The organism is Photobacterium gaetbulicola (assembly GCF_003025515.1).
Classification (GTDB): domain Bacteria; phylum Pseudomonadota; class Gammaproteobacteria; order Enterobacterales; family Vibrionaceae; genus Photobacterium; species Photobacterium gaetbulicola.
The window spans coordinates 1-115,343 of record NZ_PYME01000003.1; the positions used below are offsets into that span (position 1 = coordinate 1).

Annotated in this window: 71 protein-coding genes, 2 tRNA genes, 1 pseudogene and 1 riboswitch; of the genes and pseudogenes, 29 read left to right on the plus strand and 45 right to left on the minus strand. The window is 49.6% G+C overall.

The genetic code is table 11. The features are described from left to right. Positions 1–406 precede the first annotated feature (406 nt). The 3 genes from C9J03_RS03000 to C9J03_RS03010 form a co-directional block, all read right to left on the minus strand. Positions 407–483 (minus strand) — tRNA-Asp (locus C9J03_RS03000). A 42-nt stretch (positions 484–525) separates the two neighbouring features. After that, positions 526–616, minus strand: a tRNA-Ser gene (locus C9J03_RS03005). A 127-nt stretch (positions 617–743) separates the two neighbouring features. Further along, entirely contained in the window at positions 744–1,187 is a 444-nt protein-coding gene (locus C9J03_RS03010; RefSeq protein WP_044621638.1) for an NUDIX domain-containing protein, read from the minus strand. A 173-nt stretch (positions 1,188–1,360) separates the two neighbouring features. On the opposite strand from C9J03_RS03010, the gene C9J03_RS03015 reads away from it, so the two are divergent. Together C9J03_RS03015 and C9J03_RS03020 are read left to right on the plus strand one after the other, a co-directional pair. Next, positions 1,361–2,485, plus strand: coding sequence for a M14 family metallopeptidase (locus C9J03_RS03015; protein ID WP_044621639.1), 1,125 nt, complete (start codon positions 1,361–1,363; stop codon positions 2,483–2,485). A 229-nt stretch (positions 2,486–2,714) separates the two neighbouring features. Then, positions 2,715–4,211, plus strand: a complete 1,497-nt coding sequence (locus C9J03_RS03020) for an alkaline phosphatase (protein ID WP_082060521.1) — start codon at positions 2,715–2,717, stop codon at positions 4,209–4,211. 48 nt (positions 4,212–4,259) lie between these two features. Here the strand turns inward: C9J03_RS03020 and C9J03_RS03025 are convergent, their stop codons facing one another. Then, positions 4,260–6,173 carry a BCCT family transporter gene (locus tag C9J03_RS03025; RefSeq protein ID WP_082060522.1) on the minus strand — a complete coding sequence of 638 codons (1,914 nt, stop codon included), beginning with the start codon at positions 6,171–6,173 and terminating at the stop codon, positions 4,260–4,262. A gap of 186 nt (positions 6,174–6,359) precedes the next feature. Next, a riboswitch (Lysine riboswitch) is annotated at positions 6,360–6,530 on the plus strand. 83 nt (positions 6,531–6,613) lie between these two features. Here C9J03_RS03025 and C9J03_RS03030 point away from each other — a divergent pair. Further along, positions 6,614–8,200, plus strand: coding sequence for a Na+/H+ antiporter NhaC family protein (locus tag C9J03_RS03030; RefSeq protein ID WP_044621640.1), 1,587 nt, complete (start codon positions 6,614–6,616; stop codon positions 8,198–8,200). Positions 8,201–8,271: 71 nt separating this feature from the next. On the opposite strand, the gene C9J03_RS27080 is transcribed toward C9J03_RS03030, so the two are convergent. Next, a complete protein-coding gene (locus tag C9J03_RS27080; protein ID WP_276329423.1) occupies positions 8,272–8,406 on the minus strand; it encodes a hypothetical protein in 135 nt (44 codons plus the stop codon). Between the two features lie 176 nt (positions 8,407–8,582). Here C9J03_RS27080 and C9J03_RS03035 point away from each other — a divergent pair, with 176 nt between their 5' ends. Next, positions 8,583–9,497 (plus strand): D-alanine--D-alanine ligase, encoded by a 915-nt coding sequence (locus C9J03_RS03035; protein WP_044621641.1) that lies wholly within the window; start codon positions 8,583–8,585, stop codon positions 9,495–9,497. Positions 9,498–9,607: 110 nt separating this feature from the next. Here the strand turns inward: C9J03_RS03035 and C9J03_RS03040 are convergent, their stop codons facing one another. The 3 genes from C9J03_RS03040 to C9J03_RS03050 all read right to left on the minus strand — a co-directional run bounded on the left by C9J03_RS03040 (position 9,608) and on the right by C9J03_RS03050 (position 13,368). Beyond that, positions 9,608–11,038: a 6-phospho-beta-glucosidase gene (locus C9J03_RS03040; protein WP_044621642.1), complete on the minus strand. Its 1,431-nt coding sequence runs from the start codon at positions 11,036–11,038 to the stop codon at positions 9,608–9,610. A gap of 98 nt (positions 11,039–11,136) precedes the next feature. Beyond that, complete coding sequence (gene ascF, locus C9J03_RS03045; protein WP_044621643.1) at positions 11,137–12,624, minus strand: PTS cellobiose/arbutin/salicin transporter subunit IIBC; 1,488 nt, start codon at positions 12,622–12,624, stop codon at positions 11,137–11,139. A 126-nt stretch (positions 12,625–12,750) separates the two neighbouring features. Beyond that, positions 12,751–13,368, minus strand: a complete 618-nt coding sequence (locus C9J03_RS03050; protein ID WP_044621644.1) for a bifunctional 4-hydroxy-2-oxoglutarate aldolase/2-dehydro-3-deoxy-phosphogluconate aldolase — start codon at positions 13,366–13,368, stop codon at positions 12,751–12,753. A 213-nt stretch (positions 13,369–13,581) separates the two neighbouring features. On the opposite strand from C9J03_RS03050, the gene C9J03_RS03055 reads away from it, so the two are divergent. Both C9J03_RS03055 and edd read left to right on the plus strand, forming a co-directional pair. After that, positions 13,582–14,151: a gluconokinase gene (locus C9J03_RS03055; RefSeq protein WP_044621645.1), complete on the plus strand. Its 570-nt coding sequence runs from the start codon at positions 13,582–13,584 to the stop codon at positions 14,149–14,151. Beyond that, the gene (gene edd, locus C9J03_RS03060; RefSeq protein WP_044621646.1) at positions 14,148–15,944 is read left to right on the plus strand and encodes a phosphogluconate dehydratase; all 1,797 of its coding nucleotides are present in this window, start codon (positions 14,148–14,150) and stop codon (positions 15,942–15,944) included. Before C9J03_RS03055 ends, edd begins: the two co-directional genes overlap by 4 nt. Before the next feature lie 48 nt (positions 15,945–15,992). Here the strand turns inward: edd and C9J03_RS03065 are convergent, their stop codons facing one another. From C9J03_RS03065 to C9J03_RS03075, 3 genes are all read right to left on the minus strand, one after another. After that, positions 15,993–16,355, minus strand: a complete 363-nt coding sequence (locus C9J03_RS03065) for a hypothetical protein (RefSeq protein ID WP_044621647.1) — start codon at positions 16,353–16,355, stop codon at positions 15,993–15,995. Positions 16,356–16,602: 247 nt separating this feature from the next. Next, positions 16,603–16,836: a hypothetical protein gene (locus C9J03_RS03070; RefSeq protein WP_044621648.1), complete on the minus strand. Its 234-nt coding sequence runs from the start codon at positions 16,834–16,836 to the stop codon at positions 16,603–16,605. 256 nt (positions 16,837–17,092) lie between these two features. Then, the gene (locus C9J03_RS03075) at positions 17,093–18,100 is read right to left on the minus strand and encodes a substrate-binding domain-containing protein (RefSeq protein ID WP_044621649.1); all 1,008 of its coding nucleotides are present in this window, start codon (positions 18,098–18,100) and stop codon (positions 17,093–17,095) included. A 423-nt stretch (positions 18,101–18,523) separates the two neighbouring features. On the opposite strand from C9J03_RS03075, the gene C9J03_RS03080 reads away from it, so the two are divergent. After that, positions 18,524–19,159: an alternative oxidase gene (locus tag C9J03_RS03080; protein ID WP_044621650.1), complete on the plus strand. Its 636-nt coding sequence runs from the start codon at positions 18,524–18,526 to the stop codon at positions 19,157–19,159. Between the two features lie 482 nt (positions 19,160–19,641). On the opposite strand, the gene C9J03_RS03085 is transcribed toward C9J03_RS03080, so the two are convergent. The 4 genes from C9J03_RS03085 to C9J03_RS03100 all read right to left on the minus strand — a co-directional run bounded on the left by C9J03_RS03085 (position 19,642) and on the right by C9J03_RS03100 (position 24,143). Continuing rightward, on the minus strand, positions 19,642–20,637 hold the full coding sequence (locus C9J03_RS03085; RefSeq protein ID WP_231580603.1) for an ABC transporter permease subunit: 996 nt from the start codon (positions 20,635–20,637) through the stop codon (positions 19,642–19,644). Further along, on the minus strand, positions 20,634–21,488 hold the full coding sequence (locus tag C9J03_RS03090) for a taurine ABC transporter ATP-binding protein (RefSeq protein WP_039457857.1): 855 nt from the start codon (positions 21,486–21,488) through the stop codon (positions 20,634–20,636). The genes C9J03_RS03085 and C9J03_RS03090 overlap by 4 nt, the downstream gene beginning before the upstream one ends. A gap of 29 nt (positions 21,489–21,517) precedes the next feature. Then, positions 21,518–22,540: a taurine ABC transporter substrate-binding protein gene (gene tauA / locus C9J03_RS03095; protein ID WP_052829666.1), complete on the minus strand. Its 1,023-nt coding sequence runs from the start codon at positions 22,538–22,540 to the stop codon at positions 21,518–21,520. Between the two features lie 229 nt (positions 22,541–22,769). Further along, a complete protein-coding gene (locus C9J03_RS03100) occupies positions 22,770–24,143 on the minus strand; it encodes an aminotransferase family protein (protein ID WP_044621651.1) in 1,374 nt (457 codons plus the stop codon). 165 nt (positions 24,144–24,308) lie between these two features. Here C9J03_RS03100 and pdxR point away from each other — a divergent pair, with 165 nt between their 5' ends. From pdxR to C9J03_RS03135, 7 genes are all read left to right on the plus strand, one after another. Further along, entirely contained in the window at positions 24,309–25,793 is a 1,485-nt protein-coding gene (pdxR, locus tag C9J03_RS03105) for a MocR-like pyridoxine biosynthesis transcription factor PdxR (protein ID WP_044621652.1), read from the plus strand. Between the two features lie 75 nt (positions 25,794–25,868). Continuing rightward, the gene (locus tag C9J03_RS03110; RefSeq protein WP_231580604.1) at positions 25,869–26,609 is read left to right on the plus strand and encodes a sulfite exporter TauE/SafE family protein; all 741 of its coding nucleotides are present in this window, start codon (positions 25,869–25,871) and stop codon (positions 26,607–26,609) included. 13 nt (positions 26,610–26,622) lie between these two features. Beyond that, a complete protein-coding gene (locus C9J03_RS03115) occupies positions 26,623–27,402 on the plus strand; it encodes an SDR family NAD(P)-dependent oxidoreductase (protein WP_044621654.1) in 780 nt (259 codons plus the stop codon). Between the two features lie 12 nt (positions 27,403–27,414). Further along, positions 27,415–28,536, plus strand: a complete 1,122-nt coding sequence (gene ald / locus C9J03_RS03120; RefSeq protein WP_044621655.1) for an alanine dehydrogenase — start codon at positions 27,415–27,417, stop codon at positions 28,534–28,536. 139 nt (positions 28,537–28,675) lie between these two features. Beyond that, a complete protein-coding gene (locus C9J03_RS03125; RefSeq protein WP_044621656.1) occupies positions 28,676–30,007 on the plus strand; it encodes an aspartate aminotransferase family protein in 1,332 nt (443 codons plus the stop codon). Positions 30,008–30,068: 61 nt separating this feature from the next. Continuing rightward, positions 30,069–30,920, plus strand: coding sequence for a beta-keto acid cleavage family enzyme (locus C9J03_RS03130; protein WP_044621657.1), 852 nt, complete (start codon positions 30,069–30,071; stop codon positions 30,918–30,920). A 59-nt stretch (positions 30,921–30,979) separates the two neighbouring features. Next, a complete protein-coding gene (locus tag C9J03_RS03135; RefSeq protein ID WP_044621658.1) occupies positions 30,980–31,951 on the plus strand; it encodes a TAXI family TRAP transporter solute-binding subunit in 972 nt (323 codons plus the stop codon). Between the two features lie 87 nt (positions 31,952–32,038). On the opposite strand, the gene C9J03_RS03140 is transcribed toward C9J03_RS03135, so the two are convergent. The 6 genes from C9J03_RS03140 to malI form a co-directional block, all read right to left on the minus strand. Then, a complete protein-coding gene (locus C9J03_RS03140) occupies positions 32,039–33,511 on the minus strand; it encodes a C69 family dipeptidase (RefSeq protein WP_044621659.1) in 1,473 nt (490 codons plus the stop codon). A 177-nt stretch (positions 33,512–33,688) separates the two neighbouring features. Continuing rightward, positions 33,689–34,603, minus strand: coding sequence for a LysR substrate-binding domain-containing protein (locus C9J03_RS03145; RefSeq protein WP_044621660.1), 915 nt, complete (start codon positions 34,601–34,603; stop codon positions 33,689–33,691). Between the two features lie 148 nt (positions 34,604–34,751). Next, positions 34,752–35,378, minus strand: a complete 627-nt coding sequence (locus C9J03_RS03150) for a CatB-related O-acetyltransferase (RefSeq protein ID WP_044621997.1) — start codon at positions 35,376–35,378, stop codon at positions 34,752–34,754. 377 nt (positions 35,379–35,755) lie between these two features. Continuing rightward, positions 35,756–36,313: a YceB family lipoprotein gene (locus C9J03_RS03155; protein ID WP_044621661.1), complete on the minus strand. Its 558-nt coding sequence runs from the start codon at positions 36,311–36,313 to the stop codon at positions 35,756–35,758. A gap of 239 nt (positions 36,314–36,552) precedes the next feature. Further along, positions 36,553–37,665, minus strand: a complete 1,113-nt coding sequence (locus C9J03_RS03160) for an NADH:flavin oxidoreductase (protein WP_044621662.1) — start codon at positions 37,663–37,665, stop codon at positions 36,553–36,555. A gap of 133 nt (positions 37,666–37,798) precedes the next feature. Beyond that, on the minus strand, positions 37,799–38,821 hold the full coding sequence (malI, locus tag C9J03_RS03165) for a Mal regulon transcriptional regulator MalI (RefSeq protein WP_044621663.1): 1,023 nt from the start codon (positions 38,819–38,821) through the stop codon (positions 37,799–37,801). A 298-nt stretch (positions 38,822–39,119) separates the two neighbouring features. On the opposite strand from malI, the gene C9J03_RS03170 reads away from it, so the two are divergent. From C9J03_RS03170 to C9J03_RS03210, 9 genes and pseudogenes are all read left to right on the plus strand, one after another. Next, positions 39,120–40,274 (plus strand): PTS transporter subunit EIIC, encoded by a 1,155-nt coding sequence (locus C9J03_RS03170; protein WP_044621664.1) that lies wholly within the window; start codon positions 39,120–39,122, stop codon positions 40,272–40,274. Between the two features lie 121 nt (positions 40,275–40,395). Then, positions 40,396–41,568: a MalY/PatB family protein gene (locus tag C9J03_RS03175; RefSeq protein ID WP_044621665.1), complete on the plus strand. Its 1,173-nt coding sequence runs from the start codon at positions 40,396–40,398 to the stop codon at positions 41,566–41,568. 135 nt (positions 41,569–41,703) lie between these two features. Continuing rightward, complete coding sequence (locus tag C9J03_RS03180) at positions 41,704–42,105, plus strand: hypothetical protein (protein WP_044621666.1); 402 nt, start codon at positions 41,704–41,706, stop codon at positions 42,103–42,105. Positions 42,106–43,355: 1,250 nt separating this feature from the next. Next, positions 43,356–45,356, plus strand: a complete 2,001-nt coding sequence (locus C9J03_RS03185) for an alkyl/aryl-sulfatase (protein WP_044621667.1) — start codon at positions 43,356–43,358, stop codon at positions 45,354–45,356. Positions 45,357–45,618: 262 nt separating this feature from the next. Next, positions 45,619–46,389 carry a hypothetical protein gene (locus C9J03_RS03190; RefSeq protein WP_044621668.1) on the plus strand — a complete coding sequence of 257 codons (771 nt, stop codon included), beginning with the start codon at positions 45,619–45,621 and terminating at the stop codon, positions 46,387–46,389. A 291-nt stretch (positions 46,390–46,680) separates the two neighbouring features. Next, positions 46,681–47,862, plus strand: coding sequence for an amidohydrolase (locus C9J03_RS03195; protein ID WP_044621998.1), 1,182 nt, complete (start codon positions 46,681–46,683; stop codon positions 47,860–47,862). A 120-nt stretch (positions 47,863–47,982) separates the two neighbouring features. Further along, positions 47,983–49,329, plus strand: a complete 1,347-nt coding sequence (locus C9J03_RS03200) for an MATE family efflux transporter (protein ID WP_107291662.1) — start codon at positions 47,983–47,985, stop codon at positions 49,327–49,329. Positions 49,330–49,519: 190 nt separating this feature from the next. Then, the gene (locus C9J03_RS03205; protein WP_044621669.1) at positions 49,520–50,401 is read left to right on the plus strand and encodes an NAD(P)-dependent oxidoreductase; all 882 of its coding nucleotides are present in this window, start codon (positions 49,520–49,522) and stop codon (positions 50,399–50,401) included. A gap of 163 nt (positions 50,402–50,564) precedes the next feature. After that, positions 50,565–51,059: pseudogene (locus C9J03_RS03210) on the plus strand (hypothetical protein); the annotation flags it as partial. 39 nt (positions 51,060–51,098) lie between these two features. On the opposite strand, the gene C9J03_RS03215 reads toward C9J03_RS03210, so the two are convergent. The 10 genes from C9J03_RS03215 to C9J03_RS03260 form a co-directional block, all read right to left on the minus strand. After that, the gene (locus tag C9J03_RS03215; protein WP_044621670.1) at positions 51,099–51,485 is read right to left on the minus strand and encodes a hypothetical protein; all 387 of its coding nucleotides are present in this window, start codon (positions 51,483–51,485) and stop codon (positions 51,099–51,101) included. Positions 51,486–51,684: 199 nt separating this feature from the next. After that, positions 51,685–52,026 (minus strand): hypothetical protein, encoded by a 342-nt coding sequence (locus tag C9J03_RS03220; RefSeq protein WP_146149055.1) that lies wholly within the window; start codon positions 52,024–52,026, stop codon positions 51,685–51,687. Positions 52,027–52,148: 122 nt separating this feature from the next. Continuing rightward, positions 52,149–53,288: an anhydro-N-acetylmuramic acid kinase gene (locus C9J03_RS03225; RefSeq protein ID WP_044621672.1), complete on the minus strand. Its 1,140-nt coding sequence runs from the start codon at positions 53,286–53,288 to the stop codon at positions 52,149–52,151. Positions 53,289–53,343: 55 nt separating this feature from the next. Further along, the gene (locus C9J03_RS03230; RefSeq protein ID WP_044621673.1) at positions 53,344–54,336 is read right to left on the minus strand and encodes a M23 family metallopeptidase; all 993 of its coding nucleotides are present in this window, start codon (positions 54,334–54,336) and stop codon (positions 53,344–53,346) included. Positions 54,337–54,345: 9 nt separating this feature from the next. Next, the gene (locus C9J03_RS03235) at positions 54,346–54,729 is read right to left on the minus strand and encodes a PilZ domain-containing protein (RefSeq protein ID WP_044621674.1); all 384 of its coding nucleotides are present in this window, start codon (positions 54,727–54,729) and stop codon (positions 54,346–54,348) included. A 271-nt stretch (positions 54,730–55,000) separates the two neighbouring features. Further along, positions 55,001–56,212, minus strand: a complete 1,212-nt coding sequence (gene fabV / locus C9J03_RS03240) for an enoyl-ACP reductase FabV (RefSeq protein WP_044621675.1) — start codon at positions 56,210–56,212, stop codon at positions 55,001–55,003. A gap of 133 nt (positions 56,213–56,345) precedes the next feature. After that, on the minus strand, positions 56,346–56,807 hold the full coding sequence (locus C9J03_RS03245; RefSeq protein WP_044621676.1) for a methylated-DNA--[protein]-cysteine S-methyltransferase: 462 nt from the start codon (positions 56,805–56,807) through the stop codon (positions 56,346–56,348). After that, a complete protein-coding gene (locus tag C9J03_RS03250) occupies positions 56,804–58,180 on the minus strand; it encodes an AlkA N-terminal domain-containing protein (RefSeq protein ID WP_044621677.1) in 1,377 nt (458 codons plus the stop codon). Before C9J03_RS03250 ends, C9J03_RS03245 begins: the two co-directional genes overlap by 4 nt. A gap of 107 nt (positions 58,181–58,287) precedes the next feature. Continuing rightward, entirely contained in the window at positions 58,288–58,602 is a 315-nt protein-coding gene (locus C9J03_RS03255; RefSeq protein WP_044621678.1) for a heavy metal-binding domain-containing protein, read from the minus strand. Between the two features lie 120 nt (positions 58,603–58,722). Next, the gene (locus C9J03_RS03260; RefSeq protein ID WP_044622001.1) at positions 58,723–59,430 is read right to left on the minus strand and encodes a dienelactone hydrolase family protein; all 708 of its coding nucleotides are present in this window, start codon (positions 59,428–59,430) and stop codon (positions 58,723–58,725) included. Positions 59,431–59,692: 262 nt separating this feature from the next. Here C9J03_RS03260 and C9J03_RS03265 point away from each other — a divergent pair, with 262 nt between their 5' ends. Then, on the plus strand, positions 59,693–60,664 hold the full coding sequence (locus tag C9J03_RS03265; protein WP_044621679.1) for a glycosyl transferase family protein: 972 nt from the start codon (positions 59,693–59,695) through the stop codon (positions 60,662–60,664). A 98-nt stretch (positions 60,665–60,762) separates the two neighbouring features. Continuing rightward, positions 60,763–61,131, plus strand: a complete 369-nt coding sequence (locus C9J03_RS03270) for a hypothetical protein (protein WP_044621680.1) — start codon at positions 60,763–60,765, stop codon at positions 61,129–61,131. A 34-nt stretch (positions 61,132–61,165) separates the two neighbouring features. Here C9J03_RS03270 and C9J03_RS03275 read toward each other — a convergent pair whose 3' ends face one another. The 12 genes from C9J03_RS03275 to C9J03_RS03330 all read right to left on the minus strand — a co-directional run bounded on the left by C9J03_RS03275 (position 61,166) and on the right by C9J03_RS03330 (position 107,326). Further along, the gene (locus tag C9J03_RS03275; RefSeq protein ID WP_044621681.1) at positions 61,166–63,172 is read right to left on the minus strand and encodes a methyl-accepting chemotaxis protein; all 2,007 of its coding nucleotides are present in this window, start codon (positions 63,170–63,172) and stop codon (positions 61,166–61,168) included. Between the two features lie 255 nt (positions 63,173–63,427). Continuing rightward, the gene (locus C9J03_RS03280) at positions 63,428–64,975 is read right to left on the minus strand and encodes an HAL/PAL/TAL family ammonia-lyase (RefSeq protein WP_044621682.1); all 1,548 of its coding nucleotides are present in this window, start codon (positions 64,973–64,975) and stop codon (positions 63,428–63,430) included. Between the two features lie 441 nt (positions 64,976–65,416). After that, entirely contained in the window at positions 65,417–70,000 is a 4,584-nt protein-coding gene (locus tag C9J03_RS03285) for a non-ribosomal peptide synthetase (protein ID WP_044621683.1), read from the minus strand. Next, positions 69,997–76,599 carry a non-ribosomal peptide synthetase gene (locus C9J03_RS03290; RefSeq protein ID WP_052829670.1) on the minus strand — a complete coding sequence of 2,201 codons (6,603 nt, stop codon included), beginning with the start codon at positions 76,597–76,599 and terminating at the stop codon, positions 69,997–69,999. Before C9J03_RS03290 ends, C9J03_RS03285 begins: the two co-directional genes overlap by 4 nt. 2 nt (positions 76,600–76,601) lie before the next feature. Then, positions 76,602–80,003: a non-ribosomal peptide synthetase gene (locus tag C9J03_RS03295; RefSeq protein ID WP_052829671.1), complete on the minus strand. Its 3,402-nt coding sequence runs from the start codon at positions 80,001–80,003 to the stop codon at positions 76,602–76,604. A 2-nt stretch (positions 80,004–80,005) separates the two neighbouring features. Next, positions 80,006–94,336 (minus strand): non-ribosomal peptide synthetase, encoded by a 14,331-nt coding sequence (locus tag C9J03_RS03300; RefSeq protein WP_044621684.1) that lies wholly within the window; start codon positions 94,334–94,336, stop codon positions 80,006–80,008. Between the two features lie 98 nt (positions 94,337–94,434). Beyond that, positions 94,435–95,748 (minus strand): serine hydrolase domain-containing protein, encoded by a 1,314-nt coding sequence (locus tag C9J03_RS03305; RefSeq protein WP_044621685.1) that lies wholly within the window; start codon positions 95,746–95,748, stop codon positions 94,435–94,437. Between the two features lie 35 nt (positions 95,749–95,783). Continuing rightward, a complete protein-coding gene (locus C9J03_RS03310) occupies positions 95,784–97,385 on the minus strand; it encodes an aminotransferase class V-fold PLP-dependent enzyme (protein ID WP_052829672.1) in 1,602 nt (533 codons plus the stop codon). After that, on the minus strand, positions 97,382–102,685 hold the full coding sequence (locus C9J03_RS03315; RefSeq protein ID WP_052829673.1) for a type I polyketide synthase: 5,304 nt from the start codon (positions 102,683–102,685) through the stop codon (positions 97,382–97,384). Before C9J03_RS03315 ends, C9J03_RS03310 begins: the two co-directional genes overlap by 4 nt. Before the next feature lie 48 nt (positions 102,686–102,733). Further along, positions 102,734–103,837: a methyltransferase gene (locus tag C9J03_RS03320; protein WP_044621686.1), complete on the minus strand. Its 1,104-nt coding sequence runs from the start codon at positions 103,835–103,837 to the stop codon at positions 102,734–102,736. A 19-nt stretch (positions 103,838–103,856) separates the two neighbouring features. Next, positions 103,857–105,215: an HlyD family type I secretion periplasmic adaptor subunit gene (locus C9J03_RS03325; RefSeq protein ID WP_044621687.1), complete on the minus strand. Its 1,359-nt coding sequence runs from the start codon at positions 105,213–105,215 to the stop codon at positions 103,857–103,859. Then, positions 105,197–107,326 (minus strand): peptidase domain-containing ABC transporter, encoded by a 2,130-nt coding sequence (locus C9J03_RS03330; protein ID WP_146149056.1) that lies wholly within the window; start codon positions 107,324–107,326, stop codon positions 105,197–105,199. The genes C9J03_RS03325 and C9J03_RS03330 overlap by 19 nt, the downstream gene beginning before the upstream one ends. A 596-nt stretch (positions 107,327–107,922) precedes the next feature. On the opposite strand from C9J03_RS03330, the gene C9J03_RS03335 reads away from it, so the two are divergent. The 4 genes from C9J03_RS03335 to C9J03_RS26445 all read left to right on the plus strand — a co-directional run bounded on the left by C9J03_RS03335 (position 107,923) and on the right by C9J03_RS26445 (position 113,453). Further along, positions 107,923–110,511 carry a family 20 glycosylhydrolase gene (locus C9J03_RS03335; RefSeq protein WP_044621688.1) on the plus strand — a complete coding sequence of 863 codons (2,589 nt, stop codon included), beginning with the start codon at positions 107,923–107,925 and terminating at the stop codon, positions 110,509–110,511. Positions 110,512–111,227: 716 nt separating this feature from the next. Beyond that, entirely contained in the window at positions 111,228–112,193 is a 966-nt protein-coding gene (locus C9J03_RS03340; RefSeq protein ID WP_039460731.1) for a TDT family transporter, read from the plus strand. Positions 112,194–112,339: 146 nt separating this feature from the next. After that, entirely contained in the window at positions 112,340–112,726 is a 387-nt protein-coding gene (locus C9J03_RS03345) for a DUF2799 domain-containing protein (RefSeq protein WP_044621689.1), read from the plus strand. A 547-nt stretch (positions 112,727–113,273) separates the two neighbouring features. Continuing rightward, complete coding sequence (locus C9J03_RS26445; protein WP_146149057.1) at positions 113,274–113,453, plus strand: hypothetical protein; 180 nt, start codon at positions 113,274–113,276, stop codon at positions 113,451–113,453. 357 nt (positions 113,454–113,810) lie between these two features. On the opposite strand, the gene C9J03_RS03355 is transcribed toward C9J03_RS26445, so the two are convergent. Both C9J03_RS03355 and C9J03_RS03360 read right to left on the minus strand, forming a co-directional pair. Next, positions 113,811–114,476, minus strand: coding sequence for a 4'-phosphopantetheinyl transferase family protein (locus tag C9J03_RS03355; RefSeq protein WP_146149058.1), 666 nt, complete (start codon positions 114,474–114,476; stop codon positions 113,811–113,813). 49 nt (positions 114,477–114,525) lie between these two features. Beyond that, entirely contained in the window at positions 114,526–115,332 is an 807-nt protein-coding gene (locus C9J03_RS03360; protein ID WP_162845542.1) for a thioesterase II family protein, read from the minus strand. Between the last annotated feature and the right edge of the window lie 11 nt (positions 115,333–115,343).

Consider the following 115,343-nt stretch of genomic DNA (forward strand, 5'->3'; position numbering starts at 1 on the left):
TTTTGCCGTTTGCTTCCTTCAGATCCCACCTCACGGTGGACACCCTTGCATAGGCTAACGGTTCTCGCTCGACTGAGCCCGTAGAGGACTTTCACCTCCTAGAACAACGCCATGCTCGGCGCACCAAAAAAGCCTCGTCATTTCTGACGAGGCTTCACTGTAGTGGCGGAACGGCCGGGCTGGCGCTCCAGCGGGACTCATCAGTTCGCAGAACTGACGCTAAATTCAACACATACAAAAAAGCCCTCGTCTTTCGTCGGGGACGCCTAGTTAAGGGCTTCAGTGTAGTGGCGGAGCGGATGGACTCGATGGTCCGGCACCCCGGCCCGCAGACAAAAGTGCGTAGCACTTTCGGGAGCGGTAAATACAAAAAAGCCCTCGTCTTTCGACAAGGGCTTCAGTGTAGTGGCGGAGCGGACGGGACTCGAACCCGCGACCCCCGGCGTGACAGGCCGGTATTCTAACCAACTGAACTACCGCTCCAATTCTTTGCCAAGCTCGGTAACTAACCCAACTTGTAGAATGTGGCGGAGAGATAGGGATTTGAACCCTAGATACGCTATTAACGTATGCCGGTTTTCAAGACCGGTGCTTTCAACCACTCAGCCATCTCTCCGTAAGTGCGGCGTATAATATAAAGCTTATTGGTTTGTGTAAACCCCCAAACCGCCCGTTTGGTCACACATTATACAAACAGCCTCAAACTTTACGAAAACCGACAAAAAACCCTCAAAAATAAAGAATCACTCTGATTTTAGCGAGATTCCTGTCCCCCAAAAAGCTTGTTTAGGGAGACGATTTTGTTTCACTAACTGTCGTAGAGACTCAGGAAATAAGTTCCAGTACTCAATGTCTTTGCAAGGCACCCAGAAAAACTCGAGATATGCTTCATTGGAAGCTATAGGATTTCTATGCGATAAACCCGTTTCAACTTCAAACAGCAAGTTGATTTCAGCCTGTGGTTGACCATTGAGAAACCACTCATTTTCAGCAGCCCCGATAAATGCGCCGACGTTGGCATTTATCGATGCTTCCTCAAACAGTTCACGCGCCAATGCCACCGGTGCCGATTCGCCAAACTCTATATGCCCTCCGGGCAAGAAAGTCATGTTATCGCCAATCGCCCTGACTAAAAGGATATGACCGCCATCACGGATCAAGCCTCGCGCTACATAATGAAAAGCCACTCTATTTTCCTGTTTATCATTTCTGTTCCCATGTTACCCCAGCAGACTAACAGTCAGAAGCCCTTACTGTGTTCGCGGCAGGGTTATCAACACTCAGTAACCGTTATTTGCTTCAGAGAGGCTATAGTTATTGCTAACCTCTTTTCAACTCAACAAACATAAGATTGATAACAATGAAAATTTTCAGCAATTTCGAAAGTGGTAACATCCATATCGTCAGTGCCGATTTGCCAGACAACATCCAGCTGACTATCCCTGCCGATAACCAGTCAGACATCGCACAATGGTTCCATTTCCGCCTGGAAAGCAAGCCGCAGCAACAACACCAGTTCTCAATATTAAACTTGGCCAAATCCGCTTACCCAGAAGGTTGGCAGGACTATGACGTTGTCGCCTCATACGATCGAGAAGAGTGGTTCCGTATTCCTGCAGAGTTTGACGGCGATACCCTAAGCTTCAAGGTGATCCCAGAATACGGTTCGATGTATTTTGCCTACTTCGCCCCATACAGCTACGACCGCCATCAAGATTTACTGCATCAAGCGCAAAGCCAATTCAGCTGCAAGCTGGAAACCCTGGGAGCTACCCTGGATGGCAACGACATGAGCTTGCTGACCATTGGTGAGCCATCAGACAAGAAAAAAAACATCTGGATCATCGGCCGCCAGCACCCAGGCGAAACCATGGCCGAGTGGTTCATTGAAGGCCTGTTACAGCGCCTGCTTGATGATACCGACACCGTCGCCAAGGCTCTGCTCGACAAAGCGGTGTTCCATATCGTGCCCAACATGAACCCGGATGGCAGCATCCGAGGCCACCTGCGCACCAATGCCATTGGGGTCAACCTAAACCGTGAGTGGCAAACGCCATCCATGGAAAAAAGCCCGGAAGTCTTTCTAGTTCGTGAGTGTATGCTATCTACGGGTGTCGACATGTTCCTCGATATCCATGGCGACGAGGCCATCCCTTATAACTTCGTCGCAGGCAGCGAAGGGATCCCATCCTACAATGAGCACCACGCAGCCTTAGAAAATGCCTTCAAGGCAGCCCTATTGACCATTACGCCCGAATTTCAGGTTGCCCACGGTTACGACAAAGACGAACCGGGCAAAGCCAACCTGACAATTGGCTCCAACTGGGTTGCCGAGCAGTTCAAGTGCCTGTCTTACACTATCGAAATGCCATTTAAAGATCACATCAGCCATCCCGATGAGTTTTATGGCTGGTCGCCTGAGCGCAGTGTTGCTTTTGGCCAGGATGTGCTGGCTGCGGTGTGGGCTGTGATCGATCAAATCTAAAGGGCCTGTAAGAGACAAAGTGTCGAGTCGTCATCGCTCACCGATAGCAACCGTGAACACACTCGCTGTTACCATCAGATTAAGGCAAGCGGTCAATTTGGTGAACTCCGCCAATCAGAGGATCCAGATCAACAAGATTTCGTTTTGCAGCGTCACCTGCAGTTTTGTTAACACAGTCGTCACACTCCTACGGTTAAATTCCAACCATCTTATCAGGGAGTAAAAAGATATGTTTTTTCAGACACATAAATCATGCACTGCACTATTGGTAGGCGCCGCTCTTATCACAGGATGTAACTCCAGCGGCGACAGCGACGCGAAAGAGGGCACGGTTCCCCCAGTTAAAAATGTCATTCTGATGATCACCGACGGAGCCAGTGATGGAGCGTGGGATATTTCGACTTATTGGACCCATGGCGAGAAGCTAAACGATGTCGCGCCTTATGTTGATATCGATACGCGCTTGGCAATGACCACCTTCCCGCTCAATACCAGTAGCAATCCGACAGATTGTGCGGAGCAGGAAACGGCAGAAGCCGGCTATGAGGCAGACAAAGTCTGGGACGATACCATTGTTGATGAAGTTGCAGGTAACTACACCCGGCCTTTTGCGGGTTACAGCTACATCAACAAAAACGCGACGGATTCCGCAGCCGCTTGCACGGCGCTGGCAACAGGCCGAAAAACCTATAACAGCGCGATCAGTGTTGATTATTGTGGCCAACCACTTGAAACCATCGCTCAAGTAGCACGTCGTAGCGGCCGCTCATCAGGTATCGTAACATCCGTCCAATTCAACCATGCCACACCCGCAGTCTTTGGTGCCCAACACACCAGTCGCAATGATTACGCCATCTTAGGTAACAAGATGCTAACCGGCGGTATGGCTGACTTGATCATGGGGGCGGGCCACCCTGAATTTGACAAAAACGGCATACCGCACACGACTCATAATCACAGATACCTCAGCGAAAACGACTGGCGGATGCTCAAAGAAGGAGCGATGTTTGCCGAAGGCGCTTCCCTGCCTTGGACACTAATCGAAAGCAAAGAGGCATTTGAGCGCCTGGCGAACAACACGGCCGATGCCAACACAATGGAGGGACCGCTGTTTGGATTGGTCCAAAACGACTCGACCCTGCAACAAAACCGCTCAAACTGTACCACCGAACAAAAACAAACAGCGTACGGCTGCCCATTTCTGACCAATCAACCTAGCCTGAAAACAATGACTCAAGGAGCTCTTAATTATCTCAACCAAAATGAAAATGGCTTCTTCTTAATGGTTGAAGGAGGAGCTGTAGACTGGGCAGCACACGCCAATGACACCGCACGGATCATCGAAGAGCAAGTTGATTTCAATAACTCGGTACAGGCCGTCGCTGACTGGGTCGAAAAAGAAAGTAGCTGGGAAGAGACCCTACTTATCGTAACGACCGACCACGGCAACTCTTATGTACTGGGGGGTAGCTCAGACCAAAATGCCTATGCCCCGGTAGAAAACCCGGGCAAGCACGTAATGCCGACCGTGAAATACTACAGCGGCGACCACACCAATGAGCTGGTTCGTGTCTACCTCAAAGGTGCCGGCACTGAGTTGATCAATAAATATGTAAACGGCAACGACCCGCAATATGCCGATAAGTACAACAACACTGGCGCTAATGGTGATTATATTGATAACACTAACGTGTTTGATCTAATGAAAGAGCTCATTAGCCAGTAATCGTAAAAAACAAGGCCCACTGGTTGCAATGTCAGTGGGCCTGAACAATTATGCTTCTTGCTCAACCATCGCCTCAAGGCGGGTTCGCATCAGCTCGTTGAACACCTTACGGGCTTCCTGCGCTTCTTCCGAGGCCACCAGCTTGTTCTCTTTTGCTGTCATGGCATCATCCATCAACTGCTGGAGCTGATCCAAGCGCTCTTGCGGTGCATCACTAAAGTCCATCCCGGACTCACCGTTGGCCACCGCTTCAGCGCGAATTTTCTTCTTCAGCTTCCACACTTTATACAGTGCTTCTCGCTCAGCTTCTGCCGCCGCCATGGCGATTTCTTTGAGCTCCTCGAATTTCGACAGTGCCATCCCCTCTTTCGACCATGGGTCGACATCTGGCAGCTCCTCAATGTTGATCACCGGATCCTCGTAGCCTTCCTGGTGGGTCAAATCGAGCGTTGCCGCCTTCACTGCCGACATCATCAACATCACGGCAATAACAAGTAATGGCAAACCGCCTACGATAGCTGCCGTTTGCAATGTCGACAGACCGCCCATAAACAACAATACAGATGGCATGAATGACAGGGCAAACGCCCAGAACAAGCGGTTCCAGCGCATCGGATCTTCAGTCACGTTGTTCTGTACAACGGATGCCAAGATATAAGAGATCGAGTCAAACGTTGTGGCTGTGAATATCAAACAAAGCAGGGTAAAGGCTGCAATGACCAAGGTGCTAAACGGCAACTGCTCAAGAATAGAGAAGATTGCTTTGGTCGCACCTTCTGAATTCAGAATGCCAACCACATCCAGCGCCCCGGAAAGCTGAAGCGACAGGCCATAGTTACCCAAGATCATGAAAAACAGGAAACAGCCCATTGAACCGAAGAAAATCGACCCGGTGACCATTTGCTTAATCGTACGGCCACGGGAGATCCTCGCCACAAACAAGCCCATGCTCGGGGCAAACACTAGCCACCATGCCCAGTAGAAAATTGTCCAATCCTGTGGGAAATGGGTATTTTCAAATGTACCATAGCCACCGAATGGCTCCGCCCATGTCGCCATGACAAAGAAATTCGACAACATACGGCCCAATGAATCCAAGCCAGTTTCCAGCATGAAAATCGTCGGCCCGGCCACTAAAATGAAGGCCAACAGCCCCAAAGCACCCCAGAAGTTGATATTACTCAGTAACTTAATGCCCTTCTCCATACCGGCATAGGCTGAGTAAGCAAAGATCGCGGTACAGAGCATCAATACGATAATTTGAGTAACGGTATCTTTCGGTACGCCAAACAGGTAGTTGGCCCCTTCGGTGATCAACGGGGCAGCTAGGCCCAGTGTCGTGGCGCCGCCACCGAGCAAGCCAAAGATAAACAGCACATCGATAACTTTACCCAGCCAGCCATAGCTGCGGGCTTCGCCGATCACCGGCATCAAGGCTGCCGATACCTTCAGCACAGGCTGCTTGCGGACATAGAAGAAATAGGCAATCGGCAGCGCTGGCACCAAATAGATAGACCATGCAATCGGCCCCCAGTGGAACAAGCCATAGGTTGCCGCCCAGCGAACCGCCTCTTCACTGCCAGGTTCTAACTGGAACGGGGGGGCCTGATAGTAATACGCCCACTCTATCGTCCCCCAGTAAAGAATACTGGCGCCGATCCCGCCACAGAACAGCATGGCCGCCCACGATGCCGTCGTGAACTCCGGCTGCTCATCGGGGTCCCCGAGCTTGATTTGTCCGATATCGGAAAAAACGATATAGATCATAAAGAAAAATGCACCGACACCAAGTGCCAGATACAGAAAACCGAGCTTATCGGTCATAAAAGTTTTGGCAATTGCAATCCATTCCGCCCCTTGCGCCGGAAACAGCAGCAAAGGTACCACAACCGAGATCAACATCCCCAACGCCCCGAAGAACGTTGGTTTATCAATCAACTCAAAGTGTTTGCGAGAAAACACGTTAGCTCCTTAAAGTTAAAACCCAGCAATGGGTAAATTGGATAATCCGAGGAAAGGGCCAACGCTTCAAACCAAGATTCTAATGGTAGAGATGAAAAAAGCTGATTATTAGCTGACATAATTATTCAGCCGTATATAATGTTAGACTTATTGCCCAAATCCAGTAGGATTAACGGTGATAAACCCTAAATCAGTAGAGGCGCGCTGCCTAAGAGTAACCGAGCAGAGGGTGATACCTGTGAAGCCGGAGAAAGGAGTCAGCGCCGAAGTGACTGCAGCTATCAACTCAGTCGCTGGGTCTGTGTCGAATAGGCACAGAACTGCCATAGTATTTACCTATGGAGCGCTACCTGAAGGGGTAACGAGTCTTCTTTTTCTGCGTCTTAGTTACACTTCCTTTTGGTAGATCTCCACCTGAAACTTATAGGTGTGATGAGATCATGAACCTTGTCGATTTCTCGGACTCGCTAATGTCCGTTGTCCCTGCCATGCTGGCTGTTATCCTTGCGGTCACCACCAGGCGGGTTTTGCTCTCCCTCGGAGCGGGTATCTTTGCCGGTGCAATGATGCTAAATCAATATTCTCCGCTGGAGTCAATGCAGTACCTGGTTGGAAAAGTGCTGGCCATTGTGTGGGTCGACGGCGCGATGAACAGCGATAACGTCAATATGATCATCTTCATGCTGCTGCTTGGCGCACTGATCAGTCTGATGAGTGTTTCCGGTGCAACGCAGGCCTTTGCCGACTGGGCAGCGGTGCGTTGTAAGGATCGCCGCAGTGCCAAATCTCTCACCGGCCTGATGGTCTTCATCTTCTTTATCGACGACTTCTTCCACAGCCTGTCAGTAGGTGCTATCTGCCGTCCGGTTACCGACCGCTTCAATATCTCACGCGCGAAATTGGCCTACCTGCTGGACTCCACTGCAGCTCCGGTTTGTGTACTGATGCCTATCTCATCATGGGGCGCCTACATCATCGCCCTCGTTGGCGGCATCATGGTGGCGCATGGCGTGACCGATCAGAGCCCAATATCGGCATTTGTTGAGATGATGCCGATGAATCTCTACGCCGTGTTCACGCTGGTGATGGTGCTGTGTGTGATCGCATTCCAGCTCGATATCGGCCCAATGCGCAAGCATGAGAAGTGGGCGCTTGAAGGCAAGCTATGGGATGAATCGAAAGGCAAACCAGCGGGTCTGGACGTTGAAGCGCCGGAGTCGGCCAAGGGCGGTATGATCGATATGGTATTGCCTATCCTGACCCTGACGATGGCTACCGTCTTTTTCATGGTACAGTCAGGTGCCGATGTACTGGCTGCCAATGGCGAAGCCTTCAGCGTGATTGGCTCGTTTGAGAACACCGATGTCGGCTCATCGCTAGTATACGGTGCGATCTGCAGCTTGGTGGTGTCTATCGCTCTTGCCCTGCGTCTGAAGCTAGATGCAGGCAGCTGGATGAAAGCAGCCCCGCAAGGCATTTCAGCCATGATGCCTGCGATTATCATCCTGTTCTTTGCTTGGACGATTGGTGCGGTTGTACGCGATATGCAAACCGGCATCTACCTAGCTTCAATGTCTAACGGCAACCTGCCGGTTGAGCTACTGCCTGCCGTTGTCTTCCTGCTATCTTGTGCCATGGCCTTTGCGACCGGCACCAGTTGGGGCACGTTCGGCATCATGCTACCGCTAGCCGGTGACATTGCGGCTGCCAGCGACATCGCACTACTGCTTCCAATGCTATCGGCGGTACTGGCCGGTGCGGTATTTGGCGATCACAGCTCACCAATTTCCAGCACCAGTATTCTGTCGGCAACCGGTGCCGGCTGCCACCATATGGACCATGTTATGACCCAGCTACCATACGCCTGTTCGGTTGCTTTCGGTGCCCTACTGGGTTACCTCGCCATTGGCTACACCCACTCGGCATGGGCGGGTGTGGCAGTGAGCGGCCTGTGGTTCTTGGCATTCTGCGCCTTTGCCGTACGCAAGAGCAAACCTATTATGGCTGCCGAACCTATAACGAGCTAAAGCACACCGACAGTCCCACCTCAGAGCAAGGCCATGGCCTTGCTCTTTTTTTATATGATATTGCTGAATGACTAAGCTTGTTCGCCAAAAGAGAGTCGTAACAACATCCCCCCTGCCACATCGGTGCCCGATCCACAGGTCAAAAAAGAGCCATCACGCTCTGCCATGAAGGAAAAGTTATGCACAATGTCAAATTTATTGGGCATACAATTTCCCCCTCTATAACAAATCATTACAATAAGCCACCGCGCACTATACGCATGATTTAATATCAAGCAATCTGCGACTTAAAAATTTATTTTTATACAATCACTTACGAGCATGCAATTGCTCGATCTTTCTTTGACGACTTTCCACAGTAAAGCTTAATCGGAACAACACCATGAGAATCGGAATATTATATGGGGGTGAGTCTAGCGAACGCGAAGTCTCATTAAAGTCTGGCAATTGCATTGCCGATGCCGTTGAGTCATTGGGCCATGAGGCTATCAAGATCGATCCTCGACACATAGACATCACCTTGCAGGGCTTCTTCAACCTCGACAAGGTTTTCATTGCCCTTCACGGCGGGATGGGAGAAAGCGGACATATCCAAGCGTTACTGGATCTACTCAAGATTCCCTATACCGGCAGTGGCCTATTGGCTTCGTCTATCTCCCTCAACAAACTAAAGACCAAAGAAGTTTGGCGCTCTAATGGCCTCCCGACGGCAGACTGGATCAAGGTCAGCAAACACACGCCAACCGATACCATCAAAACGACACTGGCCGACCTTGCCTACCCGGTAGTTGTCAAACCACTGAACCAAGGCTGCAGTATCGGCGTGTCTAAAGCTTCCTCTCCGGAAGAACTGTTCAATGCCCTGGTTGATGCCTTTGAATACGACGATGACATCCTCGTCGAACAGTTCATCACCGGCCGTGAATACACCTGCGCCATCCTTGATGGCAAGCCCCTGCCGGTTGTGCAAATCAAATCAGATAGTTTCTTTGACTGGAATGCCAAATTCGGTGATCAAAGTGCAACCTACCACTGCCCATCAGACTTAACGGCAGAACAAGAAAAAGCCATGCAGGAAGCTGCGCTTACAGCCTACAAAACCCTAGGCTGTCGAGGGTGGGGACGAGTTGATACATTCCTCGATAACGAAGGAAAGATCTGGCTAATCGAAATGAATACGGTGCCGGGAATGACCACCCGCAGTGTCTTCCCGATGGCAGCCAAAGAAGCCGGCATGAGCTTCGAAGACACCATCGCTGCGTTGCTCGAAAGTGCAACCTTTGATGTTGTGAAATAATATACAAAAAAGCCGGTAAGAGCAGAGTGGGCCTTACCGGCAAACTGTCAGAGTTTTCCCCTCAGACAACAGAACACATCTAACCTAAACGGCGTTAAACCCGTTCAGTTTTAAGCTAGATCTTCGCCATTGCTCGCAATGACTTTCTTATACCAGTAGAAGGATTTCTTGGGGGTCCGATCCAAACTACCGTTGCCTTCGTTATCGCGATCAACATAGATAAAGCCATAACGCTTGCTCATTTCACCCGTCGACGCCGCCACTAGGTCAATACAGCCCCATGGCGTATAACCCATCAAAGGTACACCGTCGGCAATTGCATCCTTCATCGCTTCAACATGAGAGCGCAGGTAATCGATACGGTAATCATCATTGATCTCACCGCTCTCATCGATGGTGTCTTTGGCGCCCAAACCATTTTCAACCAAGAACAATGGCTTTTGGTAACGGTCATACAGCGAATTCATAGTGATACGTAGGCCTAGCGGGTCAATAACCCATCCCCAGTCACTGGCTTCCAAATGCGGGTTTTTAATCGACTTCACCACATTCGCCGCACTGGTGTTGCCCTCATTCATATCAGCAGACGCACAGCGAGAGGCGTAGTAGCTAAATGAGATGAAGTCGACGGTATTTTTCAAAATCTCGAAGTCTTCTTCGTGGATATCCAGCTTCACGCCTTTCTCATCAAACACCTTTTGGGCGTATGACGGGTAGTAGCCGCGTGACTGGACATCAATGAAGAACAGGTTTTCGCGATCTTTTTGCATGGCCGTGAAGACATCTTCTGGCTTGCATGAATACGGATAGAACTGACCACCAGCGAGCATACAACCGACCTGGTTTTCCGGGTTGATCTCATGGGCAATTTTGGTTACCAATGCGCTGGCAACCAATTCATGGTGAGCCGCTTGGTATTTAACCTGGTCATGGTTCTCGCTTTCCTGGAAAGCGATACCGGCACCAGAGAATGGGCTAGCCAACAAGATATTGATTTCGTTGAACGTCAGCCAGTATTTCACTAGGCCATCAAATGCCTCGAAACAGGTACGGGCATAGCGCTCAAAAAACGTGATCATCTTGCGGTTGCGCCAAGAGCCATACTCGTTGACAAGGTGCATAGGTACATCGAAATGGCAAAGGGTTACCAGTGGCTCGATGCCGTATTTCTTGCACTCCTCGAATACCGAGCGGTAGAAATCGATACCCGCTTGGTTCGGGATTTCTTCATCACCATTTGGAAAAATACGTGCCCAGGCAATCGACATGCGGAACACTTTGAAACCCATCTCGGCCAGCATCGCAATGTCTTCTTTGTAACGGTGGTAGAAATCAATGGCCTGATGACTCGGGTAGAATTCGTCCGCGTCCAATTCCACTTTATCAACTTGGCCCAGCTTAACCGGCATCCGGTTTTCACCGTAAGGGATCATATCGACGGTGGTTAGCCCCTTGCCGCCTTCACGGTAAGCACCTTCAGATTGGTTTGCCGCAATCGCGCCGCCCCATAGAAACCCTTCCGGGAATTTAATATCAGACATGGTTTGCCTCTTGTTATTTCGCTAATTACCGCACGTTACCGCGAATTGTTACAAAGCCACCTCATTTAGAGGTGGCTCGTTTTACTCGTTATGAAAGACTAGGCTGTTGCAGGTTTTACTGGCACTGGTGCTTCACCTTCTTCAGCATTTTCTTGCGCTGACTCTTTTGCTGCCGTCGGGTTTGCTTCATCTTCGTCGTTAGGGATATCTTCAAAGCCTAGGACAAGCGTCAGTACGAAAGACAGAACCACTGATAGCGCCATCAGACCCAGTACCCATACCAAGCTCATCGGGTCGTTAACGTCGATAAACTGGACACTGGTGAACAGGCTAGGTGCTGCCATTGAGTGACTTGCAATTCCCGCCATACCCGCAAGGCCACCAACGATAAAGCCAGTGATAAGCGTCGCGATAAGAGGGCGTTTCAGGCGAACCAATACACCGTATAGTGCCGGCTCAGAGATACCAGCCATCAGTGCAGAGGCACCCGCTGCCATCGAAGTTTGCTTAAGTGCGATGTTCTTGGTTTTCCATGCAACAGCCAGACACGCACCACCCATACCGATGTTCGCGCCGATTTCCGATGGCATTACCATGCCTTCTGTACCTGTTTCAGCAATGGTCTGGATGATTGTTGGTGTAAATACCCGGTGCATACCGGTAAGTACCAATAGCGGCCATAGTGCCCCCATGATAGCAACAGCCAGTGGACCCAATGCACCGTGGATTGTGTATACCAACGTCGAAATTGCAGTACCGATCCAGATACCCATAGGACCAACAAGCAGGATACCGATTGGCGCAGCAATCAATACAATCAGCATTGGTTTCAGGAAGTTCTTCGTCACAGGTGGCGTGATGCTGTCTACCCAACGCTCAATGTACGACTGGATCCAGGTCATAATAAGGACTGGAATAACCGTGTAGGTATAACGAACAGACGTCACAGGAATACCGAACAGCTCAACTGCACGACCATCTGCCGCCTGAGCCATCAAGTCAATAAAGTTAGGGTGAACCAACACACCGGCAATACCAATTGCCAGCGACATATTGGTTTTGAATTTGATCGATGCAGATGCCGCAACCATGATAGGCAGGAAGAAGAAGGCGCCGTCACCAATCGTATTTAGCAAAATGATTGTCGAGTCATCGGCTTCGTAGATGTTGAACATCAGTAGCAACATGGCAGCCAGTTTTACCATCGAGCCACCGATAATCGCAGGGATCAATGGTGACATAGTGCCAACTAGCGCATCCAGCATTTTGGCACCGATTACTTTCGGCGTCAGCTTAACCTTAGGTGCCGGTGTATCTTCAGAAGGCGCGCCATCGAAGTTGCACAGCTTCATCACTTCTTTGTAGGCAGCAGCCACATTGTTACCAATGATCACCTGACACTTGTCACCATTGTGCACGACACCTATTACACCCTTCACGCCTTTTAGGGCTGCGGCATCAATCTTTGCTTCGTCTTTCAATACGAAACGTAGACGGGTCATACAATGGGTAAGGGCAACAACGTTATTGGCCCCCCCCAATTTTTCAACGACCGAGCGGGCTACCGCGCTGAATTCTTTCGACATCTTCTCAACTCCTGCGTGTACGGAGAATAGTTGGCTAGCGTAATTTGCGGCCTATTCCCCAATAAAATGCGTTAAATGTCACCCGATAAAATGTAAATTCTGGTGACCATCAATTTGTTATTTTGCTTACTGGTTGATTTCACTCACCAGTTGACCAATGGCTTGCCAATCGCCTTGGTCAATTAAGTTGTTCGGAACCATCCAGGTGCCGCCACAAGCAATCACTTTCTCCAGAGCTAGGTAGTCCGCCACATTGGCAGGGCTAACACCGCCCGTCGGCATAAACTCAACCGGATAAACCGCCGATAGCGCTTTTAGCATGCCAATGCCACCTGAAGGCTCCGCTGGGAAAAACTTCAGTGTTTTCAGGCCAAGCGACATCGCCTGTTCCACCAGACTCGGGTTGTTGACACCCGGAATGACTGCCACATTCTTCTGTTGGCAGTACGCCACCGTAGTCGGGTTCAACCCCGGGCTCACAATAAAGTCCGCCCCTGCATCAATCGCCTGATCGACCTGCTCGGTCGTCAACACGGTACCGGCCCCAATCAGCATTTCTGGGTAAGCTTCACGCATCAGGCGAATCGACTCAGCAGCGGCCTCGGTGCGGAAGGTAATTTCGGCACACGGCAAACCGTTCTCTACCAAGACCTTGGCCAGTGGTTTTGCCTGGTCGGCATCTTTGATAGCAATGACTGGCACGACCTTCATCGCACTTAGCTTGCTTTCAATCGTCTGTTCCATTTCTCTCCCCTTTCCATGGCACAGCCGTTCTCTAATAGCGGAACAAATTTGTTGCTGTGCTGAACATGGTGTTTTGATGAATTCTTGATTCAGTGGTTCACAACCACCCAAGTTACGGGTAACATGTTACCAATAACATTGGTAAAATAAACCCGATTTTGAAGATCATCTGAAAAATGAGATCCAGATCAGAAAAAGATTCAAGGAGCTTATATGGTGGGGAAAAGCATCATAGTGATGGGAGTGTCTGCATCAGGGAAAAGTACTATCGGCTATGAACTTGCCCAGCGCATTGGGGGTAAGTTTATTGATGGTGATGACCTGCACCCGAAAGCCAACATCCTGAAAATGGCCCAAGGGGAACCACTAAACGACCAAGACCGTGAGCCTTGGCTTGAGCGGATCCGCGATGCCGCATTCAGTATTGAAAGCAAGAATGAAACCGGCGTTATTGTCTGTTCGGCACTGAAAAAATGTTACCGGGAACAAATACGTGAAGGAAATCACAATTTAGCCTTTTTGTATCTGGCTGGGTCTCAAGAAGTGATCAGGGAGCGTATCCGTCTCCGCCAGGGGCACTTCATGAAAGAAAACATGATCGCCAGCCAGTTTGCCGTGCTTGAAACGCCTGTTGATGAAACAGACGTTATCACCGTGGACATTGACCAGAGCATTGCAGCCATTTTGGACAGCGCTGTCGCAGCACTGACCGAGCAAGCTGACACAAAACAAGCTAAGACAGAACAATCAATGCCAGCTACCACCCAGGAGATCATCGCATGATCCACCCAACCATTACCCTGATCACCGAACGTATCAAAGCCCGCAGCCAAGCACATCGCTCGAGTTTTGAAGCCAAGATCACACAACAGGCAGAGCAAGGAAAGGGGCGTACTAGCCTATCTTGTGGCAACCTTGCCCACGCGGTAGCCGCTTCCTGCCAACAGGACAAGCAGCAGATCCTCGATTTCACCCGTGCCAACCTTGCCATTGTCTCGTCATACAATGACATGCTAAGTGCCCACCAGCTTTACAAAAACTACCCGGATCAAATCAAGTCGGCGCTGCAATCGCTTGGCCATACCGCACAAATCGCCGGCTGTGTACCCGCCATGTGTGACGGGGTAACTCAAGGTCAGCCGGGTATGGATATGTCGCTGTTCTCCCGTGATTTAATTGCCCAGGCGACGGCCTTCTCGCTGAGCCACAATGTATTCGATGCCACACTGCTACTGGGCATTTGCGATAAAATTGCCCCGGGGCAGTTGATGGGGGCGCTTAGCTACGCTCACTTGCCAACTGCCTTCATTCCGGCAGGCCCAATGCCAACGGGCATTACCAACGATAAAAAAGTCGCTGTTCGCCAACAGTATGTCGCCGGTGAAGTAGGCAAAGACGCCCTGCTAGAGATGGAGTGCCAAGCCTACCATTCCGGTGGCACCTGTACGTTCTACGGCACAGCCAACACCAACCAGTTGGTCTTCGAAGCCATGGGCTTGATGCTGCCGGGCTCGGCTTTCGTGGCACCCAACACTGACTTGCGCTCAGCCTTGACCGAGCACGCCAGCCTAGCACTGGCATCCATGACAGCGGACTCACCTAACTACCGCCCTCTTATTGACGTATTCACTGCCGAGAACTTGGTCAATGGCGTAGTGGCCTTGCTGGCCTCGGGGGGAAGCACCAACCACACTATCCATATGCTGGCAATCGCCCGCGCTGGCGGACTTGTCCTTACCTGGGATGATATCAGCGAGCTATCTGATATCGTGCCGCTATTAGCCAAGATGTACCCGAACGGCCCAGCAGATATCAATGCCTTCGAGCAAGCGGGCGGTGTGCCAGCTCTGATGAAAACCCTGCATGAGCGTGGCCTACTTAACTCAGACGTGAAAACGGTATTTGGTGAGTTTGCCGACCAGCTTACCCAGCCAGCTATCACTGATAGCAAGCTGGTATGGCAACCTGTTGGCGAGAGCCGCAACGCAGAAGTGATCGCAGCCAACGGCAAGGCATTCAGCCAAACTGGCGGCACCAAAGTACTCAAAGGCAATCTGGGCCAGGCCGTTATCAAGGTCTCTGCGGTCAAACAGGAACACCAGTTCATTGAAGCGCCAGCGAAGGTTTTCCACTGCCAGCATGACGTAGAAGCGGCCTACCAGGCCGGTGAGTTCACCGGAGACTGTGTCATCGTTGTCAGTCACAATGGCCCTGCAGCCAATGGTATGCCGGAACTCCACAAGTTGATGCCAATCCTTGGCAATATCCAAAAAGCCGGCCACCAGGTCGCTTTGGTGACCGACGGTCGCTTGTCTGGCGCATCAGGCAAGATCCCGGCGGCTATCCATGTGTCACCGGAAGCGCTGCGCGGCGGTGCCATCGGCATGATCAACGATGGCGATATCGTGAAGCTTGACTGCAGCACCGGGCTATTGGAAGTCGCGGTTGATTTTGACCAACGCCAGCCGGTTCAACTCGATACCGAAGCCAGCCAAATTACTTGGGGAAGGGATATCTTCAAGGTGATGCGGGAAAATGTCGGCGCTGCCGACGAAGGGGCGAGTTTCTTGTTCTAAGGCAACAACATCGCTAGGTAATAAGCCACCTACTTCAATAGGTGGCTCTTAGCTGAAATTATGAATTACATAATTATTAAAACTGTATAATGCTGAAACTATAGACATAGAGAAAAGCAGAAGTATTGCTAGAAAAGAAAAATTACTCATTATTTTCAATTTCATTGAAGTCAAAATTTTTTCTTTGCATATAGTCAATATAAAGAATATCGCTACTAGAAAAACAGACTCACTTCTAACAAAAATATCGGCAAATAATGACCCCATTAACAAGTTGCTGGTATCAAATGCACCTTTATCAATATCCTCAAAATGTTCACGGGACATCATGACAAAAGCCAAACCTCCAAGAACAAAAAACTGACAAAACAAAAGTAAGTTATTTATATAATTAGATATTTTTAGATACATATCAACAAACCTTAAAGCCTTTGATTAGTCATGTTTGCTATTAAGTGGTTGGACTCTAACTTTACCTCTTATCTTTGTTGACGATAACTGGTAAGCATCCAATTTAATATTGAATTTATCAAATATCGTTTCAGAGTTACCAATATCATTAATTATTTTTAAGCAAACATCACCCTTACTAGAACCAAAAGATGTCCCTTTTATTTCAACGTCAACCAATTTTCCAATAAAATTTTCATACTTTAACTTATTGAGTGAAGATTCTTTTTTTTACTGTCATCCATTCCGTTTGTGCATACCCAAATATCAAAGTACTTGACTCACCTCCAATCGAGAGGCTATCAATAATTCCATATTTTCGGGCTGCTGCACCTCCCTTATTTGGTTTTGTCTCAATATAACATCCTGAAATTAAGTTAACACCAACAGGCATTTTAGGTAGCCCTGCACCAATTCCACTAATTGTAATTCTAACTTCCATAAATGCTTTGCATCCAATACTCAAGTAATAAATTAACCTTACCTATTAATTGAATGTACACAAAATAAAATTATAAACTCATGGAGGTATCGCACATTTATAATGAAAGACATGACTAACTCTATAAGTTAGTCCTAAAACTATTAAGATAATAGGTTAAATGTAAATGATAGAATCGTAATTTAAAGGTCAATTAAACCTGGAAACATAATATTTCCAGATTTAATTATATGGCTTTTATTGATTACTTAATTCTCTACAAGCTTTCTCCGCGGCTGATGGTAAAGCCCATATCAAAGATATTCCGCTCGCTGCGCTTGCCATCAAGCGCCTGGAGCAATAGCTCCGCACTCTTCTCGCCAATTTGGTAACGTGGGGTGTAAATACTGGTCAGACGCGGGGTGATAGCCTGGCCGATATCCAAAGCGTTGTAACCAACGACACTGATCCGCTGGGGTACTTCAATACCTCGCTCATTACAGGCCAGGATAGTACCAATGGCGATATCATCATTGGTACAGAACACGCCGTCTAGCTCCGGGCACTCTGCCAAGGCACGGCTTAGCAGCTCTCCACCAAGAGTGAAGCTGGAATGTTCATGGGTCAGGATGTGGTATTTCGGCAAACCGGCTTCTTCCATCGCTTTGTCATAGCCTTGCATACGCAGTTTGGTTCGGGTATCCAAGCGGGCACCAAAGTAGGCTATATGGCGCTTGCCCTTATCAAGCATGGCTTTCACTGCCGTATAGGATGCGTGGATATGATCCAACCCCACCACCATATCGACAGGGTGGCTCGGTAACTCCATCGCTTCCACCACTGGCACCCCGGCAGTTTTGATCATCTGCAGCGTGCGCTCGGTGTGCGAGGTAGCGGTCAGGATCAGGCCATCGACCTGATAAGAAAGCAGGGAGGCAATTTTACGCTCTTCAATTTCTTCATCGTAACTGAAGTGGGCAATCAGGATCTCGTAACCGTTGGCGTTAGTCACCGCTTCAATACCCTGTGCGAAGCTGGCAAATACCTGGTTCGACAATGAAGGCAGCAGCACCCCTATCGCCTTGCTGGAAGACTTCGACAGCATGGCTGGCGCGCGGTTTTGGATATAACCCAGCTCTTCTACCACCTCGGCGATCTTATCCCTTGTCTTGGCCGACACAGATTCAGGATTGCGCATATAGCGACTCACGGTCATTTTGGTGATGCCGACACGGTCAGCAATATCTTGCAGAGTAGGACGCGCTTTTCGTTGTTCTTGTGTCATAACAATAGGATAAGTTACAGCTAGATTTGAAATGTTACAGTAACATATCACTTTGACCTGTACTAAGGCAATGCTCTTGCTTAGTTCAATAAGCAAAGTAACTATGGAGAGAGTAAGTAAGGGCTCATGACTGTCTCAATAACCATTGAGCTTAAATGGATATTGCTACATATTTATACCCAGCATGCATAGCATAAAATGCATGTTACATTTTCAAAAATCACTTTCTCCAGCCTCTTCATATAGTTATATAAAACTTTAAACCACTAATTTTAAAGGGTTATTTACACCTGACATAATGATTTACTGAGTTCATTGGTATTTGATTGAACGACACAGATGGTTACAGGAATAGTTTATATATTGTGAGAATATTTTAATTGCCAAGCAATAAAATACATCATAATAAATAGGAGATTCACCATGTCAGACTTCAAGCTTACCCATAAGAGCGCTACCAAAGTCTCTGAGCGTATTGCATTACTCATTACGCAATTTCTAAAGTTCTCCCTTAATCTCTTCTATGGAAAGAAATATGCCAAGCGTGCCGTTATCCTTGAAACCATCGCTGCGGTACCGGGCATGGTCGCCGGTATGTTCAACCACCTGAAATCATTACGCCGGATGCGGGATGATGCAGGTTGGATCAAAGAACTGCTTGATGAAGCGCAGAACGAGCGAATGCACCTGATGATCTTCCTTGATATTGCCAAACCAAGCTGGGTAGAGAGACTGCTGGTATTGCTTGGGCAAGGTGTATTTCTTGTGGTGTACAGCTTTATCTATTTGCTGTCATCACGGATTGCCCATCGCGTGGTCGGCTACTTCGAGGAAGAAGCCTGTAAAAGCTACACTGAGTACCTCGAAAAAATTGATGCCGGAGAAGTTGAAAACACGCCGGCACCGGACATTGCGATTGAATACTACCAGCTCCCGGCCAATGCCAAGCTAAGGGATGTCGTCTTGCGTATCCGAGAAGACGAAGCCGGTCACCGAGACAGGAACCACGGCTTTGCCGATGCTTATGAGAGCAAGTCGCTTCCGGCTCACCAGAACTAATTTCCCGCTCTAAACGAAAGGTGGTCAATCGCTCAAATGACCACCTTTTTCAAATCTACCCGCAACGCTTCAAAGATCAGAAAAAATAAAAAAACCGCTCAAGCCATTGCTTTCGTTGATAACCAATAGCAGTGGTTGAAGCGGCGAACAACTGTCTCAATAAAACGCGAAAATAGTGAAAGTACTCATAGCCACCCATACAGAATGGCCTTAGTGCAAAAAGCGGGAGAAGTATGTGCTTAGAAGATTAAACAATTAAGTCATCGATATTGCATTTTAAAGAAAAGAGGCCACCCAAGGGTGGCCAATAGAAAGGAACCTAACGTTATGAGTCTTCGTTGTGTACCTATAGCCAGGCACTGGTTCTTAGCCTCTTTATCATCGCAGCATAGAATGACTGTTTCGGGATGCTTTGATGTCGTTTTTACTACCTTAGGAGCACCTACAAGTACAAGGCTGGCGCTCTCAAGTGGGCTAACAGATTAATACCCCTTCCATGGCACCAGTTTCTTCTCTAACCAGCGCATAAATAGATCAAAAGAGTAAGCTATCAAGCCTATTATGATGATCCCGGCAATGACGACATCAGTTACCAGAAATTCCGCCGCATTGAGCACCATATACCCGATCCCCGCTTGAGCCGCGACCATCTCACTCGCTACAAGGGTCGTCCAACCGAAACCGATCCCAATCCGTAAGCCGGTCAAAATCTCCGGCATCGCACTCTTTATAATCACATGGTAAAGCACCTGAAATTTGCTGGCCCCCATCGAGTATGCCGCTTGAATTTGCTCGCTTTTGGCCGATGACACTCCAGCCCTGGCACTTAGCGCAATCGGCGCAAACATCGCCAGGAAGATAAGGGTAATTTTGCTGGTTTCATCAATTCCCAACCAGATAATCACCAACGGCAAATAGGCAAGCGGAGGTAACGGGCGATAGAACTCGATTAATGGATCCAGCACTCCTCTCACCCACACATTGGTACCAATCAAAATCCCTAATGGGATGGCCGTTATCGCTGCCAAGGCAAACGCGCCAAACACGCGGGTCAAACTAGCGAGCAGGTGCTCGCCCAGCGACACGCCGGAGAACCCATTTACCACCAGATCACCCAGCCGCTCTACCACCGAGATAGGAGAAGGCAGAAACAACGGTTTAATCCATCCCGCTTCGGTGACCAATGCCCACAGGCAGATAAAACCAATGACAGAAATCACTGAGACAAGCCTCGCGTCCCCCTGCCCCGGCTCACCATAATAATTCGGTGCCTTCTCAGTACGTTTCTTTAGCGCGAGAATAAGCCTTGGGGCTAACGGTAGTTCGCCGTCTTGTCCGACGGTATCTCTGTAGTGTGGCTGTGGTGCTGTTTTTTTGGCAGGCACAACCTCATGCAACATTTCTTGGGCATCACCAGTGACTTTTACTGGGCTCAATACGTTATGGTCAGCATCGATTTGCTCAACGGTATTGTTCATGCTGCAACCTCCGGCTTTTCATCTTGGTGAATGATCGACAGGATTTTTTCCCGCATCTCAATAAAGTCCGGCATCGATTTGACGGCCCGCGCGTCTCGGCACGCCAAAAAGCGGCGGTTGAAATCCAGCTCAAAGCTATGGGTGATCCTTCCGGGACGGGGGGACATGACGATCAGCCTCGAGGCCATAAACAATGCTTCCTCCACACTGTGGGTAATGAAGAACATCATTTTGTTGGTCGCCTGCCAGGCATCAAGCAGCAGCTCCTGCAAGGTTTCACGGGTCAAAGCATCCAACGCCCCCAAAGGCTCATCAAGCAGCAGGATACTGGGATCGTTTGTCAGCGCCCTAGCGATGCCCACCCGCTGCTGCATGCCGCCGGAGAGCTGGTAAACCTTATGCTGGTGGAAATCCTCTAAGCCAACCAATTTGAGGTATTTCGCTGCCCGCTCCAGTCGCTCCTGTTCGGGAACCCCTTGCAGTTTCAAACCAAAAGCGGTGTTTTCAATAACATTTAGCCAGGGGAAAAGCGCATGCTTTTGGAATACCACTCCTCGTTCAGCACCAGGGCCAACAATTTGGTCACCGATATCCCGTCCCATTGTGACCCGTGGTAACCCCTCGACCTCAGAATTACCCAGTGTGAGGTAGCCTGCTGATGGCTGGATGAAACCGGCCATCAAGTTCAGCAATGTCGTTTTACCGCAACCTGAGGCTCCCAATGCAACCACCAAGTCACCCTGCTCGATTTTCAAATTCACACCTGATAACGCGGTCACGGGCTCTCCCCCGTTACGATCATCGTAAACCACAGACACATCATGAATTTCCAGCACTTTATCCTTGTCCATACTTTCCCTCCTTGTTGCCAAGTGGCCGGTTACAGCTCTATTTGCGCGGCATAGCTCGGATTGACGAAAACACTGTAGTCAGGCTGCAAACCAGAGATTTTTTTCTCCTGCAACAGGAACTGAGAGGTCGCCTCCAGCGCTTTTACTGCTCCGCCCTGGGCTTCACAGCCTAACCACTGGCATGACAACTGATCGTCAACAGTTGGGAATTCATAGAGGCTCATAGCCTCGGGGACATTGCTTGCTTTCCCACCGGTAAGCTTTGCTACCGAGACAGCGATTGGGTGGTCAGCCGAAAAGCCTTCTTTGTTTGAACGGTATTCTTCGTCCGTCTTGGCGAGAACGGTTAGGAACTCTGTGACAAAGCCGCTATGGCTTTGGGTAAAGGACTTACTGGCGATCAGCCCGTCAAAGGTCGGCTTGCCCCACGCACTCAGCTGCTTGGAAGTGATCAACACCTCGCCATCTTGCTTAATGGTGCCAAGCGCAGGATCCCAGATAAATGCACCATCAATATCACCCCGCTGCCAGGCGGCTACTATCGCACCGGGCTGCATGTTGACCAGCTTGACATCCTTCTCAGTTAAACCAAATTGCTCCAGCGCGAACAGCATGTGGAAGTGTGTCGTTGAAACAAAAGGAACGCCGAGCGTTTTGCCTTTAAGATCGGAAGGTGAAGAGATACCACTGCCCTTGCGAACGACCAGAGCCTCGGCATCGGCGATGTTTTCCATCACCCATACCAACTCCATATCAATACCGTTACTGGCAGCACTGGCGATGGGACTCGAGCCAGCAACGGTCATATCGACCGCCCCCGAAGCCATTGCCGTTATTGCTCTGGCCCCCGAGTCAAACTTGCGCCACTTGATTGAATAGCCGGTAGCGTCTTCAAACAACTTCTGGTCAATGGCATATTTCATCGGGTTAAACATCCCCTGATAGCCGATAGTTACCTCTTTCGCTGCCATTGCTGGGCTCGATAGCGTTGCTGCCATAACGCCCACCAAAGCTAATTCTTTCATCCCGAAAAATGTCGTGTTACGAGTCATAGTCACTTCCTTTTGTCGATGGATTAGTGATAACACTACGAATCTCGCCTGCCTTTCGGTAGTGCCAGTTCAGAGGTTTATTGGGCCAGATCTGCACCATGGCCATGCTCATAAAGCGTGCAACTCAAAACCCTGAAAAATTCACCATTTACAGGGTGGTATATTGGCTGGATGCGATAAATACGATCAAAAAAGGCTGCCGAAGCAGCCTTATACCTTTTGATGAGATTTATAGGGCCAATTCTGTGAATGCTCTGTCTAGGGCCAATATAATGCTATCGGCTTCATCACGAGTAAGAGTCAGCATCGGGCTCAAACACAGGGTATTGTTATAGAGACGGAATGAGCGGTTCGTCCTGCCGATCAATACCCCGTGCTTGGCACACAGAACGACCACCTGCATAACAACGTTCTCATTTACCGGCTGTTTGGTAACAGGGTCTTCAACCAACTCTAAGCCGAGGAACAAACCCTTACCCCTGACATCACCAATCAGCGGGAAACGAGCCTTGAGCACTTCCAGCTGGGCACGCAGATACTCGCCCATATGGGCGGCATTCTCGACCAGGTTTTCCTGCTCAATGATATTCAAATTTTCCAATGCCGCCGCTGGGCCGGCAGTGCAGCCGCCATAAGTGCTGATATCACGGAAGAAACTCTCGCGCTCGAGCGGCTCTTCGGCAAAGAAATTGAATACCTCTTCAGTCACCACGGTGCAGGATATGGCGGCATAGGCAGAGGCAACCCCCTTTGCCATAGTGACAATATCAGGCTTGATCCCGTAGTGCTGGTAGCCAAACCAAGCGCCTGTTCGGCCTAACCCGCACACCACTTCATCGACATGAAGCAGGATATCGTATTTGCGGCAGATTGCTTCTACAGCAGGCAAATACCCCTCTGGCGGTGTGATCACCCCGCCCCCCGCAGTGATCGGCTCTATCACGACGGCACCCACGGTGTCGGGCCCTTCTTGCAATATCACGTCCTCAAATGCCTTGGCGGCCAACTCACCGTAATTTTCCACATCACCAAACTGACTGCGGTATTCGCAGCAATGGGGGAACTCGACAAACCCCGGAGTAAACGGCCCATACTGGCTTCGACGCTCTTCCTGGCCCGTGGAACTGAGACAGGTAATCGTTGTGCCGTGGTAATCCCGCTCACGGTAAAGGATCTTATGCTTTTTGCCCCCGTATTTTTTTGCTGCTATCTGGCGGACAATTTTATACGCCTTCTCATTAGCTTCCGAACCAGAGTTTGAGAAATACACCTTTCCCATACCTGGCATCAATTCCAGCAGTTTAGCTGCAAATTGCGCCGCAACAGGAGTCGCCGCCGTACCAGCAAAGTAGTTGAGGTTAACCAATTGTTCCTTGATAGCCTCTGCGATGCTCTCGCGCCCATACCCAACATTGACGCACCATACTCCCCCTGATGAGGCATCCAAATACTGATTGCCGTGAATATCCCAGACATAGCTTCCCTCACCACGCACCATCATTGGAACTGTTTGTGTCGCGTGCTGAGTCATATGGTGCCAAACGGTGTCTTTGTCCATCGCCAATAAGTCACTGGCAGTATATTGCTGGCTGTGCAAATGCATATCGATCACTCCCTATTTTTACATACCCCCAAATTAGGCAAGCTTGCTCCTGCGCCATAGCGCCAGTTTGAAATTTTTGTAGGGGCAACAAAGACAGCATAAATGCACCTTTGGCACATATCGTGCTGAAAACAGGGGAGATGTTTTGATATCAAGGATGATGCAATGAAAAGTGAGCACTTAATCCACATTCAATTTTCACCCGAGCGTAGCCTCCAGGAACAAATTCGTGAACACCTACTGGAAAAAATCAATGATGGCTTTTTCAGTGACAAAGCCCTTCCCTCTTGCCGCAAACTAGCAACAATGCTGAGGGTGTCACGCAACACGGTAGTACTGGTTTATGATCGGTTGGTTGATGAGGGTTACCTATTATCCCACCAGCGAAGCGGGTATTTTGTTAATCCGGCCAGCTCATCTCTTCCACCTCTATCTCCTTCTTCGCTGCCCAGTAACGGAGCGCGCCCTGCACAGTTTTGGTACAACCGGATAAAGCCAGAACTCAGTCAACAACGCAATATCGAAAAGCCCAGCGATTGGCAGCAATACCCTTACCCTTTCATTTTCGGCCAACCAGACCATTCGCTATTCCCTCTCAACCATTGGCGCGAGTGTGGCCGACTGGCCCAACGTGCCAGCGTGATCAAAGACTGGATTTCCGACTCAATAGACAGTGACGATCCCGCCCTGGTGAAACAGATCCAAAGCAATGTCCTGAGCAAACGGGGGATCCATGCTAGGCCCGAGCAGATCCTTATCACGATAGGAACCCAAAACTCCCTATACCTGCTGGCAAGCCTCCTCTCCAATGGCACCACAACCATCGGCGTGGAAGATCCCGGTTACCCGGATGCACGTAATATTTTTGCCAGTCACGGGGCCGCTATCCAACCTCTGCCCATCGACCAGCAGGGGTTGACTCTCAACCCCAGCCTATATCGCTGTGACTATGTTTATACGACGCCCAGCCATCAGGTGCCAACCAATGTCACCATGTCCATGGCTAGGCGCAAAGCGCTGTTGGAGGCCGCGGAAAGCCATGATTTGGTGATTATCGAGGACGATTATGACAGTGAAGTCAACCTTATCGCCGAGCCACTTCCCTCCCTGAAAAGCCTCGATGACAGTGGCAGGGTCATTTACGTTGGTAGCCTGTCCAAATCCCTGTCACCCGGTTTGAGGGTTGGCTTTATGGTCGCCGATGAGGCTTTGATCACTGCAGCCAGACAGCTCAGACGCCTGATGTACCGGCATCCTCCCTCCAATAACCAGCGTACCTGCGCACTGTTTATATCGATGGGCTATTACGATACTTACCTGCGCAAACTACGCAGCCATTACAGCGAAAAATGGCAAATCATGCGCCAAAGCATAGAAGCTTACCTGCCACAATGTATAACCAACCAGACGCTCGGAGGGAGTGCTTTCTGGCTAAAGCTCCCCGACGGGGTCTGTGCCCAATCACTCCAGTACCAAGCCAGACAGGCCGGGGTTTTGATTGAAGATGGGGATGTCCATTTTTTAACGCCACATAACCAAAGCCAGGGCTTCATCCGCCTGGGTTTCTTTGCCATCCCGGAAAATAAAATTGAACCTGGGATCCGCAAACTTGCGGAAATTATTGCGCAACTGTCCCCACAAAAATCATGAACTGGCTCTAATCAACCACACTGCTAATTCTTAATCTGAAGCTATGAATGATTGGCAACAGACAAGGATGGCAGTGTGTTTATCTCAGTTAGCATACCTTTAGTGCTCTTTATTGCTGCTTTTATCCGCGGCTATACCGGTTTTGGCTTTTCCGCCATCGCGATTTTGGTGCTTACGCTGTATTACCCAGTCGCAGAAACTGTTCCGGCGGTGTTGCTGATGGATTTGTTGATCAGCTTACCCTTGGTGGCTAAAAGCTGGGACAACACCGATTTTCATGCCCTTCGCCGAATTTTACTGGCGACGATGGCGGGAATACCTGTCGGCCTCGCGTTACTTCATTGGCTGCCAGAACCTAGTTTGCAGCTGTTGGTGCCAGCCACCATTCTCGCAATGGCGCTATTGCCCAAGCTGAACCTTACGCTGGCACAAAAGGCCATTGCCTCACCGGTTTTGTGCGGCGTAATGTCAGGCTGGACAACCAGCGCTGTCTCGTCTGGTGGCGCGCCGGTTGTGATTCACTTGCGCTACAGCGGCCTATCAGCAGGTAAGCAACGAGATACATTGATTTGTTATTTCTTTCTCACGACCTGTATGGCTGTCGGTTTGGGGTATGGGCTAAATAAATCCTTTTCCCTGATACCCGATGCCCCGGTCGCCTTACTGGCCATTTCGCTGATTGGCGTCTTGATTGGCCAACACTTATTTATTCGCAGGCATATTGCCGCCATCCAGCATGGCGCCTATTACCTGCTGATTTCACTCTCGGGCTGGATGCTATTACACGCAGCATGCCAACCTTGGCTTTTAGGTTAAAAGGAGATTAGCCATGGCTCGACCAACCGTCTTTATCACAGGGGCAACCTCAGGTTTTGGGCTTGCTACCGCCCGCTATTTTGCCCAGGAAGGTTACGCGTTAATCATTACCGGGCGCCGGGAAGAGCGCCTCAGAAAACTGGCAGATGAACTCTCTCAATTGGCCCCTGTGCATTTTGCGGCTATGGATGTTCGACATATCGAGCAAGTCCAGCAGACCATCAGCGAACTTCCCTTGCCATTCAAAAACATCGAGGTTTTAGTCAACAACGCCGGCCTAGCCTTAGGGGCATCATCAGCCGATCAAGCCAAACTCAGTGACTGGCATACCATGATTGAAACCAATGTAACCGGCCTTGTTAATGTCACCCATGCCTTGCTGCCAATTCTCAAGCAGCAACCCAAAGCAAGCATCATTAACCTTGCCAGCATTGCGGCCAATTGGGCGTACCCCGGCAGCCATGTTTACGGTGCCAGCAAGGCTTTCGTCGCCCAGTTCAGCCGTAATCTACGCAGTGATTTTGCTGGAACCGGAATTCGGGTTACCAGCTTGGAGCCAGGACTGTCCGAAAGCGAGTTCAGCCTAGTCCGGTTCAACGGCGACCAAGCCAAGTACAACGCCATCTATGAGCAAACCAACCCGCTGCAACCCGAAGACATTGCGGAGATCATTGGCTGGATCGCCCAGCAGCCCGCCCACATCAACATCAATAGCCTTGAAGTCATGCCTACATCGCAAGCCTGGGACAACTTCAAGGTCATCAAACAAAATACAAACAATATTATTGCTTAAAAGGAGTTAACCATGAAAATTGGCGTACCTAAGGAAATCAAAGTCCATGAATACCGTGTCGGCATGACCCCGGCCAGCGTCCGTGAGGTCTGTGCCCAGGGCCATACGGTTTTCGTTGAAAGCACTGCCGGCATGGGCATTGGCTGCTGCGATGAAGAATACAAAAAAGCAGGGGCAGTGATTCTGCCCGATGCCGACGCAGTATTCGAAGCTGCCGAGATGATCGTCAAGGTCAAGGAGCCCTTGGCTGTAGAGCGCGCCCGCCTTCGCCCAGGGCAACTTCTCTTTACCTACCTGCACCTTGCCCCGGATATGGCGCAAACAGAAGACCTGCTTGCCAGTGACGCGGTCTGCATTGCTTATGAGACCGTAACAGGCCCGAACAACAGCCTACCTTTGCTGGCACCAATGTCAGAAGTGGCGGGCCGAATGTCCATCCAGGCTGGTGCCGCCTGCTTGGAGAAATCACAGGGTGGGATCGGTCTGCTGCTAGGCGGTGTTGCCGGTGTTGCCCCAGCTAAAGTGACTATTATTGGTGGCGGCGTGGTTGGATCCAATGCCGCTCAAATGGCGGTTGGCCTCGGCGCTGAAACGACCATTTTGGACAACAACATTGATACCCTGCGTAAACTCAACGTTCAATTTGGCTCAAGCGTGAAAACCGTCTACTCGAACCAGCAGAACCTTGAAGATGCGGTAGTTGGCGCGGATTTAGTCATTGGTGGGGTGCTGATACCTGGCGCCGCAGCGCCTAAGTTGGTCACTGAAGCTATGGTGCAAGCAATGCGCCCAGGCTCGGCCTTGGTTGACGTGGCAATTGATCAGGGGGGCTGTTTTGCCACCTCAAGGGTCACCACCCATGATGAACCCACTTACATTGTTGATGATGTGGTGCATTACTGCGTCGGTAATATGCCAGGAGCTCTCGCCCGTACCTCGGCCTTTGCCCTCAACAATGCGACCCTACCCTATATTCTCCGCCTGGCAAACCTTGGCTACAAGCGCGCCCTGCAGGCCGATCAGCACCTCAAGAATGGCTTGAATGTCATCCACGGCAAGGTGACCAATGAAAGTGTTGCCAATAGCCTGGACTTATCTTTTATCTCCCAAGATAAAGCATTGGCTGTCGCATAAATTAAAAAGGCCGGTAGCGAGTTACGCAACGCTACCGGCCTATTCCCTTTTCTCATACCCCTCCACTTTTATTCGTTTGCCCATGAAAGTGAATTGGCTCAACAATCAACACATCTGTTGATATGCAAGGAATCTAACAATGAGCCATGTTTTCCACCGCCACTGCCATACCCCGCTTCCCACAGTAGTTAGCGGGCATGGGATATACCTGTCCGACAGCGACGGAAAGCTATACCTCGATGGCTGCGGCGGTGCCGCCGTCTCTAATTTGGGCCATAACCACCAGCGGGTAAAAGCCGCAATCGCCCAACAACTTGGGGCTATTCCCTACGCCCATTCCGGTTTTTTCACCAGCAATAGCAGTGAGCAACTCGCCAAACGACTGGCAGAACTCGCACCCGATGCTTTGAAACACACTTACTTTGTCAGCGGCGGCTCCGAAGCGGTAGAAGCGGCGCTGAAAATGGCGCGGCAATACTTTGTCGAGAAGGGAAAGCCGCAGAAAAGCCAGTTCATCGCCCGGCGCCAGAGCTATCACGGCAATACCCTCGGTGCACTTTCGGTCGGCGGCAACGAATGGCGGCGCGAACCTTTCAGGCCGATACTCTCGGCAGCCCACCATATCGCCCCTTGCTATGCCTACCGTGATCAGCAGCCGGGAGAATCAGAGCTGGCCTACAGCATGAGGGTAGCGAATGAGCTAGAGCAAAAGATCCTTGAGCTGGGAGCCGACAACGTAATGGCATTCATTGCCGAGCCCGTGGTCGGTGCAACCGCTGGGGCCCTGCCTGCTACTGAAGGCTATTTCAAGCGGATCAGGGAGATTTGCGACACCTATGATGTATTACTGATCCTTGATGAAGTGATGTGCGGTATCGGTCGGACCGGCACCTTTTTCGCCTTTGAGCAGGAAGTTATCGTGCCTGATATTGTCACTGTCGCCAAAGGGCTTGGCGCAGGCTACCAGCCTATCGGTGCAACTATTGTCCATGACGATATCTACCAGGCGATCGCCTCAGGATCTGGCTTCTTCCAACATGGTCACACTTTTATGGGTCACCCGATGGCGTGTGCAGCGGCCCTGGCAACTATCGATACCATTATCGAAGACAGCCTACTCGACAAGGTCAGGCTGCGTGGTAAGCAACTTTTGTCAAAGCTCAACGACACACTTGGGCCACTGCCCTATGTCGGCGATATCCGTGGGAAGGGCTTGTTTATTGGTATTGAGTTAGTCGCAAACAAACAGTCGAAAGCCCCCCTTCCCAGCTGTTCGCAGGCCCACGAAGCCATTAAAACAGTCGCCATGAACAACGGGCTGATGTGCTACCCCATGGCTGGGACAATCGACGGTAAAGCCGGCCACCATATTTTGTTGGCACCGCCTTTCATTATTGAAGAACACCAGCTTGATGAGCTGGTCAGCAAATTACACGCCTCACTGCTCCAGGCTTCGGCACAATGGATGTAGGGGTTTAGGGGTTTAGCGGCTATGGGCTGTGGTAAAGCAATCACATAAAAGGAGAAAACAAATGCAGCAAACACCGTCAGTCGTTCAATCGGCCATTATTGTGGCTCCCAACGGGGCAAGGAAAACCAAAACCGATCACCCTGCCCTACCAATGAAGCAGCAGGAAATCATTGATGAGGTTATCGCCTGCCGCGACGCGGGGGCGGCCATGGTGCACCTCCATGCCAGGGATAAAAGCGGCAAACACTCCTTGGAGATCGAAGATAACCTCCACCTATACCATGGCCTCAAAGCACGGGTTGGTGAGAGTATTATTGTCCAGCTGACCACCGAAGCCATCGGGCAATATTCCCCCGCCCAACAAATGGCCTTGATCAATGAGGTCAGGCCGGAAGCGGCTTCTTTGGCTCTGAGCGAGTTGCTCGCCGACGGTTACGGCCCAGATACAGCACTGCTAGATAAGGCGAGCGCCTTTTTTCACCATGTTGCTGAACAGGGGATCATCGCCCAGTACATTCTCTACAGCCCGCGAGATCTCGAGCGTTATTTTACCCTGCTGGATCAAGGGCTGCTGCCAACAAGCAACCACCACTTACTGCTGGTGCTCGGTCGCTACGACAAACACCAAACCGCCTCGCCGCAAGATCTGCCACCTTTTTTACAGGAGCGTCTGTTCAGCCATGGCAAGCGCTGGGCTGTCTGCGCGTTCGGAAAATATGAACACCTTTGCCTGACAGCGTCTATGATTATGGGTGGAGATATTCGAGTTGGCTTTGAAAATAATCATGTTAATCATCTAGGTACATTAGCCTCAAGCAACGCACAACAAGTGGCTAACCTTGCCGAAACCGCCAAGCAACTTGGTCTGGCGCCCCTTGACGCTTACTATTTTCGCCAGCTCCTCACTGCCTAGCCAGAAGCAGTAAACATTGGCTTTGCTTTTTGTGTAACACTCATCATAAAGGGAATTTTATGGGATCTATCAACAAGCTTCTTGCCTACACCAGTGCCGCCGTTCTACTGGGTACCTCGACACTATCTTTTGCCGAAAGCCGTTTTGTCACCATAGGTACCGGAGGCGTGACAGGAGTATATTACCCAACGGGTGGGGCAATCTGCCGCTTGGTCAATAAAGACAGAAAAGATCACAATATCCGCTGCTCGGTCGAAAGTACCGGTGGTTCTATCTACAACATCAATACTATCCGTGCTGGCGAGCTTGATTTAGGTATCGCCCAGTCTGACTGGCAATACCACGCCTACAACGGCACCAGCAAATTTGCCGATAACGGGGCATACAAAAATCTGCGAGCTGTGTTCTCCATCCACCCAGAGCCGTTTACCATTGTTGCCCGTGCTGACTCGGGGATCAAAACCTTCGAAGATCTCAAGGGCAAGCGCGTCAATATCGGCAACCCAGGTTCTGGCCAGCGCGGCACCATGGAAGTGCTGATGGACAGGTACGGCTGGACAATGAAAGACTTCAAACTGGCCTCTGAGCTAAAAGCCTCCGAACAATCCAAAGCACTGTGTGACAACAAAATTGATGCCATGATTTATACCGTTGGCCACCCTAGCGGCGCCATCAAAGAAGCCACCACATCTTGCGATAGCAAAATCATTACCGTTGCCGGCGACAAGGTTAACAAGCTAATCGAGGACAACAGCTTCTACCGTGTGGCGACAGTGCCAGGCGGTATGTACAAGGGGAATGCGATTGATGTCACTACCTTTGGAGTCGGTGCCACCTTTGTTTCTTCAACGTCAGTGCCGGACGATGTGGTGTACAGCATCGTCAAATCGGTATTCGAAAACTTCGATGACTTCAAGAGACTTCACCCTGCCTTTGCTCACTTGAAAAAAGAAGAGATGATCAGAGACGGCCTTTCTGCCCCGCTACATCCGGGTGCAGCAAAATACTACAAAGAAGTTGGCTTGATGTAATTTGATTATCAGCATGTCATGCTTGAACCAAAAAAGAGCGCATATGCGCTCTTTTTTATGGCTTAAACCTATCCAAGCGGAGACTCATCAAAGACTCATAATCTTCTTGAACTCTTCTTCGCTGTATTTTTTCTCGGTGCTCTTGGTTAGATCCGTCATCATCTTGTAGCGGATCTCTGTTGCCATGCTCAAGGTACGCTGCAGCTGGCCGTAAGAGAAATCAGACGCCATTTCTACCGCTGTCGCCTTGTCCTGGTTGTACATATCTTTGAGCAGCATATCCATGTTGCTGACTTGCTTGTACAACTTGCTCTCTTCCTTATCCCAAGTTGCTTTCAACATTGGCAGGTACTTATCCGGATTGGCGGTTGCCAATGCCGTCAGGCTGCGGAACTGCCAGTAAGCCGAGTCATCACTGTAGGTATCAGTCCCGACCGTATAAGGCACTGGGTACTCTTGCAGACTGGTATAGAGCGGAACCAACACCGACTCAGACAGCACACCGTAACTCTGCCAGATGATCCCCTGGAACTCTTCAGGCATGTCCGGGCGAAGCTGAATAATATGCGATTCAAGCTGGCGCTCTACCCGAATAGGCCGCTCACCCTTCTCTGCCAGCTCGGTGCCTTCATAGGTCGAGCTCAGTACGCTGGCCACATCCTTGACCGAGATTTTGTCATCGGGCCTCATGAACAGCGGGTACTGCTGCTCACGGGTGTCCTGTACCTGCGAAGGTGTCAGCATCGCCTGCCCCAACCACTCGCGGTCAACATTATAGGTATCACCAATGACCCCAAAGGCCTTGGCAAAATTGAATGAACGAGCATCGGGTTTATCCAGCAATTTATGCTGTTTAACAAACTGCAGCAGCCCTTTGGAGTGCATTACATCCGGTGCATCCAGGTCGACACCGTGGATCCGCAAGCCATTGGCAATCATCGCATAGCTGTCATCCGGCACTTTCACCGCAATCCAGTGATGCCCCGAGCCGATTTCGAACAGCCATGCTTCATTAATATCGGCAATGTACAGGCTGTTACCTTCGCCAGCGCCGTACTCTTCAATGTAGTGGCCAAGCAGCTCGACGCCTTGTTTGGCGGTTTTCACCTGCGGCAGGATCAGGGTCGGGATCACCGCTTCGATGATCCCCGGCTTCACCAAAGGATCGGCCTTGGCGGCTTTTTCGTTAACCTCGGCACTGGTGGTCGCAGAAACTGCAACATTGTACTGGTTGATACCGCGCTCTTCGTAATACTTGCCGTCTTTGTCGACCGTTAGCGCATCCCAATCCGGTATTGCCGAGTAGGCATAAAACTGGGTAGGCATAGGCACAACCAACCCATTGCCCAAGGTCCAATCGCCCTGTTCGTTGATTTGCTGCGGGCGGTAGGCGAGGTATTTATTCCAGTTATTAATACCAAAGTCTTCGTTGCGGGCAATCATGATACTGCCATCGACCGATGCGCCTTTACCGACAATCAATCCCGTACAGGCATTGGCACTCATACTCAGTGCAGACAGCACAGCCGCACTCAACAGCGTAACAGACAATTTCGTCATCGTATCTCTCCTATGGTGTTAACACCTATTGAGGAAGTGAAATATTATTCATTTATTCTTTTTATTTCGATTAAATTAGCACAATGATCGACTAACAAATCAAAAAGCAGTGTAAACACAAACAGGGAGAATGTTTGCTGATAAGATCACGAATAAGGATTTACGAGAAAATTAATGCTAGGAAGCATGACCTTGGCTGCTGGCCATCATTTCAGTGAGCCACTGGGTAAATACACACACCTTGCGGGCATGGCGTTTATAGTGAGGCACAATAATGTAATAGCCATAATGACTGGCCATCATTGATTTGAGTGGGTTGAATAGCTCAGATGTGTTGATGATTAAGTCATCGACCATAAAATCAGGTAACAATGCCAGCCCCTGCTGGTTTTTCACCGCTTCCAGCGACATATAGAAATGCTCGAACCCAACCCCATAAAATTCCATCGGGTAGGCAATCTTGTGGTGGATTCTGAACTGCTCCCACAACTGCGGCCGGGTAACCTGGGGCAGGAATACATGCTTTGCCAGATCATCAATTTCCCTAATTGGCTGCTGACGCAATAACGCTGCCGAAGCCACCAGCCTTAGGTTTTCTCTGCACAACAAGGTGGCATTGTCGTAGTGCTTGGCCAACGGCAGGCAACGAATAACAATGTCATTATCACCGCTGATATCATGCACAAGCCCGTCCCCCGTTTTGAGCTGCACCTGAAGGTGGGGAAAAGCTCGGACAAAGCCGTTTATCCGCGGAATCAGCCAAAGGCTAGCAAATGAAGGGGACACATTGACCGTCAGCACCTCCTCAACCTGATCGAGCTGGCGCAAACCCGCCGTGGCGTTTTGCAGCGCTTCCAAGGCTTCGACGATTTGCGGTAAATAGCGCAGCCCTATGCGGGTGAGCCGAATTCCATTGAGGTGCCGCTCGAACAAAGGCTGCCCCAGCTGTTGTTCCAGCAGGGAAATCTGTTTACTCACAGCCCCTTGGGTGAGCGAGAGCTCCCTGGCGGCTTTGGAAAAGCTCAAATGATTCGCCACAGCGATGAAAGTTCTAAGCGCCCTTATCGAAGGGAGCTCTTTCATATTTAACACAGCCGCACCTTACCCCGTTGACAATTGAAATCTAATTTATGCTTTACCTCATCGAGGTTCAATAATAATCAAGCACATCCGCGATACGAAATTGAGCCAGCGAAGTGCTTTGCAGAAAAAAGGAGCCCAAAAGGCTCCTCTCTTGTCGTTACTCAAATAACAAGTGGGCTTTCTCCAACGCATCGATATCATCACTGCAGATCAGCTCTCTCAAGGCGTCGAACTTGCTCTCGGGCCATTCGTAGATGTTCAGGGCCAGCAAACGCGCGATGGTCGCTGGCTCAAACCGTTTACGGATAGTTTTCGCAGGACTGCCGCCGACAATAGTATAGGGCTCGACATCTTTGGTGATCACGCTATTGGCAGCGACAATCGCCCCTTCGCCAATGGTAACGCCAGGCATGATCATCGCGCGCATGCCAATCCAGCAACCATCCCCAAGGTGGGTGTCCCCTTTTGATTGGTAGGCTTCGTCAATCTTGTCCATGAACGGGTAAAGCGAAAACCAATCGGCACGGTGGGTATGGTTACCCCCCATCAGTATCACCGCTTCGGCACCGATACAGACATAGTCGCCAATATAGAGTTTGTCGATTTCCCAGCGAGGTTCACGGTGACAGGTTTGCTCATCGCCGTGGAGGTAACGCACCACAGAACGCTCGAACCCATTATCGTAAGCATCGCTGTAATAGCTATGGCTGCCTTTGATGATAATGTTTTTGTTTTTGACGGTTTCATGGAGCATTTCCATTTTCGTCCAGTGCTTGTTGCCCATCATTGCTCAGTTCTCTTTGAAACAGGAAAAACAGTAACCGATGAAAAGCAGTTCGAGAGCCACAGCCAAATGTTCGCACCGGCCGTGATGGCAGCAAACAGAAATGTATCAGTGGGGTGGCCTCGCTTTTTTCGTCGGCAGTAATAATTGAAGTTATTTACTGCCTGCACTAGGCGATATGGGGCTGCTTGAGATATGCAATTTTAGCAACGAAGACGCATGAGCGCTTGCGGGTAAGCTTAGTCATTTTGTGCACCTCCGTTATTTATTGGTGTTGAATTTAAACGATAGCGGCTATCTTAGCGATAGACCGCTCTCGGTCAACCCCATGGTGATCAGTGTTCAGGAAAACTAACGTTACCTATATGGAGCATTGTTTAATCAAACAGCTCGATCACCAGCTTATTATTCCTGATCACCAAGTTGGGCTCGGCCGATTTGATCAATGCTTCCTGCACCTTGGAACTATCCAGCTTATACACCGGCTGCTTCGATAGCGCATAGCCAATCATGGAAACCGCTGGCTTCAATAGCTTTTTCACCTCGGGCGGCAGTTGCTGGCTGCTCTCATCAAAGCGTTCCAAGCGCAGGGATTTCAAATACACTTCCCCGCTCTCTTTGTCATATTCAGGGACAGCACTGAACTCGACATCCAGATCCAATCCCATGCTCTGCATACTGAGCATCTGGACCTGCGCATTGGTACTGGCAAACACAGAGACTCGGTCGGCATCGGCCCGGCCTATTTTTACTTCGAGATCCTCAACCGCAACCTGGGCATACATGACATTTTCAACCCCAACCGATTGCTCCAGGCTGACCGAGTCTTGCAGGTAGTTTGTCATATCTTGCTCTGAAATGCTGTAACTGGCACAGCCCCCAAGCACCGCAGCAGCAAATGCCACAGTCAGTATTTTGGCTTTTGTTCTTATCATCTTTCACTACTCTTCACTGTCTACCTTTCTATTGTTAGCACACCAACAGAAAAGTATTGCAGACCTATCTACATCACCATGTGACCTAGTTACAGGTTCTTTGTTTGGCTGCCATCAATACACTATTTCTGGCCGCATCAAGTCATGGTGGTGTCAGTATTCCATGACGCCCGGCAAGATCAAAAAAGCCAGCAGTCTTTTGCTGGCTTTACACTCAAAAGGAATAAAACGCGACCCAGTTACATTTGAGCGAGCTGCGTCTTCCTTTCCTTGTTTACCACGCAGAAGTTACCGCGCTTGGTGCGGCACTTGGAACAGCGCTCACACTCGACAGGCGCTCTGTCCCCGTCTTTCCATCGCTTGATCAAGCGTGGTTCGGAAAGCAAAGGGCGTGACAGTGCGAAATATTGAATATTGGTGTTCTGTGCAATCTGTTCAATCGCCGCAATATCCGTTAGGCCGCCGACAGTAATAACCGGCACACTGACTTCCTGGCTGATCGCATGACCGTATTCATGGAAATACCCTTCTTCCTGGATGGTATACCCATCGAAAGACTGGCCAATCATGGTGTTTGCCTTGCCGTGGATATTGCCCGAAATGATAATGGCATCAACGCCGACTTCCTCGAGTTTTCGGCAAACGGTGCGAGTATCATCGAAGGTCAAACCGCCTTCAAAAAACTCGGTCGCCGTCAGTTTCACTAGGATTGGGAAATCGTCACCGACTAACTTCCTGGTCTCAGCGTAGATCTCCATCAAAAAGCGCATGCGGTTTGCCAAGCTGCCGCCGTACTCGTCTTCACGGCGGTTGTAGTAAGGGCTGAGGAACTGGTTGATCAGGTAAGTATGGGCGGCGTGGATTTCAACCCCGTCAAACCCTGACTTTTGCGCCCGCAGGCTGGCTTCGGCAAACGCCCTGACGATGTAATCAATGTCTTCTTTGGTCATTGCCTTGCCCAGTGTTTGGGTGCCTTTTTCCGGCACTTCACTTGGCGCAAAGATCACCCGCTCGCCGAGGTTAAAAGTGGTCTTGGTGCCGCCGTAGGCCAGCTGCATGACGATTTTAGAGTCATTGCGATGGACCAGTTCGGTCAGCGTTTTGTATTCATCGATAAAGGAATCGTTGTAGATCCCCATCATGCCTGCATTGGGCTTTTCTTCTGCGACAATGTTGGCATACCCCGTTACAATCAGGCCGACTTCACCTTGCGCAAGCTCTTCATAGATAGCGTAAAGCTTATCCGTCATATGGCCATCTTCTGTCGCCATATTTTCCCACGTCGCGCTGCGCATAAAGCGGTTCTTCAATACCATGCTGCCAATGCGGGTTTCAGTAAACAAAGTGCTCAAGTCCAATCCTCTTAAAGTGGTACGTACTAGCTATCAACACCAGAATGGGCAAGGTGATGAGGGGAGCAGATACTACAGAGGATCCTGCTGGTAGAACTTAATCTAGATTAAGGTAAACCCAAGTTATGGCACTTTACGCCGAGCCGCGGATGATCAGCTCGGGGGCCAACACCACTTTCTCTATCGCCAATTCGCTGGCTTTCATTTTCTGCACCAAACGCTTGCCGGCTTGATCGCCGATATCATTGGCCGTCGAAGACATGAAAGTCAGCGGAGGGTGGGTAAGTTCTGCCTCGGCCACATCATCAAAACCAATCAGGGCAACTTGCTGGCCGATATAATTATCACGCCCGACAGTGCGGTTGGCACGCTCGACACCGTAAACCGCCCCCAGGGCCGTCGCCGGGCGATGGCACAAAATAGCGGTGATCTTCGGATGTTGGGTCAGCAGTTCTTGAACGGTACTAGCCGCCGCCTTCTGGCTGCCCTCGCATTCGACAATCCACTCGCTTTTAAACGGCAACCCATATTGGATAAGAGTGGTGCAATAGCCCCCAATGCGCTCGGCGCGGGTCAGTGAGTCCCCTTGCCCACCGACATAGGCAATGTGCCTGTGCCCCTGCTCCACGAGGTGCTGGGTGGCTCGCTTGGCCGCCAAGGTATTATCGGGTACCACATAATCAATATCATCGTTCACCGTCGCCCTGGCTACGCAAACCGCAGGGACTTCGGCCTGCGCCAGCATATCAATCACCCGCTGGCTCGCTCCTCGCAGCGGGCTAAATGCCACCCCGGCAACCCCCTGCTGGATCATCGATTGCACACATTTCTCAAGCCGCTCTGGTGAATCGCCGCATTGGGCGAGAAATAGCATAAAGCCATGTTTTTCGAGGATCTGGCTAAATCCAGCGGTGATCTCGGTATAGAAGGGATCGGTAATATCTTTCAGTACCAAACCGACCAGGTTGGACTGGTTAGAGCGCAGGTTTGCGGCCGCTTTGTTGCGTACATAGCCCAAGGCCTTGATGGCCTCATTGACCTTGTTAATCGTGGCCTCGGAGATCCGTCCTTTGTTGCCAAGGACAAGAGACACGGTCGATACCGACACTCCCGCATACTCAGCAACATCTGTAATTTTTACTTTTCTTTGGCTCATTGGCAGTACGTATCCATTTGCGAGAGCCCAAGCATATTACATGCAAGTAAAACGTTCTATCGAGCTTTTCACACTTTTATCTCGATCACAGTTTAAATCACCCGCAGAAAGCGGTGTGGATTTCGTGATCAAACCAGCGAAATCAACTGATAAAACGTTTTATCCTATTTGCGTTAATACATTCAGCACGTTGATGCACAGGCGAAAGCGTCTCTGCACCAGCGTTTTTTTACAAAAGTTTGATAAAACGTTTTATCAACTCTACCTACAACAAGAATAAGGTTAGGGGTTACCCACTATGTCCAACACATCAAAGAAAACAACCTTATGGGAGTTTTTCCAAAGCCTCGGGAAAACCTTCATGCTGCCGGTCGCCTTGCTGGCATTCTCCGGTATTTTGCTCGGTGTCGGCAGCTCGCTTTCGAGCAGCGCGGTAAAAGAGAGCATCCCGTTTCTGGATTTCATGCCACTGCAGCTACTGTTCATGTGGATGACCAAGATCGGCCTGGTCGCCTTTATCTACCTGCCAATCATGTTCGCAGTTGCCATCCCGCTTGGCTTGGCGCGTGAAGAGAAAGGGGTGGCGGCTTTCGCCGGTTTCGTTGGTTACGCGGCACTGAACCTCTCCATCAACTTCTACCTCACCGTTGCCGGCGTGCTGGGCAATGCCGAGCAGGAAGCGGCCTACGGCGTGAAATCGATCATCGGTATCGACTCTATCGACACCGGTATCTTGGGTGCGGTGATTGTCGGTATTATCGTGGCGAAACTGCATGCCCGCTTCTACACCTACAAGATGCCGGATGCCCTGGCCTTCTTCGGCGGCGCCCGCTTTGTCCCTATCATCACCACGGGTGTGGTTGCCTGTGTGGTCGGTGGTATCACCGAGCCGCTTGAATTCCTATTCCTGTTCGTGGCACCGGCTCTGTACCTGATCCACGCAGTGCTAACCGGTCTAGGTTTCATGGTCATGGGTCTGCTGGACGTGACTATCGGTAATACCGACGGTAACATCATCGACTTCTTCATCTTCGGTATCCTCCAGGGCACGGCAACAAAATGGTACTTGGTGCCCGTTGTAGCCGGGATCTGGTTTGCGGTTTACTACTCGGTGTTTCGTTTTGCCATCACCCGCTTCAACCTGAAAACACCAGGTCGCGAAGTCGAAAGTGCCGAGCAGATTGCCTCTGCAGTGACCGGTGAGAAAACCACAGGCTACAAGGGGGATATCATCCTCAATGCCCTGGGCGGTGCCGATAACATCGAATCACTGGATAACTGCATCACCCGCCTGCGCTTGTCGGTGAAAGATATGGCGCTGGTTAATGATGCCGTGCTCAAAGCCAATGGCGCATTGGGTGTTGTCAAACTTGATGCCCACAACCTTCAGGTAGTGATTGGCCCTCAAGTTCACTTGGTGAAAAACGAAATCCAGAGCCTGATGCCGGCTTAATCACCCGCCACAACTATCTAGTGGCACAAATTGTACCTGCGGGGAGCCCACTCCCCGCACGGTATAAGACTGCGCTTTACCTTCTAGAGTGCAGTCTTATCCGTTGTTTTGCGAGGCACCCATGTTTGATTTTTCCACTCCCGTTAACCGCTACGGCACATACTGCACCCAGTGGGACTATGTCCAAGACCGTTTTGGTGCAGCCGATTTACTGCCCTTTACCATCTCCGACATGGATTTCGAAACAGCCCCCTGTATCCAGCGCGCCTTGCAGCAACGTCTGGCCCATGGCGTATTGGGGTACAGCCGCTGGAACCACGATGACTTCAAGCAGGCTATTGCCGGCTGGTTTGCCAAACGCTACCAGGCTGAGCTTGATCCTCAATCGCTCGTCTACGGCCCTTCGGTGATCTACATTATTGCCCAGCTTATTACCCTGTGGAGCCAGCCTGGTGAGGGGGTGTTGGTCCATACCCCGGCCTACGATGCGTTTGGCAACATGCTCAAGGCCAACCAGCGGAAATTGCTGGCTAGCCCGCTACTCAAAACCGAGCAAGGGTACGAGATAGACTGGCCGCAGTTCGAGCAGCAAGCGGCGCGTGAAGAATGCAAAATCCTGCTGCTTTGCAGCCCGCACAACCCAACGGGAAGAGTCTGGCGCCGTGACGAGCTGGAACGAATGGCCAAGCTCTGCCAACGCCACGGTGTCAAAGTCATTTCCGATGACATCCACATGGATATGGCCTACGCCGGCTACTTACCATGGTCTGGCGTTGCCACTGGCAACGATTGGGCGCTGGTAAGCTCGGGCTCGAAGTCATTCAATATTCCGGCACTAAACGGTGCCTATGCCTTTATCCCGGAGTCGCAATCGCGTGAACAGTACCTGCAGCTACTCAAGGCCGCACACGGCCTGTCCTCCCCTTCGATCTTGGGCGTTATCGCCCATATTGCCGCTTACCAGCAAGGCGGTGAATGGCTCGATGCTCTCAGGGATTACCTGCAGCAGAACTTGAAAACGGTAGCAGAGCGGCTCAACCACGCTTACCCCGCCATCAACTACCGCGTGCCGGAAGGGACCTACTTGGCCTGGATCGATCTCAACCCACTGAACATCGATATGGATGCCCTGCAACGGATCCTTATCCACGACCACAAGGTCGCCATCATGCGCGGTGATACCTATGGTGAAGAAGGCAAGGGCTATATTCGCTTGAATGTCGGCTGCCCGCGAAGCAAGGTGGAGGCAGGCCTAGATGCACTGATCGCCGCCATCAGGCAACTCCAAGACTAGCCAGTAAAGATAGCGATGCCAGATACAACGGCGTCGCTATCTGACAATTTGCATTCAGTAACACTATGGTGATAGTGACTAACTATTCATTTTGATAACCTAATCACTAACAGTAAGCGATTGAGGTTACATGGAATGGTTCTCTCCCTGCTATGCATTGTTTTTGGTCTGCTGACCCTATTGGCGCTCAAAGAAAGTGGGCAGTACCGCCAACTGTATGCCGCCTGCGCTATTATCACCTTTCTCGTTACCGGCTTTTTTCTGTTCGAACACCTGCAAGATGAAAAGCGCCTCAGGGCCCTTCCCCCTTCTCCGCCCCAGTTTGCGTTTCAAGCCAATCAAGCCGATGAGTCCCTCACCCCCGACGGGGATAATTTTAGTTATGAAGATCTCGAAGCGATCGCTGTCGAGCTTGCCCGCCAGTTGAAGGAATCCGAAGGCCACATCCAGCATCTTCATCAGCGACTTGAAGCCAAGCGGCAATTTATCTTGGAAAACTGGGAAGATAAAGCGACTCCCGATTTTTTGCACCATTAGGAGATTGAGACATAAGGCCTATATATTCCACATTGAACATATTACGTCCCCCTTTACCTATGATTAAATGTAGCGAAAACCCAAAAAGAAATTTTGATACACAAAAAAGGAGATATTAATAAAATATCAAACATTCCCTTAGCTTTGAAATGATTTAACACTTATAGCGCAATATTTATCAAGCTTAAAAATTGTCTGACAAAAACACAAACAAACCTCACCAGCCTTTATTCAACGTCACTCCAAGAACATCAAAATAAATTTAACCAACAAGGCCACATAGCATAATAAATTTATATTTCCCTTAACGGCATCTTAACAGTCATATTTCTAACAATTTTATTTTGTTATTTAATCAGAAAATTAAATGATTCATTTTTATTTTTAATTACTAATTGCTCGTTAACCTCTGGTGCAGGTTTCTCGGGTGATTATCGTCTTGACTTTAGCAGAGAAGAATATTGTCTCTATAATAACTGTCTCACTGCCAGCGATAGAGATACCCACATCTACTATGGTTTTGGTTCCAGACATTCAGTAAGTAAATGTGCCGTTTGTTAAAAGCACGCATCACTTCAACATAGGAGAAGCATATATTGATTTAGACCAACTCCGGTTAAACTTTGGTATAACCTTTTGACTCATAACGTTGTTATGAGCATACGACACTCTTGAATTTGTATAACTTAGTATTCCTAGCAGTGCCATTTGGCAGCCCCCGCTATTACATGCGGGGGACTTTTTAGCAACAAATTTATTCATATAACTTTAGGCTCATTAGTCGCTCTTATTGACGAAAGGTTTGCATCGCTTCTTATACCCAAAGAATAGATATGCATGAGATAAACAATAAATAGAGAAACCGATGTCTCGGACAATTTTTATATTGCAGCCAAGTCGTTTTTTAAAATTACAATTGGTTATAACCAATATAACTATACTTATTAGCTTTCTTATATTAGCGATTGGAATTGGAACACCGATAGGAACTTTGGGTGGTTTTATATTCGCTATTGCTAGCATCTATAGAGTTATTATTGGCGTTTATAAATTCTATAAATATGAAAAAAGGAATTGTCGCTATAACTAGCCTTTTACCAAAAAAGGCAACACAGCAGAGTTTAAATATACCAGTGGAATACCTCTGATTGAAGGTAGAGGTCACTTATTGCCATTAGGGATATGCCACCTGATCTCATCACTCCTGGTGTTCCCGACTAGTTAATATTACAACCAAAGAGACGAGTAAAATGAAAAGAACCCTATTATCGATAGCCGTTGCTGCCACCTCGTGCGTGGCAGTGGCTGATTATGACTCATTAGATTACACCGGAAAGCCAGCAACCAAGCATACCATCGTGGCCAACAATGCGTTGGACAAAACCCTCCCATGGCACGACACTGCAGCCTTTGAGCGCTCCGAGCGCGGTTTAATTGCCGCTTTTGGCGATCATAGTGCCGCTGAACTGCGAAATTCACGCGGTTACCTGGAAGTCGACGACGTTCGCCGCGATCGGCCTGACACGGTAAACCCGTCGCTCTGGCGCCAGGGAGCGATGAACTATGCCTCGGGCGGCCTGTATGAGGTAACTGACGGTGTATACCAAATCCGTGGTGCCGATCTTTCCAACATGACCATATACCGCTCTGATAACGGTTATATTATCCATGACCCGCTAATCACAAGGGAAGCCGCTACGGCGGCTTGGGATTTTGCTAAAAAACACCTACCGCCAATCAATGGTAATCACACAATTACCGGCGTGATCTACTCCCATACTCACCCGGATCACTACGGTGGTGTTCGTGGCTTGTTTGAGGATGGTCAGTTGCCCGAAGGCGTCGAAATCTATGCCCCTAAAGACTTCATGGAAGAGCTGCTCAGCGAAGGGCTGCTGGCTGGCAACGCCATGGGCCGTCGCGCTCAGTACCAATACGGTAATACCTTGCCCGACTCTGCTTACGGCGTAGTCGACAATGCCCTCGGCATGGGTACCACCAAAGGGGAAATCACCCTGATCCCGCCGACGGTGATCATTGAGGATCGTGAAGAAACCGTCGTAATTGATGGGTTGGAGATGCTATTCATCAATATGCCAGGCGCCGAAGCGCCAACCGAGATGATCAATTATGTGCCAGCCTATAACGCGTTAAACACCGCCGAACTCACCTATGACGGCCAGCACAACATTTATACCTTCCGAGGCGCACAAACACGTGACTCACTGGCCTGGACCAAATACCTGTCCGAAATAAAGCACCGATTTGCCGATAATATCGACAATATTCATGCCGCACACTCGGCCCCGGTCTGGAACAACCCGGAGACAGAGGTCAATGAGATCGCAGATTACCTAACGATGCAGCGTGACAATTATGGCTTTATCCATAACCAGACGCTTCGCCTTGCTAACCAAGGAGTGAAGATCAATGACATCGGCCGCGCGGTTGAAGCCATTGTCCCGGAGTCACAGCAGCAAAACTGGGCAAGTCGCGGCTACCATGGCTCCTACTCCCACAACGCCCGAGGGGTCATCAACCTGTATTTGGGCTACCACGACATGAACCCGACCAACATTAACCCTTTGACCAATGTCGATCGCTCGTGTCTGTACGTACAAACAGCGGGAGCTGACACAATGTACAAGCAAGCTCAGCATCACTTCAATCAGGGGGCCTACCAAGAAGCCTCGACCTTATTGAATGACATCGTAAATTGTGAACCTACCAATATCGAAGCACGGGAGTTACTGGCGGATAGCTGGGAACAGCAAGGGTATCAGTCCGAGACCATGGCATGGCGAAACTCCTACTTGCAAGGCGCTTCGGAGCTGCGTACCAATCATATTCCAGAAGCATTGAAGGCGGTTTCGCCTGATATTATGTCACAAATGACGACGGCAGGATTCCTGGACTTCATGGCCGTTTCTATCGATGCCAGCAAAGTACCGGCCGATATGGCGTTCAACTTTAATATTGTTCACCCTGAAGTAAGCGAGGTCTACTACGTTGAGTTTAGCAATGCCAACCTCGCACCGCTTAAAGTCGAAACTGCTGTGAGTGAGGCTGACCTAACGCTTTCCATTGCGCGTAACGACTTGATTGCGGTTATCACGGGACAGGCATCGCTCGAACAGCTCATCGATAGCCAAAAAGCCAAAGTAGACGGTGATACCTCAATCCTCAGTCAGTTAAAAAGTGTATCGGTAGAATTTAAACAAGATTTTGAAATCGTTCCAATCATGAACTAATCGCTTCGGGGGAGTGCGCCTACAAACTGTTGCGGACTCCCCATCTTTCAAGGTGGTAATATTTTATGGTGAAGTTTATAAACCGTAATACACTCGAATTTATCCGCGAAACAAACATTCTAAGCAAACGACATGAACACGCGTTAATCAATATTTATATGATTCGTGCCAAATGTCACCTATGCGAGAAAATTCACTCTATTCCCAGTTGCGACTTTTATTATGCCTGTTGCGATAATGGCTGTAAAAACGGTAAACCAAAATGACATTGAATAGCAAAAAGTTATTTATCCTTACAATGACTTCTCTGTTTTCTTTTTCTTCAATTGCTTCACAAAGCTCAGAAGCATTACAAGACATGTCCGATCCCATGGCTGTATTTTCTCAATTCGGTGCGGGATATGGTGACAAAGGCATAAATCTAATGTTTGGCCATGCCTATGATACTGGCATCGCCAACAAAAAAGCGATGCACATCTTTGAAGCAAAGGGGATTGGTGGCGAAGCACTAGGGTGGCGTGATGATAATAACAACTCAGTCAGCGAGTTGCGCTATCGTCACTTTGAAGCCAGCACGGTTACCGGTACGGGGACCAATATCGACTTGCATTACAACCTTGACTCGGGCGTTGGAACCGGTACCTATGGCATCATTCAGGCCTTGCCAAAAGCCGGGCGTTTTCAGGCCTACCCAATGCTGGCTGTCGGGGCTACCATCATAGATTTGAACAAAACCGATCACCGCCTCGACACAGAAAATGGGACCATCGGCGGCCATCATTTACTGGGGTTTTACGGCCTTGCCGGAATGTATAGTCGCTACAGTGTGACAGACAACATTTGGCTTAACTATAACCCTATGTCGTTATTTGGAGCCACTGGAGAACTGTCTGGCGAGTCGCTGCTTCTGCATGAAGCCGCGATCTCATACCAATTAACAACCCGCGCGAATATTAGGTATTTTGCCAATTGGTCTGATGATATTCGCTATGCCAATGGTGACCATAGATTAATGTTCACTTATCAGGTGTAAGATTTATGTTTGCTATTACTTAGTCATGACATCCATCCCTTTTTATCTGTTTGGTAAAGTTGTTGAGGCCATTAAAGAAAATACCAATATGAAGATTGATATTTATAATAAAAGTAAAGACGACACGCCATTGGTAATTAAAAATTATATTCTTTAGTTCAGGCCCAGCATCGTGCTGGGTCTTATATTGGCAAAACAACCTGCTCCCCGAACCTTGCGATAGCCATCACACTCGCCTCCCCCCCATCAGCGTAAGATATGCAACTCAAATCCCTAGCTGTACAAAAAATTATGATAGCTCCGATCGAATCGTTTGACCCGGTAGCCTTTCGCCGCTGCCTCCATCAATATCCCGAACTGTCACACTGCGAGCACCGCACTGCAGAAATGATCAACCAGCAACTACGCCAGTTTGGCCTGACACCGAGAACCGGGCTTGGCGGCCATGGCACAGTGGTCGAGTTCGACAGTGGCAAACCAGGCAAAACCAGCCTATTCCGCGCCGATTTCGATGCCCTTCCCATTCAAGAGCAAGCAGATCGCCCTTATGCGTCGCGCCAAGCCGGGGTCATGCATGCCTGCGGCCATGATGGCCATACGGCTTCCCTGATGGCCGTCGCCAAACACCTTAGCGAACATCCGCCGCAGTCAGGACGGGTACTCTTGCTGTTTCAACCCGCCGAAGAAACGGGAGCGGGCGCAGCCGCAATGCTGCAAGATCCCTGGCTCGCCGAGCAACACATCGATAGTGTTTTTGCCTACCATAACCTGCCCGGTTACCCGCTTAACACTGTGCTCATCAAGCCCAATAGCTTTGCCTGTGCCTCAACCGGCGTCACCATTGAGCTGTTTGGCAAAACCTCCCATGCCGCCAAGCCTGAGGATGGCTTGCCACCAACGGCAGCGATGATTAATACGATTGAACTCATCCAGCGTTTACCCCTACAGTTTCCTGAGGTTTTTGCACTGACTACCGTGGTCCATGCCTCACTGGGCGAAACGACTAATGGCGAAGCAGCATTTGGCACCGCACCGGGTTATGCCAAAGTGCTGGCCACCTTACGCAGTGATGACAGCCAAACCCTGGTGGCGATGAAGTCACTTATCGAACAGCAGATCAGCGCACTGTGCGCAACAGAACAGTTGCGAAGTGAAATCTCATGGCAGGAATGGTTCAACGCCGCCGTCAACTCCCAACAGCACTGTCAGCAGGTTATCGAACAAGCCCGATCACTTGACCTGCCTGTCGAACGGCTCAAAGAGCCGATGCGATGGTCCGAGGATATGGCCGAATTCCTTGCCCAATGGCCCGGCGCCCTGTTCTGTCTTGGTAGCGGTGAACATCACCCTCAACTGCATAACCCCGACTATGATTTTCCAGACACGCTCATCGACACCGCCTGCAACCTATTCCGTGCATTGATCAATGATATTCATTGCGGCACACATCAGGCCGAACACGAGGGACAATAGCAGGCAATCAGAATTGATTTGGGGTTTCAGCAGGAAGGCTCTGGAAGTTAGCGATAGGATTGAAATATAATAATACAATTTATCACTCTCTGATACCTATCGCGCCAACAAGGAGCCCTCTTGCAACTCTCGCCATTTGTTAAGAAAAACCTCTCGACCGCGTGGCCACTGGCCATGAATGCCCTGCTGATGCAATCGATGCTGCTGATCGACACCCTGCTGATCTCTCCACTTGGCGAGGTCCCTATTGCGGCGTTAGGGATCGCCACCGCCGTAGTTGCTTTTCTGCTCGGATTCCAGAATGCATTGGCAAACGGCACCCAGTTGGTGATCAGCCGTGCGTACGGTTCTGGCCGGTCTGACGCTCTGAGCGACTCAGTGTTAAGCGGGATAGCGATTAACTTGGGCGTTGCCGCTCTCTTCTCGCTGTTGCTGTTTATCTTTGGTGATCAGTTAGTCGGCTATATCACACAAGAGCCGGAGTTACACAGCCCCACTGTCGACTACCTGAAAGTCTCCACCTTAACCCTGTTGTTCAGCGCTTTGACTCAAATCATGATTGCCTGCTTCAATGGGTTAGGCAAAACCAAGATCCCATTTAAAGGCTATCTAATTGAATTACCAGTCAATACTGCTGCTACTTATGTACTAATCCACCAGCTTGGCTTCGGGGTACTGGGCGCTGCAATCGGTAGCTTGATCGCTATCTTGGTCCGCACTGCTTTTCTAGTTTACTGCCTCCGCCTGGATAACGTTATCACCCTGCGTCTGCCAGACAAGCTGAACCATTTCTGTTCTCTGACCAAGCACCACTTTAACGAAATCTTTCCGATTGCAGCCAATATGGCCATGCTGGCAGTCGGAGCAACAATTTATCAACTGCTCTACTCACAACTCTCCCTCTATGCTTACGTGGCAATCACCTTAATCATGCCGTGGATTCGTATGGGTACCCAAATGACAACAGCGGCAGCCCACTCAACAGCAATCCTGATCAGCCAAGCCATCGGAGCAAACAAGCTCGATGACCTGCGGGAAAATGTCGATACCAGCATCAATATTGCGGTCATAATGTCGATCATCACTTGCGGCTTGTTTTTTGTCCTCAGCTTGTGCCTTCCGGTCATCTACCCAGAAATGGAGCAACAGACCTTCCAGGCACTGGCGATCATCGCCCCGCTCTATATCAGCCTGCCTTTGGTCCGTGGCTACAACACGGTTCACGGCCACGCACTGCGGGCATTGGGAAAAACCAAAGCGGTCTTTGCCATTAACTTTTCCGGTCAATGGCTGGTATCACTCCCTCTACTGGCGCTGCTGATTGTGTGGTTTGACGCGCCGCTTTTCTGGGCCTTTGCCATCATGCCACTTGAAGAATGCATCAAAGCCATCCCGTTCCGCCACTTAGCCCGCAAGACACTCAATGAATTTGACCATGACAAAGCGGCAGCGCTGAATTATCACTGATCGTTACATCGTCAGTAATGCGGCTGAAACGCGCTCTTGGCATCACAGTTCAAACACCGATGGATCGGGCTTAGATCAAAAAACTGTGAACTAGAGGAGGTTTCAGCGCATTCTGCAATTGCTTTACGACGAGCAGGCGTATATCCTTAAGCCATATAGTCATACAATAGTATTTTAGTAGGAGTCTGAAATGACTAAACCAGTAATTGGTTTCATCGGTCTTGGCCTTATGGGCGGCAACATGGTTGAGAACCTTCAAAACCGTGGTTACGAAGTTAACGTAATGGATCTTAACAAAGATGCAGTTGCAGCAGTGCTAGCTCGTGGCAACGCTTCTGAAGCTGCTTCTGGTAAAGAACTGGCAGAGAAAAGTGACATCGTGATGCTTTGCCTGACAACGTCTGAAGTGGTTGAGAAAGTCGTTTACGGCGAAACCGGTATCCTAGCGGGGATGTCTGAAGGCAAAACACTAATCGACTTCGGTACGTCTATCCCAGCTTCTACTAAGAAGATCGGTGCTGATCTTGCTGCTATCGGTGCCGGTATGATCGATGCGCCTCTAGGCCGTACTCCAGCTCACGCTAAAGATGGTCTTCTGAACATCATGGCCGCTGGTGACATCGAGACTTTCAACAAAGTTAAGCCCGTTCTTGACGAGCAAGGCGAAAACGTATTCCACCTAGGTGCACTAGGTTCAGGTCACGTGACTAAGCTTGTGAACAACTTCATGGGTATGACGACTGTTGCGACTATGTCTCAGGCGTTCGCTGTAGCTAAGCTAGCAGGCGTTGACGGTCAGCAGCTATTCGACATCATGTCAGCAGGTCCTTCTAACTCTCCGTTCATGCAGTTCTGTAAGTTCTACGCGGTAGACGGTGAAGAGAAACTAGGCTTCTCTGTTGCAAACGCAAACAAAGACCTTGGTTACTTCCTTGCTCTATGTGAAGAGCTAGGTACTCAGTCTCTAATCGCTGAAGGTACTTCTACTAGCCTACAGGCTGCTGTTGATGCAGGTATGGGTAACAACGACGTACCAGTTATCTTCGACTACTTCACTAACCTTAAGAAGTAACTCGAACCAATCTAACAGCGGTGCTGCAGCTTTCGGGCTGCAGCACCGCTGTTGTTTCTGGGCACAAAGAGATCTCACCCACGTTAGCCTAACCAACGCAGACACCGCCGTTATAAACCTCCCTAATTCAGGCTCCTGCAGCCTCCGCCATAACTTGGATATAGATCTCAACAGCGACGGAGCTGCAGAACACTTTGTCTTGATACAAGACCGATATTTTTGTGGCAGCGGAGGCTGTACTGCCGTGATTTTCGACAATCAAGGGAACATCATCAGCCAGATGTCCGTGGTTAAACCCCCGGTATTGCTAGCGGAAAGTACCAGCAACGGCTGGCGTGATTTTATGGTATGGAGCAACGGTGCGTTTCGTCTGATGAAATCTAGCGGAGACTCTTATCCGACTAACCCTTCACTCGAGCCGGAAGTAGATAGAAATGCCAGCCAACAAGCAGCAATGGCTAAAGTGGAGGAGACCGAGCTTTACCAGCAAGATGGATACGATATTGCCCCTACTAGAGCAACAAAGATATGGGCACCGAGCAGTATCTACCATTTTACGTTCAAGCACTATGGTGATCCGCGCGCGGTGTATCATGCGCAAGTGGATATGGCGAGTGGGGTTGTAGAGATCAGTCATAACGCTGTGCCCGCAAAATGATGCCGGCACAGCAACAAATAGCGCTACCTATCTGGCGTGTTAAAAGTACACTCTAAAGCCCGCTCTGGCTTCTAGCTCAATATCGAGTTCGTCCAGGTAAACCGCAGGCGTCAAATCGACATAGAAGCCCATAGGGCGGACACGGAATTCTGCACCAATCCCCGGCGTCACGGCGACATAGTGTTTGTTTCGATCGACGTATTGGCCCCCCAGGAACAAATACAACGGCGTCCCCTGAACAGCATAAGTTTTATTCACCCCAACACCGAAATTGTCATCAAGGCTCACATTGAATCGAAAACCATTGTGCTTGAAGTCTACGCCCCAGAACGGATCACCAACTGACAAACCAATGCCGGTGCCTGCCTGTGCGCTCATTGACGCGAACATGCCAAGCGCCAGAACTAGCGTCATTATCTTTTTCATAATATTTCCACTGCGATAAAAATCTGAAATATTAAAACGACGCAAACGATAAAATGTTAAGAAGTCAGAGAATTAACTGACATTTGACAGAGCTGGCCAGGTTCAGGCCTTTGATGATTAATTGCTAGGCAAATTGAGAGTAATTAGGTACTTAGTCACTCGAGCCTCAATGGCAGCACGGGAAACGGGAAGGAAAAAATCAATAAGTCAGCTCAAATTTCACCGCGCCACTGTCAATATCGATATTGCTGTTATCCACCATGGCACCGCCCGCTTCGACAGAGATGCTGAAGTCATCCGTCGCATTGAACTTCAGCCCGGCACCAAACTCAGTAGGATCTTCAATATTCTTATTTTGGTAAATGCTGTAATTATCGCGCCCCGTATTATCGACCGGACGACTCCCCTGCCCCACAAACTCAACAGCTTGCTTGGAATTGGAGTCCTCGATAAATATTTCCCCCAAAGCACGCTCTTTAGCGTGGGCTGCCCCTGTCATTAACGCGGCTATCAACAGTCCATGTCGCCAATGATCTATCATGCGCACCTCACAGCTCACTCATACACCTATAAAATTTGTAAACCATCGCCTTGTTAAAAACAATGCCCATGAGTTGTTGCACACTTATTTTTCAGAAAAATCCCCTCGTGCCAATGGCACAACTAGACCGGATAGATGACACCGAGTGACGCCAAACCGGATGCACCAGTCACCTCAGGTGCATTACTTGGCAGACCATGGATACGCTGACGGGCCAGCCACGCAAAGGCCATGGCTTCCATATAATCCGGGTCGATGCCGGCATCACGGGTATTGGCAACCGACCAATCAGGCAGTAGCTCTGCAAGGCGCTGCATCAGGAGCGGGTTATTCCCCCCGCCACCACAGACCAGCAACTGAGGTTGTCGGCCTTGGACAAAACGGGCCACCTGATCTGCAATCGTCTGGGCTGTAAACTGCAGCAAGGTTGCCTGCACATCCGGCTCCGAGACCGTTTCAGCTAATCCATTCAATTGGCCTTCCAGCCAAGGCAGGTTGTAATGCTCCCGCCCGGTGCTTTTGGGATATGAACGACTGACGTATGGGTCAACCATTAGCTGGCTCAACAGGCGCGGGTTAACGGTGCCGGAGGCAGCAAACTCACCGCCTTCGTCATATTTATGGCCCAAATGGCGATACACCCAGGCATCCATCAGCATATTGCCAGGACCGGTATCATAACCTATCACAGGCTGGCCTGGACGCAGCACCGAAATATTGGCAATGCCACCAATATTCAGTACCACCGTTGTCGACTCTTGCTGTGCAAACAGGCCCTTGTGAAAAGCGGGTACCAAAGGTGCCCCCTGCCCACCCAGCGCCATGTCCTTGCGGCGAAAATCCGCCACGGTGGTAATGCCCGTTTTGGCTACCACAATATTGGCATCACCCAGCTGGATAGTGAACGGGGAATCACCATCCGGCTGATGGAAGACTGTCTGGCCGTGGTTTCCCACCGCCGTTACCGCAGAAGCCTCAATACCCGCTTTTTCCAGCAGTTGGTTGACCGCATCGGCAAACAAATGCCCGAGCTGGTGATCCAGCAGGCCAATTTGCTTTAGGTTCGTAGCCTGCCCCATGCAAACGTCAAGCAACGCAGATTTCAAGGTATCTGGCATTGGGAAAGCATCGGTTGCCAACAACTCGGGCCGAGAAGCCTGTTCAGCTGCAGTTTCATTGCCGGCTTCAAAAGCGACCAAGGCGGTATCCACCCCATCAAGGCTGGTCCCTGACATCACACCAATATAAAGCTCACGGGCCATAACATTTCCTTTCACAGACGCACATTCAAGACCAAGAAATGTGGATGCCGAAGGCTTAGCCTTCATCTCCCGTCATACCCTTTTCGTTGCTCGCCGTTTGGATCGGACGCGCAATATGAGGCGACTGGATTAACGTAACCTGCATCGACACCACATTATTGATCATATCGAGTAACGACGCCCATTGGACGGTTTTCTCTCTTTCAAACAGGCTATCAAAATTATCAGGTGTCCATTCAACGAATGGGCGAGGATTCAATGCCCGTCCCAAAAAGCGAATCTCGTAGTGCAGGTGCGGGCCTGTCGATAAGCCTGTATTGCCTGTCCAACCGATCAGATCCCCTTTGCGAACAAACTGACCGCGCTTCACATTGAATTTCTTCATATGCGAATAGGTCGAGGTGAAGCCCATGGTGTGATCCAGTTTGAGGAAGTTACCCGAGCCCTTGTTGCTCGGCCGGGTGACTTCAACCACTCCATCAGCAGGCGCGTAGATCTCAGTACCGGTATTGGCTGCAAAATCCAACCCTAGGTGGCTCTTACGTTTGCCCGTTACCGGATGGACTCGGGTACCGAATTGCGATGACATCCGGATCCCCGGAGTCGGGCTACCATTGGGGATCATCCGAAACAGGGTTCCCCTCACCGCCGAGCTAATAGCGGCACTGTCTACCCGCTCTTCGAGGGTAAAGACTTCACCGTCTTCAGCAGTTTGCAGACCCAGGATGGTTTCCACATCATCAATTCGCAATGACAGGGCGTCCAGTTCCGCTTTTTTTTCATTGAGCTCTTCAAGCAGTTCTCGATTACTGGCACTTTCTTCGGACAAAGAGGCACTCAGTTGCTTTGCATGAACGTTGAGCAGGCTTAACTGCTGGCTCGAGTGGAGGTTGTCTTGGTAGAGGTTATAAACACTATACCCACCACCAGCGGCGGCAGCCAACAACGCTGTTGCCACCAGTGCGATATACCGTTTCTTGAAACGGTTAATAAGGTAATGCGAGGTGCCACGATGATCGGACACCGAAATACAAATATTTTCTGACATGATGACTATTCACGACTCGCCTGAATGTTTGTGCAAATCAGTTAGCTGTTCCAGCTCACGATGTAATAGTTCATCAGTGCCAACATTTAATTCGACCAAACGCCGGAGGTGTCCAGCACTTTCTAAATCAATATGGAAGATATGCATACGTAAATAAGCAGCATCATGGTGAACTAACCGGGTTTCCATCCGCAGTTCGATGTCTGAGTCGTGCAGGCAAAACGATATAAAATACTTATCGTCAGTATCTTGGGGCGACCAGCTCTCCGGCTTGGTCAGTAGGATACCCTGCAGGGACAGATCCCGAACTTCCGCCTGCCATTCACCATTGGCATTGTTCAGCGTAGCCGGAGCCTGATATAAAATACGACTAAAGTGACGACGTTCAACCATAATCACTGCATTCTTTGTTGTTCTTTTATTAAACTAATTCTAATGATTATTCACTGATTAAACCAGATTTATCCTAATGCAGAATTAACAAAATTGAGGTTTTATGATCTGAATACTGAAAGAGTGCCGATCTAGCAGGAACTTTCCCCCCACAAAGGTTGTGACCGAGAGAAAATAAAAATCGCCATTACTTTCACCAATATTTAGGCGACAAGATAATGACGATAATATCAGTATGGTTGCTTATCCCGCTAACGGGCATGGCGAAAGGTTAAGGCTGCAGTACTATGAGGCTATCAAGACTGATGTCTTGCTGATAGTCCACCCCTGCCAGGCCGAAACCGTTCAGCGCCATAAAGTCTTGCTTGTAGCCGGCGTAGTCTCCCAGCTCAGTGAAGTTCTCCGCGCTCATCCTGGCCATGATTTCACTGACCTGCTGCTGCACTTCGGGATCAAGCTCCCAGTCATCCATTCGGATCAAGCGCTGCTCGTCGGTGGGCACGTCTTGCGGGTGATTAATGAGGGTGTAAAAACGGCCATTGAACAGCCGCTGCATTTGCTCGATGCACCCTTCGTGGGTTCCCTTCTGCTTCATCACCTTGAACAGAGCAAGCATATAAGGGGTAAAGGCCGGAATAAACACGCTGGCTTTGGTCACGAGGGCTTTGCAAACCGCAACATGGGCCTGACCACCAATCGCTGCGAGCTGGGTATTGAGTGTATCTGCCGTAGTATGCATATGCTCTTTGGCCCGGCCGAGGGTACCGTGGTGGTAGATCGGATAGGTCACTTCAGGGCCAATATAGGAGTAAGCCACCGTGCGGCAGCCTTGTGCCAGCACCCCCGCCTCAGACAGGCACTGTATCCAGTCAGCCCAATCCTCACCGCCCATCACTTTTACCGTATCGGCAATCTCCTGCTCTGTCGCCTTTTCAACGGTCATTTCCGCCAGGCTGTCAGTTTCCAGGTTAAGAGTGGGGCCCACCACAGGCTGTCCTGTGGTCTTTATCACCGAGTGCCACATCTCACCGGTTTCTGGATTCGGGCGAACACCGGTCGCCAGGCTGTAGACCACCAAATCCACTTGCCCACCCAAATCTTTGTTGATTGCCTCGATCACTTGCTGGCGAACCGGTTGTGAAAAGGCATCACCAACAATATTTGTCGCGATACGGCCCGCCTTCTCGGCTTCCTGCCTGAAGAAAATATTGTTATACCATCCGGCGCTACCAACCCCTTTCTCACTGGGGCCACGTTCGAACGAAACGCCAATGGTGTCCGCTTCTGCCCCCCCAAAGGTATGGGCAATACGTGATGCTAGCCCGAATCCGGACGACGCCCCCAACACCAGCACCCGCTTCGCTCCATGCTCGATGGGTTTGGCCTGTTGCACGTAGTCAATTTGCTTGCGTACCGCTTGCTGGCAGCCATAAGGGTGGCACGAGCGTGCTACCACACCTTTGATCACTGGCTCAATAATCATTGTTTACTCCAAAAACAGAAATCAAAAAACCACACATTAAGAGTCAATACTGATGCCACCCTAACGGAAATTAACCCATCGCAACAGCCAGCAAATCAATAAATGCATCGCCACTACTGATATTCCTACCGGCCTATTTGGCCATATGCTGCTTCTCGTGCTCTAGCAGCCACACCTTGATATCCAGCCCTCCGGCATAGCCAGTCAACTTACCAGAGCGGCCAATCACCCGATGGCAAGGCACAATGATCGGCACTGGATTTTTGCCGTTGGCCGCACCGACAGCCCGCACGGCTTTGGGGTTGCCGATATGATTGGCAATATCACCGTACGAGCAGGTTTCGCCGTACTCAATACCGCCCAGCGCCAGCCACACCGTTTTCTGGAAATCCGTTCCGGCCATATCCAGCTTGACCTCAAAATGCTCCCGCTGCCCGTTGAAATATTCTGCCAGCTGCCGGCAGCAGTGCGCGGTGGTTTCTGATGGCTGTTGTTCCAGCTCAGGATCAACCGCAAACTCAATGGCGGTAATCGCACCACCGCTTGCCCGTACATTCAGCCAGCCAATGGGGGTATTGATCAGTTGGTTGCTCATAACGTTTTCCATAAATAAAGGGTCAAATAACTTTGCCAAGGCGCGGCCAGCTCCGGCTGACAAGGCCGTTTTTCCAAGGCCTTTTTTACTCCCAGGTCGCCGACAAGAAAAATATTGGGGTCACTCAAGCCGCGCATCTTAAGGTAATCCACCGTCCACGGCCCTATTCCCGGTAGCGCCAGCAATTCATTTGCATCCTCAATACCTTGCTCTGCCACATAACGCCCAAAGATCCGCAAGGTCTCACGGCGACGCTCAGGCATACCGAGCAAGTTCAGATCATACTCGCCTAAAGCCTCCGGCTCAGGGAAAAAATATCGTCCTGAATGGTGACCCGGATTCATCAATATCAGCTTTTCAACCAGGTTCCTCGCCGCCTTCACTGAGACCTGCTGACCCAATATGGCGCGGATGCCGGCTTCGAAAGGACTCCAAATGCCAGGAAGGCGCAGGCCCGTTTGCCCAAGGGGCTCCCCCATTGCGACTTCTATGGCACTATCAATCACCGCAGAGTCGGCATCCAAATCGAGGCAGCGGCGGATATTGGCAATCGCGCGGGGCAAGCACTGCAGATTGGAAAGGCTCAGCTCAACCCGAAAACACGCTTTGTCTTGTTCATAGTGTGCGGTGAACCAGCCCTGACCGTATTCTTTGCCAAATGTCCTGCCATAACTGTTTTCATCGAGCCACTCCAAGCCCTCGATCAGCCGAGAAGCGAAGAAATCGCGTACCGACGGCCAGTCGTAAGGCGGGCGATATGATAGAGTGACGGTCACCGTCTTCATCTGGTTTTTCCCTTCGCCTTGCTCGGCGCCATTGAGCTGCTTGCGCACTTGCGTTGGTGTTAGCGAAAAGTGCTGGTAAAAACAATCATTGAAACGCCGAATACTGTTAAAGCCACTGGCCAACGCAATATCGGTGATGGACAGTTGGCTTTCGTGCAGAAGCTTCTTGGCCAGCAGGCATTGCTGGTAAAGGCTGTAGGCTTTGGGCGACAGACCCATTTCATCATTGAACAGCCTGCGCAGGTAGCGATCGGTAACCCCGAGGCGTCCGGCCAGCTGTGCCAGGCCACTGTCAATCAGTGCCCCTTCATCAATCAAGCGCTGCGCCCGGACAAAGGTCGTACTCTTGCCCCGCCATGCTGGCGATCCCGGCGCACTATCAGGCCGGCAGCGCAAGCAAGGCCGGTACCCTGCCTGAGCCGCAGTAACGGCCGAGGGAAAATACTCCACGTTTTTTTCCAATGGCGGTGGCGCCGGACAGATTGGGCGGCAGTAAATACCTGTCGTTTTCACGGCGGTAAAGAACAATCCGTCGTAGCGCCTGTCCCGGGCCAAGCGGGCCTGCTGGCATTGGGCAGGGCTCATCATGGTAGCGTTTCCTTCGGTTCAAAACATTGTCAGGAAGATAGATTCTTCTTTTAGTCTACCCGGCTACCGAGACAAAACTAGCCACTTTCGGAACTCAATGATGAAATTTACTTCAGCTTCACCGCCGTGCCGTATACCAAGATTTCTGATGCGCCCTGCATAATTGCACTCGTGGTAAAACGAACATTGACAATCGCATCGGCACCCAAGGATTCGGCTTCTGCGATCGCTCGCTGGGTCGCCTCCTGCCGGGCTTCGGTCAGCATCTCAGTATAGCCACGGATCTCACCGCCGAAGATAGTCTTAAACCCCGCCATGATATCGCGGCCAACATGCTTGGACTGCACCACGTTGCCAGTGACCGTGCCGAGCACCTGTGCAATTTCGCGACCATGGATTTCAGGGGTGGTTACATAGAGCATATTGTTATCCTTATCTTTATTAGCTACTTTTTTGACTGTATCCCATTACAAAGGTTCAGAGAGCAAAAAGCCAGCAACGATTCTGCTGGCTTGGAATGGTTTAAAAAAGTGAAGAATGGTCTATTCCCATTCAATATCATCGAGGAAGGTCAAAAAACGCTGCCAGGATTTGTAATCGGCATCTTGGCGGTAGTTATCCGAACCGTAGACAGTAAACGCATGCGGTGCGCCACTATAGACAATCATTTCATTACTCACCCCGGCTTTTTCCAGCTCGCCCGATAATACCGCGAAATCAGACATTGGGATCGCGCTATCTGCTGCGCCATGCAGTACCAGAATGTTGCCCTTGGATTTCAAGTAGTCTTGCCCTTCCGGGGTTTGTAACCCACCGTGGAACGTCACAAAGCCTTTCATATCTGAACCCGAACGTGCGAGTTCCAACACCGCCGCGCCGCCGAAGCAATAACCCATGGCCACAGACTTATCGGTATTGGCACCGAGCGAGTCAGCCATTTGCAACGCGCCGTTCATCAAGTCACGCATTTTCTGCCGGTCTTTGTACAGCTCGCCTGTATGCTGGCGTTTGTCTTTCACCTCTGTTGGCCTTACCCCAGCGCCAAACAGATCGGCGGCAAACACGGCATAGCCTTGCTCTGCCAACATTTCAGCCCGCTTAACCTCATAGTCGGTGAGCCCATCCCAGTCATGGATCAACAGTACCAAAGGCGCATCTTCTGATGGTGAAATATAGTACCCCTCATAGGCTTCATCATTCACCTTGTACTCAATAGCCCTGCCCTCGGCAGCATTGGTTGCAAAGGTCATCAGTGTCAGTATCGATCCAATCGTCAATGTTCCTAGTGTCAATCTACCTGGCATAAACAGTGTTTTCATATCCGCTCCAGTTATCCCTATTGATTGCTTTACAACTGAGTTCCCAGAAATAAGTGTAGGCAATCGATGACGAAAGTGTAGGAATAGCCTGACTACGCCCGTTTCATTATTGTGAATAAATTTATTGGCTTAGTGCTAATATACCTAGGTTAAGGTCAGCTAATGACTTGGGTACATTTACACGGAAGGCACCATGACAGCATTTTCAGAGTTCATTAAACACGTTGGCCGCGGGGAAAAGGGCCGTCGGCCACTTACCCAGGAAGAAGCACGAGAAGCACTAGATATGTACCTCGACGGCAAAGCCGAATTACTTCAACTTGCCACGTTACTTATGCTGCAGCGCGTGCGCTGCGAAACCAGTGAAGAAGCGGCTGGCTACATCCAATCATTGCGCGGCCGTATTTCACCTAAGTGGCATGAGCTGGACATTGATGTCGACTGGCCTTGCTTTGCAGGCAAGCGCCGTCAGCCGCCTTGGCTATTGCTAGCAGCCAAACTGCTTGCAAAGAACGGTATCCGTGTAATGCTGAGCGGCCATATGGCTGTCGATGCCATCAAATACCAGGTAGAAAGTGCCTGTCCAGCGCTGAATATCCAGCAAGCCGAAACACCCGATGACGCAAGGCGGATCCTGGCCGAGGATAATATCTGTTATATTCCGCTTTCGAGCTACTGCGAGCCGTTGATCGATCTGCTGGCACTGCGCAACTTGGTCGGGCTGCGGACCCCGCTCAATACCGTGGCCCGGGCCCTCAACCCGACTGCAGCACCGTATTCAATCCACGGGATTTTCCACCAGGGCTATGAACAACTCCACGCCGAAGCGGCGCAGTTGGTGGGAGACAAGAACATGGTCGCCTTCAAGGGAGAAGGCGGGGAGAGTGAGCGTAGCCCGCGCACTGCCTGCCGCTTGTCCGGCGTTAGCCAGGGGCAATTGTTCACCGAAGAATGGCCAACCTACTTGGAGGGGGCGTCGGGCAAGCATGGTGAGATCAGCGGCGAGTTCTTGCAAACGATCTGGCTGGGGGATGCCGACAACCATTACGGTGAATGTGCCGTCATTTCCACCCTGGCCATCGTGCTCAAAATGATGGGGATCTGCAGCGAGCAAGAACAGGCGCTGTCGATGGCACGCGAATGGTGGGAGAAGCGCTTGAGCTAACATATCCTCAATTAACCTGCATAACTGATAACCACATTTGGTCGTCGAATAGAGGTAAATTATCCGCATTCCCAACCTCTTGCCACGAGACAGAATGTATGAAAACCCTGAGACTACCAAGTGTCATCTTCAGCCTGCTGCTAGGTTCAATAGCAACCGCGGGGGCCTCTGCAAACACTCTGGCTACGGTTACCTCCGCCGGTCAGCTCCACGGTGTGCTGGACTCATGCCAGTTCTTTGAAACCCTGCCGAAAATGACGCTTCAGCGTGTCAGCGACTATTTAATTCAAACCACGCTCACAACCAATAACACTGAACATCATGTCGCCTGGGTGGAGGCAAGGGTTGAGGGAAGGCAATATGCAGACCGGCTGTACTCTGCTAACAGCAGCCTTCATGATGCTAAGTGCAACGGGATCGTAGAATCATTCTGGAACGGGACTTTACCGACCATAAACAGGGGCTAAGCAGCCCCTGTCTGTGACTTTCGGCTCATCGTGACTAGCCTGTGGTACGGATATGGAACTTGTCGACTTCGGATGACAGTTCACCCATGCGCTGCCTGATCAAGTCCATCTCGTCATGGATATCGGCAATCGCCTGCATGGTATTCCCGGCAAGCTCGAGCAAACCATCAACATCGGCATCGACACTCTGCGCGGTTTGAGATTGCTGGCTAGCCGCCGTGGCGATACCCGTATTGAACTCGGCGATTTCATTCACGCTGCCGATCAGCCCTTCGACCAAGGATTTGGCTTCGAACACCACATCTTGAGTTTCCACTGTCGCCTCTCGGCTTTGCTGCATATTGGTATAGGAGTCTTTGGCATTTTGCGTGATGCCATCAAGTAACAGACGAATATCTTCGGTAGACTTTTTGCTGCGCTGAGCCAAGGTTCTCACCTCGTCAGCAACGACGGCAAAGCCCCGCCCTTGCTCGCCGGCCCTTGCCGCCTCTATCGCTGCATTCAAGGCTAACAGATTAGTTTGCTCAGAAATGGCGTTGATAGTATCGAGGATAACCGTCACCCCAGCCATTTGCTGCTCGAGATTTTCAATGCACAGATAGGTTTCATTGACACTGTCCAGCAGACGCGCCGTCGTCTGCTGCGACTGCTCACTTTGGGCATAGCTTGACTCGGCACTCTCACGGGCCAATTCGGTACTGCGCTGCGCCTCGTTGGTGATTCCCGCCACTTGCTCACTGGTTTGTGCCATTTCGGTCATGGCCGTCGCGATACTGTCACAACGTGTATGGGTTTGCTGACTGTCCGTTCTGGCCAGCGCAATCAACTTCACCATCTCCGCCATTTCTTGTTGGGTTTGGTTAGCCACACCGTGAGCCTTGTTGAGGGTATCGCAAACGCTCTCCGATAACCTATCGAGCTTTTTGCCAATTTCGCCAATTTCATCGTCGCTGCTATCAGCCAAGCGAATCGTCAGATCTTTACTCGCAGCCATCGTCGATAGCTTGTCTGAAAAGGCGGAGACCCGACGAGTTAAGCGTTTTAGCGACACAATGGTAAACACTATCAGCGGTACAACGACCAACATAATAATGCCGGCAAAAAACCACAGCTGATTCGAGACCTGTTGTTGTTCAAACTTTACCGCGGCCGTTAACTCAGCGGTCATCTGGTCTCGCAAACCTTTGACCAGGGCAATTCTGTCGGTAGCCAGCCCAAACCAACTCGGTGCCGCCGGTCCTTCTACTGCTGACAATGACGCTTTCTGAGCAAGAAATTGCTGCTGGATCGCCATCACCTGCTGCCAAGTCGATGAACGCATAATGGCTTCGAGTTGCTGTCGATGTTGACCACTGAGCAGTAAACCGGCCTGCCGAATCGCATAGGCCTCATCATTGATATACTCCTGAATTTGCGCATACCGATCGAGGCTAGACTGCTTGCTGGCAAACACCCCGTTGAGCGCCCCACGAGCCATCCCCGCCTGCTCTTTGGTAACAAGCAACTGCAGCAAGCCTTGCAGCTCCTGCTTGAGGTCCGCATTACTGATTTGGGCCAACAATATCGAGAGGTTATCCAAGGCCAGGCGGTTCACATTGGAGTAATACGCAAACGGTGAGTCAACCAAACGTAGACTGTCGACCTGTTGGCGGATCCCTTGCCGTTTATCCAGCTCAGAACGAACCGCCGCCAATAACGGGTCGACAGACTGACGGCTAAGATGCAATGGTGCAAAAGCCAACAATGCCTGATAAGCCTTGTCTGCCTGGATTCTTTGCTGCCTCAAAGCCTCCACCTGTGGCCCCTGCCCTTTGGCTCCGATCACCCCTGCGGTTAAACCTCGTTCAACCGCAAACTGGTGGGCAACCTCATCGTATAAATGGAATAACGCAACCGTTTCTTGAGCAACATCAGCTTGCGTACGTTCATCCATTAACTGGTGAGTTTGCCACCCTATCACCGACACCAGCAAAAAAGTGGGAATAATGAAGGTAATGAGCAAGGTTTGGCGTATGGTCAAGGACTTGAGCGGACTGATCATGGTTAACCTCTTGATATATGCAATTCCTTTTACATATTTACATTAGCAAAAAGACATCAAAATATCCGGTAACCCTATCACGATTACTTTGTCATCAAAGTAATAACCACACACCACCTATTGCACTGAAATATCGTCTCCATTTCATATCATCTGCACAAATCGATAGACAATCCTCCCCCCCCACAACACATCGAGCATCTCTGCCCGATGCTTTATTAGCTTCAATGAATAGCAAAATCGTATAACACTTATCTAGTTATACATTTTCCAGTTCTGCTGCTGTATTTTGCCAACAAATAAGCGGAGTTCTTGCTCTAATGGCCGATCTTCATTGACAACTTCAAAATCCTTACGAACTGACTTGACCATTGCCTGCAAGGCAGGACTAATTTGATCTTGTTCGAGCTCCCCTTGTCGCTTCCGAAGCTCTATTGCTTGTGTTGCTGCCAGCAACGATGCTGAGGCTACTTGTTCAGTCAGCTCAAGTACTCGAAGACAGTCTCGGGAAGCGATGGTCCCCATACTGACTTTATCCTGGTTATGGCACTCGGTTGATCGCGAGAAGACACTGGCAGGCATAGTGTGCTTTAGCGCTTCTGCTGTCCACGCTGATATACCAATTTGTACCGCTTTGAAGCCATGGTTGATCGGCTTACGACTTCCTGTTGACCCTGTTAGGTTGAACGGAAGCCCATTATTAAACTTGTAGTCCATCAGCTGAGCCATTTGTCTATCAAGTAGATCAGCTATGTTAGCAATAACAGTCTTTAGCGTATCCATCGCAAGAGCTATGTGTCCTCCATAGAAATGGCCACCATGCAGCACGCACTCATTGTCGCCATCAATAATTGGATTGTCGTTAGCGCTGTTGAGCTCATTTTCAATCAGTTGACGAAGCCAAGGGAGGGAATCCTGCAACGTGCCAATAACATGAGGAGCACACCGCAAAGAATAGCGGTCTTGAAGGCGATCGCTATTGCGTGGAGGACGATTAGCCTGTAAATCATCACGCAGCCAGCTTGCAATTTGCTGCTGACCAGGGTGAGGTTTAACGGCAAACAAGGCTTTGTCAAAATGGAAGTCATTGCCCTGCATGGCAACAGAAACCATGGCCGTGATCCTGGTAGAGATTTGCGCCAAGTATTCTGCGCGTTTAAATGCAAGGCAAGCTAGTGCTGTCATGACTGAAGTGCCATTCATCAAAGCTAGCCCCTCTTTGGGTTTAAGTTTAATCGGCGAGATACCGAGCTGGCTGTATACATCTGCTGTTGGCTTGATTTCCCCTTTATAGATCACTTCCCGCTCGCCAATAAGTGAGGCGGCCAAATAAGATAGAGGGGTAAGATCACCACTCGCCCCGACAGAGCCTTCCTGTGGTATGCGTGGAGCAATATCATGATTGATTAAGGTAACGATTTGCTGCAAAAGCTCTAAACTCACCCCTGACACGCCCTGAGACAGCGAACACAAACGAGTCGCCAACACAGCACGTGCTTGTTGGTGATCCAAGTTATCACCCAACCCACAACCATGAAAACGGGTAAGGTGCAGTGGTAATTCATCGACAAGCTCCGTTGGAATCGCAACAGTACAGGAATCGCCATAGCCTGTCGTTACTCCGTATATCACTCCCTCATCTTCTAGTAATCGCTCGAGAAAAGCCGTTCCACGTTGAATTTTACTCGTAAATTCAGCGGTATCATTTAACCTTACTGAAGCGCCACCAGCGATGTCTGTAACGTCCTCGATTGTCAGACGTCCTGCACCGAAACATATAGAGTCTCGAATATTTTCTGTCATGTTGCTATTCCATATAACCATTTAAAAAAAGAGGTATCAATATCACTATTGACCATATTCATATTCTACTTGCTGTTTAAATATTGGTATAACTTCTGCGAGCTAATTTCCGAGTCATATCTCTTTAATTACATATAACAATTCAACTATAAGATTTAATTTTCGACATATATCTAAAACATGAAAAATAGAGTTGCAAATTTAAGCAAAAACTCATATCGCCACCAATAAAAAACTATAAAAACAAACGCTAAAAGAAAAGCCACAATAAAATATATAACCATCGCAATGCAATTAACCCGCCTATATCTATAGACGGATTAATCTTGAACGCAGTAGTGTGACATTACCATCAAGTTAAATAAAAAGAGATAGTTGCATAGAGATAATATATTTTCTCATTCTCTTATTTCTGGCATCAGAAAAATAACGCCTCTACCTTCATCCCTGTTTAAAATCCACCTCTAGCTTCGATAAGTACTGTTTGCAGTAGGCTTCACCCAGCACCGAAAAGTGCACCCCTTTCTCTGCCATTATCGTCTCTGTATAATCCTGACAAATATCGAAATACGTTTCAGGAACTTTCTTTATCGAACGAAGTGACTTAGCAACTTGCTTAAGGATCAGCAAATATGGCGAAATAGGTAACGGGTTATCACTTTTTGTCCTTGACTCAACTCGTTCAATCCAGTTATCAAAAGGATAAGTATGTAACCTGTTTGGGCTATAGCTGAGTATTTCGTTCCAGCCCAAGGTATGCCTCCCTATCAAGTGAAAGTTTTGTGGTTTTCTGCTCAGCAACATACTCAATGAAATAATTGCCTTCGCCGCAAGATTAACTGGAATCATCCGCTCATTGGTTTCATCCTGCGGATACCCTCCTAAATCTATACAACTCTTAATATAACGGGCAACAACATCATTTTGCGAACATGCTCCAGTTTTACTATCAGCCGCCACCCGCCCCAAGCGAAATATATGACAAGGCAAACCTTGCTTTCTGGCATGATCCACCAGCCCTTCTGCAACCCACTTGCTGGCTCTATAACCAAAGTCTTTAGTATGTTTTTCATCACCAATAGGTTCGCACTCTGTTATCAACCTCGGTTGCTCCGTCGGCATAAATATTCCTGTCGTCGAAATATAGCTAAACAACTTAACCTTTGACTGGGAGGCCAAACGCAACAGCGACTGCGTACTGTCAACATTGGCCTGTTTGAGCTCAGAATACGGCATGATGTGGTTTACTTGTGCACCATTATGAATAATCCATTCGGTTCCCGTTGCCAGGGCATCCCACTGTCCTTTATCCAGCCCCAGATCCGGCTCACAAAGATCAGCCGGAATAGCCACAATACGGTGGTGGAAATCGGTCTGCCATAAGCCGTAACTAGCCATATTTTCCACAAGCCTATTAAACCCTTGCTTCGCATCTGGCGCCCTGACCAAACAGTAAACCTTAAGACCCGGGTTATGGCTTAACAGCTCATCTAAAATAAACGCACCGACAAAGCCCGTCCCCCCGGTCAGCAACACGCGAATTATTTTTTTGTTGTCGAAATGCCTATTTAACTGCTCCAGCCTTTCTGAAATATCCTCAAGATGCAACGGTGGCGAAGAGGTGGTAACCAAGTGTATCTCTTGGTCGAAATCTAGCCAGCGCTGTTCCTGCTCACTGGTGTTTCTCTCCAGCCGAAGCGCCAAACCCTGAATCGTAGGCGATTCAAATAAATCTCGAATTGATAGCTCGACTGAAAGTTGATCTTTTATTCTGGCAATAAGTTTGACCCCAAGGAGAGAATGTCCTCCAAGCTCAAAAAAACTGCTATCGGTACTAATACGGTCAACCTTGAGCAAAGATTGCCATATTTCGAGCATTAGCTGCTCTATGTCATTTTTAGGCGCTGTAATTACTTTTTCCGAGGTATGCTGGAAATCAGGTTCGGGCAATTTGCTCTTATCCAACTTTCCAAGGACTGTAAGAGGAATACTGTCAATGAATAGTAACTGTGCTGGCTGCATATAGTCCGGTAATTCTGACTTTATTTGTTGCCACAAATCCTGCTTGACTTGTTCACTCTTATTGCTGAGCCTTGGTTCAAGAACGATATATGCAAACAAGAGTTTTCCACTACCCGGATAATCATTGGCCAGCACCCGCGTTTGGACAACGCCCGGATGCTGAAGAATAACCGCCTCAATTTCAGACGGTTCAATTCTAAAACCCCGGATTTTAATTTGATCATCTACCCTGCCCCAATATTCAATATCACCGCTATCGAGCAATCGGGCTTTATCGCCAGTGCAATATAGTCGCTCTGCCAAACCCGGCAATATCTCGCAATTAATGAATGCTTCAGTGCTACCTGCATTATTGATATATCCAGGACTTACTGCCGGACCTGCAATGCATAACTCTCCAACCGCTCCCTGAGGAACCAGTCTGCGTTCGCTATCCAATATATAGCACCGGTGGCTTCCCAGTGGCTGTCCAATTGGAACCGCCGTGCCTTCCAGCCAGTTTTTGGTGTCATAGGCCGTCGCAATGATGGTTGTCTCCGTTGGACCATAGGTATTCAGCAATTGGATGGATTCTCCAATGTATTTTTTCCAGTGTGACAGCCGACTGGCTGTCAGGGCTTCCCCCCCAAGGATAATCAGGCGTAAGGAGTTACTAACCGCAATGCTGCTATCACTAATATCAGCGCTTAAACTATTCCACACCGCCGTCGGTAAGCCGGCAATAGTAATACGATATTGATCAACAAACTCATTGAAATGCTGCCAATCTGCCAACACCAAATCGTCCCTATACACTACGGCTGCACCATGAACCAATGCCATGAAATGCTCCTCGACGCAGGCATCAAAGCTAAATGACGAGGTCTGCAAGATACGGTCCTCAGGCATGACCTGATAGTGATGCTGTGCCGCAAGGCAATAGCTTATTAAATTTCCGTGACTTATCCTTACTCCTTTGGGCTTGCCCGTGGTCCCGGAAGTATAATTGACGTAGGCGAAGTCCGCTTCGGATATTTCAGCAGGCGAGACCTCACTCGGCTGCCCCTGAAGCATTTCTTTAGTACTTGCTAGATCAAGTAGTAAGTAGCCAGAACATGGTATCAAAGTACTTTCCCAGCACAACAACATGTCAGTCTGGCTATCTTCCAGCAAATACTGCTGGCGAGATACCGGCAATGCCGGGTCGATCGGCAGGTAGGCGGCACCGCTCTTTATCACTGCCAGAATGGCCACCGACATATCCAGTGAACGAGGCAAGCTGATTGCTACCAGGCTCCCTTTCCCGATATGCTGTAATCTCAGCCACCCTGCCAGTTGGTTTGCCCGACTAACAAGTTCGTCATAAGTCATAACCTGCCGACCATGCTGAACTGCCACAGCCTCTGGCGTGGATACCGCCCAGCGCTCTATCAGGTCACAAACACTTATACCTGTGCTAGTGAAATCTTGCGTATCCTCATGTCTGGCCTGCTCGAACAATAACTGTTTTTGCTTTTCCGGTACAAGATCGATATCACCGAGATTGATATCTATATTCTGGACAATTTGTGCTAGCAGAAGCTCGTAGCTTTCTGATAACCGGGAAATCGTCGAATGATCAAACAACTCACTGGCATAATGCCAATCCAGTATATATTTCCCTTCCGCCTGGTAGACGGACAATGTGAAGTCAAACTGGCTCGCGCCATGGCTTAACGGGAAATCCGACGCCAAAATGCCCTCAAAGCGGGCATCATCGGCCCTTTCGTTGTTCTGCAGCACGAACAAGATCTGGAACAACGCATTATGGCTTAAATTTCGCTCGACCTTGAGCTCATCCAGCAGCAGTTCATAGGGAACACTTTGATATTCAAATGCATCAATCAGGCTACGCTTGTTATCCGCCAGCAAGCGAGCAAAAGACGGATTCCCCTCCCAACAAGTCCGTAGCGCCAGTGTATTGACGAAGTAACCCATGACAGTTTCAAAGTCTTTGTGGTGCCGGTTTGCAATTGGCGACCCCATGACCACATCACTATTTTGCCCATAGCGCCCGATGACGGCTGCAAATGCTGTTTGCAGCAACATAAACATGGTGACACCTTGCTCTTGAGCCATCTGCTCAAGGGCCTCGCCCAATGCTTCTGGTAACTCGCTTAAATAACCATCGCCAAGGTTATTGGCTGCCACTGGACGGCTTCGATCTAACGGCAGGTTATGCTGTGGAGGGGCACCTTTTAGCTGTTGTTTCCAAAACGCCAAATGCCGCTCTAGATTGCTTCCGCTGAGCCAATTATTCTGCCAGTTAGCAAAGTCACCATAATGCCGGGATAACGAGGGGAGCATATTTGAGCGGTTCAATCGATAACCGTTATATAATTCAGTCAACTCACGGATAAAGATAGTCAATGACCACCCGTCCGAGGCGATATGGTGAATATTGAACAAGATGACATGCTCTTCGATACTTAACCGGTACAGATACACCTGCAGCATATAGTCAACAGCCAGATCAAACGGCCTCGATGCATCGATTGATACCTGATTTTTCAGCCGTTTCCCATTGGCCGATTCAGAATAGTCCAATTCGTGGATAACAAAGTCTTCTGATGGAAGAAGAACAGGTACAGGCTCTCCGTCGTTATCCCGGTACACGGTGCGTAACACAGGGTGTCTGTCAAGCACTGTTAACAGCGCATGGTAAAGAGCACTTTGATCTAGCTCCCCTTTCAGTGTCAAGGCCATGGGCAGATTAAACTGGCTGGTACTTTCCTCTACCTGCTCTAGAAACCACAAGCGACGCTGGTTATACGACAAAGCCGGAGTACCATCTGAATTAGGCTGTTCATAACCCGCAGTTTCTTTTTGCAGGCCGGCAAGGATCTCTGCCTTATAGGTTTTCAATTGACTAACTAGGTCAGGGGTCAGCGTCCCCTCAGGGGCCTTTAGCTTGACCTTATTATCGATAAGCTCAAAGCGGATACCACGTGTATGGCATTCCTTTAGCAATTGGCTCAGCATCATAGTTCCACCTCTTCAAAGACCTCGTACTGAGCATCGGTTCCCGAGGATGATTGATTGACCAACTTATAATAGAAATACTGCTCAATGAGCTCAGCCTGTTCAGATAGCACAGGCCGCTCAAACAACTCCCTGTAACTAATCTCGACATCAAACCGGAACTTGATATTGGCCACCAATTTGGCGATCAATAGCGAATGACCGCCAAGATGGAAGAAATGGTTATTGATCCCCACGCGCTCAACCCCCAGTAGATCTTGCCAGATCTGGCACAACATGGATTCCACGTCATTTCGCGGTGCAATGTAATTACCGTCGACCACTCTTTCGGGTTCAGGCAATGCACTTCTATCTAGCTTGCCGTTACTGTTCAACGGCAGCTTGTCCAGTAGGGTGTAGGTGGTCGGTTGCATGTAAGCAGGCAGTACTGATGCCAAAGACTGACGGATAGCTTCAATATCAAGCTTCTCGTTGGAGGCAGGCACTAAATATGCGGCCAAATAGGGATTGTCATCCCGCTCTCGGGCAATGACGGCGACTTCCCGAATGCCTTCATTGCCATTTAGTGCATGCTCTATTTCTCCCGGCTCTATTCGATGGCCACGGATTTTGACCTGAAAATCATTCCTGCCGAGATACTCCAATTCACCTTCACCGTTCCAACGAACCAGGTCTCCAGTACGGAACAATATCCCAGCTTCCTTACTGCCCTGGTACAAGTTCCCAACAAGATCAGAGATAAAGCGCTCTGCTGTCAGCTGATCATCGGTATACCCAGCCGAGACGCCATCGCCTGCCACATACAATTCACCGACGCCACCTAGCGGTACAAGCTGCTGGCGGCTGTTAAGTACGTACAACCGAGTATTGGCAATCGGCCTGCCAATCGGCACCAGTCCTTTACCAGAAGCTAGGCGTCCGGTGTTATAATACGGCTTAGTGTCAAACCAGCTCACATCCGCTGCGACTTCTGAAGAACCGTAAAGATTGAGCAGTGTGGCTTGTGGCAAACGGTCATAAAACGCCGCCGTGACCTGATTCGACAGGGGCTCGCCACTCGAAGTCCAGAGTTTTAACCTTTCCAGCGGCATCAACTCGTCAGCAGGCAGAGCCAACAGGGCCTTCAGTAGAGACGGAACCAGAACGATACGAGTAACAGCGCCAGCGGCTAGGGTGGCAGCTAGACGTGACGGCTCCTTGACAGTTTCATCACCAACCAATAACAGTGGGACCCCCTGCAAAAGTGGACCGAAAATTTCCCAAACATGATCGACAAAGTTCAGGGATGTTTTCGCGCAGCAAACTTCGTCCTTGGCAAATGGATACTGCTCCCACATCCAGTACAGGCGGTTCAGCACGCCCTGCTCAGTCCCTTTAACGCCTTTGGGCTGCCCCGTCGACCCCGAGGTATAAACAATATAACTCTCTGCCGAATGATAGGAGGCTCTCTCCCTCAGAGATACAAAGCAGGAATCAGTCCACTTACTTTTAGAAACCCATTCCTTGACCGTCAATTGACGAATCGAGTGTCCGGCCAGCCAATCAAGGTGCGGTTGAGCAGTCACCACCAAAGCAACGCCGCTGTTAGTCGCAATATAGCTCAGGCGTTCAGCCGAATAGCCAGGCTCCATAGGTACATAGCATCCCCCTACTTTGAGCACGGCCAAAAGTGCGGCAACCATTATCGGAGAACGTTCCAGGTGAATACCGATACGGCTGCCCGGCTCGACACCAGCCTCAATGAACTGACCAGCAAGCTGGTTTACCGCTATATTCAGCTCCCTGAATGAAATAGATTGACCGTTAAAAGTCAGCGCACGGATATCAGGACACTCATTCGCCCTGGCTTCAAATAACTGGATCAAGCTCTGCTCTCGCGGGAAAATGGATGTTTTGCTGCCCAGCACTGCTAACTGCGCCTGGTGCTTTGACGACACGGCATCAATCGACGCAACGGACTGCACCAGCGAACCAGAAAAAGCCGTCAGTACCTCCCGGTAAACTTCAATTAGCCGGCGAGCTGTCTCTTCATCGAACAAGCTGAGCGCGTAGTTAAGGTTACCGATGATGTTTGGCTGACTGTCATCCAAAAACAGGCTCAAATCGAATTTGGCTGGGCTTGGTAGCTCAACGCCATCAGTAAGTTGTGCTGGCGAGAAAGGTAAATCTTTATTCGCTCTGCCCTCATCACCAAAGCGCTGAACGCTGAACATCACTTGAAAGATCGGGTTGCGAGAAGGGTCCCGCTCGATATCCAGCTCATTAACCAAGAGTTCAAACGGTAGCTCCTGATGAAACTTGGCTTGCATAACCATCTGATGCACATCAGCAATCAAGTTTTCAACATTCTGATCGAACGCGACCTTATACCTGAGGGCCAGTGAGTTAACAAAAAACCCGATCAACGACTGAGTCTGACCGTGGTGTCGGTTCTCCGATGGCGTACCCACCACAATATCATCCTGCCCTGAAACCAAAGACAATGTCACATATAGACCACTCAACAGGACAGTATATAACGTCGTTTCTTGCTGCTTGGCAATCTTACGTAGCTGACCGGAAAGCGCTTTATCCAATGTAAAGGCAGCATCCCTTCCTCGGTAATCAACCTGAGGCGGCCTTGGCTTGTCTGTAACCAGCTGAAGAGGTTGATACCCAGTGAGCTGTTCGCGCCAATAAGCGAGTAGTTGCTCAAGAACCAGCCCCTGCAGGTACTCACGCTGCCAGCATGCATAGTCGCTATACTGAATATCGAGCTGCGCTAACTGGCTGTCTCGTTTTTCAACCTCTGACTGATATAATTCACCCAGTTCACGTAGAAAAATATCGAACGACCAACCGTCGAAAGCGATATGATGCCAGAGGAACAATACAAATTGCTGTTCTTCAACAAGATAGCGGTGAACCCTGAATGCAGGCTCTTCACCAAGATTAAATAACCGTTCACTGTCTTTTTCGACAGCAGCTGGCAGCTCCAGCTTCGAGTCTAAGTATCTTTCTGCTACGGCAGGCGGCTGCTCCAGCACCTGCTGATAATCTTCACCCTTATCATTGGTCCGAAGTACCGTCCTCAATATGGAATGGCGTCGGGTAAGTTGCTCTATCGCCGTTTCCAAAGCAAGCCAGTTAATATCAGAAGCTAGTTTTACCAGCAGCGGCGTGTGATAAGTACTGGTTCCCTGTTCAAAACGCTCAACAAAAAGCAGGCGCTCCTGGGCAAATGATAGTGGAGCCTGAAGCCCTGAAGCTCGAGGGATCACAATCGCCTCGCTATGTTCCAGTTCGGCAGCAAGTGCTGCAATGGTTTTGCGTTCGAACAGGGTCGGTAACGGAATATCGACATCAAGCACCTGCCGGCTGACGGCAGTCAAGCGAATAGCAGAGATCGAGTCACCGCCTATTTGAAAGAAGTTATCCTGTATCCCAACCCGCTCCCTCCCCAACACGTCTTGCCAGATTTCACACAATCGAGCCTCAAAGGCGGTACGCGGAGCCACATATGCTCCAGCATCAACAAATTGAGGAGCAGGTAGTGCCAGGCGATCTAACTTGCCGTTGATAGTCAGCGGCAGGGCGTCGATAAACGTTATGCTGGCCGGCACCATATAGTCAGGCAGTTTGGATAACAAAATTGTTTCCAGAGTCTGAGCATTAGGGCTAACCCCTTCTTCGGCAACAACATAGGCGACGAGGGTTTTGCTCCCGTCATGTTCGACGGTACTAACAACGGCCTGACTGACCTCTTCAAGCGCCGTCAGGGTACTTTCAATCTCCCCCAGTTCAACCCTGAAACCGCGGATTTTCACTTGGTTATCATTACGCCCAACATACTCCAGCAATCCGTCCGGTAGCCAGCGTACCAAATCGCCGGTCTTATAGAGTCGAGAATATATCTCGTCTCCATCGGCAAACGGGTTATTGATAAAACACTCCGCCGTCAATTCGGGCCGGTTCAGGTATCCACGCGCAAGCCCAGTTCCGGATATGCAAAGCTCACCGGTAACACCTACCGGCACTAAGGCACCCACCTCAGACAACACGTAACATTTTTCGTTGTTGAGTACTTTTCCAATAGGCAAGAGCTCACCGTGATGGTCGACGCTATCAAATATCACAGCAGTACTACAAACCGTTGCTTCGGAAGGTCCGTATGCATTGAGCAGTTCCACGCCCCGAGCCTCCAGGGCCAATACGTCATTGCGGTAAATGCGATCCACACCGGTAAAAATTCGGGTCATCGTCGTCGTGCCTCCCTGCGCTAGGTAACTGGCGAAAGACTTGACGAAAAATGGTGGCAAGTAGCAGAATTCAATCTCATGATCATTCTGCCAAGTGAACAGTCTGTCTGGATCATGCCGGCACTCCTCTGGCACGATATGCAGTTGACTGCCAAACAACAATGAGCTGAATATTTCATATACCGAGGCATCAAAGACATAGTTAGCCCACACTGCAGCTTTGGTTTTACCGTGAACAAGCTCCTCATTAGACAGCAGTGCCACAAGGCTCCTTCCCTCTATCATGACCCCCTTCGGCTTGCCAGTCGTCCCTGAGGTATAGATGACGTAGGCCAAATCCGCCGGATGGCGAGGCAAATCCAGATTATGCCCCGGGCAACCTCCGAACAGGCTGTTATCATCCGCGAGCAAGATCGGCGGCATTGCAGAAGAGCTCTGGCAATATTGTTCGAGTTTTCCCGATAAGCTGCGCTGCGATAGCAAGATGGCCGAACCGGTATCCTCCAAGATGAACAACGTTCGCTCAAGGGGGTATTGCGGCGAAATCGGCACATATGCCCCACCAGCCTTAAGCACAGCAAACATGCTGACTAGCATCTCCAGCCCGCGTTCAAAATACAGCGAAATCAGCGTATCCGGCTTAAGCTCACGGCGATAGTGCTGTTGATGCCGAGTCCGAATCTGCCTGGCTAACTGGTTAGCCAGGAAGTTAAGCTCACTGTAGGTCAGTTGCTGGCCTTCGAATGTCAGGGCAACACTGTCTGGTGTAGCTTCGACCTGCTGCTCAAAGATCTCTAGCAGCGTCTTATCTTGTAATGGAGCATCCGTCTGATTCCAGGTTTTCAGCAGTGTATGCCGCTCTTCTGTGCCGACAACGTCTATCTCAGATAACACCTGCCGGGTATCGGTAACCATAGCCGCCAGCACCCGTTGATACATGTCCGTCATACGAACAATCGTTTGGTCATCGAACAGGCTAACCGCATAGTTCATGTTGGCTTGCAGACACTCCTGGCTGTCATCAATGCGCAGGGTAAGCTCAAACTTTGCAGGTTCATAGAGCGTTGAAGAGATATCAAACGGCTTGAATGGCAGCCCGCCTTCGGTTTCACTAACAAATGACTGTACACTGAACATAGTCTGAATGAGCGGGTGCCGGGAAGTATCCCTTTCAACGCCTAGCTCACTAACCAGCCGTTCAAACGGCACATCCTGATTGGCTTTGGCTTCAACCACAATCCGTTGGGTTTCGCGGATCAATGACTCGACGTTCATCTCATGATCGACCCCCAACCGCAAAGGAAGTGAGTTAACAAAAAAACCCATTATCGACTGGGTCTGGCTCTGGTTGCGATTTTCCGACGGTGTGCCGATCACAATATCCCGCTGACCTGAAAGCACAGAAAAGGTGAAGAACAAACCACTGAGCAAAACGCTGTACAGTGTCGTTTCCTGCGCTCGGGCAAGATCGCGTAGCCGAGTAGACAGTTCCTCGTCCATAACAAAACCATAATCCTTGCCCCGGAAGTCCAACTGCTTGGGCCTCGGACGATCCGTCGGTAGCGACAACACCTCATGACCGGCTAGGGCATCAGTCCAGTAGCCCATCTGCTCACTAAATGCAGCCTGTCGTTCAAAATCACGCAGCCAAACCGAATAGTCAGCGTAGTCAATGGCAAGTTCAGGCAACTCAACCGCCCTTGAATGGCACAATGAATCATAAACATGTGCCAACTCTCTGAGGAAAATCTCCAGTGACCAGCCATCGACCGCAATATGATGCCAGAGAAAAAGTTGGTACCTCTCCTGACCGTATTGGAAACGACATACCCGCAACGGTAACTCGTTGACTAAATCAAAGGGACGGCGGATTTCTTTTTCAATTGTTGTCAACAATTCTGATTCACTTGCAACCGATAGTTCCCTGACACTGACCGAATCGGCAACAACCTGCTGATAGTCGTTGCCTTCTTCATCGGTTCGATACACAGTCCGTAAAACAGAGTGGCGTTCAACCATATGAGCCAAGGCCTGATCCAAAGCCTCTAGCTGAATATGACTGTCGAGCTTAAAAATTAACGGGACATGGGAAACATCACTGTTTCGTTCATAACGCTCTACAAATAGCATTCTCTCCTGGGAGAATGAGAGCGGGAACTGATTGAGCTCCGGGAGACTGTGGAAACTTTCCGGTGAGCCAATATGACGAGCCATAAAAAATGAGATTAATGCTTCTCTGTTCTGCTTTAGCTCATCGATCATTCCTTGCTCGGGCTGCTCACTCTCATATGCAACTTTCAGCGATTCCCCTTCTAGCCATGCTGAAATACCAGCTTGTCTTAACTTTTTTAGCAGCTCAATCATCGTTATAGCTCCATTACATTTTTAATTTTTTTATTGCCAGCCCTGGCAGATATCTCAACTATCCTGCGGCCATTTCCATTGCTACTTCGTTCAGCCAAACCAGCAACCGTCTTCAACTCAAACAGGTCCCTGAGCTTAAGATTCAGACCCAGCTCCCGGTTAATCGAAGACACCAGCTTCACCGCCGCGATAGAGTTGCCGCCAATCCGATAATAGTTATCATGGATACCAATCCGCTCTACCCCCAACGCATCCTGCCAAATAACGCACAACTTAGTTTCCAACTCGTTTCTCGGCGCTACATAGTTATCTCTGTTCGTATTTTCGGGAGCAGGCAATGCACGACGATCAAGCTTGCCATTGGGTGTAAGCGGAAGCTCGGAAAGCACGGTCATAGAGGCGGGAATCATGTACTCCGGTAACTTGGCTGCCATTAGCGCAAATAGGCTGTCAATATCGACCTCGACCAAAGGCTCTGGAACGATATACGCCGCCAGATTGAGTAAGTCTTGCGCTTCCCGCGCAATCACAACAGCATGTCTAATATCAGAAAAGCCCACCAACGTGCTTTCTATTTCTCCAAGTTCGATACGGTGGCCGCGAATCTTAATCTGGTGGTCATTTCGCCCGACATAGGTCAGCACACCATCATCACACCATCGGACCTGATCGCCAGTTTTAAATAACACCCCCTCTCCGGCCAGGGGACGAACAAATCTCTCACTGGTTTGCTGTTCATTGGTATAGCCAGCAGCAACCCCCACCCCACCGACATAGAGCTCCCCCACCATGCCACGGGGTAACAACTGCCGGTTGGCGTTCATGACATAAAGTCGGGTATTGGCAATAGGACGGCCAACGGGGACCGAATCCGCTTCGTCAGGCATTTCGCGAGTGTCATACCATGTTGCATCGGCCGAAACTTCAGACGAACCATACAGGTTTAGCAGCACTGCGTTTTCAAAGCGGGAATAAAAGCGGCGCACCAAAGCAGCAGGAAGCTCTTCGCCACTGGACGTCCAGTGCACTAGCGACTGAAGAGGTAGCAGTTTCTGTTCAGGCAAATCTAAGATTGCCTGCAGCAACGATGGAACCACAACTAGGCGAGTCACCCTTTGGGCTGCCAGCTCTGTTGCTAACTCAGATGGATTCCGGGCTGTTTCTTCGTCCACCAGGACCAGTGGGACCCCTTGTAATAGCGGACCAAATAGCTCCCAAACATGATCAACAAAGTTGAGCGATGTCTTGTGACTGCAAACCTCTCCCGAAGAAAAAGGAAACTGCTGCCACATCCATTGCAACCGATTCAGGAGCCCTCGCTGGGTGCCTTTGACGCCCTTTGGAATCCCGGTTGAACCTGAGGTGTAGATAATATAAATCAAACTGTCGGCCAGGCTACTCGCCGGAGTTTGATAACGTTCCAATCGGGTTTCGCTAGCCAAAGCCGTCAAGTCAACGCCCACAGTTTTCCTGCGGTGCTCCAGTGTTTGCTGCTGATCAGCCGCCGTAAGTACCAGCTCGATATCGGCGTCATTAATCATGTACTGCAGGCGGTCTTCCGGGTACCTCGGATCAAGGGGAACATAGATCCCACCTATTTTGAGTACCGCTAAGATCCCGACCACCATTTCAAAACTACGGGCCATATGAATTCCAACCCGAGCACCCGAGGCTAAACCAAACTGTGTCAGTTGATTTGCCAGAGACGACGAGAGGCGATCAAGCTCAGCAAAATTAAGCGTCTTTTGGTGGTAAACCAGCGCCGTGGCTCCAGGCACATGTTGAACTTGCTTATTGAACAAAGACAACAGGCTGTTATCTTCCAGCCCCATCGACGAAATGATGCCCTGGCTGTCTAACAAAGCCCGTTGCTCTGAATCACTGATTAGGTGCAAGGCAGACAACGGCGCTCGCGGCTGCTCTGCAACACCTGTTAGTAAATTTTCCAATGTTTCTGCCAAACGTTGGATTGTCTCTTGATCAAAAAGATCAGTGTTGTATTCCCAGACAAATGCCAGCCGTTCCTCATCTTCAGTAGCATAAAGAGTAAGGTCATATTTAGCTGTGATTGCCGAGCTCTGGGAGGCCTCTATTTCAATACCGGGCAACTCCAGCACTGGCTGCGTGTTATTCTGCAGTACCAGCATGATCTGAAAAAGCGGACTGTAGCCGGCAGAACGGCCAATATCCAATGATTCCAGCAGCAGCTCGAAGGGGAGTTGCTGATGCTCAAGCGCACCAAGAATAGTTGCCCTAGAATTAGCCAACACCTGTTCGAAAGTCATCTCAGGGGCAACTTTGCCCCTCAGAACCAATGTATTGATAAACAGACCTATAATATTACTTAGCTGGTGGTGGTCCCGGTTCGCAACTGGGGTACCTATCATGACGTCGTCATCGTTGCTCAACGCAGAGATCAATACGGTCAGCAACGCGTGCAACCCCATAAATAAAGTGGCATTCTGTTGCCGGCATAGCTCTCGAAGTGCATCGGTTTGACGCTCTGACAAGCGGCTTTTCACTACAGCCCCGCGGAAGGTTTGTTCCGGGGGCCTTGCCCGATCCAGCGGAAAGTGGTGAATCTCCGGAGCCCCAGCGAGCGCTTTTTTCCAATAGTTTTGTAATTTCCCCAGCGAATCCCCGCGCAGCTCGTCCCGCTGCCAACATGCATAATCGGCATAATCGATCATAAGCTCGGGCAGCGGCTTCCTGTTTCCAGAGATATAACGGTGATAAAGAGTACTCAGCTCTTGGGTCAGCAAGCTGATTGACCAACCGTCAGAGCTGATATGATGCATGGTCTGCAGCAGGATAAACTCACCATCACTAAGTCGGAGCAGCGTCGAACGAAGCAGGTTATCGCGCCGGAGATCGAAAGGCGTCGTTAGCTCTCGCTGTACCGCCCTTTCAACCTCACGCTCCCTGTCAATGGCTGTTAGCCCAGACAAGTCAACCATCGTTAGTGGCTTGGGTTTATAGGGACGAATTTGCTGAGCCGGCTGACCGTGGTGGACAATGACACCGGTACGCAGCACCTCATGACGGCGTAAGATTTCATTCAACGCCCACTGCAGCGCGTCGACATTCAACGCCCCTCGGAGGTTTACCACTACCGGCATATTATACTGTACGCTGTTATCCTGAAGCTCATTCACCACCCAAATGGCCTGCTGGGAGAACGAAAGTGGCGCAGGAAAGGAAGTATCCCGAGTCGGTATAGATAAGACCGTACTGCTGCCCTTAAATGCAGACAAATATGAGATTAACGCTTCCTTATGCTTTGAAATAACTGTCTTTAAATCTTCTGGCAACTCAGTGGTAACCCTAGCCTTCAGTTTGCCTTCCAAGACATAAAGAAAAATCCCTTTTTGATTCAATGACTGAATCAACTGATTAATATCCATATCTAAAACTCCACTTCCAAGACATCCGCCATGTCGGCAAGCTTTTCAAAGCTGGTCTGATTCTCGATAATGTACAACTGCTGCTCAATTTCTTCCGCCAGCAACTCTATTGTTTGTCTTTCGAACATCGTCTGCACCGTGATATTGACTTGCGGGTAGCGCTGTTTAACCAAGCTGATCACTTTAATTGCCAGCAATGAATGGCCCCCAACGTCAAAAAAGCTCCGGTCCACACTGCTGCGAACAGACAGCAGTTGATGCCAGATATCCGACAAAGACTGCTCCACCTCTGTTTTCGGCGACACAAATGTGCCCTGCTCGGAAAAGTCCGGGGCGGGAAGTGCTTTACGATCGAGTTTGCCGTTGGGGGTCAGCGGCATCTGGGCGACCGCAATAATCTGGGCAGGTACTAAAAACTCGGGCAAATGAGCTTTAAGGTGCTTTTTTAGTTCATCAGTTGATAAACTATCCTGCCCCTTCGCAGGGCTAGTCACGACCACGTAAGCCACTAATAGCGGTGTCCCGCGGTCTTGGTTGACCATCACGATGGCCTCACGGACCTCCTTCATCTCCAGCAGGGCCGACTCGATCTCCCCCAGCTCGATGCGGAAGCCACGAAGCTTGATCTGGTGGTCAAAACGCCCCAGGTATTCAAGACTGCCATCAGCTAACCAGCGTACTTTGTCTCCCGTCTTGTAAAGCCTACGCGACGCCTCTGATGTAAACGGGTGCGGAATAAAGCTACTGTCGGTGAGCTCCGGTTTATTGCGGTAACCTCGGGCTAACCCAACGCCACCAAGGTATAGCTCTCCGGGTACCCCGATGGGTACAGGCTGCAACTGCTGATCAAGTACCAGAGTCTGAATATTGGCAATAGGACGTCCGATCGGCACCCTGCCGCTATTCGCCCCCCTCTGGCAAGGCCACCAGGTAACATCAACAGCCGCTTCAGTCGGGCCATACAGATTATGCAGCTCGGCGGTCGGGTGCATATCAAAGAAACGCTGTTGCAAGTCATAAGGCAAGGCTTCACCACTGCAGAAGACATATCGAAGACTGTCGCATTTCGCCAACGCCGGCTCTTCGACGAACAACTGCAGCATCGAAGGAACGAAATGAAGCGTTGTGATCCCCTGTTCGGCTATTAGTTCAGCCAGATAAGTACTATTTTTATGCCCTCCAGGCTTGGCAACAACCAGCTGTGCCCCATACATCAACGGCCAGAAAAACTCCCAAACAGAAACATCAAAGCTAAACGGTGTTTTTTGCAATACCTTATCCTGATCCGTCAGCCCAAATACCTCCTGCATCCATTGCAAGCGATTCAAAATGGCACCATGGCCAACCATGACTCCCTTTGGCTTGCCCGTAGATCCGGAGGTGTAAATCACATAGGCCAGATCCGACAGCCCAATGTCCAGCACCGGGTTGGAGGTGGGATATTGCGCCAGTACGGTTCCAACAAACTGATGGTCAACAACGACATCTTTACGGTATTGGCTCGCTGTAAGCAATCCATCCTGGAGCAGCACAATATCGACTCCCGAATCCTGCAGCATATAGTCAAGTCGTGCTGGCGGATAACCGGGATCAAATGGTACATAGGCCATGCCAGCCTTCAGTATCGCAACTAAGCTGATCACCATTTCGATGCTCCGCTCCATACAAACACCCACTAAGGTATCCGGACCGGTACTATCGACATGTTGCAACAGGTAATGAGCCATCTGATTAGCACGCTCATTGAGCTCGGCATAGGACAAGGCCTGTCCATCGTATGACAACGCGATCGCATTCGGAGTCAAGGAAACCTGGTGCTCGATCACATGGTGGATCAACCGATCCTTACTGTAAGCCGTGTCAGTCTGGTTCCATTCCTCCAGCATGAAACGCTGCTGCCTGCCATCAAGCATCTCCAGCTCCGAGACTTTTTTCTCCATCGAACCGGCAATATCAACAAGCAAGTTCTCAAAATGCCGGGACATCCGATCTATCGTTTCTGGCTGGAAAAGTGCTAGGGCATATTCGAAGAAACACCCGATTCCCTGCTCTTCCTCATGGCAATATAGGCTTAGATCAAAACGGGAGACCGTTTCTTGGGGGATAACCATTTCGGCAGTAATATTGTTCAGAGCAAGCGCTGGCTGTTTAACATTCTGCATAGCAAAAAGTACCTGGAACAGCGGCGTATGAGCAGTGGTTCGTTCAGGGCTAAGACTGTCAACCAACCATTCAAACGGCACAGCCTGGTGTTCCAGGGCCGCCGAGACCATCAGTCTGCCCTGCTGCAGCTGCTGGGCAATTGTCGAATCACCGGACACCTCATTGCGCAATACCACAGTATTAACAAACAATCCGACCTGATTTTCCAGCTCCTCATATTCCCGCCCGGCGACAGGTGTCCCCATCACAATATCGCTTTCTCCGCTGTAGCGGTTGAGCAGCACACTGAAGGCTGTCTGCAACAACACAAACAACGTGATATTCTGCTCCTCACAGCATGCCTTTAACCGTGCCACCAAAGCCGGGGCTAATTTGAAGTGATGTTGGCTCCCCCGGTAATCCTGAACCGTTGGACGTTTGAAATCAGCAGGAATCGAATGTAAAACCGGCAGATCCGCCAGTTGCTGCTGCCAATACTCCAGCAATGTTTCTTTTTCGGATGCCAGCCACAGCCTTTGTACTTCAGCAAAATCTGCCACCTCTATCGGCAATTCCGCTAGCTCAGGCCCGCCGGACGCCCGGTTGTTATAGTCACGGTTGATTTCATCGATAAAGACCCCCCACGACCAGCCATCAGACGCAATATGGTGCATTGTCAGAATCAACTGGTATTGCTGCTCGGCGAGCACTACCAGCTCTCCGCGGAGCAGGACGTCACGACTCAGATCAAACGCTCTCTTGGCATTTCGCTCGGCAAGTGCTTGCGCGGCAGGGTACTTATCACCCTCTGATAAACCCGATAAATCGGTAACAGTCAGCTCAAAGCTGTCTCCTGATAACAGCTCCATTTCCAGCTCATCACCCCGGCTATCAAACACGGTTCGCAATGCCTCAAAGCGCAGCACTCGACGCTTAATAACCTGGCTCAGCCTGACTATATCCAACTCCCCCTGCAGATTAACAACCATCGGCATATTGTAGAGCCCGGCTCCGTTTGGCACCTGTTCGATAAACCACATCCGCTGCTGGGCGAAGGTCGGCAAGCGCCTTGACTGAACGGCTCGCTTGGTCAGCGTTGGCCGGCAGGTTGCCACGGCAACACTATCGATAAACTCAGCCAATTGCGCCAACTTACGCTCGGCCAGTACCACTTTGAGCGGCAGCTCGCAGCCAAACTGGGAGCGTACCCTAACGGCCATCTTAACGGCCAGCAGGGAGTGTCCCCCAAGGACAAAGAAGTCGCTGTCGGCATAAGGCCGCTCATTAAGCTCAAGTACGCTTTGCCAGATCGCCGCCAGCTGATGTTCCGTCGGTGTAGCCAGCGGCATCCCTCCACCGCCACCTGCCAGTTCAGGATCTGGCAGTGCTTTTCTGTCTACTTTGCCATTGGGGGTCAAGGGCATCGAGGGCAGTGCGGTAACCGCCGCCGGGATCATATACTCGGGCAATCTTTCCTTCAGGTGCGAATAGAGCTCGTCAATCAGCGTACCGTTTTCCAACGCTGCCGAATCCAACGGAACAAAATAGGCAAAAAGCTGCTTATTATTACGACCCTCATCAGCAATCACGGTGCTCTCTTTGACCCCGGAATGCCGATTAAGGACGGCTTGGATCTCACCAAGCTCGATACGGTGCCCGCGGATTTTCACCTGATGATCCAGGCGGCCCAGATACTCGATCCTACCGGCTTCGTTGAGGCGTACCTTGTCACCCGTTTTATACAAGCGCTGCTCGGGCATACCACCCAAACGATGACGGATGAAACACGCTGAAGTGAGGTCGTCGCGATTAAAGTATCCGCGAGCCAGACAAACACCGGACAGGTATAGCTCTCCGGGCACCCCCAGGGGAACGCACTCACCGAGCTCGTTCAGTATTACCCCAGCGCAGTTATCGAGCCAGCCACCGAGGGCAACGTAGCCCTCGCTAGCCTCTAACTCGCTGCGGGTCACCTCACAAGCGGTTACCCAAACCGTTGCTTCTGTCGGTCCATATTGGTTCCATAGTTTTTTACCCTTGGTGATCAATTGCTTCGCCAGTGGAACGGAAAGGGCTTCACCACCACACAACAGTTGCAGCTGGCTACTCCCCCTCCACTCACCACTTTCCAGCAGCAATTGATAGCCAGACGGTGTAGCCTGGATCAACCGGATATGGTATCTCTCCACCAAGGTCTGGACCCGGAGGCCGCTCAACGCATCCTCCCGGCTGCCTAGTACACAGATCGCTCCAGATACCAAGGGCAGGTATAGCTCCAGTGCTGCAATATCAAACGAAATCGTCGTCAGCGCTAGGGTATGATCCTGTTCGGTTGTGGCATAACGGGCCTTGACTGCAGCAATGAAATTGCTCAGAGCCTGGTGCTCTATCTGCACCCCTTTCGGTTTGCCTGTCGAGCCGGAGGTATAAATGACATAGGCCAGCGAGCTATCTTCAACGAGCACATCAATATTCTTGGATGAATAATGGCTATCCAACCGCGGCCACATTTCGGCCGGTGAGATCTTTGGAATATCACTGTCACACACCAGCCCCGCAGTAATCGGAGAACAAATGACCACCGCACATTCAGCGTCAGCCAAGACAGAATTGATACGATCAGCAGGAAACGCCGGATCCAAAGGTACGTAGGCCGCCCCCGCTTTCATGATCGCCAGCAACGAGACCACCATGTCAATGGAGCGTTCCAGTAACACCCCGACCAAACTCCCATGGCCAGCCCCCTGTTCAATCAGATAGCGCGCCAGGCGGTTTGCTCTGGCGTTCAGGACCTGATAACTCATTTCAGTACCATCAAAAACAAGGGCAGTGGCATCTGGTGACTGCGTCACCTGTTGCTCAATCATCCTGTGAACAGATAATTGTGGCTCAGCATTGCTGGAATTGTGGGGTAAGGTCTGCAAGTTAAGCTCGGCTAGGTTGTCGAATACCCCACAGTGGGACTGCTCCGGCTGTTCGGCCATGCTGCTGAAGACCAGCTTATAGCAACTCTCAAGCTGGTGGATCAATGCTTTGTTCCCCGCATGTTTGGGGTATTGCAGCTCTAGCAACAGTTCTGCCGAAGGCATCCTGATAAACTGGGCGACAAAAGTAAGATTCGATGCCTCGTACTTAGCATACGGTTCGAACGCGATCCCGGCACTGTCCAGCGCCTCGTAGCTGTGGAAGTGCGTGTAATTAAAGAGTACTTTGTTAAATTCCAAAGATGTCTGCCGCTGGATATCCGATATCGGGTACATGCGGTGAGCGATACTCTCTGTCGCCATACGGCTGACCATTGTTATCAGTTCGGCCCAGCTACTTTGCGCTAGTTGGCATCGCAACGGTAGGGTGTTTAAGAACAAGCCCAATGTCACGTCTCCGCCGGGCAATGCCGGCCTGCTATTACTGACGACACCGCTGAGCACATCCGTATCACCACTCATTATCGACAAGACCTTGAAGTGTCCTGCCAACAGTAAATGCTGCAGCGGAACATCAAGCCTTTCCGCCAGCTCAACCAGCTGATCTTTCAACCCATCAAGTTTGTCGCTATAAAAACTATCACGCTCACCGTTTATTGCTCCCGCCTCGGAAAAAGGCAAGGCAGTCACCGTCGCTTCTGACAACCTCTCGCTCCAAAACTGTTTTGCGTCTTCATCCCGGCGGCTGTCCATTTCTTGCTCAATAAAGCGATGATATGGCGCAGGCAACTCCTCAAACTGGTGCTGCCTGCCGTTGAGCAATGCGGTATATCCCTGTAATAATTCGATATTGAAACGGGATACGCTCCAGCCATCCAAGATTGCATGCGAGAAACTAAGGGTCAGGACAAACTGATTGCTGTCCAAGCGATGGATAAAAAGACGCAGCAGCGACTTGTCCTGCATATCAAAAGGTGTCTTTCTTTCCTGGCTAATACACCCTTCGACAATTTCGCGATGTTTGCTTTGCGGATCTGAGCGAAGGTCAAACACGCTGATTTGAGGTTCGGCTGTCTCATAAACTACCTGGATGAGGCTGCCTTCTTCTGTATCAAAGACAAAGCCTGTGCGCAGGAGTTCGTGGCGGCTCACCATGATCTCCAGCGCGTTCTTGAAGCACACTTCATCCCAAGGCAGTGCTAGCTTGAATGAAAAGACATCATGATAGACATCCGAATCCGGCTCCAAGTACGCGTGATAGGCCATACCAGCCTGCATTGCGGATGCAGGATAGGCATCACTGATGCCATCCGCCCTCATGACAGCGTTTAGGCGCGCCCCCTCAGCGTCCGACAACAACGACATCTCGCGGTATCTTTGTGTATTAGCATTTTCTGCCACAGCTAGAACATCAGCCAATTGCTCTATCGTATTCGCTTTAAAAATATCGCTGACCGTACAGTGGTAGCCTTTCTCTTTTAACAACGTAACAACCCGCAGCGACAGAATCGAATCACCACCGATGGCAAAAAAGTTATCGGTCAAACTGACCTGGGTCTTGTTTAGGATCTGACCAACAACATCTGCCAGCACCATCTCCTTATCGGTACGGGGGACGACAACGTCGTCACTCGGTTGCTCTCCAGCGAGGGCTAATAGCGCCTCGCGGTTAACTTTGCCATTATTGGTCAACGGAATAGCATCGACCCGTATCAGCATAGACGGCACCATGTAGTCAGGCAGTTCACCCGACAGATATGAACGGACTTGATCACTAGTTACCTCTTTGTCGGCTTCAAAATACCCAACAAGCCGCTTGTGGTTACCATCGGCAGCCAGCGCAAACACCGCCGCCTGCTTAATTGACGGGAACTTACGAAGACAGGATTCAATCTCGCCAAGTTCAATCCTAAATCCGCGGATTTTTACCTGCTGGTCAATTCGGCCTAAGTACTCGAGGTTTCCATCTTCCAGCCATTTAACCAAGTCGCCGCTTCGATAAAGTACATCTGCTTGTTCAGGTGCGAATTTATTGCCAATAAAGCGCTCACGGGTCAGCTCTGGGCGGTTGAGGTAACCGCGAGTCACCCCTTTGCCACCAACCAGCAGTTCGCCAGGAACCCCGACAGGCAAGAGATTCAACTGGGCATCACAGACATAGGCACACAAATCGGCCAGTGGCTTGCCGATCACACTGAGAGGCTGCTCGCAATCTTGCTGACGAATCCGCTGGTAGGTAACATGTACGGTTGTTTCAGTGATCCCGTACATATTGATCATTGCCGGCTGCTCATCGCCATAGCTGGCAAACCAGTCTGATAAGGAATTAAAATCAAGAGCCTCCCCGCCAAATACTACATAGCGCAGCGCGGTCTTTACGCCGGATTTCACGGCGACTCGGCTCAGACTGTAAAATGCAGATGGTGTCTGGTTGAGCACAGTTACCCTGTGTTCACACAGCAAATCTAAGAACTGTTCAGGCGAACGTGTTGCTTCATAGCCGACGATGACTAAACGGGCACCGTAGATCAGGGCCCCCCAAAGCTCCCATACCGAAAAGTCAAAGGCATAGGAATGGAATAAGGTCCAGACATCTCGATGATCGAAAGAAAACTCGACATCTGCTGCCGCAAACAAGCGAACGACGTTGCCATGCTCGACCATCACGCCCTTCGGGTTGCCAGTCGAACCCGAGGTATAGATAACATAGGCTAGGCTGAGGCCGGACAAACCCGGGATCTCGGGGTTATTGTCATCGGCCTCACAGGTTTCTGCCTTCTCGATACATAATACAACCTGATTATCCCCCGCATACTCAAAGTGACTGTCAGTAACAATAATCCCTAACTGCGCATCATCGAGAATATACCGAACCCTCTGCTCGGGGTAATTCGGGTCAAGGGGGACATAGGCCGCACCGGATTTCAGGATCCCCAACACCCCGACGACCAGCTCAAAAGAGCGCAGCGTATGCAGGCCGACCAATGAATCCGGTTTCACCCCGGCATCAATTAACTGCCGGGCCAGACGGTTAGCCCGGCGGTTCAGTTCTCTGTAGCTCATCACTTTACCGTCAAACACCAACGCCACAGCATCCGGTGTCTTGGCTACGACCTGCTCGAACCGAGAGTGGATACATTCAGAACCATCAAAAAAGTCGGACACTTGAGATGGCAAATGGCTTAATACAGGATCCAATAAAGAAAGCTCTGTAACCTCCTTTGCTCCGTTGGCAGCCATATTGCTAAGCAACGCTTTGAAGTTATGTGCTAGTCGCTCTGCATCCGCAGGCGCTAAGTAGGATGTTGAATAGTCGATGTGAATGGAGAGCCTGTCCCCTGGTACCACGATCACACTTAACGGATAATTGTTTTGCTCGACGGCCTGGATACTACGGTAATGTAGCCCTTGGCCAGCGCTTGCTGGATCTAGCCTGAAAATATCAGAAGGGTAGTTTTCAAACACTAGCAAAGTATCGAATAGCCCTCCTTTAACTTCGCTCCACTTTTGAATATCAAGTAAAGAAGCAAAGCCGTAGGCTTCATCGATGCGGTACAGACTGTGGAGAGACTGCAGCCAGTCATTCAGGCTGTGATCACTATCAGGAACTCGCACCCTGACAGGCAGCGTATTGATGCATGGGCCAACTATCCGTTCAATTTGATTCAGTTCCGATGACCGTCCAGATACTGTTTGGCCGAAAACCACATCACCACTATTGCTGTATTTACTCAACAGCAACGCCCATGCCCCCTGCATGACGGCGTTAAGCGTCACTGACGCCCCGGCAGCCAGCGACTTTAGGCTCCGGGTCATTTGTTCAGAAAGCAGAAGATGGACAGTCTCTTTGCCACCTCCATCAGCAAGCTTGCGGTTATTGGCGGCTCCCAAACGGGTCACCTCAGCAAACCCACCCAATCGTTCACGCCAATACTTGCTGGCATCGCCGATATCCCTGCTCTGTAACCAGTCAACATAATGACGATAAGGTACCACCGGTAAGCTATGCCTGGATGGCTGCGGATCAGCTTTTGCCTCATACAACTCTTTTAGCTCATCGAGGAGCATAGCGATACTCCAACCGTCAAGAAGTGCATGGTGGAATAACCAGACAAAGCTCCAGCTCTCATCCGTTTCTCGGATCAGGGTAAAACGCATCAGCGGTGCTTGCGACAGATCGAATGACGTCCGCTTCTCACGCTCTATCAAAGCAGCCAGATTAGCTTCCAGTTGCTGATTATCGCGCCAATCCAATTCTTGCCACTCAGGACAGCATTCCTGCACAACAACTTGGCATGCAGTATCTTCCCCAATATCGGTGAATGCGGTTCGAAGCACTTCGTACCGACCGAGCAGTTGCGACCAACATGCCTTGAACAAATCCACATCAATAGGTCCTAACCCAAGCTTGAGAATGTTGTTATACATGGCCGTTCCAGGGTTGCTCAGAGAGTGGAACAGCATGCCGTGTTGAGTCGCAGTTACAGGATAGATATCATCAATACGGGGGATTGACCGCTGCAAAGAAGCCAATTGTTCATTGGATAATCCAGCAAGCGGAAAGTCAGATGCGGTATATACGCGCTCGCTAGCCAGGCAATGGCGGATCACAGCTTTCAACTGCTGGATAAAGGCATTGGCTTTTGCGGCGATAGTGGACTGACTATATTGCTTATTGCTGTAATCAAACCGGAAAGTCAGACACCCGTTGGCCACCAGCCCATTAATACCCAGCTTATGCTGGCGCAGACTCTGCGAGCTGACATGGCGGCCAGCTAATGGGCTATTCAGGGCAATCAATCGGTCATCAGCGGCAAATTGCCCTAGGTAATTGAAAACGATATCTGCCCTCTGCCCAGAAGCCAACAAGGCTTGGTCACACATCAGATAACGCAGCACACCGTAGCCTAGCCCTTTATTCGGTATGGTGCGCAATTTCTCTTTTGCCGCAATAACCTGCTGACCTATAGAGCCCAGCTCAACGAGGCTGACAGGATAAATGGATGTGAACCAGCCGACAGTTTCACCAAGATCAATCTCGCCGTCGTCGGCATCACGGCCATGTCCTTCCATCTCTATACGAAGTGGCTTTCCACCGGCCCAGTCAACCAATACAGGGGTTAGAGCCGCCAATAGAAGCTCGTTGACCCTGGTGTTGTAACTCAACGTTGCCCGTTGCAAGTCAGTGGTTTCGGCCTCTGAAAGACTAACCGTCACAATCTCCGTCTCAGATTCAACAGCGGGCTGCGCATTATCATATTCAGGCGGGAGATAGCCACTAACACGGTTTTCTCCAATCCAGTACTCTCTATCCACCAGCCAACGAGATTGATTCACCCCGCCATACATACGTTCCGCCCAGTCTTGGAAGCTGACACTCCCAGGCCTTGGCAGTAGAGCAGAGTCGTCGACCAGATTTGCACAAGCCATAGATATATCGTCGACAATAATCCGCCAAGAGACCCCGTCAGTTACTAGGTGATGAAGGATCCACAGCAACTGATCCCCTTGCGCCTGCCGGATCCATAAACAACGTGAAAGCTCCCCTCGCTCCAGTTGAAGCTGCTGCTGGGCCCGCTCTGCTGCCTCTTGGATGATCCCTTGATGCAAGCTCTCTTCTTCATCCCTCAGATCAAGCTCAACAAGACAGCGGCTAACCTGCGCCTTCGTGAACGGCTGATAGTGAGCCGCCAATGTTTTGCTGTCGAAGCTCAGGCGGAGTACATCATGCCGCTGCCACAAGGCTTCCAGTACCCGTAAAAGATCCTCTCGGGTAAGCTCAGGCACATTGAACAGCATCGACTGATTGTAATGATTCATGGCTCCAGAAAGCTGCCCGGGATTACCCGCAAAGAAAGCGTGCATAATAGGCGTCAATGTCTGTGTGCCCTCAGCCGGAGGCTGCTCCCCTCCGGACAAGCCTTGCTCGACTTTCACATTCTCGGCCAATTGCGCTATTGTCTGAAACTCGAAAAGCAACTGAGAGGTCAATTTGATCCCGAGCTTGCGGGCTTTAGAAACCAGCTGGATAGCCAAGATGGAATCGCCGCCTGCTGAGAAAAAGTTAGTATGAGTCCCTAACTCGCGGGAGCCCAGCACACTTTGCCAAAGGTCAAGCAGTGTCTCCTCCAGCGGCGTACTCGGCGCAACAAACGTCCCACCCGGCTGGGCAACACGCTCAATAGCTTGCAAAGCTAGACGATCAACTTTACCGTTCTTGGTCAGTGGCATGGAATCCAGCAGCGTGATATGCGCCGGAATCATATGATCCGGCAGCAGTGCCTTGAGCCGGGAACGAATAACCTCTCCGGCCTGCCCTCGCCCAGCCTCTGCCGTTTCGGCAACAGTCACGTACCCCGCCAAATATTTCTCGCCGCTGTCGCCGGACTTGACGATGACAGCTTGCTCCCTTACCCCGTTAAGGCCAGACAACGCAGACTCGATCTCGCCGAGCTCGATACGGAAACCGCGAATTTTGACCTGGTGATCCTTGCGACCGATATATTCAAGCTCGCCATTAGCTCCCCAACGGACCAAATCGCCGGTTTTATATAGTCTTTCATGACCTGTAGCCACTCTCTCATTAACAGCGCCTGCAAAGGGGTTGGCAATAAAGCTACTTCGGGTAAGTGCATCACGGTTCAAGTAACCCCGGGCAAGCCCTGCACCAGACAGGTATAACTCGCCAATGGCACCTTCGGGGAGCAAAGTCAGCTCATCGTCCAGTACATAGGCACGGGTATGATCAATCGGTTGGCCGATGCAGGGCTCAGTCTGCAACGCACCGTCAAAGCAAGCAAAAGTCGAATACGTCGTGTCTTCCGAGGGACCGTAAAGGTTATACAACCGCTTGATCGGTGAAGTAGAAAAGGCGCTATTGACTAATTTTTGGGATAAAGGCTCACCGGCAACATTCAGCGTCTCTACGGAGTCGGGGATTGCCCTCGCCGCAATGAGAGCGTTGAGAGCACTCGGCACAGTATTGATTAAAGTCGGTGTCAGGCTGCTTTCCTCGACAAGCTGGGAAACATCATCAACCAGCAGGACAGTACCACCACTCAGCAAAGGAGCCCAAAGCTCAAATACCGATAGGTCAAAATTGAGCGAGGTACTAAAAAGGACTCTCTCCAGCTCTTCTGGGCTGTAGGTTTTAAATGCCCAATCAAGCAAAGCGATCACATTGCGGTGCTCAACCATGACCCCCTTCGGCTTGCCGGTCGATCCAGAAGTATAAATAAGGTGGGAAAGATGCTCGGGCGTAACCCCCGTCTCGGGGCTATCGATCTCTGCACCAGGTGCAGATGCGAAACCGCCATGCTCTTCGAGTACGACAATTTCATGCTCAAAATCAGGGAAGTTACCGTGAAAGGCCTGTTCCGTGATCAGCAGATGGCTGCCCGAGTCTTCCAATATAAAGGCCTGCCGTTGCTGCGGGTACTTGGGATCGACAGAAACATAAGCCCCTCCCGCTTTTAGTACTGCTAAGAGGGCAATAATCAGCTCTGGAGTACGGTCCATGCATAGCGCCACCGGGCGATCAGGCCCAACGCCAGCAGCCGCTAATGTACGGGCAAGCAGGTTAGCTCGCTGATTCAGCACCCGATAAGAATAAGTCCCTCCGTTGTGTTCTAGGGCGATTGCATCGGGGGTTGTGGCTGCCTGCTGCTCGAACAGGTGATGAATACAAAACGATGATTCAGGCAGCATTGCACCCGTATGGCTGGTTAGCAGGCGGTCGCGCTCTTCGCCTGTCAGCATTTCAATATCGGACAGCTTGCTCCTTGGGTTATCCACCACACATGCCATGATGTTGTGAAGGTGCTGGGCTAACCTTCGGAGGGTTTCAGGCTTGAATAACGCAGAACAATATTCAAAATTCAGCGTCAGTTGCCCATTTTCTTCGAAACATACCAGCGAAATATCGTATTTGGTCTGCGAGTACAAAGGCTGACCGATCGACGTCTGCTCTACCCCTTCCAAATCCAGCTGCGGTAAGTCCATATTTAGCAGTACCAACATAACTTGGAATACCGGAGAGTATGCACTGCTTCGGCTGTAATTCAGCTTGTCCACCAGCATATCAAAAGGCACCCCCTGATGCTGGTCGGCCTCCCTTAGCGTCTGGCTAACCTGTGCGAGCACATCACTAAACGTTAGGTCGCCATCCAGCTCAGTACGCAACACCAAGGTATTGACAAAAAATCCGACCATCGCCTCGAAGTCATAATTGGTTCGGCCCGAGAAAGGTGAGCCAACGACAATATCCTTCTCGCCGCTATGGCGCGACATCACAACGGCAAGCAAGGCATGCAGAACGGCAAAGAGAGTCACGTTCTGCTCGCGGGCAAACTGGTAAAGAGAGGTTGTTTCCGCAACCGACAACTGCAGCTGCTCAACGTGGCTTTGGAAGGACTGATAATTCGTTCTGGGGTAATCGAGAGGCAGGCTATGAAGTTCCGGAGCCCCCTCCAGCTTTTTGCGCCAATAAGCTATCGAGGGTGCAATATTTTGCTCAAATTGCACTTTACTCCGCCAATGAACATAGTCCGTATACTGGAAAGCAGGCTCAGGAAGAGCATGGTCTATGCCGACAGCAAAACTGTTGTAAAGCGATTGTAGCTCCGCGGTTATCACCCGCCAGGACCACCCATCCATGGCAATATGGTGCATTACCATAAACAGTAAATACTCATCTTCACTGAATCGGATCAACCTGACCCTGAGCATCAACTCCTTTTCAAGATCGAAAGGCCGGCATGACTCCTCCTCCAAGATAGCCTTTTCCCGTCGACTTTTCTCTTGCTCATCGCATCCCCGTAGATCATCTGAGCAGATCTCAAAGCCCGATGCCGGCTGAATATTTTGCCACAGCCCTTGATCAGTATATTGGTAAGTAGTTCGGATGATCTCATGGCGGCGAACCAACTCTGCAAAAGCGCGGTTTAAGACATCTTGATCTAGATTGCCTTTCAAGTAATAGCGATAGCCGGGCTCGACATAAGCGGCTTCAGCACCCTCTTGCTGACTGACAATCCACAGCCCTCGCTGCCCATTATGTGCCGGGAATTTATTAGCATTATTTCTTGAGTTCTTGATTAAAGTCGGGGGTCTGCTATTTCCTAGCAAAGAGATAATCTCTTTTTTATGGGCAATAACTTGATCACGAAACTGGCTAGGTAATTTACCTTTCACCCTTAAATTACTTCCTTCAACTTCCAGTTTGCAACCAGACAATTTTAATTCATTAAGTAACTCAATCACACTCATAAAATATTCCCGAATACAGCCATCCCCCCTCATTAATAGAGGGAAGGATTTCTAGCTTTTAAACTATTGTGTTTGGTTTTATAGGAAGATAAAAACACTCATCTATCTATGTGTTCTATTAACTTACGAATGTCCCCTGTTAACCGTAAGACTTTTTTGTAATTAACAAAAAAGTTGTTTACAAATAAAATAAAACCATCACCTTTATCCTTATCAATTTCAACCGTTGCCAAAATACCAGGCCCACCTCCATCATGCCCCCAAACCGACGGCCCCCTATCCGAACACTGGAACCAACCGAGGCCAATTCCACTCCCTGTCACACTGTCTTTGCGCTGAAGGGTAAATATCTGGTTGACAGTTTCAGGTTTCAACAACTGGCTATGGTTATCCTTTCCGGTATTCAAGAAAGCCGCGAGGAACTTGGCAAATGAATTAACTGTCGTCCCCAATAGCGCCGAAGGATAAAAAGGGGAAAAGTAATCGCAACTTTGAACAGATAAATATCCCCTTCCATCAACTGATTTGACTTCTCCTGTACTCAAGTAACCTTTATCCTGCATCGCTTTGGTATAAACGGCCATGATTGGTGCACGCTGACTCTTTGTGGCCTCATAGGGAGTAATTAGCAAGGATTTATCAAGGATTTCTTTTGACCATGCCGTATTATCCATTCCAATCCGACCAAATATTTCCTCTTCGCAGTATTGTTCGAAAGGGATTCCTGACACGCATTCAACCAAATAAGCGGCCATCACAGAATTTATACTGGAATATCCTGACAAGACCCCCAAAGGGTCATTTTTAATATTGTCAAAATCACCGGGTCGGTAGTTATCAAATACTAACTCAGGCGAATAGCTTACTCCGGCTTCCAGAACATTTTCCTGCACCCATTGCTTTAAGTTCGTGGTATAGGACTTGCAAAACAAATCCGCCATCGTGTCCGGAGCAGACATCAGCTTGCGGCTTGAAAACGAAGAGGAATGGGTCAGCAAATGATAGGGTGTAATGGCCGTATCCGGGTGGTAGGGATTTCGAATTTGCACCCCGCAGTATCGGCTGATATCACCATGCAGTTCAATCCGCTGCTTTTCGACCAGCTGCATCAGAGCGGTCCATGCCACCAATTTAGATACGGACCCTATCGTCTGCCAGATGCTGTCAGCATTCATCTGGGTCCGGGTTTCGATATCCTGGTAGCCGTAACCTTTTGACCACACCAGCTCTCCACCCTTAATAATGGCCGCGCCAATACTGGCTGCGGGCAGCTCGGTAAGGGCATCATTAAATAAAGTATCCAGCAGCTCCTGGTTAGTTTTGGGGTTGCCCCCCAGTACAATCGCACCGGTTGCGCCGGCTCCGGCGATGGCAGTTGCTTTCAGTAAGGTTCGTCTCGATATATTGTTCATATTGCTACCTAGCCTATTTATTAATCCTTCAATCGTTATGCGATTTCTATGTCCCTCGCAATTTTTGCTTGGTCCGCTAACAACGCATCAAGATCGTTTTCCCGTGTAAGCGGATTACAAAATACAGCCCTAAAAACGACTACCTCTTCTTCGCCATTAACCAGTGTGGTTGAGGAAACAAAACTATTACCGTTTATAAATTGCTCGCTCTGAATTTTCTTATTGATTTCATTGATTAACTCAATTTCAGCATACGTGAGTTTCTCCTTCGTCAATACTTTTTCTCGCAGTGTCACCGGAATATAGCGATAAACGACAATATTCAACGCCGGCTCCTGAACCAGTAAAAAATTCTCTGACGATTTTATTTTCCCAGTGAAATTCTGAGTAAGGGAGAGTGTTGTATCAAAAACATGCCCCATCCCTGCATCCCCCCATAGATTTAGAAGAGCATGTAGCATCAATATGGAGGCAGGCCTCGAACCCTCTATGGTATAGCGGCCGAGATCATAGCTGCCTTTTTTGCACTGGTAAGCCGTATTGTTCTCTGAGTGCGAGGCAAAGCCTGGAGATTTGAAAATACACAAGCTGGTTCCCATCGGTATATACAGCTGTTTGTGAGCGCAGATGGTTACCGTATCCGCCATCTCAATCCCTTTCACCAGTTCCCGGTGGTTACTGGATAAGGTATAGGCGCCGCCCCATGCTGCATCCGCATGGAAATGCACACCAAACTCTGCTGCCAACGCCCCAATTTCTTCCAATGGGTCAACACTGCCGGTTTCCGTGGCTCCAGCAATTCCGATCAAGGCCAAAACATGAATCTTACCCTTGCGGCATTCTTCCAGATTCGAACGCATCTGTGCCAGATCAACCCGGCCATGACTGTCGGTCTCTAGACGAATAACATTTCTCTCACCAAGCCCCAGTAATTTTGCGGCCTTGTCCACTGAATAGTGCATTCGCTTGGAGCCAATGACCACCACGTCTTTGAAGCCATAGTGATTCAAGGCGGAAACCAGCCCCTCTTTGGTTAAGCCCGCAAAATTTCCATCGGCCCGGAAAGCACTGTTCAGGGCATAACTCAGGCTGGTGATATTGGCCAACGTGCCCCCGCCGGTCACAACGCCCAGACAACTCTCAGGGCACTGCATGTAGCTCTCATAGAAACCAGCCTGCTTACGATAGATTTTATGGTGAACGGCCCCCAGCACCTGACGCTCTAACAGAGTCAGCACATTGGATGTTTCTACCTTGACCTGATTCTGGTTCATTCGCGAAATCACGCCCGCCACCTCAGTGATAAACTCAGGCAGCGGCGCCGTCATATGGCCCAGGAACTTAGTCGAAAAGGTATTAACCGTATGGGGGAAAACCACCGTTTCTAGAAAATCAAGGTATTCAAATGGTGCTACCGGTTGATTGCCAATATCGACACGGTCAAAACGGTGCCGACTGGTCGATAGCTTCAACCCAGAATTGATTTTCTCTTTGTTACCATGGCGGGGCAGGTCGTGGCCCAACCGTCCCGAAAATGAAAGCTGATACAACTCTCTAGCCTTGCCGACCTGAGCTATTGCGCTTTCTTCTTCGGTAGACAATAACTCACGTTCAAGCCGGCACTCCAAAAGACTCATAGCAGTTCTCCCAAATCCATTTCAAAATCATCACTATCATTTGTCTGAGTGGCACTCACCACCCCGGCCAGAATCGCCTGTTCGGCAATTGTCCGGGCATCCATCAGCGTGGCCACGGTTAAGCCTGTACCGAAATATTCATTAATTCGATTAACCAGACGCAGAATCACCAACGAATCGCCTCCGAGCTCGAAAAACTCATCATCCAACCCTGGCTGAATCACGCCAAGTTCATCACTCCAAAAATCCGCAACCGCTTTTTCATCCGCCGTTTCTGGAGCTCGGTAAGGAACCCCAAGTACTGGCCTTGGCCGCTTTCCGAAAGCCTTCTGGGCGTTCCCATCCAGCATCTCATGCTCTTGTGACTGGTAATTTTCTTCTCCCTTGATAACCAATTCGAAGGTTTGCTTCTCAAACGGATAAAGCGGGAGGGCGATCCGCCGGGCATTAGGAACAGGATTAAATCGCGCCCAGTCGATATCAAAGCCGTTTTCATACAAAGAGGCAGCCGCAGTGAAGAGAGGGTCAATATCTGACGTCATCTCCTGCTTGTGGCGTGTCAAACTGATCACCGTATGCGACGATTGCAGCCCCGGATGCTGACGAATGAGTGAACCAAGGGTCTTACCCGGCCCCATATCGATAAAGACCCGGTCAGGCTCAACCATTGCCAACTCAATGCCCTTGTTGAAGCAAACGGTCTGACGTAAATGCTTCACCCAATATGTAGGCTCAAGCACTTCATCTACCATCCAGTCCCCTGTCAGGGTCGAAATGTATGGTTTCTCCGGGTGACTCATCGGAATGGCAGCAACCTCTGCAGCAAATTCCTCCAGAATAGAGTCCATCATATAAGAGTGATAAGCGTGGCTAACCGGCAGGCGATTAAAAAGAATACCGTCACAATTCAATTGCACCGTTAGCTCATCGATCGATTCTCGACTTCCCGATAGCACACACTGATTCGGTCCATTGACCGCAGCAAGGTTAACGGTATCAGATAGGTATCTTTCGACTTGCGCCTCGGTCAGCGACACACCCAGCATGCGGCCGGCGGCCGCCTGTGACATCAAGCGGCCCCTTACCACCACCAGGTTAAGGGCATCGCCGAGCGTCATCACTCCGGAGAGGGTGGCAGCCACATACTCTCCCAAGCTATGACCAATCATCCCCTCGGGAACAACTCCCCACTCCAGAACAACCCTTGCCAGCGAATACTGCACAATGAACAAAGCTGGCTGAACCAATCGAGTATCATTGAGCTTCTCCACTCCGCTTAGCTCACCGCGAATAATGGCAGTCAAATCGGCCCGCACAGAGTCCGGCAGCAAGGCCAGGCACTGCTCGGCAACCTCACGATATGGGCTGTGAACCGCTAACAGTTCAGCGAGCATTCCCGGAAACTGTGCTCCTTGACCAGGGAACATAAGGAAAAGACTTTTTTTCTGCTCAGGCAAGATAAGGTCAACTTGCTGCTCCAATAACAACCGGGCACTATCCGGTGTTTGGCACACTATCGCCTGACGACAGGCTAAATGCGTTCTCCCGACAGCCAAAGTATGGGCAAGATCTCTAAGCGACGGCTGTGTGCCCTTACCGAGAAATGCTGCCAGTTGGCGCATATTTGCAGCCAGAGCCGCTGTCGTTTTGGCCGAAACCGGGATTACCGCCCAGTTGACATCGTCCTCGTCTGTTTCCTGCACTTTAGGAGGCTCTTCAACGACCATGTGTGCATTGGTTCCGCCAATCCCAAATGAGCTGATGCCGGCACGGTAAGGGGACGGTGCTCCCTGCCAGTCCCAGAGTGTGTGATTGACCTCTAGCCCAGCCGAGGCAAAATCAATCTGAGGGTTAGGGGTACGGTAGTTAAGTGAAGCTGGAACCTGCCGGTAGCGAACCGCCAGCGCACTTTTGATTAGCCCGGCCATACCCGCTGCAGCTTCGGCATGACCGATATTGGATTTGACCGAACCCAACCTGCAAGGCGGTGTCTTCCTCCCGCTGAAGATATTGGCCAGCGCCCTGACTTCAATTGGATCACCAAGCTGAGTGGCCGTTCCGTGTGCCTCGACATAGCCGATAGAATGGGGCGTTACCTGCGCATCTTCCTGTGCACGGCGTATCACCTCCTCCTGGCCCTGGACTCCCGGAGCTAAATAACCCGCCTTACGATGCCCGTCATTATTCACCGCAGTGCCCTTGATCACCGCAATTATATTGTCACCATCCCGAAGGGCATTATCGAGCAACTTCAGGACAACAACCCCGACCCCATCGGTGAAAATTGTACCGTCAGCCTCCGCATCAAATGGTCGGCACATTCCGCTTTGTGAAAGCATCATACCATTCTGACGCCTATAGCCTTGCTTCACAGGTCTTACCGATGCAGCCCCCGCAAGGGCTATATTACAGTTGCCTTCCCGCAGGGCTTGAACCGCCATGTGAGTTGCGACCAGCCCAGTAGAACAGGCAGTCTGAACCGTCACAGCCGGTCCTGTTAGCCCGATAGCATAAGCAATACGGGTGGCGATAAAGTCTCGGTCTGCAAGGGTATGCAGTGTCATCGTATCCGAAAGCTCCCTGCCCGAAACAACATCGGCAGCCCTGCTCATCCAATCCATATTGCAGCTGCTACTCGCACCAAGATACAGACCAATTGTGTCGGCGCTTGCTGATGGGACATAACCGGCACTCTCCATCGCATGCCAACATTGCTGGTGAAGTAGCCTCGACTGAGGATCCATCAGCTCAGCATCTTTCAACGAGTAACCGAAGAAGGCGGCATCAAATTCGTTACTGCCTTCGACTGCACCTCCCCTAGCGACATAATCCTCATGGCGATACAAGGAAGGGTCGAGGCCCGCTTCAGATAACTCCTGTTCGGTGAACCCCCTCATCAGTTCCTGACCATCAACCAGTTTCTGCCAGAACTCATCAACATTTGCCGCTCCGGGGAAAACACCAGCCATCCCGATAATGGCAATATCCTTGCGCATCGTTTCCCGGCCAGCTACCACTGAGGCCACCTTTGAACTACTGGTATTGCTACTTGTATCCTTGTCCTGCTTGATGCTCAGCCCCCCGGACACCAGCTCTTGCATCAACTTCAAGCTAGGAGCCTCAAACAGTGCAATAACATCAAGGTTCAGGTCGAATTGACGGTTGATCTGCCCAATCAACTGCGCCGACAAGACGGAATTACCGCCAAGTTCAAAAAAGTTCGCGCTCTCGTCAAGATCATCGATATTGAGGACCGAAGCCCAGATATTGCGCAGCCGAATGGCGAGCTCAGAGGCCCGAGCAGGCCGTCTCCCGCTAGCCATTCGGGCCGATAACTGCCCGTCAATCGCCTTGAGCCTAGCCGTATAATCATCAGCTTGTAATGATTCCTGCAGTGCAACTCGCTTAATCTTCCCGATGCTTGTCCGAGGAAATTGCTGCTCGGTTAGAGGCAGTACCGCCGAAGCTGCCAAGCCAGTTGCTTTGGCCAGTGTCCCTTTAATGGCCGCGATCTGGGATAGGTAATAACTGTCATTATGTTCAACATTTTCCTCGTCATCAGGCACGTAGAAAACCGCAACAGACTCCTCAGACTGACGGCGGTCGCCGACAACAGCAACATGGCCGCAGCGGATCCCTTCGACACTGGCTACCACTGACTCCAACTGGTGACTGCAAAAATTAGCACCATTGACAATAATCACATCCTTGAGCCTGCCGGTAACAAACAGTCTTTGGCGATCTATAAAACCAAGATCCCCTGTTCCGAACCAACCGTTGCCTTCATGGCACATCTTCCGACCCAGCAACTGAATTTCCCCAATTTCACGCTCCTTGAGCAGTTGCTGATTCTTCCCAACAACTCGCATCGACAACCCAGGAAGGATACGCCCCAACGAAGTGACATGCGTCCGTAGCTCTCCGCCTCTGTCACTAGCTTGCAACTCCATGACACTCTCTGCTGGCGACCAAGCACGCTCAAAAGTCACCCCTGCGGCAGCCTCAGCCATACCATATGAAGGTTGGATCACATTCGGACGAAGACCTGTCGATTCAAACTGCCGAATAAATCGTGTAACCGTTTTCCCTGACACCGCCTCCCCGCCACTGACGATTTGTTCAAGTTGAGATAGATCAGATACGCCATGCTCCGGAGTACAGGCTAACTGCTCCAGCACCAACCGGAAAGCGAAGTTGGGAGCAAAGCAGTGACTAACTCGGTAGTGTTCCAGTTGCCGTAGCCAATACAGAGGATCGGCCAGTACCAATGGCGTTGCTAGATGGACTTGCTGTCGACCAAGGTATACATCGTGGATATGTGCCGCCAACAAAGCGATTACATGATCAAAAGGCAGCCAGTTCAGAGATACATGATTGCCGTGATATCCACAAAACTGGTTCACTGCGTAAATCTGATCCAATACTGCCGTTTCGGTGATGGGGATAACCTTGGCTTCCCCTGTACTTCCTGACGTAAGCTGGTAAAACAAAGGACAAACCGCTTCGATGGGGGCTGGCGCCAATATGTGCTGAGTGGTGAAACGAAGCTGCTCGCTGACATTCAGTAACTCTGCACCAGCAAGGATCTCGACCGCCTCACCAATCCTCTTGGCACCTTCGTCGCAGCAGAGCACAAATTCTGGCTCTAAGACCGAAATGGCCTGGCCCAGTTTATTTTGATGGATATCATCCCCATGATAATCTGGTGCCAGCATCACTGTCAGCGACGACCGCCCGGCCAGTACACATCCCCAGAATGCTGTTATGTAAACAGACAGCTCACCAGCCACCAGCACCACAGTTTTTGCACTACTTTCTTCTCTGTTAACTAAATGCATTGACACTTTCGTTGCATCTTGATGCAGCTGGCGATAGGTAATATTTTTCTCATCACCATTCGCTTCATGAAACGTCAGCGTTTTTTCGGGGAAGTTTTCAGCTGTGCGCAAAAATGCTTCTGCTACCGTTTTGGGTGAGCATTCAGGTGTGCTAATGGCATCACCTTTGCATATTGCATCGTCAATAAGGTTCACCATTTGGATAGCTATCTTGTCTTGAAGGGCGGGGAATTGTTTCATCCAGCCCGCGTAAATTTCTCTTTCTACATTTATATCCATTGAAGTCAAAAATAGAGTTACTGTCACCACACCATCGTTGGCGTAAACTAATACATCTGCAACGGCTTCTCGGTGAGAAAGCTCTAGTTTAATCGCATTCTCAATTTGGGATAAAACAACACTCGATGAATTTTCGAAATATGATTCCATAAGTACCGACAATTGGCTCCATCGCTCTGTCATTTCTAACTCCTCTGAATATAAATATAAAAATAAAGGCACTCAAAAAAATCAGCGATTGTTAACCATACAAGTCGATATAACCGCCTGACTACAGTACTGTCCTTTTTCATAAGGTGGATAAAAAAAGGATACCGATTCAAACCCGGACTCTATTAATAATTGTTCCCAATTTTCAGCATCTATAAGTGGTGAAAAGGGAATGCGCTCATTGTCACTAAATAACCACCACCCTTCGGTCAGACCAAACGTAATCGTGGCAAATACCGAAAATGCCACCAACTCATTAATTATCAGCACACCACCAGGCCGCAACAACTTAACAATATTATTGATAACAGGACGGATTGATGAAGTGGCATGCAGTACATTGGAAGCATAGATGACATCAAATGTTCCGTTGCCGGTTATTGTTTCATCATCTGAATCTTCAATATCCAACACCTCAAATGAGGTAAAAGGATATTGCGCCGCAAATTGTTTTTCGGCGTCTTTTACCAGAGTAAGAGAGATATCACTAATACAGAGCTCAGCCATACTGTTCGAACGTTCCATCTCTTTGATCACCGCTCGTGTCGTCGCACAGGTACCGGCACCAATTTCAAGCACTCTCGGCAATGGTTCACTCGAACCTACGGCCCGTTGTAGTACTGAAACCACCTGCTGGGCCACTTTTTTATTGAATTCGTCTTGCAGCTCATTTCCACGGTAGGTATTGGCTACCATCTCCGAGCGGCCTTGCGGAAACAGTACTTCAAGCCCGTCGGCTTTTCCCGCAATTACGGCAGGCAAACTTTTTGCGCATTGGAGCAATAACGTCATATGAGCATCGATAGCAGGACAGCTCAAAATAAGGCTTTCTTTCAGAGCAGCAAGTGTCTTGATCGACTTAATATTTTCTTTTTTTAATTGAATTTTTTCATCTTGTCCGTTTTCAATTAAAAGTCCAGCTTTATCCAGAGCTGAAATACAGGCAAAGAGTAAAGTTTCTTTATTTTCTCCAGTAGGAATAGATGATATTGAGAATCCATTTCCCCTATCATCCCCTAATTTTAAAAGTGCATGTGCAATAAGGTGAGTTGCGATGTATTCTATACCAGACAAAGCATCTATATAATTATTTAATTGTTCCAATTTGATTTTTTCGCTAAGCATAATATCAAACCATTATTTTTTAACGCTCACTGAAAGCATTATCTTTTATTTGAATTAGCGGGGACAAGAAATATTCAATTAGCTTTCTTTCTCCAGTTTTGATCTCACTTAACACAGACATCCCTGGAGTTAACTTCAAAGGATTACCATGATAGTCGAGAGACTGCTGATCCAATTTAATTTTCACCTCAAAATACAATCCGCTCTCGACAAACTCTATGGCATCAGGTGAAACCGACTTTACTATTCCGGTTAACTTTCCATACTGAGTATAGGGGTAACTCTCAACTTTAATCACCGCTTCAGCCCCAAGCCGGACAAAGCCAATATCCCGGTTAGGTACATACGCAACGACTTCAAGTTCAGTTTCATCTGGAATAATCTGCATGACCGGCTGGGCTTCTAGCAACACTTCACCAGCTCGATATGCCTGCAGACGGTGTACAATGCCGGACACCGGTGCTCGCAACTGACTGTGGGCTATACGGGTATCAACCCTTTTCAATTCCTCTCTAGCAGCACTTAATTCCTCAAGTGCATTTAACCGCTCAGTCGCTACAGCACTTTTCACCGCAGCTTGATAGCTGAGCATTTCCTGCCTCACCTGCCTGATTGAGGCCTCGATGCGCATTTCCCTTTGCCTCAAAACATAGAGCTCCTTCTCATCGGCAATCAAGTTCCTTCGCTCATCAAGCCAAGACAGCCGAGATAATACTTTCTGCTCACTCAGCACCCGTTTAGCATTTTCTTGTTCGGCAGATATCGCCAGAAACTGTTCCAGCTTATCAATGGATGCGATAACTTCAGCTTTCTCTGCTAATCTCTCCTGTTCCTTACCATCGAATTTTTCTAGCTCAGCAAAATAACTGTTAATTTCCGAATTCATTTTCATCTGCTGATGTTTAACGAAATCCGGATCTAGGTTCTTTGCACCTTTGAGGATGCCATAGCTTCTGTGAAGCTCATCAAAAGCTCTATCCGTCATTTCCAGACGATCTAAGATCAAATTCTGATAGGCAATTTTCCGCTCGATATGTACCTTATCAACATCGAAATCGGTAGTGTCCAACTCTAACAGCAATTGCCCGGCCGATACCTGCTCACCCTCTCTAACCAACAATCGGCTAATTTTCCCAACCGCTACTGGCTGAATCCTAGTCAAGTGTGAAACCGTCTCTATTTTGCCTCCTCCCGACACCAAGATATTAATGTGTCCCAAAGATGCCCAGAGTGCGAATCCTCCAAAAATTAAGCAAATCACCAATAGCATTAACTGTGCAGCTACTGCTGGCGGATGCTGCTGCAACCGTATCATTGCCGGAGAAAAAGACATATCGTCATGTGGGACAAGTTTGGGGTTTAGCCATCGACCAAACATAGCTCACCTCCCGCCTGCTGCTTATACAGTTGTGCATAAGTGCCACCCGAACGACAGAGCTCCTGGTGCGAACCCTGTTCTACAATTCGACCTTGATCCATCGTGATGATCCGATCGGCATCCCTAACAGTCGACAAGCGGTGCGCAATAATAATGACAGTCCTTCCAGAGCAGATTTCTTTCATCCGTTCCTGGATAATATGCTCAGACTGATAATCCAAAGCACTTGTCGCCTCGTCTAAAATCAATACTCCAGGATCAGTAACCAGTGCTCTGGCTATCGCAATTCTTTGACGCTGACCGCCAGAGAGGTTCCCCCCTCGCTCTTCCAGCACCGTGTCATAGCCGTGTGGCATCTGCATGATGAAGTCATGAGCGCCAACCAGTTTCGCCGCTTCAATAACTTGCTCCAGACTCAGGGACGGATCCCCCATAGCAATGTTGTTTTTGACTGTCGTTGCGAATAACACATTATCTTGCAATACCACCCCGATTTGCTGGCGCAGCCAAACGCCATCAAGGTGCCTAATATCCTGACCGTCATAAAATATGTGCCCACTGTCAGGCTGATAAAGCTTATTCAGCATGCGTACCAAGGTACTCTTGCCCGAGCCAGAGCGGCCGACAACACCGACGACCTCGCCTTCATTGATGGTAATAGAGACCTGATCCAAAGTGCTGGGGCCTTCTTGCAAATAAGAGAAGCTAACATCCTCAAGTTCAATCTTGCCCTCAAGCTTCTTTGGGGTAATCAGATGCTGTTTTGGTTGAGACTCCTCGTCAGCATTCAGGATTTCAGCTAGTCGGACAACGGCAACGCGAGCTTTTTGTAAACTTTGCCACAAATGCGCAAGCCGAATCACCGGCATCATTATATTTGTAGTCAACATACTAAAAGCAATTAGCTGACCGATTGTCATACCACCTGACATCACCAAATTTGCTCCAATATATAGGACGAACACGGTAGTCAATTTGCTTATCAGTTCGACTCCCTGAATTCCTCTCGCTTGGATCATCTTTCCTTTAAATACAACTTGTACGAATTCAGCTAGTATTGTATCCCACTGCCGACTCATATTTCCTTCAATACCTAGACTCTTAAGCGTTTCGATACCAGAAACATTTTCCACAAGAAATGAATTATTCCTAGCGCCTAGACCAAATTGTTGATCAAGATTTTTAAAAAATGCTGGAACATTAAATGATAGCAACACCACATATAATACAACCGAAGCAATAACAACCATTGTTAGTACTGGGCTATACAAATACATTACAGATAGAAGAACTAGAGTAAAGGCCAAATCAATGATCATTGTTACTGTTGAGTCATTTAAAAACTGGCTGATATTTTCCAGCTCTCTGACTCTTGAGAGAATTTGACCAACGGAGTTTTTTGAAAAATAGGAGAAAGGTAATGCCATTAATTTAGAAAAAACCTTAGATCCTAAACTCGCATCAATCCTTGTAATTGTATGATAGAAAATATAGTCTCTCAGCAATGCCAAAGATACATCACAAAATGAGACCACCACCATTCCAACAGTCAATAGAATGAGCGTATCAATATTATGATGAACAAGTATCTTATCAACCACTACTTGGAAAAAGAATGGTGTCACCAGAGCAAAGCACTGTAGGAAAAGAGAAGCAAGAAGGAGCTGAAAAATAACAGCCCGATGTCTCAAAAAAGCAGAAATCAACCACTTAAACCCAAAACCTTTCTCGGATTCCACAGCTGGCTCAAAGGTTACGACACCGCCATCCCAAAACAATGAAAAATCACTAGTATCAACACTTCCCATGTCACCACCATCAAGTATCAGTGTGACTTGATCGGTCCGAACTTGTTCCACGATTGCCCATTGACCATTCTTAATGCTGATCATAAACGGAGAGCATAGCTGACCAATCTCTAGCAATGTTGTTTTCTGATATTTTGCCAAAATGCCGAGTTTTTTTGCCGATCTTTGAATGGAATCAATATCAAAAAAATCCGCCCCTTCTGAATAATTTTTTATCAAGTTATGCTCTGAAGTAATAATATCATGATAGCGATAGATCTTATTCAACGCTTGAGGAGCAGTCATAAAATTCAATGTTTTCACTGTATAAGCAACCTATCATTAATCAACTAAGTTAAGACTTTCATAGCGTAAGTTCATCATATCAACATCATTATTATTTATTAAAGCATTCCTTATCGAGCCAAACTATTACTTCGACACACTTCACAAGATCAATCACAAAAAGTTAACTTCAAAATAAAAAAAACAACTATTCATCGCAGAAACAATGAAAATAAGTTAAATAATCACACCACTAATAATATATTGCTCCGCCAACCACGAATTAACGCAACAGCAACCCATCATTTTTAATAAGATCAGAACACCAAACACAAAAAAATCACTCAAAAAAGACGTATTCAAGCAATTGAATTTATTAAAATAAGCTTACCTTAACCTTTCAACAAATCACCATTGACACTGGGCACAGTCTAAATATTCAATCGTCATAAATAATGTGTCCTATCTCGCAAAAAAAATAACAACCATTAATATATGACACAGTCCCTTCCGACTCGGTTAATATAAATACAAATAACATTGAATGGGTGGGTATTTTTACTTCTATTATGCTTGGTTGTTTTTTAGTCTTTTTTTAAATCAAAATAATCAACACAAAACAATGAGGGAAATACATGATACGAAAATCACTCTTATCAATAGCACTTGCTACCGCACTTTGCTCACCGGCTCATGCAATGACAGCCGCTGACGTAAGCCAGTTGGGCAACGGGCTCGATATCACTTACGGTGTCTTGGACAACACCCAAGATGACTGGCGTACCTTCCGCGGGGAGATATCATTTACCAACACCAGCAAAAAGGAGCTGCCGGCTTCGGGTTGGGCTATCTATTTCAGCCATATCCGGATGATGAAAACACTTGCCACACCAGCCCTAAAAGTCACCCATGTAAATGGGGATATCTTCAAGCTTGAGCCTACGGCACAGTTCACTCCATTAAAGCCCGGCGATACCTTCCACTTTGAGTTTGATGCAGGAGACTGGCAGGTTGCTAAAACCGATATCATGCCTAACTGGTATCTGGTATCAGAAGACGCAGGCCAGGAAGTCACAGCGCTGATCACCAGCACCAGCAATAAAATCAACGGCAAAATCCCGGTCAAACCAAGTGAAGAGCTACCGTTCGTCGGTGACTTTGATTCACCAGAAAAGTGGAAGCGTTACGGCAGTAATTTGATCACCGACTATTATGATCCGTTTACCGCACAAGACCGCTTCGAGCGTAATGCTGATCTCAGTGTAATAGACAATATTCGCGGCGTGATCCCTACCCCGGCTTCAATAACAGTAGGCACAGATCAGGTGAGCCTCGACAACACTTGGGTTGTAGTTTTCGATAATGGCTATGAAGAGCAAGCCGAGTACCTTGCCAAACAGCTTGGGTTATCAACCGCAGCATGGTCACCACAAACGCAAAAAGTCATCCATGTTGGCTGGGGGCAGATCACCATTGATGGCCAAAACAAGTGGGCCGAAGCCTACCAGCTCGACGTTGATGCTGCTGCAGAAAAGATCAACATCAAAGCGGTCGATAAGGCTGGTGCATTCTATGCTGCCCAAACCTTGCTTCAGCTGAAAGATGGCCAAGCGATCCCGGCAGCCAAGGTTGTCGATGCACCGCGGTTTGCTTACCGCGGGCTTTCGGTCGATTCCAGCCGAAACTTCCGCAGCAAAGAGTCAGTGATGCAACTTCTTGACCAGATGGCAACATTCAAGCTCAACAAACTTCACCTCCGTCTTGCGGATGATGAAGGCTGGCGAATTGAGATTGCCGATCTACCAGAATTAACCGAAGTCGGTGCCAATCGCTGTCATGATCTGACAGGAACACAATGTATTTTGCCTTTCTTGGGAGCGGGTCCTGACGGAACGACAGAATCCAACGGCTATTATACGGCACAAGACTATAAAGATATCCTTCGCTATGCCAATGCTCTAAATATCGAGGTGATCCCTGAGCTTGATATGCCTGGCCATGCCCATGCGGCGATCAAAGCAATGGAAGCTCGCTATACCAAGCTCATGGCGCAAGGTGACATAGCAGGGGCCGAGCAATATCTACTGACTGATCTTGATGATCAGTCGGAATACCTCTCAGTCCAGATGTTCAAGGACAACGCAATGAATGTCTGTATGGACTCGACCTACCGCTTTGTCGATACCGTCGTAGCCAATTTAGTTTCTCTTCACCAAGGTATTCAACCGCTCAAGAAATTCCACTTTGGTGGTGACGAAATTGCCGGAGCTTGGAAAGACTCCCCGATCTGCCAAGACTTCATTGCCAACAATACCGACGGGATCAACAGTGTCACCGATCTCAGCCGTTATTTTGTAGAGCGTATTTCCACGATCACAGCCAACTACGGCCTCAACCTTGGTGGCTGGGAAGACGGCCTGATGAATGAAGGCAAGGTATACCCTCGAGCCCAACTAGCCAATACCAAGGTATCCGGTAACGCATGGCAGAATATTTGGGAATGGGGTGTCGCCGACCGAGCCTATAATCTGGCAAATAATGGCTATGATGTAGTTTACAACCAAGCAACCCACATGTATTTCGATCACCCATACGAACCTGATCCGAACGAGCGTGGATACTACTGGGCACCTCGATATACCGATACCCGCAAGACTTTCGGCTTTATGCCGGACGATCTGTACGCCAACGCTGACTTCACTCGTGCAGGCGCCCCTATTACTAAAGATCAAGTGATTGAGGCTGCAGGCGTAAAATCACTTGAGCGCCCAGAAAAAGTGATTGGTTTGCAAGGCTCACTATGGGCGGAAACCGTACGTACCGAGGAACAATTCGAAGGTATGGTATTCCCAAGGCTGCTAGGGATGGCCGAGCGTGCCTGGCACCGAGCGCCATGGGAAGCTGATGATCTCGCGAACGTGGTTGTTGACGAGGAGGCAAGAAAGGCAGACTACAACCATTTCGCTAACTTAGTTGCACAAAAAGTATTCCCGAAAATGGAAGCAGCAGGCATTGCGTTTAACCTTCCTGTTCCGGGAGCCATCATCGAAGCGGGTCTACTGAAAGTGAACTCCCCATTCCCAGGTCTTACGGTTGAGTATTCAACAGATAACGGCAACAGCTGGCTTGTTGTTGACCAGCAGGCCCCACCAGCCGTGACCGCTGGCGTTCAGGTCCGCACCGTATCTGGCGATCGCACCAGCCGCATAGCAACGGTGCAGTAAGCACTCCTCCAGGCAACCAGCCTCCACACGAGGAGGCTGGTACATCAGAGCCATGCTGCTGGCATTTCAATCATCGGCGCGATCCCTCCAACTGAAGTTACCCACTGTTTTTGTGGATAACATCAAACAATCGTTTAAAAACAGAAGGTTAGTATTTTCAAGACAATGACGGGATTTTTTTACCAACAAAAGAAAAGCCGCACCATTGCGATGCGGCTTGATTTTTATCTCTATTCTGTTGCTCTAGTCTACCTACACAGCACACATAGAGCGTTAATTGAATTACAACTTGAGGCTTCGCCACTCATTACGTTGAGTATGCCGTGCCCGATACAGTCACAAGTTTAAATCGGGCATCAATTGTGTTTGGCGAAGAAGTATCATCACTTTGTTTGTCACTTAACCAAATTGTAGACTAAGCAATACCGACGCTTAGCGATAGTTGATTCACATCAACCTGCTCCCTGTACCCTTGAGCCAATGAATGAAAACAGCCCATTCCTCCGTAAGCTATATATGAGTCAGCTCATTTACAGGTCACATCATAAATATGGTACTAAATTCTACTTTTAGCAAACCTGATTTACCACATCATCAACTAAATTGTGACCGACGCCAAACTCTGTTTTGATCCACCCCACGCCGCCCGCCCCCGAAATTAGTGTAGAATGCCCCCCTCAGTTTGTTTTATGTCCAAAAGAGGTTACTTTAGCGCAATGCCAGCATTTACTAATGCTTTGATACATATACCCACAGCCCAAGCCGCGCTGGCTTTAGCCTCTATGGGAACAGGTCTAGCCTGGTCACTATACTTCCCGGATCATGCCAACTGGTACCGTGGGATAGGGGCCTTGATTGGAGCAATCCTGCTACTCCCTGTTGTGCTAAAGTACCTGCTCAACCCCAAGCGGTTCATTCAAGATCTCCGCCATCCACTATACGGCAGCTTAATGGCACCCATGTCTATGACAATGTTGGTGCTTTCCGATTATTTGTCATCAATCCATGTTGAAGTGGCTCGCGTGCTTTGGTACCCCGCTTTAGCCCTGCATATGTTTATGATGGGCTTCTTCTTTTTTTGCCAAATCAAAAATTTCCGGCTGACCAACATGTACCCTAGCTGGTTTCTTTACCCGGTAGGTGCGATCAGTGGCACCTTAGCCGGTCCTCAGCTTGGGCACCATGACTTTGCCTTGGCCATGACGGATGCCTGTATCGCCATTTACTTCCTCATGCTGCCCGTAGTGCTCTACCGCTTATGCTTTGCCGGGCGGCTGCCTAGGCCAGCAAGGCCAACGCTGGCGATCATGGCAGCTCCTGTCAACCTCTCACTGACAGCTTACCTACTCAATGTTAGTGAACCGGACCCGGTCTTGACCGGCGCCTTGGCAGGAGTGGGGATCACTATGACTATCCTAGTCTACCTATGCTACTTCAATTTGCTCAAGCAACGCTTTCAGCCCTCACTGGCTGCGGTAACCTTTCCATCAGTGATCAGCGCTGTTGCCCTCGAACGCCTCACTGATTGGTTCGCCATTCATTACCCGCACTGGTCTTGGCTAGAACGTTTGGGTATCTTTGAAATGAGTGTCGCCACCGGACTTGTTCTCTGGGTAGGCTGGAACTACCTGGGCTACTACTGGCCTCAGGCCTCGCCCTCAAGGCTGCTTTCTAGTCATTGAGACAAGAAACCATATTAAAAAAGCGGGCTTTTCGGCCCGTTTTTTTATTGGGTATATAATTGAAGTGTAAGACCTGTCCAGCAGCCAGATAGCCAACTATTTGCGCTAACGGGGGATAATTTCACACTTGCTTGCGGAGGTAGACGATGAAACACCTCGTTTTTCTTGTAGCAGTCCTCGGCTTAGCGGCCTGTACCGGCCAGTCCTATGACACGGAACTGGCCAAGGAAAACCAATGGAAAATGCTTGGTGTTAAAGACGGTGAAAATGGCCGTTTGGTTCGCACCGAGGCTGAACTCAGAAAACTCAGCGATTTGCCGACAGGCGCAATTAACGAATATCGCCTTGGCTACCAGCAAGGTATTGAAGATTACTGCCTACCTTACAAAACCTACAAACACGGTAAAAAAGGTCAACAATACACGGGCCAGTGCCTCAATACTAAAAATGAAAAACTAGCTATCCAAGGTTGGGAAGCCGGTTACAAAGAGTATGTTGCCGAGCAAGATCAACTCTGGTTAAACACTGAATAGCCTCTACAAAAAAGCGGCCTCTGTAGGCCGCTTTTTCATTTCTTAAGCTGTCATCATGGCCATAGCCAATAATCAGCAAAGCCCTAGTGTGGGCTTACTCTTGCTCAGTCTTTTTTTGCTCAGCCTTCTGCTGCTCTGCTTTTTGACGAGCCAGGAAAATTTGGGTTAACGCTAACATCTCAATCATTTTTTGACCTTGCAGTGTAATTTATTACCAGATAACGGCAAAATACTACAATTTAGTGTGATCAAGCTCAAATTATTTCCTTGTTTTCGTGTAACAAAACAACAAAAAATGGTGAGCGAACAAGAAAAAAGACTTTCCTCTATGTATCCCCGCGTTTTTTCAGCCCCTACCATATTTTTTACTTTTAGTTGAAAAAGGCCCATTTCACTGTTCTGCTTCCCGCCCCACAAAAACATCAACCCACCCTATAGAACCACCGCCCAAATTTGTGATACAAATGCAACCAAATGAATAACCCCGTCAAGTTCCATTCAGGTAAGACCACTATGCTGGTATCAATATCTGTTTAAGGAGAGAACGATGAAATTAAGTGATATCAAGAGCCTCCGGCAGCTTAACAGCCACTACCAAAAAAATACGCAAGGCAGTATTCATCGCCGAAGAAGAAGCAGGGTAAGAGAAGAAAATCCCATTGAGAACTTGGCTGAAAGCACGATTTGGGCAGGGCGCAACCGTCGTTACAACACAGCCAATACATGACCGCAACTCATTTATTTCATCTTGCATGGCTATCGGTAAGCTATCACACCGTGACCTAGCAAGAAAAAACGGCCCTGAGTTTTCACTCAGGGCCGTTTCCCGTTCCTAATACCCTGGGTTCCAAGCAGGATATTCACTGGGTCTCCCCAGTAGGCCTCAATCATGCAAATGAATATCAGACCTTTTAGCCATCCTCCCCCGTTCTAAGGAGAATGGAGCTGTGTTCATAATTTGATTCTCTCAAATCTGAAAGCAATTTATCACATAATTTTAGTAACGCAAAAAAAATTTGAGCAATTGCATTATTTTTTGATTTAATCCCAGATGTTAGTGCCCAAATAACCAAAGTGGCCGGTATTATGCGCAATTTTCACCCCAAACCGGTAAGTTTAGGCGCCTGATCAGCGGGTCTGCGTAATTGTGTGTCGCCCAAGACACGAGGTGCCCCTGCGCCGCAATACTACCGAGGTTGATATCACAATCCGGCTTTCCGGCTACCTCCACCCCTATCGGCCCGTCAAGTGAGAAGCTCAACTTGTCCAGCTCATAATACAACCCCCAGCCCTTCTGCTTCAAATAGGCTTCCTTCAGCGTCCAAAATCGAATGAAGCATTCAGCCTGTTGCTCGACGGGCAGGCGATCCAGCCTTTCGCGCTCAGCCTGGGTCAGTACAGCCTGCTTGAGTCCGTCGATCTCGCTGACGGACATCCGATGCGGCGATTCGACATCGACCCCGACTTCACCGTAGCGGCTGACAATCAGAACACTGCACTCATCACAGTGACTCAAGTTGAAAAACAAACCGGACTGTCCGCCTAGATATGGCTTTCCGTAGGAGCCTTGAGAAAACACTAACTCGCTCCCGGTGCAGCCGAGGTGATCAGCGAGGATCCGGCGCATAAACCAATGGCTGACCGTATACCTGGCTTTGTCTTTATTAAAGGTGAACCGATCGACTTGATCTTGTTCACACTTAGCAAGATCACGATAAAGCCGAGGCCAGATATCTACTTTATTTTTCATTATATAGATAACATCGTGAGCCGATAAATCGTCAGCGTAACTTTCCCCCCTAAGCACGGAACCGTCTCCGACCTGAAGTCACACTGCCCATCTGTGTTTCTATCAAACCACAGATCCGAGGATACTCGGTATTGAGGAAGAAGTGCTCGCCGTCGAACCCCGTGAGCAAAAACGCCTGTTGGGTATATTTTTGCCAGCCTTCGATATCGTCCCTATCGGCAACCACATCGGCACGGCCGTATAGCGCATGGATAGGACAGCTGACTGTCTGGGATGGATCAAAACGATGGGTCTCATGCATCTTGAAGTCACCGCGAAGCATTGGCAACAGCAGCAGTATTGTCTCTCTGTGCTCAAGAATCTGTGGTACCGTTCCACCGTAATCATACAACTCACTGACAAACTCAGACTCAGGCAGAGCATGGAGCTGTCGCTTCTTGCTCTTCCTTTCAGGAGAACGGAAGCCTGATACGACCAAGAGTTCAGGTGAGCAACCGTAATGTTTTTCCATATAACGGGTCAGCTCAAAAGCAATCAACGCCCCCATGCTGTGGCCGAAGAACACGCATGGCTTATCCATCAGAGCCTTTACTATCGGCGCCAGCGTTTCAATCAACAATTCAAGATCAGTTATCACTGGCTCGGAGAACCTAGCCTCCCTCCCCGGCAGCTTCAACGCCCACACTTCCGTCTGAGACAGATGCGCAGTCCACTGGCGGTAGATGTTGGCTCCACCTCCCGAGAAAGGAAAACAAATCAACCGGTAATCTCCATTGTCGTGATTTGTGAAGTTGGCAAACCACGTATCGATAGCTTGCTCGGGCTTTGCATTGACAACTTTCAACTGAGCTTTCATTTTAACTTTCA

Coding starts and splice junctions, on each gene's coding strand:
- C9J03_RS03015 (WP_044621639.1), top strand. CDS start 1,361: ATGAAAATTTTCAGCAATTTCGAAAGTGGTAACATCCATATCGTCAGT.
- C9J03_RS03020 (WP_082060521.1), top strand. CDS start 2,715: ATGTTTTTTCAGACACATAAATCATGCACTGCACTATTGGTAGGCGCC.
- C9J03_RS03030 (WP_044621640.1), top strand. CDS start 6,614: ATGAACCTTGTCGATTTCTCGGACTCGCTAATGTCCGTTGTCCCTGCC.
- C9J03_RS27080 (WP_276329423.1), bottom strand. CDS start 8,406: ATGCCCAATAAATTTGACATTGTGCATAACTTTTCCTTCATGGCAGAG.
- C9J03_RS03035 (WP_044621641.1), top strand. CDS start 8,583: ATGAGAATCGGAATATTATATGGGGGTGAGTCTAGCGAACGCGAAGTC.
- C9J03_RS03040 (WP_044621642.1), bottom strand. CDS start 11,038: ATGTCTGATATTAAATTCCCGGAAGGGTTTCTATGGGGCGGCGCGATT.
- ascF (WP_044621643.1), bottom strand. CDS start 12,624: ATGTCGAAAGAATTCAGCGCGGTAGCCCGCTCGGTCGTTGAAAAATTG.
- C9J03_RS03050 (WP_044621644.1), bottom strand. CDS start 13,368: ATGGAACAGACGATTGAAAGCAAGCTAAGTGCGATGAAGGTCGTGCCA.
- C9J03_RS03055 (WP_044621645.1), top strand. CDS start 13,582: ATGGTGGGGAAAAGCATCATAGTGATGGGAGTGTCTGCATCAGGGAAA.
- edd (WP_044621646.1), top strand. CDS start 14,148: ATGATCCACCCAACCATTACCCTGATCACCGAACGTATCAAAGCCCGC.
- C9J03_RS03065 (WP_044621647.1), bottom strand. CDS start 16,355: ATGTATCTAAAAATATCTAATTATATAAATAACTTACTTTTGTTTTGT.
- C9J03_RS03070 (WP_044621648.1), bottom strand. CDS start 16,836: ATGGAAGTTAGAATTACAATTAGTGGAATTGGTGCAGGGCTACCTAAA.
- C9J03_RS03075 (WP_044621649.1), bottom strand. CDS start 18,100: ATGACACAAGAACAACGAAAAGCGCGTCCTACTCTGCAAGATATTGCT.
- C9J03_RS03080 (WP_044621650.1), top strand. CDS start 18,524: ATGTCAGACTTCAAGCTTACCCATAAGAGCGCTACCAAAGTCTCTGAG.
- C9J03_RS03085 (WP_231580603.1), bottom strand. CDS start 20,637: ATGAACAATACCGTTGAGCAAATCGATGCTGACCATAACGTATTGAGC.
- C9J03_RS03090 (WP_039457857.1), bottom strand. CDS start 21,488: ATGGACAAGGATAAAGTGCTGGAAATTCATGATGTGTCTGTGGTTTAC.
- tauA (WP_052829666.1), bottom strand. CDS start 22,540: ATGACTCGTAACACGACATTTTTCGGGATGAAAGAATTAGCTTTGGTG.
- C9J03_RS03100 (WP_044621651.1), bottom strand. CDS start 24,143: ATGCATTTGCACAGCCAGCAATATACTGCCAGTGACTTATTGGCGATG.
- pdxR (WP_044621652.1), top strand. CDS start 24,309: ATGAAAAGTGAGCACTTAATCCACATTCAATTTTCACCCGAGCGTAGC.
- C9J03_RS03115 (WP_044621654.1), top strand. CDS start 26,623: ATGGCTCGACCAACCGTCTTTATCACAGGGGCAACCTCAGGTTTTGGG.
- ald (WP_044621655.1), top strand. CDS start 27,415: ATGAAAATTGGCGTACCTAAGGAAATCAAAGTCCATGAATACCGTGTC.
- C9J03_RS03125 (WP_044621656.1), top strand. CDS start 28,676: ATGAGCCATGTTTTCCACCGCCACTGCCATACCCCGCTTCCCACAGTA.
- C9J03_RS03130 (WP_044621657.1), top strand. CDS start 30,069: ATGCAGCAAACACCGTCAGTCGTTCAATCGGCCATTATTGTGGCTCCC.
- C9J03_RS03135 (WP_044621658.1), top strand. CDS start 30,980: ATGGGATCTATCAACAAGCTTCTTGCCTACACCAGTGCCGCCGTTCTA.
- C9J03_RS03140 (WP_044621659.1), bottom strand. CDS start 33,511: ATGACGAAATTGTCTGTTACGCTGTTGAGTGCGGCTGTGCTGTCTGCA.
- C9J03_RS03150 (WP_044621997.1), bottom strand. CDS start 35,378: ATGGGCAACAAGCACTGGACGAAAATGGAAATGCTCCATGAAACCGTC.
- C9J03_RS03155 (WP_044621661.1), bottom strand. CDS start 36,313: ATGATAAGAACAAAAGCCAAAATACTGACTGTGGCATTTGCTGCTGCG.
- malI (WP_044621663.1), bottom strand. CDS start 38,821: ATGAGCCAAAGAAAAGTAAAAATTACAGATGTTGCTGAGTATGCGGGA.
- C9J03_RS03170 (WP_044621664.1), top strand. CDS start 39,120: ATGTCCAACACATCAAAGAAAACAACCTTATGGGAGTTTTTCCAAAGC.
- C9J03_RS03175 (WP_044621665.1), top strand. CDS start 40,396: ATGTTTGATTTTTCCACTCCCGTTAACCGCTACGGCACATACTGCACC.
- C9J03_RS03180 (WP_044621666.1), top strand. CDS start 41,704: ATGGTTCTCTCCCTGCTATGCATTGTTTTTGGTCTGCTGACCCTATTG.
- C9J03_RS03185 (WP_044621667.1), top strand. CDS start 43,356: ATGAAAAGAACCCTATTATCGATAGCCGTTGCTGCCACCTCGTGCGTG.
- C9J03_RS03190 (WP_044621668.1), top strand. CDS start 45,619: ATGACATTGAATAGCAAAAAGTTATTTATCCTTACAATGACTTCTCTG.
- C9J03_RS03195 (WP_044621998.1), top strand. CDS start 46,681: ATGATAGCTCCGATCGAATCGTTTGACCCGGTAGCCTTTCGCCGCTGC.
- C9J03_RS03205 (WP_044621669.1), top strand. CDS start 49,520: ATGACTAAACCAGTAATTGGTTTCATCGGTCTTGGCCTTATGGGCGGC.
- C9J03_RS03215 (WP_044621670.1), bottom strand. CDS start 51,485: ATGAAAAAGATAATGACGCTAGTTCTGGCGCTTGGCATGTTCGCGTCA.
- C9J03_RS03220 (WP_146149055.1), bottom strand. CDS start 52,026: ATGATAGATCATTGGCGACATGGACTGTTGATAGCCGCGTTAATGACA.
- C9J03_RS03225 (WP_044621672.1), bottom strand. CDS start 53,288: ATGGCCCGTGAGCTTTATATTGGTGTGATGTCAGGGACCAGCCTTGAT.
- C9J03_RS03230 (WP_044621673.1), bottom strand. CDS start 54,336: ATGTCAGAAAATATTTGTATTTCGGTGTCCGATCATCGTGGCACCTCG.
- C9J03_RS03235 (WP_044621674.1), bottom strand. CDS start 54,729: ATGGTTGAACGTCGTCACTTTAGTCGTATTTTATATCAGGCTCCGGCT.
- fabV (WP_044621675.1), bottom strand. CDS start 56,212: ATGATTATTGAGCCAGTGATCAAAGGTGTGGTAGCACGCTCGTGCCAC.
- C9J03_RS03245 (WP_044621676.1), bottom strand. CDS start 56,807: ATGAGCAACCAACTGATCAATACCCCCATTGGCTGGCTGAATGTACGG.
- C9J03_RS03250 (WP_044621677.1), bottom strand. CDS start 58,180: ATGATGAGCCCTGCCCAATGCCAGCAGGCCCGCTTGGCCCGGGACAGG.
- C9J03_RS03255 (WP_044621678.1), bottom strand. CDS start 58,602: ATGCTCTATGTAACCACCCCTGAAATCCATGGTCGCGAAATTGCACAG.
- C9J03_RS03260 (WP_044622001.1), bottom strand. CDS start 59,430: ATGACCTTTGCAACCAATGCTGCCGAGGGCAGGGCTATTGAGTACAAG.
- C9J03_RS03265 (WP_044621679.1), top strand. CDS start 59,693: ATGACAGCATTTTCAGAGTTCATTAAACACGTTGGCCGCGGGGAAAAG.
- C9J03_RS03270 (WP_044621680.1), top strand. CDS start 60,763: ATGAAAACCCTGAGACTACCAAGTGTCATCTTCAGCCTGCTGCTAGGT.
- C9J03_RS03275 (WP_044621681.1), bottom strand. CDS start 63,172: ATGATCAGTCCGCTCAAGTCCTTGACCATACGCCAAACCTTGCTCATT.
- C9J03_RS03280 (WP_044621682.1), bottom strand. CDS start 64,975: ATGACAGAAAATATTCGAGACTCTATATGTTTCGGTGCAGGACGTCTG.
- C9J03_RS03285 (WP_044621683.1), bottom strand. CDS start 70,000: ATGATGCTGAGCCAATTGCTAAAGGAATGCCATACACGTGGTATCCGC.
- C9J03_RS03290 (WP_052829670.1), bottom strand. CDS start 76,599: ATGATTGAGCTGCTAAAAAAGTTAAGACAAGCTGGTATTTCAGCATGG.
- C9J03_RS03295 (WP_052829671.1), bottom strand. CDS start 80,003: ATGGATATTAATCAGTTGATTCAGTCATTGAATCAAAAAGGGATTTTT.
- C9J03_RS03300 (WP_044621684.1), bottom strand. CDS start 94,336: ATGAGTGTGATTGAGTTACTTAATGAATTAAAATTGTCTGGTTGCAAA.
- C9J03_RS03305 (WP_044621685.1), bottom strand. CDS start 95,748: ATGAACAATATATCGAGACGAACCTTACTGAAAGCAACTGCCATCGCC.
- C9J03_RS03310 (WP_052829672.1), bottom strand. CDS start 97,385: ATGAGTCTTTTGGAGTGCCGGCTTGAACGTGAGTTATTGTCTACCGAA.
- C9J03_RS03315 (WP_052829673.1), bottom strand. CDS start 102,685: ATGACAGAGCGATGGAGCCAATTGTCGGTACTTATGGAATCATATTTC.
- C9J03_RS03320 (WP_044621686.1), bottom strand. CDS start 103,837: ATGCTTAGCGAAAAAATCAAATTGGAACAATTAAATAATTATATAGAT.
- C9J03_RS03325 (WP_044621687.1), bottom strand. CDS start 105,215: ATGTTTGGTCGATGGCTAAACCCCAAACTTGTCCCACATGACGATATG.
- C9J03_RS03335 (WP_044621688.1), top strand. CDS start 107,923: ATGATACGAAAATCACTCTTATCAATAGCACTTGCTACCGCACTTTGC.
- C9J03_RS03340 (WP_039460731.1), top strand. CDS start 111,228: ATGCCAGCATTTACTAATGCTTTGATACATATACCCACAGCCCAAGCC.
- C9J03_RS03345 (WP_044621689.1), top strand. CDS start 112,340: ATGAAACACCTCGTTTTTCTTGTAGCAGTCCTCGGCTTAGCGGCCTGT.
- C9J03_RS26445 (WP_146149057.1), top strand. CDS start 113,274: ATGAAATTAAGTGATATCAAGAGCCTCCGGCAGCTTAACAGCCACTAC.
- C9J03_RS03355 (WP_146149058.1), bottom strand. CDS start 114,476: ATGAAAAATAAAGTAGATATCTGGCCTCGGCTTTATCGTGATCTTGCT.
- C9J03_RS03360 (WP_162845542.1), bottom strand. CDS start 115,332: ATGAAAGCTCAGTTGAAAGTTGTCAATGCAAAGCCCGAGCAAGCTATC.